This is a genomic window from Alysiella crassa DSM 2578 (genome assembly GCF_000745955.1).
In the GTDB taxonomy this organism is placed as follows: Bacteria; Pseudomonadota; Gammaproteobacteria; order Burkholderiales; family Neisseriaceae; genus Simonsiella; species Simonsiella crassa.
This window is the reverse complement of sequence record NZ_KN050786.1, coordinates 73,266-188,608: the sequence shown is the minus strand read 5'-3', so window position 1 is coordinate 188,608 and position 115,343 is coordinate 73,266. Positions and strand designations below refer to the sequence as shown.

The window sequence follows — 115,343 nt, the reverse complement described above, 5'->3', positions numbered from 1 at the left end:
AATCATGAAACCTTTAATTACGCGATGGAAAATCACGCCATCGTAAAAACCGTCTTTCACATATTGTTCAAAATTTGCGGCGGTTTCGGGGGCTTTTTCGTGGTCTAATTCAAGGGTGATGACACCGAAATTGGTATGCAGTTTTACAGCCATTTTTGTTTCCTAAAATAAAAGGGTAATGAAAATGAATAACTTGCGTAGGGTGAGTGCTTGCACCCACGCGGTTTCAGGCAGCCTGAAAGCAAATACTCAATATGGTTACGGTAAAATCGTGGGTGCAAGCACCCACCCTACGAAAGAATACTTATTAAAACAATTAGTTAATTTCTACAATTCAGGCAGCCTGAAAATTATTTTTTTGCTTTTTGATAAATCGGCATAACATTAGGCAATTCATCTTGAATCAATTTAATTCGCGCATTATTGGTGGGGTGGGTGGACAAAATGCCCGACACCACATCATTATTATTGCTAAACTGATTCATTTTTGTCCACACGGTAATGGCAGCCTGCGGATTGTAGCCCGATTGCGCCATCAATTTCAAACCGCCCAAATCGGCTTCTTTTTCCGCGCTGCGGCTAAAGGGTTTGTCCACACCCAAATCCGCCGCCAAACCCACCAAACTGCTGGTATCCACGCCCGTGTAGCTGGACAAAATCGCATTGCCCAAAGTCGCGCCAATTTGCAAACCTACGTTGCGATTGGCTTCTTTTTTGCTGTGTTCTAACAGGGCGTGGGTCATTTCGTGTCCGACAATGGCGGCGATTTCATCATCTGTTAAATTCAGTTTTTCCACAATGCCTGTGTACATCGCCATTTTGCCACCTGGCATTGCCCACGCGTTTAATTCATCGGAGCGGATAACCGTCATTTCCCACGCAAAAGGTTGCCCAGTCATATTGGCGGCATTGGCGGCGGGCAACATGCGTTGGAACACACGTTGAACGCGTTTGGCGGTATTAGACGTGGTGTCCACGACATTAGAAGCTCGGGCTTTGCTCATGGCTGCGCTGTATTGTTGCGCGGCTTGCGCGTTCATGCTGCCGCTGTCCACCACCGAACAAGCGGCAAGCGAGCTGGCTAACATCAAGGCAAGTAAGGTTTTTTTCATATTGTGTCCTTTTCATTATGTGATGTGAATTTGTTTTCAGGCTGCCTTTCAGCACCAAATCATTCAAAGCATTTGGTATTTTGGTGCGTAATACGCACCCTACATGAATTTTGTCGTGTACTAACTAAAAGACGGCAGCCTGAAAACATAAAATATACCACAAAATCCTAATTCTTCAGCCAACCTTGTTCCACAAACGACACCACTTGCTCCGCCGTAACAATAAAATGGTCAAGCAAAACAATGTCTAACAACACCAGCGCAGCGCGTAAACGATTGGTAAATAAACGGTCTTCGTGCGAAGCTTGCGCCGAACCTGCGGGGTGATTGTGCGCGAAAATAATCGCAGACGCATGGTGCTGCAAAGCCAATTTCGCCACTTCCCGAATATACACCGTATGCTCGGCGACCGTACCACGCGCCAATTCTTCACAGGCAATCAATTGATTTTGTTGATTTAAAAATAAGGCGACACTCACTTCCACCCGCTCATGCCCAATCCGCAAACGCAAATAATCCGCCACCGCCTGCGTGGAATGGAAAAGTGGCTGACGGCGCAATTCTTCCCCCAACACCCGCCGCCCCACTTCCAACACCGCCGCAAACTGCGCATACGCCGCCAAACCCATGCCTTTGTATCGTGATAATTCCGTGTGGCTGGCGTTCATCAGTTTGCCCAAGCCGCCAAATTCTGCCAATAAATGCCGCGCCAAATCCACCGCATTGCTGCCTTTGGTGCCTGTGCGCAATAAAATTGCCAATAATTCCGCATCGCTTAAATTGCTCACGCCGCGTTCTAATAATTTTTCGCGTGGACGCTCGGTTTCGTGCCATTTTTTGATGTTCATGGTTTCAGGCTGCCTGAAAAAATTATTTAAACTGCTCCACCTGTTTCACACGCTCTTGCAAAACAGGGTGGCTGCCAAACCAATTATTAGATTGCTCGCCATTATCATCGCGCACGTCATGACTTTCGTGTAAACGCCCCAACATATCCGCCAAATGCTTCGGCGACATATTCAAACGCTTCAATTCCATAATTGCATGGCGGTCGGCTTCCAATTCAAAAGTTTGCGAATATTGTGCGCTCACCAGCATAATCGGCAAATTGCTCAACAAATCATCAGATTCGCCCGTAATCACCATCAGCAACACCCCCACGCCCACCGCACGCAAAGCCTGTTGCAGGCTGTGTTTTTCATTCAAATGCCCCTGTTCGTGCGCCAACACCGCGATGAGTTCGCCGTCATTTTTGGCTAATGCCACCAATTCATCGGTCAAAACAATCGTGTTATTTGGAATAGCAAGCGCGTTTGCCCCAAAAATATCACCTTTTAAAAATAATAATTTAGCGGGATTTTTCGGATTTAATTTTTGATAATACAAAGCAGAAATCTCTTGCTGACGTTGCGCCGATAATTTGCTGGGCGACATGATTTTTTCTTTGATTAAAGATTCGGCATGGTCGCCTGCTTTTTGTAAGGTGCTTTCAGGCAGCGTGTGCGCCACATGATACGCCGCAAACGGAATGCCAAATTTCAACACCCCCACCACCACCAAAGCCACCACCACAAAACCTATGCCCACCCATTTCCAACTTTGCTCAAAATGCTGGACATGATTGAGCATTTTTTGATGTTTGAGTGGCAACCAGTCGGGCAGTTCCGCCGAAAGAAATTCCACCCGCGCGTCATTGGGCAATTCCAAAGCGGGCAAAACTCGCCCAACCCCCGCAATGTATTCCACTTCATTGAGCGTGTAATAAGCCACTTGTTGCTGATAATGAATGGCAATGTGTTCGCCATCATAGGACAATTCGGCGGTGTGCGCCACATTGCGCACGCCGTCATAATAACGAATGGGGATTGAATTCATGATATTTTTTCGGAGATACGTTTTCAGGCTGCCTTATATTTTATATTTTGCACAAATCAGGCAGCCTGAAAATCATTTTTAAGATTACAAAGACAAATCCAAATCAAACACATCAGACATTTCTTCGCCAATACTGTGGCTGTCTTCCTGCGCCATATTCAGTAAATCGTCAGGATTATCGCGCAACACCACATTCATCGTGTCCGCCTGATAGCGATACAAACGCACTTCCGCCCACGGGCGCAACAAACCCAAAGTACAAATCATCGCCAAATAATTGGTGAATTTAATCCACGCAAATGTCCATGGGCTTAATTCGCTGGTAATCAGGCTGTTGCCCAATTCCACTTTTTGCCAAGTCGTTTTAAACAAATAACCCTGTGTCAGCGGCACAAACAAACCCAACATCACCACATACATCAAACCAACAAAAGCAAATATGCCTTGCCCCACCGTTTCTTTGGATACGTCGCCATTCGTTAAGCCGCCCAGCATACCCCCCAAAAAACCCAGTCCAACCGCAAAAACAAACACCACACCTATCATAATAAAATAAGGCAATAACACCGCCGCATAAAAATCGCCAATTTTAGATTTCAATTCCATTTGCAAATCGCCAATATGCAAATGATTGATTTGATATGATTTAAACCAATACAACGCCAAAGGATAAAGCAAACCAAAACTCAACATAGTCGCCAACGCACCTTTCAATGCCATCGCATACGTTTCGCCCAAAGTCGCAGAAAAATAAAAACGACTGTTGCCAAATTTCGTATTCCGCGCCCGAAAACGCATGGTAGAACGCAGCAACCACGGCATCACCGCAAACAGCAGCAACATCGCCAACCAATAATATTCAGGGCTAACTTCTGCCACAAACGACACGCCCACAAACAACACCATCGCAATCGCACGCCCCACCAAAATACGCGTAGGAATGGCTGTAAAATCAAATACCTGACCCGCCAATTCCGTATTACCATAAAAATAACGCAAACGGCGCACTTTCGCCCAAGGCGCGTAAATGGACAAGGTGATAATCGTCAGAAAAATATTTACAATCCAGATTTTGAAATATTCTCGCGCATCACCATAAAATTCAAATTGCCAAGTTTTTTCTTCAAAATGCGTGGGTTTACTTAGCGAAGTGGCGTTCAGCTCATTCATTGTGTTTCTTTCTGATTTGAATTATTGGAAAATGAAATTATAAAAAATTTAATTGCGAATGGCTATTAAATTGGCACATAAACCGCAAAAAGTGTGGTTTCAGGCTGCCTTTCGCTACCCTACAAAAAATGAAATACTGCCTGAAATCGTTGAAATACAGCAATCTAACCCCCTCTCCTTTGGGAGAGGAAAAAATCGTGGTGCATTGAAAGTTTTACCCTCTCCCTAACCCTCTCCCACAGGCATGGGTATCTACACATCTTTTTTTGAGATTATGTTGATTGTTTTTCAACAAAAATTTCAAAACAAGCTGACAAAATCTCGCCGTGTTACGCGTGATTTTGAAACTAAAATTAAGGGCTATTGAATTGATATTTCAAATAACCTTTTAATTTTATTGCAAAAAGATGTGTAGATACCCATGCCCACAGGAGAGGGAACAGATGAGCAGTAGACAAAAATTTATAGGGTAATGAAAGGCTGCCTGAAACACCACCGCCCTACTCCACCCACACTTTACGCTATAATTTTAAATTTTTCAGGCAGCCTGAACATGAACCCCACTCAAATCCGCGAACACCTGCAAACCTTTCTTTCCCCCAGCGAAATTCCCAGCGACCAAACCGCCTTTCTGCTTGACCAACGCAAACGCTACACCAGCGAAAATTGCCTAGTCGTCCAACCCCAAAGCGTTGAAAACGTACAAAAAATCGTCCGTTTTTGCAGCGAACATCGTCTGCCCATCACACCACAAGGCGGCAACACAGGCTTGGTGGGCGGCAGCGTTGCCGATGGCGGCATTGTGTTAAATTTAGGAAAACTCAATCAAATCAGACACCTTAATTTAGCCGACAACACCATCACCGTGGACGCAGGCTGCATTTTGCACCATATCCAAACCGCCGCCACCGAAGCCAAACGCTTCTTTCCATTGAGTTTAGCCAGCGAAGGTTCATGCCAAATCGGCGGCAACATCGCTTGCAACGCGGGCGGCTTAAATGTATTGCGCTATGGCACCATGCGCGATTTGGTGGTCGGGCTGGAAGTCGTGTTGCCCAATGGCGAAATCGTTTCCCATCTCCACCCTTTGCACAAAAATACAACGGCTTACGAACTCAAACACCTGTTTATCGGCAGCGAAGGCACGCTCGGCATCATCACGGGCGCAACGCTCAAATTATTCGCCCCCGCCGCCACCACCGAAACCGCATGGGTGGGCGTGGACAGCATTGCCCAAGCCGTTGAATTATTAACCCAAATTCGCAATCAATTTGCAGAACGCTTGTGCAGTTTTGAACTCATCAGCGCGTACGCATTAGAATTATCCAGCCAATACAGCAAATTAAGCCAACCAGTCGCCGCCGAATGGCACGTTTTAATTGAATTGACCGACAGTCTGCCACGCGATGATTTAGGTGATTTATTGGCGACCTATTTATACGAAAATGGCTATGAAAACAGTGTATTAGCCCAATCCGAGCAAGAACGCCAAAATTTATGGAATTTACGCGAAAACATTTCCGAAAGCCAACGCGTTTTGGGTGCCAGCATTAAGCATGACATCGCCGTACCCATTGCCCAAGTGGCTGATTTTGTGGAAACTTGTAGTGCGGATTTGCAAAAAAATTACCCTGAAATGCAATTAGTTGTGTTTGGGCATTTAGGTGATGGCAGCCTGCACTATAACTGCTTCCTGCCGATTGTGGACAATCGCGTGTATGATGAATACGAAGACGCTGTTAATTCAATTGTTTACCAACACGTTTTGGCAAATCACGGCACGATTGCGGCAGAACACGGCATAGGCAGCCTGAAAACACATTGGCTGCCCCATGTACGCAGCGCAGACGAAATCGCGCTCATGCGTGTCATCAAATCGCAACTTGACCCACACAATTTATTCAATCCAAATAAATTGTTACCAAAAAACACAGCATAATCGCTTGACTCAAACCCGATAAGCGCGTATAGTCCGCGCTTTCAGCACACGGCGAATTAGCTCAGTCGGTTAGAGCAGAGGAATCATAATCCTTGTGTCCGGGGTTCGAATCCCTGATTCGCCACTAGTTTGGGGGTATAGCTCAGTTGGTAGAGCGCTTGCATGGCATGCAAGAGGTCAGCGGTTCGATCCCGCTTACCTCCACCAGTTTTAAAAAGCCGCTTATTTTTTAATAAGCGGTTTTTTGTCGTTGTGGCTACCGTGTTCAGGCAGCCTGAAAACGCGTGGGTGCAAGCACCCACCCTACGCAAGTCTTTTATTTTCATGGAATATTCAATTTTTCTTATCCCGAGTTCGCGTTACCATTTCATTCACAAAAAACAAAATATTTCAGGCAGCCTGAAAATTTCAAACTATTTGAATTTGAATAATATTTTTTGATTTTATGATTGTTTGGCTTACTTTTCCAAAAAGTAAGTCGCCGCGCCGTGATAGAGCGCACGCCGTAGGCAAATTTGCAACGCTGTAAACATTTTTATCGTGAACTGTATCGTGTGGCAAATTTTTGCGGATACACTTAAAATGCCGTTTTTTATTTTACAGGCTGCCTGAATATGTTACTCGCCCTATCTTTGCGTGATTTTGTGATTGTGGAACAATTAAACCTTGATTTTCAAAGCGGATTTACCGTGCTAACAGGCGAAACGGGTGCAGGCAAATCCATTACGCTGGACGCGCTCGCACTGCTGCTGGGCGATAAGGCGGATTACAGCCAAGTGCGCAATGGCGCGAAAGAAGCACAATTGTCGGCATTGTTTGATGTATCGGAACTATCTGATTTGCAAAAAGAATTATGTGAACAAGGTTTATTATCAGAACAGGAAACGGAATTGTCCATTCGCCGCATTATTGACGCGAAAGGCAAAAGCCGCAGTTTTATCAATAATCAGGCGGCGACTTTGGCGCAATTAAAGGCAATTGGCTCGCAATTAATTGATATTCATGGACAAAATGCACATCATTCTTTGAATCAGGAAACGGCGCAACGGCAATTATTGGACGCTTTTTCAGGCAGCCTGAATCTGGTTGAGCAAACCAAAACGGATTATCAGGCTTGGCAAAACGCGAAACGTGCGCTCGCTGCCGCGCAAACGCAAGCGGAAAATTTGGCGATTGAACGCGAGCGTTTGGAGTGGCAATTCAATGAGTTAGAGCAATTGAATTTGGAAACGGGCGAGTGGGAAACGCTGAATCAGTCGCATGACAGTTTGGCGAATGCGGCGGAATTGTTGCAGGCGGCTGGCGAAGCGCAAATGTTGGTAGATGGCGATGATGGGCTTTTGACGTGGGTACATCGTTGTCAGCGCGTGTTGAATAAATTGGGTGGGGTGGAGCCGCGTTTTGCGCAAAGTTTGGAAATGTTGGACAGCATTGAAGCGGAATTGAGTGAAATCAATCATTTATTGGGCAATGTATTGAGTGATGTGGAAATTAATCCGCATGAGTTGGCGGCAAAGGAAGCGCGTTTACAGGAATTGATGTCGGCGGCGCGGAAATATCGTGTGGAGCCTGAAATGTTGCCTGAAAAATTAGCGGAAATTCAGGCTGCCTTGCATGATTTGGAAGCGGCGGCGGATATTGACGCGCTGCAAAAACAGGTCGCGCAAACGGAAGCGGCGTATATGGAAACGGCGCAAAAATTGTCCGCCAAACGCCATCAAGCCGCCGCGAAATTGGCGGCGGAAACCACGCAACACATGCAGGGTTTGGCGATGAAAGGGGCGAAATTTCACATTGAATTATTGCCTGCCAGTCCTGCGGCGCATGGTTTGGAGCAGGTGCAGTATCAGGTGGCGGCGAATAAGGGCAGCCAGTTGCGCCCATTAAATAAGGTGGCTTCGGGTGGGGAATTGGCGCGAATTAGTTTGTCTATTCAAGTGGTTACGAGTCAATATACGCAAGTGCCGACTTTGATTTTTGATGAAGTGGACACGGGCATTGGCGGCGGTGTGGCGGAAACGGTGGGGCGTGCGTTGCGGAGTTTGGGCGGCAAACATCAGGTGTTGGCGGTTACGCATTTGCCGCAAGTGGCGGCGTGTGGCGAACATCATTGGCAAGTCGCCAAACACAGCGATGGGGAACAAACAGTGAGTGAAATCAAGGTATTGGATTCGGATTCGCGGGTAGATGAATTGGCGCGTATGTTGGGCGGTGAGAAAATCACGGACACGACGCGTAGCCATGCGCGTGAATTGTTGGATTTGGTGGCAAAATAAAATCAAGGCAGCCTGAAAATTAAAGTTGCCTACGGCGGGCGCTCTATCGCCGCGCGGCGACTTACTTTTTGGGAAAGTAAGCCAAACAAAATTTTTTTAAATTCAAATGGTTTGGAATTTCAGGCTGCCTTCTTACAGTACACGACAATTTTTCCAATCACAAAAATGTAGGGTGCGCCGTGCGCACCAAATTACTGAATAATTTAAATATTGTGGTAGGTTTTGGTGCGCACGGCGCACCCTACATTTGTTTGTCGTGTACTGAAAGGCTGCCTGAAAATGTGGGAAGAATGGCTCATCGTGGGCTGGGCAGCGTGGTACGCGGCGCAACGCGTGTACAAACCAATGATATATCAACCATTTTTCCATTTTCAGGCTGCCTGAATATTTACGCCACCGTAAATGTGGCTTGCGCCAATCCGTGTTGTAAATCCAGTTCCAACACATCGCCCGACTGCAATCGCCCTACCCCTACTGGCGTGCCTGTAAACACCAAATCGCCACGCCGCAAGCCATAGGTTTTCGCCAATTCTGCCAGCAAAATGGGAATGGGGTAAATCATGTGGCTGGTGTGTCCGTGTTGGCGCAGTTCGCCGTTTAATTTTAATGTAAATTCAATATTTTGGTGTTCAGGCAGCCTGTCCGCCGCGACAAAAGGGGAAAGACACGCCGCGCCGCGAAAACCTTTGGCTTTTGTCCATGGCAAACCTTTGGCTTTGGCGATGTCTTGAACGTCTCGCGCGGTCAAATCCAAGCCGACCGCATAGGCGGCAATCAAGGTATGGGCGTGTTCGGGAGCAATGTCATCGCAATCCGCGCCAATTTGTAGCACCAATTCGGTTTCATAATGCACATTTTGGCTGAATTCGGGCAATTTCAGGCTGCCTGAACATTGTACGCTGCTATTGGGTTTGAGAAATACCAAAGGTTCGGTGGGGGTTTCGTTTTGTAATTCGGCGATGTGTTCTACATAATTTCTGCCGATACAGTAAAGGGTGTTGATGGGTAGGTTCATGTTTTTCCTTTTAAAAAATGGGATTTCAGGTAGCTTCACGGTACACGACAAAAATAATCGGTATGACACCAAAATTCCAGATTATTTGAGTGATTTGGTGCGTGGTATGCACCCTACATTTTGGGTATTGGTAAAAATTGTCGTGTATTGAAAGGCAGCCTGAAACATCTTTCAGGCTGCCTAAATATTATGACATCAACAAAATTATTTCAAATAACTTTCCGCCAACGCCACCCAATACGCCGCACCAACAGACAAGTTCTCACGGTTAAACACATACTCGGGATGATGAACCATAGGCGTGTTGCCATTGCCGATAAATGCGTACACGGCTGGGATTTTTTGCGCGTAGAAAGCGAAATCTTCGCTGCCCATAAAGGTTGGACCGGGATTCACCACATTTTCCGCGCCCAATAATTGTTGGGCAATGCCACAAACACGCTCGGTATGCTCGGTATCGTTTACCAAAACCGCCCCTGGCTGACCTTCTTGAATTTCGTATTGCACTTCATAGGCTGCTGCGGTAGCGGCGGTAATGGCACGAATGCGGTTCAACACATGCTCACGCATTTCAGGGCGAGAAGTGCGGGTACTTAAACGCAAAATGGCTTCTTGTGGAATCACATTGCCCGCTTGTCCTGCCAAAAATGCACCAACTGTTACCACCGCCGCGTCTTTTGCCGCCACATTGCGCGACACAATGGTTTGCAATGACATCACCAACGCCGCACCTGCCACCACAGGGTCAATGGATTTTTCGGGCATAGAACCATGACTGCCCACGCCTGTGAGCTTGATTTCCCAATTGTCCACCGCCGCCATAATCGCACCGCCAGTCAAATACAGTTTACCCAATTCCAAGCTGGGCATATTGTGCAAGCCGAAAATCGCGTCCATTGGAAATTTTTCCAATAAACCATCGTTTAACATGGCAACCGCGCCGCCCATGATTTCTTCGGCGGGTTGGAAAATCAGGTAAATGGTGCCGTTAAAAGGTTTGTGTTTTGCCAAATATTCCGCCGCACCGAGCAACATGGTGGTGTGCGCATCGTGTCCGCATAAATGGGCTTTACCTGCCACTTGGCTTTTGTAGGGCAAATCAATTTTTTCTTCAATCGGCAAAGCATCTGTGTTAGCGCGTAAACCGATTGCCATTTTGCCATCGCCATGACTTAATTTACCCACAACGCCCGTTTTCCCAATATTTTCAAATACTTCATAACCGTAAGATTTTAATTTTTCCGCAATATAAGCGGCAGTTTGGCTTTCTTCAAACGATAATTCAGGATTGCGGTGTAAATGTTCAAAATGGGCGTTCATGGAAGACAATACGCTGTTTTTGATGATTTCTACGGTACTCATGGTCTGAATCCTTTAAATTAAAAACAAGATGAAGATTTGGTTTCAGGCTGCCTTGTATATTTTGGCATTTGGTTCAACTCAATTAAATAAAGACAATTAAGTAAATTAACGTGAATTTGGGATAAGGAAATTAAAAACTCAATAAAAATAAATAATTGCAAGTTGACTCTCCGAGCCAATATTCCCCAAATTTCAAGATTATATATTCGCAAAAATTATCAATAAAATCAATCCATCAATATTACGAACACAGGTTCTCAAAAGATGTCGGCTCAGAGAGCCAACCTACGTTTATTATAACAATTCACTCATTAAAATAAATGGTTGATGGATTTCCTATCCCAAACTCACGTTAAATTTCAGGCAGCCTGAAAACGAGATTTTTGTCCTTTCAGGCTGCCTCATTGCCTCATAACATCATTAGCCGCTGTGATTTACTTTTCCCAATAAGGAAAATTTTGAATCTGTGGAAAATGGTAATTTTGCTCATGCCAAATCACAGTTGTATTGGCATTTTTTAATTTAATGCCCATTAAATTCAATGCATTTTCATCTAATTGTGCCGCATCAATGGGCGTATTTTTGTCTGCACCAGTAGGCAACATATTTCTGCTGTCCCACATCACAATCGGCACACGATAACCTGCACGCGTTTTCGGACTGTGTCCTGCAAAATCTTTTTCGTGTCCCACCTCATTCCCATGATCCGAAACAAAAATCAGCGAACGCACTGCCGCTTGATTGTGCTGCAATGATTTCAATAGTTCAGATAACACAAAATCTTGATACAAAACACTGTTGTCATAATCATCACGTTGCTGTTTCACCCAAAATCCTGCATTGGCTTGTTGCAATTGTGTGGCGACTGCTTGTTCCACCGCCGCATCATTTGAATTTGGGAAACGTGCAAATTCGGCAGAATAACGCGCCGAATAGTTTGGGTGAGAGCCAATTAAATGCACAATAATCAATTTTCTGGGTGCAACATCGTTTAAGGCAGCCTGAAAATGTGGCAACAATTCTGCATCTTTGGCAACGCTGCTGCGACCACTACGCTTATTGTTGTACACCGCAACATCGGCAAATGAGCCAAATAAAGAAGACAAATAACTGTCGTCTTGATTACTCAACCAAAAAGTTTTGAAACCTGCTTGTTTAGCATAGGCTTGTAGGCTTTGCGTGGGAGTGAAATCGGGATTGTCAGAAGGCACATCGGTCAACATGGCTTTGAGCGCATTTAAGGTAGACGGATAAGGCGAATAGGCATTGCACCAAATACGGATTTCAGGCAGCCTTTTGTGCAATTCGGGCGTGGTTTCACGCGGATAATCGCACACACTTAAATTGAAACTGGTCAAGCTTTCAGACAACACCAAAACCATGGTTTGCTGCGCTGGCACATTATCATAAATGCCGTTTTCACGCGCTTGATTGAGCCAATTTTGTTGCCAAGTTTGATGCTGTGCGGTTTGATTGCGGAATGCTTTGATTTTATGGTGATAAGTTTGCCAATAAATCGGCGGTGAGAGTGCGCGAATGGGGCGAATTGCCCACGCTGCAACGCCAATGAGCAATAAAATAAACATCACGATTTTGTGCCAACGTTTGGCTTGTTGATATAAACTTGGATTGAAGTATTTTTTTAAAATAAATACATAAGCAAATACAGTCAGCACAACTGCCGCCATCATCACCACCAAATTGAAAGCGTGCAATTGCAAAAATTCCACACTTTCATGAAATGTGGTGTTTGCCAGCGATTGAGTAACAAAATATGCGTCCAAACTGCTGTCATACCACAACCAACTGGCAGACAAAATTAAACTGTGTGCAACAAATAATACCCACCATACGCTGGCTATCCAAGCCATAATTTTGCTGTGTTTGGCATAAGCCAGTAGCATGACCGCGCCACCACAGAGAGACAATAAACCAATTTTCAGACCATCTGCCTTATCGCCAGCGATACTTAATAAGCCACCAACCAACAAGGCTGGCAGCAGTAAAATCAACAAATTTTTCAAAAAGTGTGTGTTTGACATGATGTTTCCTTAATATCAGGCAGCCTGAAAATGGGATTTTCCCCTTTCAGGCTGCCTGAAAACTTTTACAACTCAATATTTTTCAATTTCGCAACAGTATTAATATCCTTATCGCCACGCCCCGACAAATTGACCAAAATCACTTGGTCTTTGCGCATTGTTGGGGCATTTTCCACCGCCCACGCCAGCGCGTGTGAACTTTCCAGCGCAGGAATAATGCCTTCATATTGGCACAATAAATCAAAGGCTTGTAAAGCGGCTTCATCATTGGCGGCATGGTATTCCACACGCCCAATATCGTGCAAATGGCTGTGTTCGGGCCCGATACCAGGGTAATCCAAACCTGCGGAAACCGAATGCGTTCCCAATACTTGACCGTTTTCGTCTTGCATCAAATAGCTGCGGAAACCGTGCAACACGCCAATCGGTGCGCCAGATGTAATGGGCGCGGCATGGTCTGGGGTGTGGACACCGTGTCCGCCTGCTTCCACGCCCACCAAACGCACCGAAGTTTCTGAAATATAAGGGTAAAATAAACCAATCGCGTTTGAGCCGCCACCCACGCAAGCCACCGCGACATCAGGCTGCCTGCCTATGGCTTTGAGCATTTGTTCTTTGGCTTCGTTGCCAATCACGCATTGGAAATCGCGCACCATTTCGGGATAGGGTGCGGGTCCTGCTGCTGTGCCGATGATGTAAAAGGTGTCGTCCACACGCGCCACCCATTCGCGCATGGCTTCGTTCATCGCGTCTTTGAGTGTGCGGCTGCCACTGTCCACGCTGACCACGTTCGCGCCCAATAATTTCATGCGAAACACGTTGGGGGCTTGGCGTTGAATGTCGTCTGCGCCCATGTAAACGTGGCATTCCATGCCAAAACGGGCGGCTACGGTTGCGCTTGCCACGCCGTGTTGTCCTGCGCCTGTTTCGGCGATGACGCGCTTTTTGCCCATGCGTTTGGCGAGCAAGGCTTGACCGATGGTGTTGTTCACTTTGTGTGCGCCTGTGTGGTTCAAATCTTCGCGTTTAAGCCAGATTTGTGCGCCACCCAATTTTTCAGACAGCCTTGCCGCATGGTAAACGGGGCTGGGGCGACCGACATAGTTTGCCAAATCGCGGTGAAATTCTGCCCAAAATTCAGGGTCTTGTTTGGCTTGGGCATAGGCTTGGGCGAGTTCTTGCAAAGCTGGGATTAAAGTTTCGGCAACGTACACGCCACCGTGTTCGCCAAAAAAGCCTTGTTCATTGGGGGCTTGGTAGGGGTTTGACATGATTGTGATACTCCAATGTAAAAAGAGAAATGGCTTTCAGGCTGCCTGAACGTTGCCACGCCACCTGAAAGACATTTCAAATAAATGATTTAATTAAACCATTTTTCCAACAATTTTTGATAAGTGCCATTGTTTTTAACGGTTGCCAAACCGTGATTGATTTTTGCCAAAAGTGCCGCATCGCCTTTTTGTACGGCAAAAGCCAAATCACGTTTTTGTTCGCCCAATGAAATTTTGCGCGTTTTGATTTCAGGCGATTGCTTAATGAAATATTCCAACACACGGCTGTCGCCCAAAGTGCCGTCCACCTCGCCTTGATACATGGCTTTGAGTGCCAAATAGAAAGTGTCCTTTTTAATCACATTATCTGCCGAACCCACAATATCTTGCGCCGTGTTGAATGAACGGCTGGCTGCCAATTTTTTGCCTTTAAAATCGGCAACGGTTTTCAGATGGTGATTTTTTTCATTGTCCAACAAATAAATTTCACGGTCATAATTTAAAATGGCATCGGAAAAATCCACTTGGTCGCTGCGTTCTTTGTTAATCACAATGGCGGCGGTGGCAAGGCGATACTGTTTACTTTGCAAACCTTCAACGAATTTATCGCGTTGCAATGGCACAAATTGCAAATTTAAATTTTCCACTTGTGCAATTTCTTTTAATAAATCCACTTCAAAACCAGTAGGTTGCCCTTGTTGGTCTTTAAAACCAAATGGTGGGAAATTCAATTCTGTGCCAACCAATACGCTTTCTTGTTGCGATGTTGTGGCGGCAGAAGCTGGCTTGATTTGAGGAGAGGAAGCTTTTTTGTCTGTTTGGTCGGTGGATTGGGTTTGTGCTTTTTGCTCAACACATGCAAACAATGTAGTAAATAGTAATATAGATAGTAGTGATTTAAATTCAAATAGATTAAATTTATTCTTTACCATATTCATCATTAAACTCCATCAAATGATTGATTTTAATTAATTATTAAATTATCTCATAAAAGATAATATCAAGTCAAATGGGCAGCCTGAAAATAGTCCCGTTGCCAAAATTCAAATTGTTCACTTTGTTGGCGCAAAAATTCAGCCAGCGTGTCAAATTGTTGATTGGCATGATCTATTTTATTGATTTGTTTGCGAAAATCTTCGCCATCGGGCAAATTCGCCAAATACCAGCCAATGTGCTTACGCGCAATCCGCACGCCACCGACTTCGCCATAAAAATCGTGCATGGCGCGTAAATGCGCCAAAATCGTGTCGCAGGCTGCCTGAAACGGCAAAGGTGGCGGCAAAGTGCCTGTTTCCAAATAAAATTTCACATCACCAAAAATCCACGGATTGCCCTGCGCCCCACGCCCAATCAAAATGCCGTCCGCACCTGTATCCGCCAACACTTGCGCGGCTTTTTGTGGCGATGCGATGTCGCCATTCGCCCATACGGGTATGGGAAGTTCTTGTTTCACTTGGCGGATTAAATCGTATTGCGCTTCGCCTTTGTACATTTGTGTGCGCGTGCGACCGTGAATGGCAAGCGCGGCAATCCCAGCGCGTTCCGCCATTTTCGCAATGGTCATGATGTTTTTGTGTTCATCGTCCCAGCCCAAGCGCGTTTTCAAAGTTACTGGCACATCAACGGCTTGTACCACCGCATTCAAAATATCATCTACCAATTTTTCGTTTTGCAACAATGCGCTGCCTGCCAGCACATTGCAGACTTTTTTCGCGGGGCAACCCATGTTGATGTCTATGATTTGTGCGCCCTGCCCCACATGAAATTGCGCGGCGGCGGCAAGTTGCGCGGGGTCGCTGCCTGCGATTTGTACGGCAATCAAGCCTTGTTCGCCCGAATGGTCGCTGCGTTGCGTGGTTTTGCGCGTGTTTTGTAAAGTCGGGTCGCTGGTCAGCATTTCGCTGACGGTGTAGTCTGCGCCGTGTTGTTTGGCAAGCTGCCTGAATGGCTTGTCGGTAATCCCTGCCATGGGCGACAAAATTAAACGAAAATGTTTTAATTGTTCAATTATTTCTGATTTATGATTCACTTTATTCATAAAATTTTGATGACTGATTGATGTAATTAGGCGTAATATTTTTCAGGCTGCCTGAAACAGATGACAGCGTACACAAATATAGATTATTTACAAAAAATTTTGGAGCAAACATGAAAAATACCATTAAATTCATACTGGTGCTGCTGATTGCCACCGTCTTGTGGTTCACACCACCGCCCACAGGTTTGAAACCTGAAGCATGGCACATTGCCATTGCCTTTTTGAGTGCGATTGCGTTGATTGTGCTGGAAGCCACGTCTATTCTTGCTGCATCTATTTTAGCGACTGTGGTGGTCATTATGAGTAACACTCTGTCTACCAAAGCCGCTTTTGCTGGTTTTTCTGAAAGTTTTATTTTATTGATTATTATTGCTTTCCTGATTTCCAGCGTGGTGATTAAAACGGGTTTAGGGGAACGCATTGCGCTGTATATGATTAAATGGTTTGGCAAATCCAGTTTGGGGCTGGGCTATGCGATTATGGCTACTGATATGTTAATTGCCCCTGCTTTTCCCAGTAATACAGCGCGTTCAGGCGTATTGTACCCGATTGCCCTATCTTTGGCGCATGATGCACAATCCAATCCCGATGAAGCCACGCGTAAACGTTTGGGTAATTATCTGATGATGGTGTCTATGGGTGGCTTGAGTATTTCATCTACCATGTGGATCACCGCAATGGCTGCCAATTTAGCGGGAGCGAAAATGGCGGGCGATTTGGGTATACAAATTAGTTATGGCGACTGGTTTATTTATGCCGTGATACCATCTATGGTTGGTTTTGCGATACTTCCTTATTTTATTTACAAAATTTGTCCACCCGAAATCAAAAATACCCCCAACGCACCCGAAATAGCAAAACAGCGTTTGGCGGAATTGGGCAAAATGTCGCACATGGAAAAATTAACGGCTGGGGTATTTGTGTTTCTCGTATTGGGTTGGGCATTTACCGACCAATTAAACCAATTATTAGACGGCGTAATTTTGGTGGAGCGCACGGCAGTAGCGTTTTTAGGTTTGGCGATTTTATTGATTGGCAAAGCATTTTCCGATGAGGATTTGAAACAACAAGGCACGGCATTGGTTACGTTTATTTGGTTTGCTTTGTTGTATGCTTTGAGTGCTGGTTTGAATGCCACAGGTTTTATGACGTTTCTGGGCAATATTTTGGCGAATGAAGTGGCGGGTTTATCGCCAACGGTGGTGTATATTTCGCTGGTGGTGGGTTATGTGTTGATTCACTACTTTTTCGTGAGCCAAACGGCGCAAATGATGGCATTGTTTGCCGTATTTTTAAGTGTTGGTTTGAATGCTGGGGTGGACGGCACCATGTTGGCGATGATGTTGTTGATGGCGACCAATTTTAATTCGTGTATCACGCCACAAGGTTCAAGCGCGAATGTGTTGTTTGTGGGAAGTGGCTATTTGCAAACGCGTGAGATTTATTGGTATGGCGGTTTGATTACCTTGTTGAATACGGTGGTGTATTTAACGGTGGGGTCGGCGGCGATTGCCTTGTTGAAATAAAAAAAAATTTCAGACAGCCTGAAAATTGATTTTCAGGCTGCCTGAATTATATGAATTATATAAATTTTATTTAAATCACATTGCCCACGCTTTTATTATCCAAATCGCCCAATACATCTGCCAATGGATTCAAAGATTGTTCAGCATAACGCACCGTTTCATTTATTTCGGGCAATGTGGTTAATAAATCCAAATCTGTTGCCAACAAAGCCGATGTTTTGCTGCCCTGCGCCAAATTCAATAATGGCTCGCTTTGCGTTGTGGATTCGGGCGCAGATGGAGCGACTTGGGGCTCTTCTGCTTGTACTACAGGGGCGCGTTCATTTGGATTAATGGGGTTTTCGGCGGCGGAAAATTGTCTTACTAAAGCTTTGGGTTGTGGCACGGAGTAATTCATGGGTGGCACAATATCTGTTTCATCGTGATGACCACCACCATCTGCTGCTGCCCCTAAAGCAAACGCACCCATGGTCGCCAAACTGCCTAACAACCATTTGGTCGTCAAACTCATTTGCTCTGATTTTTCAGGCACACCTAAAGCCACATCATCGGGCATATCGTGCGATACAGACGGATTTTGTTGCCAATCGCTATACATGCTGTCGCTATTAATCGCATTGCTTAAAAAAATCCATGCACCTGTTTCATCGGCAGAAGCGGCAGCATCGTAAATGGATTGCCCTGTTTCATCAATCATCAACACTTCGTCACCCTGTTCAGCATAGGCAAGCAAAACCGCTTGTTCATCACTCATCATGTATACAAGCTGTTTTTCAATTACATTATCAATGTGGGTTGTCATAATGGGCGCATCCTGATGGCTAGTTTGGAAACGATATTTTGCGCGAAAACACAAAATTTCTCAAGCAAAAATCATATCATCATATTGATTATATAAATAATTCAAGCAATTTATGTGCCTAATTTTTCAGGCAGCCTGAAAATCACTTATGTAAACCAATCTTTACGAATAGAACAATTCAGACAATAATAGCGTTTTATAGTCTCAATCTGTTTTTCAGGCTGCCTTTTAGTACACGACAATTTTTAATTTTACCAGCTATCTGTCCCCTCCCCCGTCCATAACGGGGGAGGGCTAGGGTGGGGGAAAATCTATGAAAACAAATTTATTTTTCTGAAAATCAACGAGCCACCCCCACCCTAACCCCCGCCAGCATGGGAGGGAACAGATTGTAGGCAGCCTGAAAGATTTTTGTCCTTTACTGCAAGGCAGCCTGAAAACAAATTGATTATTTCAAAACAAGGAAAAAATTTATGAGCACCATTTTACAAAATCTCCCCACAGGACAAAAAGTCGGCATCGCCTTTTCGGGCGGTTTGGACACGTCTGCTGCTTTATTGTGGATGAAACTGAAAGGCGCAAACCCCTATGCCTACACCGCCAATTTGGGGCAGCCTGATGAAGACGACTACAACGCCATTCCAGAAAAAGCCAAACAATATGGCGCAGAAGTCGCGCGTCTGATTGATTGCCGCGCACAGTTGGCGCACGAAGGCATTGCCGCGATTCAAAGTGGCGCGTTCCACGTTTCCACAGGCGGTATGCCCTATTTCAACACCACCCCACTCGGTCGCGCGGTAACAGGCACCATGTTGGTTGCCGCCATGAAACAAGACGATGTACACATTTGGGGCGATGGCTCAACCTACAAAGGCAACGACATTGAACGTTTCTACCGCTACGGCTTGCTCACCAACCCAGCCTTAAAAATCTACAAACCATGGCTTGACCAACAATTCATTGACGAATTGGGCGGTCGCCAAGAAATGTCCGAATTTTTGATTGCCAACGGTTTTGACTACAAAATGTCAGTAGAAAAAGCCTACTCCACCGATTCCAATATGTTGGGCGCAACCCACGAAGCGAAAGATTTGGAATTTCTCAATTCGGGCATCAAAATTGTGAAGCCAATCATGGGCGTGGCGTTTTGGGACGAAAATGTGAAGGTGCAGCCTGAAACCGTAACCGTGCGTTTTGAAGAAGGCGTACCCGTTGCCATCAATGGCGTGGAATATGCCAATCCCGTTGATTTGTTTCTGGAAGCCAACAAAATCGGTGGACGACACGGCTTGGGCATGAGCGACCAAATTGAAAACCGCATTATTGAAGCCAAATCACGCGGCATTTACGAAGCCCCCGCAATGGCATTGTTCCACATCACTTACGAGCGTTTGCTGACGGGCATTCACAACGAAGACACGATTGAGCAATACCGCATCAACGGTTTGCGTTTGGGGCGTTTGCTGTATCAAGGTCGCTGGTTTGACAGTCAAGCCTTGATGTTGCGCGAAACCGCCCAACGCTGGGTAGCAAAAGCCATTACAGGCGAAGTAACTTTGGAATTGCGTCGCGGCAACGACTACTCAATCCTGAACACCGAAAGCCCCAATTTGAGCTACGCCCCCGAAAAATTGAGCATGGAAAAAGTGGAAAATGCCGCATTCACACCGCTTGACCGCATTGGACAATTGACCATGCGCAATTTGGACATTGCCGATACGCGCAATAAATTGGGCGTTTATGCACAAACGGGTTTGGTGCAATTGGGCGAAGGTTCGGTGATTCCCAAACTGGAAAATCAATAATTTCAATTAATTAAACCACAGGCAGCCTAAAAACATTTCAGGCTGCCTGTTTCATATATTAAATATAATTCAACACCCACCCCAAAAAATAAGTCATTGAAAAAAAAAAAAAAAAACAATAAATTTATATTTTTTAAAACAATATGCTATAATTAAATTAAGGATTGAAACCTCATTTTTTAACCATCTTTATTTATTAAACAAATATATATTTTCTTTTTTATTTAGGAAACACTATGTCTGATATTCAAGATAATCGTTTTGCCAATTTTGAAAAACTCATTCGTGAAGCAGGTGGCGTGTCCAAATTAGCCAAAAAATGTGGTTACGACAAACCCGCTTACCTTTATCAAGTACGCGCTAAAACCGTGAAACCCAACGGTCAGCAATTGAATATTGGCGATCGTATGGCTGCTAAATTAGAAAAAGGCATGAATAAACCAACAGGTTGGATGGATTTTAATCATGAAAACGGCGAATTTGTTGCGCCCATCGGTACGTTTCAGGCTGCCTCCACAGTTGAGCATTCACAATCTTCTGGCATTCAAACCGTTACATTGGCATTCACAGGTGCATCGGGTATGCCCTATGGCGTGCGTTTGCTGGAAGAATTATTGAAAGCAGGTAAACGTGTTTATTTGGTGTATTCGCAGGCTGCCCAAGTCGTTGCCGCGCAAGAAATGGATTTGCAGTTACCCACTAATCCTACTGACGCACAAAAAATGTTGTGCCAAAAATATCAAGTTTCCCCAGAACAACTGCGCGTGTTTGGGCGTGAAGAATGGTTTGCGCCGATTGCTTCAGGCAATAATGTGGCGGACACAATGGTGGTTTGCCCTGCCAGCATGGGTACGATTGCCGCAATTGCACACGGCTTGTCTGAAAATTTGATTGAACGCGCCGCCGATGTGTCCATCAAAGAACGCCGCCCTGTGGTAATTGTGCCGCGCGAAACGCCGCTTTCCAGCATTCATTTGGAAAATATGCTGAAATTGTCGCAAAACGGCTGCGTGATTTTACCACCTGCCGCAGGTTTCTACAACAAACCACAAACCATTGATGATATGGTAAATTTTGTTGTGGCGCGTATTTTAGACCAATTGTACATTCCCCACGCTTTAATGCCTAAATGGGGCGTGTAAGTGGAAGGTTTGTATGAACTCGTGGCGTTGTTGCTGAAATTTGTCCAATGGATTATGGACTTATTTAATTAATTTCAGGCAGCCTGAAAAAAAGCTTGACAATGCCACATTCTATCCACTATAGTTAGCTACATCATTTTTTCCCATTCTTTCAAGGATAACAACCATGAAGACAATTCGTGTACACGCTTGGTATTGGTATCGCATCTCGGTGCGGTACGATATTGTGTGCGCGTAAACTTCATTGTTTATGTCTCCATCCGACCGCCCCAAATTCATTTGCGGCGGTTTTTTTTATTCGTGCAACATGATTGCCGCCGCAATTTAAAAATCCCAAATATTTAAAATTGCAAGGACAACATCATGAACGCATTGCCCCAAATTATCCCACACCATCCAATACCAACCGCGTTGCGCAAATGCAGCTTGATTACCAATGGCAATGCTCATCGCACCGATTTGCTCGCTGCCCCTTTTGCACACCCCGACAGTATTTGCGAAGCCATGTTGCCCGAAATTCGTGCCATCGCCACCCTGATTGCCGCACAACGCCACGATTTCAACCAGCCCAGCCCCACACATTTCACGGAAGAAGCCGATTGGTTTGCTGCACGCATTTTGGTGCTGAATGTGCGTATATTTCATATGGAAATCAGTCAGTTACCCGTATTGAAATTAGCTAATCAACGCGCTGCCACATTCGCCAAAAAACACAATATTCCCTTTCAGGCTGCCTGCATTCGCGCCAGCTTGCATAGTAGCCGCCCTAAGCATATCTTATTGATGGAATGCGATTTATTGGGCGCGGCGCACGAAGATTTGCTGACAAACACATTCGCGGTAAAACAACAGTTAGGTAATTTTTTGTGCAAATTAGGTTAAATATTCCCAAAATATCACAAAGTACAGTATAGTGTGGGTAGAAAATAAACAAACACACAGGAATGTAAACCATGAAAAACTTCACAAAATCAATGATTAAAATGATTGCTGTATTAGCTTTGGGTGCGAGCGCACACACATTTGCCGCCGAAAAAGAACCACAAATCGCCAGCAATACCGCCAATTTGCCCGCCGCATTAACACAAAACATCGCCAAAACTGCTATGGCAATGGGCGTGAAAGAGCCTTTGACCATCGCCAAAGACGGCGACAATGCGAAAATTTCAGGCAGCAATGCGACTGTTTGCACGGTTAAATTGTCGGGCGAGAAAATGTTGGGTATTTCTTGCAAATAATAAATTAATCAATCAATTAGGCAGCCTGAAACCGATTTTCCGTTTCAGGCTGCCTATTTTTTATTCACACGGTATTTAGCCGTTCAAACCTTTTTTATCCAAATAGCTTTCATAATCGCCCAGATAATATTCATAGCCACCTTTGCCATCTAACTCAATGATTTGCGTAGCCAAAGACGACACAAACTGGCGGTCATGCGACACAAAAATCAAGGTGCCTTTGTATTTTTCCAAAGCCATGTTCAGCGATTCAATGCTTTCCATGTCCATGTGGTTGGTTGGCTCGTCCATAATCAGCACATTCGGTTTCAAAAGCAACAACTTACCGTAGAGCATGCGCCCTTTTTCGCCACCCGACAACACTTTCACTTGCTTGACCACATCGTTGCCGCCAAACAGCAAACGCCCCAAAGTACCGCGAATCACTTGCTCATCATCGCCTTCTTGTCCCCATTGGCGCATCCATTGGGTCAAATCCATTTCCACGTCAAAATCGTTTTCGTGGTCTTGAGGATAATAGCCGATGGTGGCTTTTTCAGCCCATTTAATGCTGCCTGAATCGGCTTGCACATCAGAATATTGCGCGTCAAACGCCCCAGCCAGCAATTTCAACAAAGTGGATTTACCCGCACCGTTTGGGCCAATAATCGCCAAACGCTGTCCTGCTTCCAAAATGAAATTCAATTTTTCAAACAAAGTGTTATCAAAAGATTTGGACAAGTTTTCCACTTCCACCGCTTGACGGTGCAATTTGTTTTTCTCGTCCGTTTCAAAGCGGATATAGGGATTTTGGCGCGTAGAAGGTTTCACTTCCACCATTTCCGCCTTGATTTTGTCCGCCTGTTTCAAGCGCGAAGTGGCTTGACGCGCTTTGGATTTATTCGCAGAAAATCGCGCCACAAATTCTTGTAATTCTTGCAATTTTTCTTTGGCTTTGGCATTGTCTTTCAAAGCGCGTTCGCGTGATTGTGCGCTTGCCAACATGTAATCATCGTAATTACCAGGGTAGATGGTAATGGTGTTGTAGTCCAAATCCGCCATGTGGGTGCAAACTTCGTTCAGGAAATGGCGGTCGTGGCTGATGATAATCATGGTGCTATCATATTGATTTAACATATTTTCCAGCCAGCGAATGGTGTTGATGTCCAAGTTATTGGTCGGCTCGTCCAGCAGCAACACATCGGGTTTGGAAAACAGGGCTTGCGCCAGCAACACGCGCAATTTAAAACCAGGGGCGACTTCCGCCATGGTGGCGTTGTGCAAATTCTCTTCAATGCCCACGCCCAGCAACAATTCGCCTGCTCGGGCTTCGGCGGTGTAGCCATCGTATTCGGCAAATTTTGCTTCCAAATCAGCCGCTTTCATGTAATCTTCATCGGTGGCTTCTGGGTTGGCGTAAATCGCATCGCGTTCGGTCATCGCCGCCCACATTTCGCTGTGTCCCATCAACACCACGTCCAATACGCGCATTTCTTCGTAGGCGAATTGGTCTTGGCGCAATTTACCCAAGCGTACGCCGTGTTCAATCGCCACTTCGCCGCTTGTTTGCTCCAAATCGCCGCCCAAAATTTTCATAAACGTGGATTTGCCTGAACCGTTTGCGCCAATTAAGCCGTAGCGGTTGCCTTCGCCAAATTTCACGGAAACGTTTTCAAATAAAGGCTTTGCGCCAAATTGCATGGTGATGTTATTGGTAGAAATCATGTGTTTTTCCTTGAATTTGGTGTGATTAAAAATTGGGGCGGATTTTAACATATTTAAACATTTCAGGCTGCCTGACAGTACACAACAATTTTTCCAATCGCCCAAATGTAGGGTTCGCCGTGCGCACCAAATGACTGAATCATTTAAATATTGTGTTGTGATTGGTGCGCCGTGCGCACCCTACTGTTATTCTTGTCGTGTACTAAAAGGCAGCCTGAAACCCATTTTAACTATATAATCACGCTACTTTAACTATCCAACAAAATTTATCCATCAAACGAGTTACCCTTATGGCAAACATTTTACAAAACGATACTTTCTTACGCGCCCTGTTGCGCCAACCCGTTGAATACACCCCCATTTGGATGATGCGCCAAGCAGGACGCTATTTGCCCGAATACCGCGCAACACGCGCCCAAGCAGGCGGTTTTTTGGATTTGTGCAAAAACACCGAATTGGCAACCGAAGTAACCATTCAGCCGCTTGAACGCTTTGATTTGGACGCGGCGATTTTGTTTTCCGACATTTTGACCGTGCCAGACGCAATGGGTTTGGGTTTGTATTTTGAAGCGGGCGAAGGACCAAAGTTTCAAAATCCCATTCAAAATGAACAAGCTGTGAGCCAGTTGCGTGTGCCTGATATGGAGAATTTGCGCTATGTGTTTGACGCGGTGGCGTCCATTCGCAAGGCTTTGAATGGGCGTGTGCCTTTGATTGGTTTTTCAGGCAGCCCGTTCACTTTGGCTTGCTATATGGTGGAAGGCGGTGGCAGCAAAGAATTTCGCACCATCAAATCCATGATGTACAGCCGCCCCGATTTGCTGCACAAAATCTTGGACGTGAACGCCCAAGCCGTAACCGCCTATTTGAACGAGCAAATCGCACACGGCGCACAAGCAGTACAAATTTTTGACACTTGGGGTGGCGTGTTGAGCCACACCGCATTCCGTGAGTTTAGCTTGCAATACATGAAACAAATCGTAAGCGGATTAAAACGCGAAAACGAAGGTCGCCAAGTGCCTGTGATTGTGTTTACCAAAGGCGGCGGTCAGTGGCTGGAACATTTGGCAGATTGTGGCGCAGACGCGTTGGGCTTGGATTGGACGACCGATTTGGCACAAGCCCGAGCGCGTGTGGGCAACAAAGTCGCTTTGCAAGGCAATTTTGACCCATTCGCGCTGTTTGGTTCGCCCGAGAATATCCGCACCGAAGTCAGCCGCATTTTGGGCGAATTTGGACACGGCACAGGACACGTTTTCAATTTGGGACACGGCATCAACCAACACACCGACCCCGAACACGCCAAAATTTTGGTGGACGCGGTGCATGAATTGTCGCGCCAGTATCATCAACAATAAATATTTTCAGGCTGCCTGAAAATCGTAGGGGGCGTACCACGCACCAAATGATTCAAATAACATGGCATTTTGGTGTGTAATACGCACCCTACAAAAAAGGCAGCCTGAAAAAAGTGAGAACAAGATGACAACTTTAGATTGGGCATTGCTTTGTTTATTAAGTGGAATTGTGTTGCTGGTGTCGGCGGTGCTGCTGCAAATGTACGTTATGCTCACCGAAACCTATACGCTTGACCGCTACAGCAACACGCCACAAATGAAATGGGTGGCGGTGGCATTGTTTTTCAGTTTCAGTTTGGCGGTGTATTGGGCTTGCCCGAATGCGCGGAAAAAAGGCGTGGTGTTTTTTATTTTGGGCGGCGGTGGCGTAATATTGTATGGATTGGGTATGTATTTGAAAAAAATCGCATTTGCTTAAAGCATGAATTGCCCATATTGAACGGATTTTCATATTAGCTATTTTATTGATTTTATATAAAAAATCACTTTTCAGGCTGCCTGAAAAACGCTAAAATTATCCCTGTTTTCCATTTAAGCAGAAAAATCATCACAATGAACACAATCAACCTGACTCGCCGCCACCTGCTGATTTCAGGCAGCGCAGCCCTTGCCTTTCCCCACATCGCGCTCGCTGGCGCACAACGCGAAGAAACGCTCGCCGATGACGTTGCCAGCGTGATGCGTAGCTCGGTGGATCACGCCAGCCCGCCGCGTTTGGTGTTTGCCCATGCGGCGGACGGACAACGCTGGCTCAATGAAATGTCGGTGCGCCTGTCGCAATTTGTCAAAGGCAGCGAATTGGAACGCCGCCGTTTGCTTACCTATATTCAATACGAAGCCACCCGCGCCGATTTGGACGTACAACTCATTCTCGGCTTGATTGAAGTGGAAAGCGGTTTCCGCCAATACGCGGTCAGTGGCGTGGGCGCAAAAGGTTTAATGCAAGTCATGCCGTTTTGGCAAAAATACATTGGCAAGGAAAACCATAACCTATTTGATGTGCGTACCAATTTGCGTTACGGCTGCACCATTTTGCGCCAATACAATAATTTAGAAAATGGCAATATCCGCAATGCATTAGCGCGTTATAACGGCAGTTTGGGCAGCGACAAATACCCCAACGCCGTGATTGGCGCATGGAAAAACCATTGGCAATGGGAAGGTTGATTTTTCAATTTTCATCCATCTGTCCTCTCCCCCGTCTTCAATGGGGGAGGGTTAGGGTGGGGGAAATTTTTGGATAAACAGACACTTACCTTACTCCACGAACCACCCCCACCCTAGCCCTCCCCCGCCAGACGAGGGAGGGAACATATTTCAGGCAGCCTGAAAACCGAAAAAAAGCGTTTCAGGCTGCCTGAAATTTGTTAAAATTTATTCATTGATTTGATTAACCCTTTTTTCAGGCAGCCCAATATGTCCGTTTACACCAGCGTATCTGACGATGAAATGCGCCAACTGCTCACACACTACGCCATCGGCGAATTTCAATCCCTGCAAGGCATCGCACAAGGCATCACCAACAGCAATTATTTTTTGCACACCACATCAGGCACTTACGTTTTAACCGTGTTTGAAGCCTTGCAAGCGCACGAATTGCCCTTTTTTCTTAAATTAAAACAAAATTTAAGCGAAAACGGTGTGGCTTGCCCCGCCCCCATCGCCCAAATCAACGGACAATTTGACGCACAATTGGCAGGCAAACCCGCCTGTATCGTCAGCAAATTAAGCGGACGCGACACCGCCAGCCCCACCACCGCACAATGCCACAGCACGGGCGCAATGTTAGCCAAAATGCACTTGGCAGGCACAACTTTCCCTGAAAAAATGGACAACCCACGCCACGCCGATTGGTGGACAACCAGCGCAGCCAAATTAGCTCCCTATTTAGATTCCCAAGACCTTGATTTATTAAATAAAGAAATTGAATTTTTAGCGCAAAACCCAGACCATCATTTGCCAAGTGGCATTATTCACGCCGATTTGTTTAAAGACAATGTTTTATTAGATGGCGAACAAGTGGCTGGTTTTATTGATTTTTATTATGCGTGTCAAGGCAGCTTCGTTTATGATTTGGCGATTGCGGTAAACGATTGGGCGCGTTTGGCAAACAATAAATTGGATACGCAATTAAAACAAGCCTTTATGGACGGTTACCAAAGCGTACGCCCACTTACCGCAGACGAATTAACCTATTTAAACACCGCCCATCGCGCCGCTTGTGTGCGTTTTTGGGTGTCGCGTTTGCTGGATTTTCATTTTCCAGCCGCAGGGGAATTGACGTTTATCAAAGACCCCAATGTATTCCGTGATTTATTGCAAACCTTTCAGGCAGCCTGAAAACCAAATTAACAAGGAAAATCAACAAAATGATGTATCACCCAGACGTGATGGGCGTGGACGCGCTCGCCGAAAAAATCCGCAAAATCCCCAATTTCCCCAAAGAAGGCATTTTGTTTCACGACATCACCACCGTGTTGCAAAGCCCAGAATATTTCCGTTTACTGGTGGATTTGCTGACTTATCGTTATATGGGGCAGAAAATTGATGTGGTGGCGGGTTTGGACGCGCGTGGTTTTATTATTGGCGCGGCGTTGGCGTATCAATTGAACGTGGGTTTTGTCCCCATTCGCAAAAAAGGCAAATTGCCCTATGAAACCATTTCGCAAACCTACGAACTGGAATACGGCAACGCCACCGTAGAAATCCACACAGACGCAATTCAACCAGCCGCCCGCGTTTTGCTGGTGGACGATTTGGTGGCGACAGGCGGCACGATGTTGGCGGGCGTGGAGCTGATTCGCAAATTGGGCGGCAATGTGGTGGAAGCCTGCGCGATTTTGGAATTTACCGATTTGGACGGCGGCAAAAAAATCCGCGAAAATCACGTTCCCCTATTTACGCTGTTGCAAAATGATGGGGCGATGTAATTAAATTAAAAAACACACGGAATACCGTTTTCCGTGTGTTTTTTGGTTTTCAGGCTGCCTGAAAGTGTAGAAAATGTAGGATGCGCCGTGCGCACCAAGTACGCTGAATAATTTAAATATTGTGGTAAATTTGATGCGCTACTGTTATTTTTATCGTGTACTGAAAGGCAGCCTGAACATCTTTAGCACCTAAAAAAACACTGTTCAACACATGAAATTAGACATAAAATAAAGCATTATTTTTCAAATAGGAGCAATGATGATGAATGCCGTTTTAGCCGATTATGCTGTGAGTGTTACTGATTTAAAACGCAATTATGCCACTATCATAAATGAAGCAGTGGGCGCAGTGGCGGTGTTGAACCACAATCGCCCCGAAGCCTATTTGGTGCCAGCCGCTTATTATGAGCAATTAATGGATTATTTGGAAGACTTGGAAGATGCCGAAATCGTGCGCCAGCGCATGAACAACGAAAAAAGTGTCAAGGTAAATTTAGATGAGCTATGAACTGGCATTTTACCCATCAGCACAGCGCGAATGGGATAAATTGGACAACAGCATTAAGCAACAATTTAAAAATGTGTTGGCAAGGCGTTTGGAAAATCCGCGTGTGCCATCTGCTGCTTTGCACAATATGCCTGATTGCTACAAAATTAAATTGCGCCGCGCAGGTTATCGTTTGGTGTATCATGTTGATGATAACGTGATTGTGGTTAGCGTGATTTCGGTTGGCAAACGTGAACGCAATGCGGTATACGATACCGCGCAAAATCGTTTGCATAATGATGAGTGAATGAAACCGCTTTGCTATGAAAAACAAAGCGGTTTCAGGCAGCCTTACAGTACACGACAATTTTTACCAACACTCAAAATATAGGGTGCGTACCACGCATCAAATCATTAAAAATATTGGGTATTTTGGTGCGTAATACGCACCCTACATATAGTTATCGTGTACTGAAAGGCAGCCTGAAAAATAATTTTCAGGCTGCAATTTAATTTATATAGTGGATTCAATTTAAATCAGGACAAGGCGACAGCGACCGCCGTGTACACATAGTACATAAGGGAGCTGGCAACGCTGTACTGGTTTAAATTGAATTCACTATACTTGAACCGACCAACTAATCTCTTCCCCAGCGCACATAGCCGCGAGTGTAAAGAGATTTCTCGTTTATTTTCAATAACTATGTTGTTTTAATTACACATTATTCAAAAAAATTAGGCGATATTTACCGATATTCAGCGACTTAAAAGGATATTCGGGGATATTTCATGTACCATATTTACACCATTTTTGAACAGGAAAACAGGTGTAAAATGGGCAGTATCATCAAACGAAAAAATCCATCGGGCGAAATTGTTTACCGCGCCCAAATTCGCATACAAAAAATAGGTTATCCCAATTTTAGCGAGAGCCGAACATTCAGTAAACGTATTCTTGCGGTTGCTTGGTTGAAAAGGCGCGAAGCAGAAATTGAAGCCAATCCCGATATTTTATTGGACGGCAAACGAAAAAGTGAAGTTTTCCCTACTTTGCGCGAAGCAATACAACGCTACAATCAAGAACATGAAGGGCAATTCGGACGAACCAAATCATCAACGCTTGAATTTATGGCAAATTTTCCGATTGGCGATATTCGGCTCAATCGTTTGCGGCGGTCGGATATTGCCGAATTTGCCATTTTGCGGCGCAATGGGCAGCCTGAAAAGGGAATTTTAGCAGTAAAGGGCGCAACCGTAGAGCATGATTTGCACCATTTACGCGCTTTAATAAAACACGCTTATTTTGTGTGGGGATTGGCGGTAGATTGGCAAAATTTGGATATGGCAATAGAAGGCTTGCGCCGTAGTCGCCTGATTAGTCGCGCCGACGAGCGGACACGTTTACCAACACGCGACGAGCTATTACAATTAACCGCGTATTTCTACCAAAGCTGGCAAAAACACTGGGGGCGATGTAAGTATCCAATGCACTTAATTATTTGGTTTGCGATTTACTCATGCCGCCGTGAAGGGGAAATTTGTCGCCTAGAATGGGCTGATTTTGACCGAGAACATCAAGAATGGCTGGTACGCGACATGAAACACCCGCGCGGCAGCAAAGGCAATCATCATACATTTTTAGTGCGCGATGATACATTAACCGTGATTGATACGCTGGCGAGCAGTGAAATTCGTGGGCGCATGGCGAAACTGGGTTTATCGCCTGATTATTTAATTGGTGGCGACCCACGCGCCATTAGCAAAGCATTCACAACTGCTTGCAAGACTTTGAATATTCAAGATTTATGTTTTCACGATTTGCGGCATGAGGGGGCAACGCGGCTCGCAGAAAATGGCTTGACCGTGCCACAAATGCAACAAATCACGCTACATCAAAATTGGAAGACTTTGCAGCGATATGTAAACATGGCAACGCGACCACGCCCGAATCGGCTAGATTTTGATGAGGCGATGGCGTTTGCCATGGCGCAAAAATGATTTCAGGCAGCCTGAAACCAAAATTTCAGGCTGCCTGAATTTAATGATTGACCTTTTCCCATTCGCGCTTGGCTTCGGCTTTTTTCGCGTCAATCCACATTGCCAAATCTTCAATGGAAACAAAGTATTCGGCTTTTTGACTATTCGCAGCTTTGAATGCAGGGAATGGCAGCGTTTGTGCCGCAGCTTGTTCTTTTGCTGTTTTAAGCGATAAATGCGTTAAATAATCGCTGCACACATCGGCAAGCGGGATAATCGTATCTTGATAACGAAGCGCAAGCATAAATGCGGTGCTGAGTTGGGTTCTGTTTCTCATGCTTACCCCTTTAAAATTATTCTGAAAATGAATAAGTTAGATGATTATTCAAATATTCAATCGCCAAAATATCTGCTACAAATTTTTCGTGATTGATTATGCTGATGCCCGTGCGGTGTTCAAATGGAAGCAGCCATAAGTTTTTGGATTTATGCAAAAATTCCATCAAAAATTGACTGTCTGTGGCTTTGTCCCATGTTTCTGTGCGTAAATCAGCTATTTTTGTCGGCGGGTCTAAATGCACAATGCACTCTGCGACACGGTATAAATCCAATGCAGCCTGCAAAATCAGTTTGCGAAATTGCGTTTCAGGCTGCCCGAATTCCTTGGCGAGCGTGCGACTGCTTGCACCTTTTTGAATGGCTTTCATCGCGTCCAATACTTTGATTCCATGTTTATTATAATCAATCACATACAGAGCCATTTGAACCGCCGTACAGTATTGGCTAACAATATCCGCCGCTTCCTTGCTAATCAGTTCGCGCATAAACACTTGTGTCCATTCGTCCAATTCAATCAGGGGCATGGTAGCGATAGGCTGGCACTTTAAGGCTGTCTGCGCGGTTTCACAAATCTGTAAAAGCCGTTTACTTTCAAACAGTTTAGCGAATACCATCATATTTCGCGCCAATTTTTCATAATTTCCAATGGCGTGAATCAGATTTTCGCCATTGCGAATTTGGGCGAGCGCAAAGCGGTTTTCGGCTGCGATTTCGGCGATTTCCGCTTCGCTGTGTGGCGTACCGCTCTGCAGCCGCTCGCGTTCCATTTCGCGCATTTTGCGGAAAGCAGCGATTTCATGGGCTGTGCGACCTGTGCGTGGTTTGCCTGTAATGATGGTTTTGCTTTGTTTACGCGCCCAGTCGTTTTCTTTTTTGGCTTTTTTCGCGGCAAATTTTTCTTTTAAGCTCATGATTCAGTTTCCGCAAATTCAGAATGGGTTTTCAGGCTGTCTGAATGGTTTTGGGCGTGGACAAAACGGCGAAATACCGCGTATGCTGCAATCACAGGCAAACTAAATAAAATCATCAATAACAATGCTTTAAACATAAATTCAACGGCTTGTAATGCAGTTAAATTGAAATACCAAATCAGAAAGTCTGTCATGATTTTTTCCTTTGGGTGGGGTTTCAGGCAGCCTGAAAATTCAGGCTGCTTTTGATTTTGGGTTAGTAAATCGCGTTTAAATTGGGCAATGGGAGCGTATCGGGGCGGATTTGATGTAATAAATCTGCAAATGTCATCAATCCCTTGCCCTCAATTTCGCTCATAACTTCACTAAACAAATCGTAAGGCAACGGCGTTTTGCAGCGCGCAATACGCACAATACGATTTGATGGGCATGGTGGAATGTGCAAATTTGTTTGAAAAATCAGGGCAGAAGCCTTGCCATCGTAGAATTTGGTATTGGGCGTAGCCAAAATTTTCTCTTCCATTTGTTTGTAAAAATCGCCTTGCAATTCATCAATAAATTGCAAATAAGGCAGGTATGCTCCATTAATATCCAGTCGCGTTTTGTTGCCAAAAATGGGCTTTAAAATCACTTGGGTAAACAATGTTTTACCTGCGCCTTGTCCATCACAAAACGCGATATGCGTTTGAATGGGCGCGGCACGCAATGCACCTGCAATCCATTCTAGTGTGCAAATAGTAGCAGCTTCAGGGTCGGCGCAATCGCTATGCAAATGTTGCAATAAAGACAAAATATTTTGACAAGCTGGGAAAGCAGCTTTTACTTCTGCCAAACGTGTGCTTTGCATTTGAGCAATGCTGAAATGAACACGGTCGTCTTCGTTGATTGCAACAGGCTCGGTTGATGAGCTAACGGAAATTTGAGTTTGGGTCATGATTCATACTCCAAAAAAAGTTAAAAAATGGGTTTCAGGCAGCCTGAAATAAATCGGGTTGTGTTTTTTTGATTTTGACTGACGATAGGCGCGGTTTACTTTTACGCGATGCGGTCGCTTCAGTTGCCACTTTGTCGTTGAAATAGCAGCGTTGAATATAGGTTCGCGCTTCTTTGAGCGTGTCGCACGGGCGCAAGGGGTATTCACTAAACAAACCATCTTTGCCGCGCCGCCAAAATGCTAAGCCTTTGCGTTCGGGGACAAATTCTGCTACGGCAATCGGCTTGTGTGCGATGTTTTTTAATGGGTGGATTTGGATTACGATACTTTCCATTTCAGGCTACCTTATTTAATTGAAATAAATGCAATGCCCGAATGATACGATATTGAATTACAAAATTCAATACAGAATTGGATAATTTAATTCAAAACTGAATTAATAGATTGAATTAACAATAAAAAAACCCACTCTTGAAGCATAAGAGCGGGTTTTTTATTATAAAGCGAATTTAAAAATCAACTTGTTTTTCAAAAACAACACCTTTAATCATACTGAAATCGTTTAATTCCATGATTAACGGATTCCAGTTGGGGTTTAATGCGTATAAATACATTTTATCACCTTCAATATATAACTTTCTAAAAGTAAATCCTTTTGTGTCATCAATTTGTACAATTACAAGACTGCCATTTACCGCAGTTTTATCAGGGTCTACTAAAATAACATCATTATCTTCAAATGATTCACGATGCCCATAATTTAACATACTAATACCTGCCACCCTTAAGGCAAATGTATTTTTGCCGTGCCGCCGTGTTGTACTTCGCCATTCTTGAATTGTTATTGCATTATGCTCCATAGAAATCCAATCTTGAATATTTTTCCAATCAATAATTGGTATTCTACCGTGTAAGCCCATGATTGGTAAAGTATTAGAATGGCTGGCAGTTGTTAAATCTCTCATTCTCAAATCTGCAACTTCTACGCCAAAATAATCCGCAAATGGCTGTAAGCTGGTTTCTTTTGGGTCTTCGGTCTCTCCTGTGATAATTCTAAAAAGCGTTGGTTGATTTGCTTTTGAATTTGGATTTTCTTTTTTAATTTCAGCTACTAATGATGTTGCATTAAAACCTTGCCTCTCCATCAAATAAGCTAAATTTTTTCCCGCAACACTAATTTTTTGAGTACTCATAATAAAACCTTTTTATTCAGTCAAAAATGCTCTAAATGAAAGCTCAATGATACGGTAACGTATCAATAACCGCATTAAATAATTCGTTATTGAATTGACTGTAATTTAAAAATGAATTATCATATTTGCATTGATTTAGCGAGACAAGGAATTTCTTATGAAAACCACACAACAATTACTTAATGAACTCATTGATTTAGGACAAAGTCAGCATGAAATTAGCATTGCAACCAAAGTCCCTCAACCAACCATCAGCCGCATTATCGCAGGGTTAAATCAGACCCCATTTTCAAGACGGCATAAAGAGATTTTTGAATATCATCAATCTATTATGCAGATGGAAAATGAGTAGATAGTTTAAGTTTACCCTGTTCCAGCCATTTTTTGACCCTGCTGGATTTTATGCCTGCCCAATCCCTGAATTGGGGGGGGCAGGTCTTTTTGTTGCCTTTTTTCAGGCAGCCTGAAATTTTAGAGAGTTGATTATGAATAATAAAATCTCAAAACAAGACATTGAGCAAGCCGTAGGCGGCAATTGGACGACTTTGTTAGAGCGCGTAGGTGTGCCAAATGATTTGTTGAATGGCAAACATCAGCCCTGCCCAAATTGTGGCGGTACAGACCGCTACCGCTATACCAATCATAAAAATTCAGGCACTTGGATTTGTAACCAATGCCAGCCTGATGGCGCAAGCCCGTTTGATTTGGTAATGGCGGTGTATGGCTGCTCGTTTGTAGAAGCCAAAGAATTGATGGCAGACGCGTTGGGTTTGTCGGTAAGCGAAAACGGCAAAACATTCACAGCGAAACCTTTGCCCGAACCTGTCAAAAAGCAGCCTGAAAACCGCTTTACGCCGATTGTGCCTGTGCCTGATTATGCTTTAAAGTCAATGACTTTCTTTCATAAATATCGCAATGATAAAAAAGGCGAATACCCTGTTATGAAACACGTTTTCAGAGATGAACAGGGGCGTATTTTGGGTGGCGTGGGTCGGTTTATCGGCTCGGACGGTCGCAAAGTGGATTTGCCATACACGTTTTGCCACGACAGTAAAACAAACACAAACGGCTGGCAATACAAATGCTGGGACGGTTTGCGCCCGCTTTATGGTTTGGAAGTCTTGGCGCAAAATCCAGATAAAATCGTGCTGGTCGTGGAAGGGGAAAAATGCAAACAAGCTGCTCACTATGCTGAATTGGGTGTAGTGGCAGTAACATGGCATGGCGGCTGCAATGCGTGGGACAAATCAGACTGGTCGCCGCTCGCGGGTCGACGCGTGATTTTATGGGCAGACGCAGACAGCAAACGCATTAAACCCAATAATCAGCAAATTCAATCAGGTATGACGGAAGACAATGCGCCATTTTTGCACAAATACAAGCAGGGCGGCATGAAAGCCATGATGGGTGTGGCTGAAAAATTGACCGAATTGGGTTGCGATTGCGCGTTTGTGAAGCTGCCCGATGTAGGTGTGTTGCCTGATGGCTACGACATTACAGACGCATTGGAAGAAGGCATTTACGCGAAATTGCCACCGCATGATATTTTGAGTTGGCAAAATATGGGCGATTGGCTGATTGATTTTGCAGACTTAAAAGCTGATTTTGCAAGAGTTTTCGCGCATTCAGAAAAAAGGAGTGTGTGCGCTGATGAATCTGTTAAAATGTTGGAAAATTCAGGGGCGCACACACAGCCTATTGGGGTGTTTGCGGGGCAAACACAGGGCGAAAACGCGGTAAATGATGAAGAATTTGGCAACTTACCACCACAAGACAACTTATTAAATCATTTGCTTGAAAATTATGCAGCGATTGGGCAAAAAGAAAAAGCCATTAATTTAGTAACAGGTGAAACTTTATCGCGCCGTCAATTAGAGAAAATTTTTACCAAAGACGCGGTTTTGAACTGGACCTACCACAAAAATCAACGTAGGCTGCCTGAATTTGAGGCGCAAATGTTAAGCAGCAAATTGGTTTTGGAAGCTAAAGCAAAAAATCGTGATTTTGCCAACATATTGAATCGTTACATTTATTTGGACGGCACAACTGATGCTTACGACATCAAATTAGATGACGTGGTGAGCTTGGCGGCAGTTAAAGCAGCCATTCCTGAAGAATTTGAAGATTGGGCAAAATCACCTGCTCGCTTGGTATGCCCAATTAGCAATTATGTGTTTGACCCGAAATTGCCTGTTGGTATTTCTTATTATGAAGATGATGATGGCAATAAAAATGTGTCATACATCAATAAGTTCAATGGTTTTGATATTGAATTTGAAAAACTACCTGAAATGCCCGAGAAAACTTTATTGCATGAAATGTATCCTAAATTTTCAGGCTGCCAAGAAATTTTAGGCTTAATTTGGCATTTATGTTCAGGTAATGGCGAGGTGTCCATGCGTGTTTATCGCTGGGTTTTGTGTTGGTTGGCGTGCCGTTTGCGTTTTCCTCATGAAAAACCACCTACTACATTGGTTTTTATTTCAGAAGTGCAAGGTGTCGGGAAATCTACATTTGCAGACAAGGTGCTAAAAGGTTTATTTACCAAATATTATCGTAAATTAAACCAGAATGCGTTAGAAAGCCGTTTTAATTCATCACTGAAATTTGCACTTATGACTGTTTTTGAAGAAATTGCGCCGTCTGATGAGCGCATGAACGTAATTGGTAAGTTGAAAGACATGATTTCAGGCGAAACCATTATGATTGAAAACAAAGGGCGAGATGTACAGGAATTTAGTGATTTCAACAGCTATGTCATCAACTCTAATGATGCCCGTTCAATCCCGATGGAAACCAATGACCGCCGTTTTATGACGATGCATTGCAAAGAAAAATATTCAGAAGAGGCACACGAGCGTTTAATGGCTGAAATAGAAAATGGTGGGTTGTCTGTATTTGCTGAATTTCTCCATGCACTACCTTTGTTTTATAGTGATAATGATGGAAACTGGCGCAAGTTTACCCCCCATAGTAAGCCAATCATGACCCCAATCAAGCAGCGCATGATTGGGTTGAGTAGGCAAAGCTGGGAAGCATTCTATGAAGCATGGAAAAATGGCGAAATTGAAAATTTGCCATTTGTTTCATGTCGTAAAAAAGACTTGTGGGCGGTTTATGTGTGGTGGTGTGATTACACAAAAACATTCAAAATGTCGCAAGATAAATTTTTCAATTCAATTGCTTGTAAATTTGAACGTGTTTATCGTACACAATGTAAATTGGAATGGGATACAAAAAAAATTGATGTTTTTGTGTTGCCACACTCTGAAATTGATGGCGAAAAATATCCTGAACCTAATACGGCGCATACTGCTCGTTCTGGCTCGCATGGGGAGCTTATCACAATAGCAGAATATTTGGGTAAGCAAGTAGTCGCTTTCAATAAAGCAGCAAGTATTCATTTGCCTCATTTGCCTGCATTATAATGTCATTTGGACGGATTAGGACAGTATTTAGACACCATTTTTCCAAGCAAAAAATACTTATAAAACATGATTTAGACAATCTTTCCAATTTGGACAGAGTTTTTAATCCGTGCGCGAGAATATTTTGTTCTCGCGCTTTTTATTCTATTTTGCTTTTTTATTTTTTATTCTCTATAAACAATTTTAAATACTGTCCAAATTGGAAAGATTGTCTAAATCATGTTTTTAAAGGAAAAAAACAGTCAAAAAAATGGAAAAATGTTGTCTAAATCTGTCCAAATGGATTATCTATTTTCAGGCAGCATGAAAAACTTTATAATTGCCTGAATTGAAAATAAAAGCCTTGCAATAATGACAGGGCTATCAGGTTTTAAGGGTCATTGCTTTGGATTTGAGTAATGACAAAAGACAATTTGTTGGCAGTTCGTGCCCTGCTTACAGGCTGGGCAAAGTGGAAAAAAAACATTGAAATCACACATGAGTATTTGTCGCCCCCAAATTTGATTTATCGCTTGATGTCGGGCGATGTTGGCGGTGGCAGTGGTTTTGGCTCGGTTGAGCCGTTGGGCATTTGCCAAAAGCGACAGCACAATCCAATTTTTTATCGGCTGGATTGTCTGATTGAACACTTACCAAATCGCAGGCGTGAGACCATTTTTTGTGAGTTTTTGTTGAGTTGCTCACAAAAAAAGAAAGCGGAGTTAATGTCTATCAGTTTGAAGGGGTATGAAAGAAATTTAAATTTATCGTTAAAACAAATTCTTGATGATGATTTTGTTAAAAATCTTGTTAATCGCGCTTGACTTTGTAGGGTTTTAACATCAAAATGTGCAAAAATTTGGCTTAAATGCGATTAAGCCAAAGATGCAGATTAACCAAACCGCCGTTTGCTTTGTGCAACACGGCGGTTTTGCTTTGGGATTTTGTGTTGTGGCAAGATTAAAAACAGTCAAATCGCGCTTGTCGGTTGCGCCATCAAACCGAATTTCAGGCAGCCAGCCTGAAAATTGGGGGCAAGGTCGTGGTGGTCGGGCTTGGCGGCGGTTGCGTGAGCAGGTTTTGTTGCGCGATAAGTACACTTGTCGTCATTGCCAGCGTGTTTGCCTGCCTGAAAACCTGTGTGCCGACCACATTATCAACCGTGCGCGTGGCGGAACGGACGATTTGGGTAATTTGCAAACGCTTTGTACCGATTGCCACAAGGTAAAAACCGCGAATGAAAGTCAAATGGGGTGGGGGTAGCAAAAGTCTGGCAGGGCTTGCCTGCGGACACCGCCCGTACTCCCATTCGCAGAAAAAATCCCCCTGAAAATGTGTTAAAGTTAAACATTTAACATCATGAATTTCATTCATCTTTCCCCATTTTCAGGCAGCCTGAAACCGCCCACACAGAAAGGAGGCGACACATGACAAAAGAAGAAAAATACCGCGCATTCGCCGCCGCAGTCGTGGCGGGTAAAAGCAACAAAGAAGCCGCGATTTTGGCGGGCTACAAAGCCGAAACCTCCAGCCAAGCAGGTAGCCGCTTGGCGAAAGACCCTGAAATAATCCGCCTAATCGCGGAAATGAAAGGCGAACCGCTTTCAGGCAGCCTGAAAGCCGAGCCATCGCCAGCCACACCCCAAAATCCACCACCACAAACCAGCGAAACCCCCACGCCCACCGCGCCTGATGAATACGTTGTGATGATGAAACAGGTCATCGGCACGGTGGAGATTGAAAAGCCCGTTATTTTTCGTGGCAAAATCGTGGAATTTGAGGGCAAACAATACAACCAGCTTGACCCGAAAGACCGCTTGGAGCTATCCATGCTGGGGATTATTCGGTTGAGCAAAGAGCAGCAAGATTCCGCCAAAGCCCTGCTGCCATTCGTTCACGGCAAAGTGGGCGACCAGGGCAAAAAAGAAACCGAATTAGAACGCGCCCGCAATGCTGGACAAAGCAGCCGCTTTAAAGCATTGGACGCGCCACAACCAATCCAAATGAGCCTGTTGAACTGAAATGCGCCACCCACACTACACCACAGCTTGCCCCGATTGGCAGCAACGCATACGCACCAAACAATCGCTCGTACCCTGCCCCGCCATTTACCCTGAACAAGCGGAACTCGCCTTGCGCGTGTTCAAAGAATTGGTATTGGCGGACGTGGCGGGTGTTCCCAAAATTGGCGACATCACGCGCCAATGGGTTTACGATTTTGTCGGGGCGATTTTTGGCGCGTACAATCATGAAACAGGGCAACGGCTAATCCAAGAATTTTTCTTGTTAATCAGCAAGAAAAACGCCAAATCCACCATTTCGGCAGGGATTATGCTTACGGCGTTGATTTTGAATTGGCGGCATGAAGCCGAATTTTTTATCATCGCCCCCACAGTTGAAGTGGCAAACAACAGTTTCAAGCCTGTTCAAGCGATGATTAAAGCCGACCCCGAATTGTCGGACCTGTTCAAAATCAGCGAACACACGCGCACAATCCGCCATCAACTGAAAGGCGCAACGCTGAAAATTTTGGCAGCCGAAAGCGACACCGTTTCAGGCATTAAGGGGACGGGTGTGTTGATTGAAGAAGTATGGCTGTTTGGCAAAAGACCACGCGCAGCAGATATGTTTGTGGAAGCAAAAGGCGGTTTGGCTTCGCGCCCCGAGGGCTTTGTGATTTATTTGTCCACGCATTCGGACGAAGCCCCAAGCGGTGTGTTTGCCGATTTGCTCAAACGCGCCCGCGATGTGCGAGACGGCAGAGTGGAGAACAAACGCTTTTTGCCTGTTTTGTATGAGTTTCCCGATGAGATGATTGAAAATGGGGAACATTTGCTGCCTGAAAATTTTTACATTACCAATCCAAACCTAGGGGCTTCCGTTTCGGAAGCCTTTTTGCTGGGCGAGTATCAGACCGCGAAACAGGACAATGACATTGCCGTGCGCCGCTTTATGGCAAAACACTTGAATGTGCCGATTGGTTTGTCGCTGACGGCAAATTATTGGGCTGGCGCGGAATTTTGGCAGCAACAGGGGACTTTGGTTTCAGGCAGCCTGAATGATGTGCTGGAAAACAGTGAAGTGGTAACGGTGGGCATAGACGGTGGTGGATTGGACGATTTACTGGGCTTGGCGGTGGTGGGGCGCAACAAAGCCAATCCGCGTGAATGGTGGGCGTGGCACCACGCTTGGGCGCACCCATCTGTGTTGCAAAGGCGCAAGGAGATTGCCAGCAAATTGCACGATTTTGCCAAACAGGGCGATTTAACGCTGGTAAACCGCATAGGCGAAGACACGGCAGACATTGCCGCCATTTGCGCCCAAATCAACCAAATGGGCTTGTTGGACAAAATTGGGCTGGACCCGAGCGGCGTAGGCGCGATTTTGGACGCGCTGCTGGAACAAGGCATTGCCGAAACGCAAACGGTGGGCGTGTCGCAGGGTTGGCGTTTGGGTGGCGCAATCAAAACCACGGAGCGCAAATTGGCGGAAGGCTGCCTGAAACACGGCAATCGCCCGATGATGGATTGGGTGGTGGGCAATGCCCGAGCCGAAGCACGCGCCAATGGCATTTTAATCACAAAACAGGCAAGCGGCAGCGCGAAAATTGACCCGCTTATGGCATTGTTTAATGCGGTGCATTTGATGTCGCTTAATCCTGCCGCGCCACAGGAAAGTGTGTATGAAACGCGCGGTATTCGCATGATTTAAAACGCCGTTGATTTCAGGCAGCCTGAAATAAAAAATTTGAAAGGGATTAAATATGAAATTTTTGATTATCTTAACCAGTTTGTTGATGTTGGCAGCTTGCGGTGAAATTGAAGCCGAGAGCGCGAGGCTTAAAGAACAAAAAAAGGTAGAAATGGAGAACCAAGGACGCGTTAAGGTAACGCGCATTGCCCGTTTTCATGATGACCTTGCATACCAAAACAATCGCGGTATCTACTTGATTAAAGACAATAAAACAGGAAAAGAATTTATTGGCATTTCGGGAATTGGCATTACAGAAATTGGCTCACATTGGGTTGGTAAAAGTCCCGTTAGTGATGAACGCTGACTTTCAGGCAGCCTGAAACGAAGTTCAGCGTAGCTAAAATGATTTGAGACAAGACAATGGCAAAACACAAAAAAACACCACGCCGCCCACGCTCGCAAAACGACAGCCAAAAATTCAATGGGCTAAACGACCCTGCGCTGTTGGAATTTATCCGTTCGGGGCAGATTGGCGCACAAGTCCGCGACCGCAAGGCTTTAAGCAATATGGCGGTGTTGCGCTGTGTGAGTTTGATTTCACAAACGGTGGGTATGTTGCCGCTCAATCTGATTGAGCGCGGCGAAAGCAAGCAAACCGCACAAAACCACCCTGCTTTTTATCTGCTCAAATACCAGCCCAACACCTACCAAACTGCTTATACATTCAAAACCTTAATGCAATCATGGGTTTTGTTGTATGGCAATGCTTATGCCAAGATTGTGCGCGGTGTGGGCGGTAAAGTCATGGCGTTGCACCCCATACACCCCAATCAGGTGCAGGTGGAACAAAATGATGATTTTTCAATCAAATACACCGTTACCAGCAAAAAAGGCAACATTGTGGTGCTGGACGGCAAAGATGTTTTGCACCTGCGCGATGTCAGCGAAGACGGCATTGTGGGCGTATCGCGCATTAAATTGGCAGCCAAAGCCCTAGGGATTGCCTTTGACGCGGAAAATGCGGCTGAAAACCTGTTTAAAAATGGGGTGCTGGCTGGTGGGGCTTTGTCCACGCCCAATAAATTGAGCGACAACGCCTACAACCGTTTGCTGGACAGCATGGCAAAACGACACAAGGGTGTTGAAAATGCTGGCGATTTCATGATTTTGGAAGAGGGCTTGAAAGCGGAAAAGTGGGCAAACAGCGCAAGCGATGCCCAACACCTTGAACAGCGCAACCACCAAATTGAGGAAGTCGCCCGATTGTTTGGCGTGCCGCGCCCCCTGTTGATGATGGACGACACAAGCTGGGGCAGTGGCATTTCGCAGCTTGGTTTGTTTTTTCACAAGTACAGCCTGTTGCCGATTTTTACGATGTGGGAACAGGCTTTGCAAATTGCGCTGTTGTCGCCCAGTGAGCAGCGCGATTTGTCGTTTAAATTCAATGCAGACGCGATTTTGCGCGGCTCGCCCGAAGAACAAGCGGCTTATTTCAGTAAGGCTTTGGGGAGCGGTGGAGCGAAAGGCTGGCTGACGCAAAACGAAGTGCGCGAAAAAACCGATTTTCCGCGCATGGACGACCCCGAGGCGGATAAATTACCGCAGCAAAACAACAGTAAAAACAAGGATAAAGACAATGTATCTGATTGAAAAAGGCGATGTGGTCAGACACATTCGTTTGGGTAAGCTGATGTTGGTGCTTGCCGATGAAAACGACAAAAACGAAGTGGAATTGCGTGATTTGAGCGGTTTGGAATACGTTGAGCCATCGTTTGACCTTGTGAAATGTTGGCAAAATGACCCTGATGTGCAAGCGTTTATCCAAAAAATGAATGATTTGCAGCCTGAAAAGGAAAACAGCAATGAGCATTAAAAAATTACCTGAAATCCAAGCCAAACAAAGCAAAAACATCAATTTTGACCCACGCGAAGACGCGCTGGCGCATTGGCAACCTGAAACGCCACGCGCTGCCCAATCGGACGGCAATGTTTTGGAACTGTATGGCATTGTGGGCGATGATTGGAGCGGCACACCAACACCCATTACACCGTCTGCCGTGTCCGAATTTTTGCAAGGTAAGGGCGATGTGGTCGTGAACATCAATTCCCCCGGTGGCAGCTATTTTGATGGCATTGCGATTTACAATTTGCTGATTGCCCACCCCCATAAAATCACGGTGCAGGTGTTGGGCGATGCGGCAAGCGCAGCCAGCGTGATTGCCATGGCTGGCGATGAGATTTTGATGGGCGAAGGCACGTTTATGATGATACACAACTGCTGGGGCTATTGTGTAGGCAACCGCGTGGATTTGCAGCAATCCATGGACCTGATGGCGGAGATTGACGGTGCAATGGCGAATTTGTATGCCACGCAATCGGGCAAAGACCACGCCGACATCGTGAAAATGATGGACGCGGAAACTTGGCTCAATGCGGAAAACGCGATTGAGCAGGGTTTTGCCACAGGCAAGCTGCCTGAAAAAGTGAAAACCGAACCCGACCCAAATCAAGCCCAACGCAAAGCCAAGGCGCAAATTGAACAAGCCCTACGCGCCCAAGGTTTGAGCCGCAGCCAATCGCGCCAAATTTTGCAAAATTACAAAGCCGACCCCATGCCACGCGCTGCGGTCGGTTCTTCTTTGGTCAAGCCACGCGCTGACTATTCCAAAATTCTTGAACAATTAAACTCTTTGGAGCATTAACATGATGAAAAACATCACAAAAGCACCCATTTCACGCGGTTTGCAAGCCGTGTTTGCACAAGCCAATGAAGATGATGGCGTGGCGCAAATTTTGGCAAAAATCAATGAATTGAAAGCCAGTAAAGACAATGAAATCAGCGCATTGAAAGAACAAATCGCCAAAGCGGCTGATACCGAAACCGTGAACGCACTGAAAACACAGTTGGCGCAAAGCGAACAGACCATCAACAGCTTGTCGGAACAGATTGCTGCCTTGCAACTGAATGGCGGTGTGGGCAGCCCGAATGCGGCAGATAAAGCCGCGCATGACGCGATTTTGGCTTATATGCGCATGGGCGACATTCACAGTGAATTGAAAAAATCGGACAATGGCAACGGCGGTTATCTTGTGCCGACCGAGTGGGACAGAACGATTACCGATAAATTGCAAGAGTTTTCGCCTGCCCGTCAGGTTTTCTTTGTTCAGCCGACCAGCAAGCCGACTTTTGAAAAGTTGTACAACCTGCATGGCTCAACAAGCGGTTGGGTGGGAGAAACGGACGAACGCCCCAATACCAACACCCCCACATTTAAAACGCTGAAATTTGAAACAGGCGAAGTTTATGCCAATCCATCTGCTACACAGCAGATTTTGGACGATGCCGAGATTGATTTGGGGCAATTTTTGGCAACCGAAGTGCAGAATGAATTTACCCTGCAAGAAAATAAAGCCTTTTTTACAGGCGATGGCGAAAACGGCAAGCCAACGGGTTTGCTGACTTATGCGGAAGGTGGCACAAATGCCACCAAGCACCCGTTGGGCGCGATTAAAGTTGTGAAAAGCGGTGATGCCAATAAAATCACTTACGATGGTTTGATTGATTTGGTGTACAGCTTGCCCAGCATTTACGCGCAAAATGCCCAATTTTTGATGAGCCGCAATACCATTGCTGTTGTCCGCAAGCTCAAAGACGCGGACGGCAACCCCATTTGGCAGCCCAGTTTGCAAGCAGGACAGCCTAGCACTTTGTTGGGCTATCCCGTTGTTGAAATGGCAGAAATGCCTGATGTGGCAGCCAATGCTTTGCCGATTGCTTTTGGTGATTTTAAACGCGGCTACATGATTTTAGACCGCAAGGGCGTTTCGGTTTTGCGGGATAATTTGACGAAAAAAGGCTATGTGCAGTTTTACACCACCAAGCGCGTGGGCGGTGGCGTGAGCAATCCCGAAGCCATGCGTTTGCTGAAAATTGCGGCGTAATTGCCATTTTTCAGGCAGCCTGAAATGGTGGGTGCAAGCACCCACCCTACGAATATTTTAAGGAAAATCAATATGAAACTGATTAAACCCTTTCGCGGTGTGCCAAATGGCGCATTTTACCCAGTTGATTACGCCAAAGGCGATGACTGCCCCAAAGAGCTTGAAGACGCGGCGCGTGAAGCTGGGGCATTGCCCAACAAAGAAAGTAAGCGCAATCAAGCCGAACCGCCCAAATCGCCCGCCAATGACGACAATCCGCCCAAACAAGATGACGGCGAGCAGTCCAGCAATGGCGAAAATGGCGACACGCCCGATGGCGAGCAGCCCAATGACGGCGTAAACAGCGAGCAAAGCTAATGGTTACGCTGGAAATCGCCAAGTTGCACGCCAGAATTGACGGCAATGATGAAGACCCATTGCTGGAATTGTTGTTGCAGGGTGCAATCGCGCATTGCCGTGAATATCTGAACACGCCACTTTTTGCCAGTGAGCAGGAAAAAGGCGAGCAAGACGGCGTGATTTTGAATGCGGATATTCAGACGGCAATTTTACTGGTTTTTTCATGGCGGTATGCCCACCGTGAAGACCAAAACGGCGTACCCGTTGCCGCGCATAAATTGCTGGATAAGTATCGCAAACACGCTGGTTTGTAGTGAAGTGGATTTGGGTTATTTTGGGTTGAAAACTAGCCAAAATAATCCATTTTCTTTACAATTCATTTTCTTTAAATTAACAGGATTTAACGAAAATGAAAGTCCCTGTATTACTCGCTGCTTTGCTGCTATCCGCTTGCGCGGCAACATCAAATACCACACCTAGCGAGCGTGTGTTAGCATACCAAACACCACAAGCCAATCATGCCACCGTGCAAATTACGCGCCTTAATCAATTTATGGGTGCAGCGTGCCATGTAGGTGTAATGTACGAAGAAACGTTGATTGCACGAATGGCGGCTGGCGAAAAGGTAACTGTTTACTTGCCTACTGGAAGCAGTTTATTCAGTGTGATAACCGACCCACAAGGTAACGGCTTATGTGGCACACAGGGATTTTCGCCTGCTATGCGTAAAGTCAGAATTGAGGCAAATAAAGTCAATCACATTGAAATTGGCTTTCGTGGCATGGTATTCCCTTACATTGAACCTAAATAATTTCAGGCAGCCTGAACCCAAAAAAACCGCTATGTTACAAACATGGCGGTTTTTTATATGTGGAAATTTTTCCACCCTTTTGAAATTAAGATTGACACCAAAAAAAAGTATCGCTAATATACCGATACGACTTCAATCAGTCGTGCGGAATTGGCGTTCCGTTTATCACTGGGCTTCAAAGCCGTCCTTGTGCGGTTCTTTTGTTGCATTTTAAAGTTACCAATTTTATGGGTAAGCTGGCGGAGTATCGCAAGATACGCCGTTACCTAGTGGACGGTACGCCAATCCGCCAGTTTGCCCGCCCTATTTGGTGTTAGGTCGGGATTTCCAACTTACATTAGGAACTTTAAAATGAACACTCAAATTCAAACCCTGTCTTTTGAGACCGTTCCCGTTTTGTTTAGCGGTGATGCTTTTTGAATGCAACGGCGGTTGCCAAGTATTTTAATAAAATCCCAAAAGATTATTTAAAAACCGAACAAACTCAAGAATATATCGCAGCTTTGGCAGAACATTTGAGCGTTAGGACAAAAATCCCAACGGAACAAAATCAATTAGTTATCGTCAAACAAGGTGGTTTATCCCACGAACAAGGCACATGGTTACACCCCAAATTAGCCATTCATTTTGCCCGTTGGCTCAATCCCAAATTTGCCGTGTGGTGCGATGAACAAATTGAAAATATGTTAAACGGAAAACACTCTGTGCAATCTAACAAAATTAGCCATGAGCAAGTTGCGTTGTTGCCGCATTTGTGTTTCCAATTTGCGCGTGTCCACCCGCATTATGATATGATGGACTTAATGCGTTCTATGTTTGGTGCCGCTAAAGTGTCTTTTGGTGAACGCGATATTACTCAATTTACACAAGAAGAATTTGGACGTGCCATTTCCTTTTTTGCAGAAAGTTTATTAACTTATAATCCATTAAGGCATGGAGAAAAGCCCAAACCAACCTTTACCCGATTAAGCCGAGATGAAAAGAGCATGATTGGCGAGTTTTTGGATACGGCATTAGATAAAAGTGCTGCGTTCAGGTTGCCAGAACCCAAGCAAAAAGACCACAATATTGGCACATTCCTGTATCAATACGGTGCTGGCGAAACAGATTTGAGCTATGAAGATGCTATTCAGGACGCTATGGAGTTGAAAGATGTATTTGATTTAATGGTTACTTTGGCTATTAAAAGTGATGAATTTGATGCTACCAATACCAGCACCTTACATCATGTAACCATGCAAATCAATAATTTAGCATTTATGGTGTTTGAAATGGCGCAAAATGTGAAAAAAGCCCGCTTAAGTTAAGCGAAAAATGGAAGCCACCTATACTTTATTACCGTATAGGTGGTTTCTTCAATCTATTGCTATAACTAATTGATTTTGTTTAATTAGGATTTTATTCTTAATTGGTAAATTTTCCGCTAAAAAGGTAATCATTATGCAAGCAGGTTCACTTAAAAACCGCGTGGAAATTTGGCGTTTTCACGCGGTGCAAGATGAAACAGGCGCAAACGTCCAAGAATGGGCGTTTTTTTTGCGCCTGTGGGCAAATATCCGCCATGTTTCAGGCAGCCAAGCGATTAAAGCGGACACGCAAACCGAAAGCGTAAAAGCCAGCATACGCATACGCTTTAATGAGCAAATTCAATCGGGTATGCAGGTGCGTTATCGGGGCGAAATTTATCAGATTGACGCGGTGTTGCATGATTATCAACACAAGGATTTTACCGATTTAGTGTGTTTGAAAGTGGAATAAGCAAATGTTATCAATTAAATGCGATTTTTCCGCCGCTTTTCGGCAGCTTGAAAATATTGAAAATGCGGTACAAGAAGCCTTGCGCCCTGCTGTGTATCGCGCCGCACGTATGGTTTACCTTGAAGCGCAAAGCCGCGCCCCTGTCAGCGAGCAGGGGCATTGGTTTTACAGCAAACGCAAAAAAGACGGCTCGGCTGGTCAGAAATATTGGTTTGAATCAGGCAGCCTGAAAAAATCAATCTACATCAAGCACGCTGACGACAAATCAATGCAGGGGCAACGCGAAACTTATGTGATTTCGTGGCGCAAAAATTCGTCTGCGCTGGGTTATGTCCCCTACGCGCACATGGTGGAGTATGGCACGGTTCGCGTTCCGCCCAATCCTTTTGTTCGCCCTGCTTATGACGCGAAAAAAGCACAAGCGGAACAACTGATTATAGACACGATTAAAAGAGCGGTGGCACAAGCATGATTGAGAAAAAAATCATTCAACAAATCAAGCAAATCAACGCGGAATTTCCTGTTTACCACGATTTTGCCCCGCCGCAAGCCAAGCCGCCACTTGCGATTATTTCGCGTGTGGGTGGGGCTGGTAAGCTGTTTTTAGACCGTGAAACGGCTGGCGGCTATGAAATTCGCATACAAATCACGGTGTGGGCGGCAAACCGTGTTACCGCTATTCAAACCAGCCAGCAAATTGAAAGCCTGCTTTTCAGGCTGCCTGAATGCGCCAATGTGGGCGCGGCGGTGTCGGTGCATGATGTGGACACGGATTGGCGCGGCATGCGACAAGATTTTTTGTTTGTGGAGTGAATCATGGGCTATTTGACCGAATTTTTGCGCCGCCAAATCGTGTCTTGGCAGGGCGTGTTGGCGCGTGCTGACCCCGAAGACAAAATCGCGCCAAGCGTGAATTGGCAACCTATCAAAATTGGCTGCAATCTTGCCAAAAACTTCAAAAGATTGATTCAGGCAGCCTGAAAAAAACAGGCTGCCATTTGATTAATTTATTTAAAAAGAAAGGATTGTCTTATGGCAGTCGGTTTAGCAGACGGTTCAACCGTCCACATTGGCAACGGTTTAGCCACCGCCAAAAACATCACAGCCATCACAAACGCCAACCCACCTGTTGCCACTTGTACAGGGCATGGTTTGACAACGGGCGATTTTGTGGTGATTCAGTCTGGCTGGAGCTTAACCAATGAACGTTGCGTGAAAGTGGAAACGGTTGATGCCAACTCCTTTAAAATTTTGGGCGTGGACGCGCGTGATGCTCAAAAATACCCTGCTGCAACGGGTGTAGGCAGTTTCCGCAAAGTAACAGGTTTCACAGAAATCACACAAATTTTAAGCGTGTCATTTTCAGGCGGTGAACAACAATATGCCACTTTTGGCTTTTTAAATGAAGACTTTGAACGGCAAATTCCTACTACAGTATCCGCTATGAGTGCGACTTATTCCATTGCCGATGACCCAAATTTGCCAGGTTACAAAGCCGCCAAAGCCGCAAGTGAAACAGGTGGTACTATGCCTAAACGCATTGATTTGAAAAACGGTGGACAAATTGTATACAACGGTTATCCGTCATTAAACGAAGTCCCTACTTTGGAAAAAGGTAATGTGATGGCGGTAAGTTTGTCTTATGCTTTGGCAGCCAAACCTGTGCGTTATTGATTTTCGGGTGGTCTGAAATGCTTTGACATTTTCAGGCTGCCTGAAATTTTTTTTACCCCATTTATTTGAAAGAAAAATCATGACATCAAAATTAAAATTAAACCCCAATCCCACTTTTGAATTATTGGTTTCCGTGCCTGTGGCGGGGAAATTGGAAAATGAAGATGTGTTGTTCACGGTCAAGCATTTGCCACAAACAAAATTGGCGGAAATGTTTGATGACGGTATTGTGTACCGCGAATTTGGCAAAGAAATGGTAACGGGTTGGGACATTGATGCGCCATTTAATCAGGATAATTTGATGATTTTATTTGATAACTATCCACAATCCGCTTTTTTGCTGTTTAAAGCATATGAAGCAGAATATTACAAAGCAGCTGGAAAAAACTAATCGCCGCCGTTGAAGCCCTGTTTGCAAAACCTGACCCCCAAGCCCTTGCAGCTTGGGGTTTGACTTTGGCGGATTTGGCGGATAATCAAACAGAAGTATGGGCGCACCATTGGCAAGCGGTTGAATTGTTTCAACAAATGAGCAGTCAATGGCGAATGGGCTTTGGCGGCGCGGTGGGCTTGGATTATGCCGTTTTGTTCAAGTTAATGGATTTACAAGGTATTGAAAAATCAAGAAAACTTGAACTTTTAGCGCAAATTCAAGTTTGCGAATCGGCGGCATTGGATATTTTCCACAGGGATAAAAAATGAGTGAAAACAACAGCATTATCCAAATCAGCGCAGACACGAGTGGCGTGGCGCGTGGCGTGCAACAAGCGGAACGCAGCCTGAACAATTTGGCGCAAACCGCGCAACGCTCGGGCAGCCAAGCCGCAGGCAGCCTGAACAGCGTGGGCGAAGCCGCCGAAAAATCCGCGCAAAAGCAAGCTAAAGCCAGTCGCAGCATTGAGTTGGCTTTACAGCGCGAAATCGCCCTGCTGCAAGCGGGGGAGCGTGGCAGCCGTCAATATTACGAGAGTTTGGCAAAACAGCGCGGCGTTGATGTTGGGCATTTAACGCCGATGTTGAACCAGCTTGATAGTTTGCGAAAAAAGACCGATGGGCTGACGATTTCGCAGGGCCAATACAACGCCGCTTTGCGTACCATGCCCGCGCAAATGACGGACATTGTAACCCAGCTTGCTGGTGGACAAAGTCCGTTTTTGATTGCAATCCAACAAGGCGGTCAAATGCGTGATAGTTTTGGTGGCTTTGGCAATATGTTTAAGGGCATCGCCGCCAGCATTTCGCCGTTTAAGTTGGCGATGGCGGGCGCGGTGGGGGCGATTGGCGCGGTGGGCTATGCGATGTACGCTGGCGCGAAAGAGGGGCGAGAATTTGAAAACGTACTGACCCTTTCGGGCGACCGAGCGGGCATCACTGCTGACCGTTTACAGGTGGTCGCAGATACCGTTGGCGGCACCACAGGCAGCTTTTCGGCAGCGCGTGAGGCGGTGATGGCGTTTGCGGCGGAAGGCAGAATTGCGCGTGATGATTACGCGGATTTTGCCACGTCTGTGTCGCTGATGAGCCAAGCCACAGGCAAAGATGTGTCTGAATTGGTGGGCGAATTTACCAAAATCGGCGATGACCCCGTGAAAGCGGTGGTGGAATTGTCGGGCAAATACAAATCCATGACGGCAGATGTGTACGCGCAAGTTACTGCCTTGAAAGAACAGGGGAAAGAGCAAGAGGCGGTGCGTTTGGTGCAAAAATTGTACGCAGACGAAACGGCGGACATGGCGAAAAAAGTAACCGAGAATTTGGGTTGGATTGAACGCGTTTGGAAAAACATCAAAGAAGAATCCAGTGGCGCATGGGAAGTGATGAAATCATGGGGGCGCGACAGCACTTTTTCGGAACAAATTGCCAAATTAGAACGCGCAAACGCCGATTTAAGCCGCACTGAAGCCGAATTTGGCGTGGACATGAGCAAAGAACGCGCGGCGAATAATGAAAAAATCGCCATGCTCAAGCGTGAAATGCGCGTTGAAGAAGAATTAAGTGAACAAAAACGCGCCAAACAACTTATCAATGAAAATGCCGTTAAATCAATGGACAATTTACGGCGTGGCGCGGAAAGTGCTTTGCCTGCCATTGCCAAATTGCGCCAAGAATTGCAAAAAATTGATGAGGATTTAGCCAATGTGCGTGCAGGTGGCGATAAAAAAACGATTGCAGATGCCGAAAAATGGGCAAAAGCCCAAAAAGCAAGCATAAATGAAAAAATCCAAGCGGAACAGGATAAGGAGCGCAAAGCGGCGGAGCGGGAAAAACAGTCAGCATATCGTGGTACACCAATGGCTCGTTTGTCGTCAAACCAAAAACGTTTGTATGAATTAGCCAAGCAATCAGGTGAAGACCCTGCGAAATGGTTGGCTCTGTATCAAATTGAAAGCCGAAGCGGTAACGATTTGATTAACGAAAGTTCGGGTGCAACGGGGCATTTTCAAATCATGCCCCAATTTTTCAAGGACTACGGTGTCAGCCGTGCTGGTGCAATGGATTTGGCAACGTCATTTCACGCTGTCAGAAAACATCATGCTCGGGCAAGTGCCAGTTTGCGTCAAAAGCTAGGGCGTGATTTAACGGCTGGTGAATATTATTTGGGTCATCAACAGGGCTGGGGTGGAGCCAAAGCCCTGTTATCTAATCCTGATATGAATGTGGTGGACGCGTTGGCAACAATTATGTCGCGTGGTCGGGCGCAAGCGCAAGTGTTGCAAAATGGTGGTCGTACCAGTATGACAGCTCGCCAGTTTGCAGGTATGTGGGTCGGCAAAGCCAATAAATTGCAACAGCAATTTGGTGGGAAAGGTGTAGGCAGCTTGGATAGTTCAAGCGCAGCAGGTCTATATGAAAAGTGGGATATGTCGGCAAAAATCCCCAAAAAATCAGATTATGAACAATATCTTGAACAAAATGCTCACAAGCAATTACGCACCCAAATTGAACGCGAATTGCGAGCCAATGGCAAGCACCGTGTAATTGAAAACGAGCGCGATTTGCGCAGCCGACCTGAATTTGCAAGCTGGACCAAAGAGCAGCAAAACAGCGAATTAGCCAAAGCCCGCGCCGCCGATGAAGCAGCCACACATGAAAAATACAAACAAATGGCTGACGAGCAAATGCAAATTTTAGCGCAAAAACACGCTATGATAGGCAAAAGCACGGAATTGGCGCGTTTGCAGTATGAAACGGAATCAGGCAGCCTGAAACATCTTTCCGTCGCCGAAAAAAATGCGTTAATTAGCAAGCAAGCCATGATTGAAGCTGCACAAAAACAGTTTGACATTGATGGCAAATACGCTGATTTAATTGGTAATTTAAGCCAAAAAATGCACAAACAGCGAGATGATGCGGCATTTGAATTATCGCTTGTTGGCAAAACCAAATCGGAAATTGAAAAGCTGACTTTAGCGCGTGAATACGATTTGCACATTATGCAAGCCATTTCAGACGGTGCAAGCCTTGATTGGATTAAAAGTTTGGAATTGCAAAAAGAAACGGCTGAACTGACCCGTCAAGAAATTGAAAAAATGCAAAAAGCACACGGTGAAAATTGGCTCGCTGGTATTTCAGATGGCATGACGCAGTATGTGGGCAGTTTCAAATCCATGCGCGAAGAAATGAGCGGTTTGGTGGCGCAAACGGCGAGCGGTTTCAGCGACCAAATCGCCAATTTTGTTGCCACAGGCAAGGCAAATTTCCGTGAGTTTAGCCAATCTATCATTCAAGATATTTCTAAAATGATGATTAAAATGGCAATTTTTAACGCCATGAAAGCGGCTGGACAATCCATGTCGGGGGCTGGTGGCTGGGTGGGTGCAATTGGCTCGGCGATTTCAGGCGGTTTTTCGGACGGCGGCTACACGGGGCATGGCGGTAAATTTGAACCTGCGGGCATTGTTCACAAAGGCGAATATGTGCTTTCGCAAGAAAATTTACGCGCTTTGGGTGGCGTGTCGGTGGTGGAAAGTTTGTTACACCGCGCCAAAGGCTACAGTTCGGGCGGTTTGGTTGGCGGTGGCGTGGGCATTTTGGCGCACACCAAAGCCGCGCAATCTGCCGCGCCTGTGATTAATATCACGGTCAATGTTTCAGGCAGCAACAAAGACGAAGCCCGAGCAGGGGCGCAAGAAGGCATTGAAGCAGCGATTCCGCAATTGGTGCAAGAATTGGCGGATATGCGTATTGCCGAACATTTGCGACCCAATGGCATGATTTTTAACATGATGAAGGCTTAAATATGAGCAAAGAAGTGTTTAACTGGAAAGCAGAAACCAACGATTTTGAAGAAGAAATCCGCTTTGAAACGCGCATGGTGCAATTGGGAGATGGTTACACGCAAGTCCAGCCCAAAGGCATGAATAACCGCAAACGGACGTGGTCGCTGACGGTTTGGGGGGAGAAAACCAAAATTGATGAAGTTGCCGCTTTTTTTGACCGCCACGCTGGGGTTAAATCGTTTATTTGGGGCTACAACGAAGCCGAAGTGCGCGTGAAAAAGTACAGACGGCGCAATGCTGGGGGTATTGTGTGGCGGATTTCATGCGAATTTGAAGAGGTGTAAGATGAATACACGAATGCAAAAAATGTCAGGCAAGATGTTGATGGCTTTATCAGAATTAGAGCAAGACTGCCTGATTGACCTATGGGAACTGGATTTGCGGCGCATGGGTGGCGAATTGCTGCGTTTTTGCAATTTCCAAAACGAGAAAAATCAAGCGATTGTGTGGAAAGGGCAAACGTACACCACCTACCCTATTCACGCGGAAGGCTTTGAATTGTCAGGCAATGGCACGGCAAATCGCCCGAAATTGACGGTTTCAAACGTCATGGGTTTGGTAACGGGGCTGGCTGAAAAGCACAATCAGCTTGTCGGCGCAATCGTTACGCGCCGCCAAACCTACGCGCAATTTTTAGACGCGGCGAATTTTCAGGCTGCCCAAAACCCCAAAGCCGACCCAACGCAAGAAATCGTTTCTAAATTCACGATTGAGCAGTTAAGCAATTTGAATGCGGAAACCGCCACATTCACGCTTGCCACGCCATCTGAAGCAGACGGCGCGATTGTGCCAGCGCGGATGATGTTTGCGAGTGTGTGCGTGTGGCAGTATCGGGGCGCGGAATGTGGTTACGGCGGTCGCCCTGTGGCTGACCGTTTCGGCAATCCCACCAGCGACCCTGCTCAAGACGCTTGTGGGCAGCGTTTACTGGATTGTCAGGCGCGATTTGGTAAAAATGCGGTGTTGCCGTTTGGCGGCTTTCCGTCTTGTGATAAGGTAAGCTAATGAATTTAAATAGTTTAACTCAAGAAACGCAAGAAAGCATTTTGAAAATTGCGGAAAAATCTAAACCTCATGAAATGTGCGGTTTTATTGTTTGTAATAAGACTGGATATTCATTTTTTCTATGTTTCAATGTGGCAACTAATCCAGCAGAAACTTTTGATATTTCAGTAGATGATGTTATTCGTGCCAATGCGATAGGTGAAGTTGTTGCAGTTGTGCATTCCCACCCCAACGGCGAGCCGTTTTTATCAGGTGCGGATAGACAGGCGCAAGTTGCTACTGATTTGCCTTGGATTTTGGCAAGTTCAGGCAGCCTGAAATTATTTCAGCCCGTGCCACATTTGCGCGGTCGTGAATTTATTTATGACAAATCAGACTGTTGCCGTTTAATCCAAGACGCTTATCATTTATGCGGTTTGGATTTGCCCGATTGCGAAAGATTGGGGCTTGATGAAGACATTGAAGCGCAAACTTTGCTGAATTATTTTCAGTATAATCATGAATTTAATCAAGTTTATGATTGGCAAGCGGGCGATATTATTTTGACCCAATCGGGCAAACACACGCCCGAACACGCTTTGCTGTATTTGGGCAATGGCGAAATCTTGCACCACGCGCATAATCATTTGAGCAGGCTGGATTTTTATTCAGATTATTGGCAAAAACACACGCATTCGGTGTGGCGACACCAAAAATGGCAGCCTGAAATGATGGCTGCCATTTTTGCGGATTTGTTACACAGCAATTAACCTGCTAATTGCTCGGGTAAGCAGTTGTAAATTTGTGAAAATTGTTCGCGTGTTTGCGCTTGTGGGCGTGAGTTTTTGCGTTCAATTTGGGACAATGCGGCTTGTGTGATGCCTGCTTTTTCGGCGGCTTGGGCTTGGGTCAGACCGCGATAAATGCGCCATGCGGCGATTTGGCTCACGTCTTTGTCAAACATGATGTTCACAACTTCGTTTGGAATGCTCACATTGTCAAATTCATCGCTAACTGTTTGAATATTTTCCCATTCTTCGCTACGGGTCAAGCGTTCAAAATCAGCAATGGGGACAAGTACATACAAAGGGTTGCCTTGTTGGTCGTTTACATATTGATATTGCATTTTTTTTCCTTATGTTGGGGTGGCAGGGCTTGCGCCCTGCCTGTTGGTTAGTTGTTTTTGTAAGTTTGGCTGGTTCTGCGTTTAACTTTTTGAATTTGAATGATTTTTGGCACTTCATCAATCACTTCAAAGAAAACGCGGTAATCGCCATGCCGCAAGCGGTATTTTGAGCCTTCCAAGTGTTTAATGTCCAAATTTTCAGGCACTTGGGGGAAGTTAATCAATTTGTTCACTTTATCACGAATTGCTTGCTGATAGCGTGTATCAATTTGTCTTAATTCCCGAATGGCTTTTTGTACCCATTCAATTTTTGGTTGATTTTCGGTTTCCATTTGGTCTCCTGTGTTGTTGATTTAGGATAATTATAAGAAAATTCACTTATACAGTCAAGTATTTTCTTATAATTATCTTATTTATTTTCTTATAAAGATGATTTTTAAAGGTATTTTCTTATGATTGAAATTTGTTTACACGGCAGCCTAAAACGCGATTTTGGCAGCCGTTTTTGTTTGCACGCGACCAGCCCTGCGGACGCGCTCAATGGGCTGTTTAGCCAAATTTCGGGCTTACGCGACAAAATCCGCGCTGGCACATTTTTAGTGCGATTAAACGGAAAAATTCAAAATGAAAACAATATTGTAGAGAATTTCAGGCAGCCTGAAAAGACGGCTACTATTCACATTATTCCGCGCACGGCTGGGGCGGGTCGTGCTGGGCAACTAATTGGCGGTGTGGTGTTGGCGGTCATTGGCGCGGTGGCGATGGCTTATGGTGTGCCATGGGGCAGTTATTTGGTGCAAGCAGGTGTCGGTTTGGCATTGGGTGGCGTGGCGCAAATGTTGTCCAAACCGCCCCGTTTGGACGGTAATTCACAAGGGCAAAAAGCGAGCCGCAACACGGCTTTTAGCAATTTAGACAACACCGCCGCGCAAGGGCAGCCCGTTCCGCTCGCGTATGGTCTTGTTTATGCTGGCAGTCGCGTGATTTCGCAGGGTGTGGAGTCGCGCCGTACCAGCCAAGACGACCCAATTTTAAACAATCCAACGGCGCAAAATGTCGCACTGAATATTCGCAAAACTTTTGTTGCTGGCGTGGCAGCGACCGCGCCCAATGGACAGCCGTATGACACGGATTTTGCACACGATAGCGTACGCGCCCGAAATTATGTGGCAACATTAAGCACATAAAACTTCAGGCAGCCTGAAACTGAAAAAAATAAAGGAAAATCAATATGGGAAGCAAAAAAGGCGGTGGCGCAAGAACACCCTACGAAGCCCCGAATACACTCAATTCTGCCCAAAATCTGCGCATTATTGACGCGATTTGTGAGGGCGAAATCGCAGGTTTTGCCAATGGCGATGACGCGCCATTTAAAAGCATTTATTTTGATGATACCCCTGTACAAAATCCCGATAATTCCTTTAATTTTAAAGGTGTTACGGGATTTTTTCAGGCAGGTACGCCTGACCAGTCTTATTTGCCGACTTTTGACGCGACCGAGCGCACGGTATCGGTGGGCGCGAATGTGAAACACAATACGCCCATAGTTCGCGCTATTTCTGATAATGCAATTAATCGTTTGCGCGTAACGGTCGGAGTTGAACGCAATTTGCAAGTTAAAGACAATGGCGACAGCGTGGCAGCGAATACGCAGTTAGTGGTTGAATTGATTAATCATTCTGGTGTTCAGGCTACCCGCGATGTGGTGTTTAATGAAAAAGGCTCGGGCGCGTTTTATCATGATGTTTTGTTTGATGTTTTGCCAGCCGTGCCGTTTAATTTGCGCGTGCGCCGTGTTACGCCCGATAGCACCAATGACAAAACCGCCAACAATACTTTTTTCGCGTCATTTGTGGAAATCATTGATGTGAAAATGAGTTATCCGCATACTGCTTTGGCGGCGTTGAAAATTGACAGCGACCAGTTTGGCAACCAAATTCCGCGCCGTAATTATTTGATTAAAGGGAAATTATTACAAGTTCCATCAAATTATAATCCTGAAACGCGTCAATATTCAGGCAGCCTGTGGGACGGCTCATTCAAAATGGCGTGGTCCAATAATCCTGCGTGGGTGTTTTACGACTTATTGACAAATCCACGTTATTCCACACTGGCTAAACGATTGACAGCAAACGATATTGACAAATGGGCATTGTATCAAGTCGCTAAATATTGTGATGAGCTTGTCCCCGATGGTTTCGGCGGTCAAGAGCCGCGTTTTGTCTGCAATGCCTACATCACGGATTTGCGCCAAGCAGCGGATTTATTGAACGATTTGGCAAGTGTGTTTTGCGGTTTGGCGGTGTGGAATGGCAATCAAATCAGTGTGTTGCAAGACAAACACAGCGACCCAGTCGCGCATTACGGCAATGGCAATGTGAAAGATGGCAAATTTGACTACGCCAGCGCACAAATGAAAGCCATTCACACCGCCGTACACGTCAAATATTCAGATAAACACGATGGCTACCGCGCCAAAGTGGAATATATTGCGAATAATCAAGCTATTAGCTGTTATGGTTTAAATGTGAAACAAGTTACCGCTTTTGGTTGCGACAGTCGCGGTCAGGCTGCCCGATTTGGCGCGTGGATTTTGCAAACTGAATTGAAACAACAGCATACCATCACATTCACGGTCGGGCGCGAGGGCTTGAAACACCTGCCTTACGACATTATCCGCATTGCCGATAATCACTACGCGGGCGCGGAGATTTCGGGGCGGATTGTGGCGGTGTCGGGCAATCAAATCACGCTGGACCGCGAAATCAAAAACGCGGTGGGCGCGATGTGGTTTTATACTGACACGGTTTCAGGCAGCCTGAAAAGCGTGAAAATTGCCCAACAAATCAACAAAACCCAAATTCGCCTTGAAAGTCAAATTAATGTGCAAATGGGCGCATTTTGGGCGATGTCGGGGCGGGTGAAACCGCGTTTGTACCGCGCGATGTCGGTCAAAGAAAACACAAATGACGGCACTTACACGATTACCGCCTTATTGCATGACGCTGAAAAATATAGCGTGATTGATGAAAGCGCGGTTTTTGATAATGCAGTCAATACGTTGCATGGTTCTATTCCTGAATTGCACAACGCCGCCGTTTCTGCTGAAAACGGCGGTTTGCGTTTAAGTTGGGACAATTTGACGGCGGACGGCGATGTATTGGACTATGATATTAAGTTGTACAAAAACAATGTTTTATATCGTCATATTCCGAATAATCCGACCGCCGAAATTCGTTTTGACAATTTGCCCAACGGCGATTATCGCGCCGAAATTCGGGGACGGAATGCGCGTGGTGTGTATTCCAAACCTTTGATTAAAGCGTGGCAAATCAATTATGAAATTAAAGGTTTACGCGCCAATCCCAAAACTTTAGCAATTGAGTTGGTTTGGACGCTGCCTGAAATTTTAACGACCGCCGCGCACACCGAAATTTGGTATGCCAAAGAAAACAATTTTCAGGCTGCCCAAAAATTAAGCAAATTGCCTGCGCCACAAAACAGCTACACTTTGACGGGTGTCGGCGTGTTGGAAACTTACTATTTTTGGGCGCGGCTAGTTGATGAAAATGGCAATTCTGGCGAGTTTACGGCGGTGGTTGTCGGGAAATCTGACCCAAACCCCGCGCCGATTGTTGCTCATATTCAGGGCGCAATCACAAAAACGGAATTGAGCCAAGCCCTGCTTAATCAGTTCAAAGCCGATGATTTGGCAGCCGAAAACCGCGCCAAAGCTGCTGCCGCCGCCGATGCCGCCAATAAAGTCGCTGCCGAAGCCACCGCACGCGCGGCTGCCATTCGCGCTGAAGCCAATGCGCGCGCCGATTCCATACGAGCGGAAACCACCGCCCGAACCGCCGCCATTCAAAATGCGGCGGATAATCAGGCTGCGGCGTTGCGAGCGGAAGCGCAAAAATTAAACACCGCGATTGCCAATGCCGCGCAAACCGCGCAAAGCAATTTGAACACCAAAGCCGCCGAATTGACTCAAAAAGCAAGCGAATTGGGCAACCGTATCACACAAGTTGAAACGGTCAATACGCAACAAGCGCAAGCCATTCAAACGGTTACGGCTGCCCAAAGCAACACCGCCGCCGCGTTGGAAGCGGAAAAAATCGCGCGTGCCAACGGCGACCGCGCCGAAAGCCAAGCGCGTGAAACTTTGGCGGCGAAAGTGCAACAAAACACGGTTGCGATTGCCAGCGAGCGTGAAGCCCGCACCACCGCACAAACGGCGGAAACGCGCGCGCGTGAAGCGTTGGCGGCGCGTGTGGGCAATGCAGAAACCGCGATTAACGCCGAGCGTACCGCCCGAACCACAGCAGACCAAGCGCAAACGGCGGAAATTAACGCTGCCAAGTCGCGCATTGGCACGGCAGAAGGCAGTTTGAATAATTTGCAGCGCACGATGTCGGAGCAGAATCGCGCTTTGAGTGAAAGTTTATCTACATTGTCAGCGAAAACGACTGTGGGAGAAAATTTGGTCTCGGACGGTTTATTGCAAAATGCGGCGATGTGGCGTAGCTACTATAATCATGATTTAAATAAGTATTTTGTTTCAGATTTGACAGACGGCAAGTTTGGTTCTGTGGGCGTACGCAAACGTGGTGCAACAACTTTTTGGAATTACAGTCGCACGGATACGGTGATTTTGCCTGAACGCACTTATCGCTTTTCTGCGTGGGTGCGTAAATCTGCTCACTATTCGGGTTTTAATTACTTTGTTTATGAACGTAAGAATTTGAATAATTACGGTCATTTTCGGTTTGATGATAGCCGATTGCGGGCAAATGAATGGGTGTATATTGAACAAGTTGCGCGTGGTTCGGCGTTTGGTGATACGTTGATAAATGTCGGTTTTGCTTTAGCACATACAAATGCAGCGAGCGATATTGTGATTGAAATGCAAAACTTTCGTTTTGAAGATATTACAGACAGCGTTCAAACAGACAATATTCAAGCTGAATTAACCGCACACAAATCCGCGCAAGCTGAAACCGACCGCGCCCAAACCGCCGAAATCAACACCGCGAAATCGCAAATCGGCAACAACAAATCTGCGATTGACAGCATTCGCACCACGAAAGCTGACAAGGCAGAAGTGGCGAGCTTGGCACGGACAACGCTACAGAGCGAGTGGCGAAGCGATGTAAACGCTGCAAAAACCCAGTCTGCAACAGACGCGCAAGCCAAAGCAGACGCAGCCAAGCAAGCAGCCATCATAGCTGCAGATACCGCCGCGACCGCCAAAGCCAACGCTGCTAAATCCGCCGCAATCGCTGAAGCCACCAACACCGCCACCGCGAAAGCTGAAGCAGCAAAAGCGGCAGCCATCGCAGACGCAGCAGCAAAAGACGCTGTTTTGAAGCAACAAGCAGCGACTGATGCGCAAACGAAAGCAGATGCCGCGAAAAACGCCGCGATTGCCGAAGCCACGCGGTTAAATACCGCAACTACCGCAAAAATCACAGCGTTAGAGCAGACTGTGAGCAATCAAAACAGCGCGACTGCCAGTCAAATCAGCGAGCTAAAAACCAGTTTCGGCAAGGCTGCGGGTGCAAACCAGTTGCCAAATCCAAACTTGGAAAACTGGCAAAGCAATATGCCTGTGGGCTGGGTTATTTACAATAATAACCGCAGTACGCAGCCTGAAACCGTAACACACTTGGCAGGTCAAGGTGTGGACAAATCCACCGCTATTCGTGTTGCGTGGTCGGGGCGCAACGGCTCAACAAAAGGCATTTATACTAATATCGCCTTGTGGGAGAAAGGGGAATTTTATATTTTAGCGGTTGCTGCTCGCGTACCCGATGGTCAGCCTGAAAATGGCAAGATTGCGCTGCATTTTGCCAATGCCCCTGCTTGGCTGAATCAAGAATATCTCGCACAACCCATTTTATCGCGAAATTGGCAATGGACTGTTTTAAAAGCAAAAAAACCTGCTCAAGATACAGGCAGATATAATGAGTTTTTTATTTCAGTTGAAAGCGATTACACGGGTGAAGCGGTGGAATATTGTTTGCCGTACGCAAGTAAAGGAGAAGTGTGGACAGGTTATAAAGCCCCTGATTTTGCTGGAAATTTGGCAACATTGGAAGCCGCTTTGACAAGTGAGCGAGAAGCACGAACCACCGCCGACCGCGCCCAAACCGCAGAAATTCAGGCTGCCAAATCGCAAATCGGCAATAATAAATCTGCGATTGACAGCATTCGCACCACGAAAGCGGACAAAACCGAAGTTGCAAGTTTAGCGAGAACCACATTGCAAAGCGAGTGGCGAAGCGATGTAAACGCTGCAAAAACCCAGTCTGCAACAGACGCGCAAGCGAAAGCAGAAGCAGCGAAACAGGCAGCCATCACAGCCGCCGACACCGCCGCGACCGCCAAAGCCAGCGCCGCGAAATCTGCCGCCATCGCCGAAGCCGCCAATACCGCTACAGCGAAAGCCGAAGCAGCAAAAGCGGCAGCCATCGCAGACGCAGCAGCCAAAGACGCGGTTTTGAAGCAACAAGCAGCGACTGATGCGCAAACGAAAGCAGACGCAGCAAAAAACGCAGCGATTGCGGAAGCAACCCGCCTAAATACTGCAACTACCGCAAAAATCACAGCGTTAGAGCAGACAGTGAGCAATCAAAACAGCGCGACTGCCAGTCAAATCAGCGAGCTAAAAACCAGTTTCGGCAAGGCTGCGGGTGCAAATCAGTTGCCAAATCCAAACTTGGAAACTTGGGCAAATGGGTTTCCTGTTGGTTGGTATGGCTACAATAACAACCGTAACCCACAGCCTGAAACGGTAACCCGCTTGGCTGGTCAAGGTGTGGATAAATCCACCGCTATTCGTGTTGCATGGTCGGGGCAAAATGGCTCAACAAAAGGCATTTATACCCATGCAGCATTGTGGGAGAAAGGCGAATTTTACATTTTAGCAATTGCCGCTCGCGTGCCCGATGGGCAGCCTGAAAACGGCAAAATTGGGTTGCATTTTGCCAATCTGCCCGCTTGGATTGGGCAAGAATATTTAGCGCAACCCACTTTGTCGCGCAATTGGCAGTGGACTGTTTTAAAAGCCAAAAAACCTGTACAAGACACAGGGGCATTTAATCAGCTTTATATTTCTGTCATTGATTACACGGGTGAAGCGGTGGAATATTGTTTGCCGTACGCAAGTAAAGGAGAAGTGTGGACAGGTTACAAAGCACCTGATTTTGCTGAAAATTTGGCAACATTGGAAGCTGCTTTGACAAGTGAGCGAGAAGCGCGAACCACCGCCGACCGCGCCCAAACCGCCGAAATTCAGGCTGCCAAATCGCAGATGAATCAAAACAAATCCGCGATTGACAGCATTCGCACCACGAAAGCTGACAAAACCGAAGTAGCGAGCCTAGCGAGAACCACGCTACAGAGCGAATGGCGCAGCGATGTAAACGCCGCTAAAAATCAGGCAGCAACAGACGCACAAACGAAAGCAGACGCGGCAAAACAGGCAGCCATCACAGCCGCTGACACCGCCGCGACTGCCAAAGCCAACGCCGCGAAATCTGCCGCCATCGCTGAAGCCGCCAACACCGCGACCGCCAAAGCCGAAGCAGCCAAAGCCGCAGCTATTGCAGATGCGGCGGCAAAAGACGCAGTTTTGAAGCAACAAGCAGCGACTGACGCGCAAACGAAAGCAGACACAGCAAAAAACGCTGCGATTGCGGAAGCTACGCGGTTAAATACCGCGACAACGGCGAAAATCACGGTGTTAGAGCAGACTGTAAGCAATCAAAACAGTGCGACTGCGACACAGATAAGCGGATTAACTGCTAAATTGGATAATTTGCAGGTTGGGGGGCGAAATTATTTGAAAAATAGCAATTTTTCTAATGATTTACGCCATTGGTCTAATTGGGGTGTTGCCGAGCGTATACTAATTTCAGGTAGCCTGAAATTGGCAGCGAATAATAATGAGCCGTTTCGCGGTATCGGGCAAGTCATTGATAATTTAGAGCCAAATACGCAATACACCTTGTCATTTATGGCATGGGCTGCTGTGGGTGAAGTCGTTAATTTTGGTGTGCATTTTCGCAAACCGTCGGGCATTTTGTCGCAAACTTGGGGCAATATACAAGTTGGCAGTGAAATGGCGCGCTATTCTACTGTGATTACAACGCCGAATGTGGCTGAATTTAATCAGATTTATTTAATGATAGGGGGTGTTGCTCGCGCTCCTTATGAAATTTATCTGAATAAAATCAAGTTTGAACGTGGCAATGTGGCAACAGACTGGTCGCCCGCACCCGAAGACGTGGAAGGTCAAGCAACCGCCATTCAAGCTGAATTAACCGCCCACAAATCCGCGCAAGCCGAAACCGACCGCGCTCAAACCGCAGAAATCAACACCGCCAAATCGCAAATCGGCACGGCACAAAGCGAAATCAGCAGCCTGAAAACCACTGTAGCGAATAATCAGCAAACCGCCACCACCCAAATCAACAGCTTAAACAGCAAAATGGGAACGGCTGAAGCGAATATTCGCACCGCGCAAACCGCCACAACCGCGCTCAATGGCAAAGTGCAATCTTTGTACACCTTGAAAACGGAAACCGTGAGCGGTGGCAAAAAAGTGGTCGCAGGTTTGAGTGTGGGCGCGGACGGCGCAAGTGGTGAAAGCCAATTTAATATTCATGCGAATAAGTTTGCGGTGTGGGACGGAGGCAGCCTGAAGCCTGTTTTCTCTGTTGTAACGCAAAATGGCAAAACCATGACCGCAATTTCAGGCGATTTGATTGCTGATGGCACAATTTTGGGCAAGCATTTAGCCGCCAGCCAAATGATTAACGCGCCCACCATTTCGGGCGGTGTGATTTCAGGCAGCCTGATTCGTGGTGCGCGAATGGAAGCGGTGGATTTGGAAGCGGCGAATATTATTGGCGATGTGGTCGCCGCTCGCACATTCGCTGTTGAAGAAAATCGGCTGATTTGTCGGATTGGCACGTCTCGCAAAACATCAAGAACGCTGGTTGTGCCGCAAATTTTAGCGGTGGCGGAAAATGGCGAAACAGTGGTGTTGAGTTTGTGGTTGAATGGTGTGAAACAGTCTGAAAAAACATTGACTTCTCCTACTAAAACAGTCGGAGTGAAGAAGCGTGTTGAACATACTTTTCATACACCTGCACTTCAATTGAATGCCCAAATTGCGCCTGTATCGGTCAGTGGTTGGATTCCGCCCACTCAAGTGAGCGGGCATATACCAGGTACGCGCGTAAGTGGCTGGGTGAATGGTGGGACGGTAAGCGGTGATATACCTGGTACCAATGTGAGTGCGACTATTCCTGGTACAACGGTGAGCGGTCAGATTAATGGTACAAATATCGGTGGCACGATTCCACAGCAAGCTGTATTGTTGAACTTTGAAATCCCCATTGATATTCCCTATACCACGCCGAAAACGGGCGGTATTGCTTATAGCAAAGTGATTAATGGTAGCGCGCACACGCTGGAAATTCTGTGTACGATTGACAATAATCGTGATTTGCGACCGCTTGGCGATGTGTCGGGTGTGGTGTGTTTTGTGATTTGATTTTTTATTTTTTGTGAACCCTGTTTCTTGCCATGAAGCAGGGTTTTTGTTTAACCCTTTGATTAAGGAAAAATATTATGGCTACTCAAACGAAAAAAATTGTGGGCTTGAAAATCGCAATTGAAAATCCTGATACAGGCGTACCAACGAATTTTCACGTTGTTTCTTCTGTGAATATTCACTACAAAATGAATACGACTATGGTAACAGTAGATGGTTACTTTAGCGAAAAACTGTTTGACGCGGGCAAGAGTCCCGTTGGCATTCCGTTGAACATCAATTTGCAGGGCATTCCTGAAAATGAGGACGCGAAAAATTGGGCGTATCGTCAATTGATTGCACCGATTCCAGAGGGCGCGGTTGATGCGTATTTGCAGCCGATTTTGCCACATGAATTTGTGGGTGCGGTTTTGGTGGAGCGTGAAATCAAAGCTGCTGACGTATAAACCTTTTCAGGCTGCCTGAAGTGGGCAAAATCCGATTTAGGCAGCCTGAACTTTTGGGAGAACACAATGGCGGTACAAACCAGCACCATTTATGGGCTAGAAGTTTCATTGATGGGCATCACGGGTACTTTTTTGGGTATGCCCGCCGAAGCCCTGATTTTAGGCGCGCTCGGTGGGGCGATTTCGCTGGCTCGCGGTGAGCCGACCACGCGCAGCAAAGCGATTAGTACGATTATGGCGAGTATGCTGTTTGCTGGCACGGCAAGTCCTGCGGTGGCAGCATTTTTGATTAATCACATTCAACTGGGGCAACCTGAAGAGGAAGCCCTTTATTTTAAAGCACTTGTGCCGTTTGCCATTGGTGCGGGCTGGCAATGGGCTTTACCGTTTTTGGCTGCCAAAGCGGAAAAAATCATGCACTCGTTTGGCGGCAAAGGAGATAAATCATGATAATGATTTTATTGAGTAAATTGTCAGGCGTGGTCATTTTTGTGTATTGCGTGTGTCGTTTGAGTTCACGGGTTCACGCTTATCAGAATTTGTCGTTTTGGGCTCATATTTGTTTGATACCCAGCGCGGTAGCGATTGTGATTGCTCAAACCCCGCCAGCGATGGAAAGCGTGATTTTTCGCTGTGGCGTGGCGTTGTATTTCGCTTCACAAACTTGGCGAATTTGGCGATTGCAGCAAAAAATGAAGTGATTTTAACCCATCGGGCAGCTTTTTCAGGCTGCCTGAATTTTTATCAAAGGAAAAAACATGAAATTAAGTCCCCATTTTTCATTGAAAGAAATGACTCAAAACGAATTTGCCACGCGGCATAATTTAGACAATACACCTGATGAGAATGTATTGAAAAATCTTAAATTTAGCTGTGAACGCATGGAACAAATCCGCGCCTTTGCCAGCGCGAAATTTGGGCGTGAAACGCCGATTGTGGTGTATTCGGGTTTTCGCAGTTTGGACGTGAACCGTGCTTTGGGTAGTGATGATAATTCAGCGCATATTCAAGGGCTTGCGATTGATTTTGGTATTTCAGGCTGCACCACAGCCCAAACCGTTGCATTGATTGAAGAAATGAAACATTTAAATTTGATTTCATATACTTATCTGACGGCACAACAACGCAGTGGCACGGTTGGCGAATGGGTGCATATTGATTTTGCTGATGTGTCTCAAGATGAAAATTTACAAGATATTCAAACGGTTGAAATTACGCCCACGCAACCTGAAAAAAATCCTGCTGACTGGATTACTGAACATTTTAGTTGGCGCGAAATGACCCGTAGTGATACAGCTATCCGTTTGAAAATCAAGAATATTCCCAATGAAGCGGAACGCGCCAACATCAAATATTGCGCCGAAAAACTGGAAGAAGTCCGCGCCTACGTTTCCAACAAAAACGGTAAAGACACGGGGATTGTGGTAACAAGCTGTTTCCGTTGTGAATTATTAAATCAGAAAGTGGGGGGTGCGCCTAGCTCGGCACATCGTTTCGGCTTGGCTGTGGATTTTGACATCATCGGCTACACGTCCGCGCAAACTGCTAAATTATTAAAAGAAATGAAAGACAAAGGCGTATTGAGCTACGACCAAAATATTTTAGAATTTCCGAAATTGGGCGATGGTGCGTGGGTGCATTTGGGCTTTAAAGCTAATCCGAGACACAACCGTCATCAAGAATTAACCGCGAATAAAATCAATGGGAAAACAAATTATTCGGCTGGTTTATTAGCTTAATTTTGATTTCAGGCTGCCTGAAAAATTATTGCGTGAAATTAATTAAGTACCTGCACAAAAATAGTTTAATTGTAGGTCGGGCATGAATGCCTAACCTACGCTAATCGGATTTTTAAATTAAATTTGTTTGGTTACTTAAAAGGAAGAATATTATGACTTAAACAACCTACAGAAAACGGCGACAAAAACGGTGCGGGTACACCGTTTTTGCCAGCCTAGCAGAACAGACCTGCGTTAGCCTAAAGCCGTCCCTATAGGGATTTTTATTGTATAACAATACGATAGGAAAACGCAAAATGTACCGCGAATTACGTTGCCAAAATTGCAACAAAAAATTGGCAAATGCGGCGGGTGTGTTTGAAATTTCAATCAAATGCGCCCGTTGCAAATCTTTGAATTTCTTTAAACAAGCATAGTTATCAACAGAGTATCTTGAATACCATCAATCAGAGTGTCCTGAACGCCATTTTGAAGGTATTTCATGAATGACTTATCAACAGAACACAAGCGAAAACCAACAGTCGGCAGCCTGTTCGCAGGAATTGGCGGCTTTGACATTGGATTTGAAAACGCAGGATTTACAACAAGTTGGCAAGTTGAAATCCACGACATTGCCCGCGCCGTCCTTGCCGACCGATTTCCACACGCCAAACAACACCGCGATGTCAGAACCTGTTTGCCCGACTTATCCACAGTTGATGTTATCGTTGGCGGATTCCCCTGCCAAGACGTCTCGCTCATGGGCAAACGGCGCGGCTTTGAGGGCGAGCGAACCAGCCTCTTTTTCAGCGCAATGCACATTGTTACACAGTTGTCTCCCCGTTGGCTCGTACTTGAAAACGTCTGCGGTTTGTTCTCATCAAACAATGGCTTGGACTTTCAGAAAGTCATTGAAACGCTTGCCGAATGCGGGTATGTGGGGTATTGGCGCGTGCTTGATGCTCGTTATTTCGGAGTCCCCACGCGCCGCCGTAGGGTTTTCATATTCGCAGGTCTTCACGAGTACCCCCCATTGGAGCTTATGGGTGATGCCGGACCAATGGAACTTAACGGTGGCACGGGTGCAGAAGGCACAGCGTGGGAAAATGCCGCGCCTACGTTACTTGCGGGGCTACGGAGCGGAAGCGCAATTGATTTGGGATTTTCAAGTATCATCGCTATGCCCAACGGACGGGATAAGATGGTTGAGCGGTGGCGAGCGTCTGAAATTGATGGGTTTTTGCGCGGATTGGCTCCGTCCGACATTGAAGAAGCTCGGGGTGCAGGAAACGCCGTTGTACCGCAAGTCGCGGAATGGATTGCGCGGAAGTTGATTAAGACGTTTGAGTGAAAAATTAGGCAGCCTGAAATGGGATTTTTCCTGTTTCAGGCTGCTTTTTTATGTGCATAAAATGAATATTCTTGGTTAAAATTTACACCATTTCAACACCATTTTATTTTTCAAACCATTCAAATTTTACAAAAACTTAAATTATTCAATCAATTGAAATAACTGACCAAGCCAATTCTTCCCCAGCGCACATCGGCACCACCACACTCTCGCCAAACTGCACACTTTCCGCCACACGCTGCGGCTGTTTCACCAAAGTGATTTTGCGCGGATTTTCAGGCAGCCCGTAAAAACGCGCCCCATTCTGGCTGGCAAACGCTTCCAATTTATCCAACGCGCCCGCCTGTTCAAAAATCTGCGCGTACAACTCAATCGCCGTCATCGCGCTAAACATGCCCGCACAACCACAAGCGTTTTCTTTCGCGTGTTTCGGGTGTGGCGCGGAATCCGTTCCCAAGAAAAATTTATGCGATTTGTCGCCCGTAACCGCGTCCAACAAAGCCTTGCGGTGCGTTTCGCGCTTGATAATCGGCAAACAGTAAAAATGCGGACGCACGCCCCCCACCAAAATATGATTGCGGTTATACATCAAATGTTGCGGCGTAACCGTTGCCGCCACATTGTCGCCCGACTCGCACACCAAACGCGCCGCTTCGGCGGTAGTAATGTGTTCAAAAACCACTTTCAAATTCGGCACTTGCGCTAAAACAGGTTTCATAATCCGTTCGATAAACACCGCTTCACGGTCAAAAATATCAATTTCGGGGTCGGTTACTTCGCCATGCGCCAAAAATAAAATTCCCTGCGCCGCCATTTCTTCCAACACAGGCAACAATTTAAACAAATCCGTTACGCCGCTATCCGAATTGGTGGTTGCGCCAGCAGGATACAATTTGAATGCGACAATGCCCGCCGCCTTTGCTTCGCGTACCATTTCAGGCGTGGTTTTATCGGTCAAATACAAACACATCAATGGCTCAAACGCGCAATTTTCGGGCGTGGCAGCCTGAATTTGTTTTTTATACTCAAGGGCTTGTGCAACAGTAGTTACGGGTGGTTTCAAATTGGGCATCACCAAAGCGCGACCCATTTGCCGCGCAGTGTATGGCACGACCGATTTCATCGCGTCGCCATCACGAAAATGGACATGTAAATCATCGGGTTGGGTAATGGTTAAGGTTTGCATGGTTTTTCCTTGTTTTTGTGGGTTAATGTGATTTTCAGGCAGCCTTACAATACACGACAATTTTTACCAACGCTTTCAGTACACGACAATTTTTTGAAATAACCACAAACCTGTCCCCTCCCCCGTCTCCAACGGGGGAGGGCTAGGGTGGGGGAAAATTTGTGGAATAAATTAATTGTCTTGAAAATCAACGAACCCCCCCCCCCACCCCCCCCCCCCCCCCGGGGGGGGGGGGGGGGGGGGGGGGGAAAAATTTGTGGAATAAATTAATTGTCTTGAAAATCAACGAACCCCCACCCTAACCCTCCCCCGCAAGCGGGAGAGGGGACAGGTTACAGGCAGCCTGAAAGATTTTTGTCGTGTACTGAAACCAACGCTCAAAATGTAGGGTGCGTACCACGCACCAAATCATTCAAATAATTGAAATTTCGGTGCGTAATACGCACCCTACATGTAGTTGTCGTGTACTGAAAGGCAGCCTGAAACTATTTACGCTTCAACACCAAAGTAAACACCCCATCTGCCGCGCTGCTTTCCAGCAATTCATGCCCTGTGTGTTTACAAAAAGCGGCGAAATCATCGGGTGCACCTGCATCTGTTGCCAGCACCGTCAAAATCGCACCACTTTCCATTGCTGCGAGTGCCTTTTTCGTGCGCAAAATGGGCATGGGGCATTTTAAACCTTTTAAATCTAAAAAAACTTCGTTCATCATAAATATGTTCCACGTTTTAGAAAAAATTATTCTAATTTTTTTAAAAAGTTGATATTTTGACCTATATCAAGTAAAATATTTTAGTTACTTTGTTCAGATTGTTTATAATTGACAACATATATTATGCTTTGCATTTGTAAATTTTTAGATGAAAATTCAAACAACTATATGATCACATTCAAATTTACATATAAATTAAAACCAAGTTAGCGTAAAATCGAACCTTATTTTTGCTTCAGTATCTTAACATCATTTTACGCTATTATAATATGCTTTATCAGAGGGAGTTTTATAGATGACTCAATTTCCTAAAACAGTCCAAATTTTATCTATGGTGGAAGGTTTGCTGGGTGCGGTTATTTTTAATTGCCATTCCCACGACATCTTGGTTAATGTGGACAAGGGTTTGGACGTGTCCGTTGCCGTCAAAGCAGTCGCCGACAGCGTTATCAAACATCAACAATTGGTGGTGGAAATGGGTTTGTATGATTTTGCAGAATCATCAGTCGTAACCACCGACCAGCATTATCACATTATCCATCTTTTGCCGCAGTTTGATAATGTGGCGATTTATCTGATTGTACGCCGTTATATTATGTTGCCTTATGTGATGGAACAAGTGGAAGATGTGATTTATTCCATGCGCTAATCCATCCATAAAAATATTTTGAAACGTTCAGGCTGCCTAAACATTGGGGCAGCCTGAAAAAATTTTCAGGTTGCCCCAATTCTCATTACATTGGGTACATAAACCGTTCAATTTCTTCCAAAGAAATTTGCGGCGTTGCGCCATGTTTGGAAGCCACCATGCCGCCCAGTGCACAGGCAAACGTAATCGCTTCTTTTGGATCGGCGCGGTTGAGCAATTTGTAAATCAATGCACCCAAAAAGCTGTCGCCCGCGCCCACCGTGTCCGCCACTTGCACGCGGAAACCACTATGGTGAACAAAACGATTGTCTTGGAACAAAACCGCACCATGATTACCCAAAGTAACACAAATGGTTGAAGTATCGGTTAATTCGGCAATAAAACGGATATTTTGTTCCACAGAATGATATTTTGAACCCAATGCTTCTGCCACCAATTGCAATTCATCGTCATTTAATTTCAGCATATTCGCTTGCTTCATCAAATCCAATAATAATTCGGTGGTGTAAAACGGCTCGCGCAAATTCACATCAAAAATCTTAAATTTCGCCACTTCCAAATAGCGGCGCAAGGAAGCCAGCGACACTTCATCGCGCACCGCCAAACTGCCAAACACAAACGCGTCCGACTCCGCCACGCGCTGCAAAGCTGCGTTTTCCACCGCGATTCTGTCCCACGCGCAGGGGTAAACAATTTCGTAGCTGGCGCAACCTTTTGCGTCTAATGACACTTTTACCAAACTGGTGGCTTGTTCCGTATCGGTTTGAATAAAATCGGTTTTCACATTTTTTGCTGCCACTTGGCGCACAAGTTCATCGCCATCAGCGTCTTGTCCACGGCGGCTAATCATTGCCGCGTCCGCACCCAAATTGCTCAAACGCACCATCACATTGAGTGGCGCACCGCCCAATACTTTGCCGCTTTCAAAATCGTCCCACAGGACTTCGCCGAAACTGGTTACTTTCATTTGTTTATTCCTTCATTTTAAAGGGGGAAATTTTTTTCAGGCTGCCTTTTCGGTACACGACAAAAATCTTTCAGGCTGCCTGTAACCTGTTCCCTCCCACGCTGGCGGGGGAAGGTTAGGGTGGGGGTGGCTTGTTGATTTTCAATGAAATTAATTTGTTCCGCAGATTTCCCCCACCCTATCTCTCCCCCGTTGGAGATGGGGGAGGGAACAGATGGTTGGTAAAATTAAAAATTATCGTGTACTGAAAGGCAGCCTGAAACGTCTGTGAAGCCCTGTGATTATGGGTTAAATTTAACCATCTCGCAATCCCATTTCACGAATATCTTGCAACACATCAAAGCATAGACCACGCCGCAAATTTGGGCGAGAGATTATCTTGTGTTATCATTGTGTTAATTTTATTTTATATGAGAATCATCATGCTCAATCTCTATCAAATCAAGCCACAATTTCAGGCTGCCTTGCGCCCCACCGCGCAAAAATTAGCCGCGCGTGGCGTAACCGCCAATCAAATTACATTGTTGGCGGCGGGTGTTTCCATTTTAATTGGTGGATTTTTAACGATTTTTGCTACAAGCGCATGGTTATTTTGGCTGCTACCGATTTGGCTATTTGTGCGCATGGCATTGAACGCGCTGGACGGTATGTTGGCGCGCGAATTTATGCAAGAATCCGCGCTGGGCGGCTATTTAAACGAAGTGGGCGATATTGTGGCGGACGCGGCTTTGTATTTGCCGTTTGCCTTTGTACTGGGTGGTTTTCAGATGGGCTTATTTATTTGGTTGGCGGCTTTGACGGAAGTATTTGGTTTATTAGGAAAAGTGTATGGTTTTAACGGTCGCCGTTACGATGGTTTTATGGGCAAACCTGAACGCGCCGCGCTGTTTGGCATTTTGGCAATTTGGTACGCGCTGGCAGGCAGCCTGAACGCGTGGGCGAGTTTACTGGTTTGGCTGGCAATCATCACCATGTGTGTAACGTGTTGGTTACGTTTACAAAATGGTTTACGCGCCAGCACGCAATAATGTTCAGGCAGCCTGAAGATTATTCCACCCCATTCAAATTCAAAAATTCTTAAAATAAACAAGAGCCTAATTATGCAAATTCAAGAAAGCACCCATCATTTCACCGCCAGCGATGGCACCCCCATTTTCTACCGTCATCGCCCCGCCGCCAACGGCAACACCGACCGCGCCATCGTCCTGCTCCATCGCGGACACGAGCATTCGGCACGCATGATGTACGTCCACGAAGAATTGCGTATGGACGATTTCGCCTGTTTCGCATGGGACGCGCGCGGACACGGACACACGTCAGGCGAACGCGGCGACAGCCCCAGCGTAGGCACCACCATCAATGATTTAGACCAATTTATCAAACACATACAGCGCGAACACGGCATTGCGCCCGAAAACATCTGCCTGATTGCCCAAAGCGTGGGCGCGGTCATCGCCGCAGGCTGGCTGAATGATTACGCGCCCAAAATCCGTTGCGCCATACTCGCCGCGCCTGCGTTTAAAGTGAAATTGTATGTGCCATTTGCGCGACCTGCTTTGCGGCTCGCCCACCAATTGCGCGGCAATTTTTTTGTGCAAAGCTATGTTAAATCACACTATTTGACCCACGACCGCGCCCGCCAATACAGCTACGACCATGACGAATTGATTGCGCCCGCCATTTCCGTGCGCGTCTTGCTTGGCTTGTATGATTTGGGCAAACGCGTGGTACAAAACGCCCACCAAATCGCTACCCCCATTCAGATGCTGGTTTCAGGCAGCGATTTTGTGGTACACGCCGCGCCACAGCACGAGTTTTACAACAATCTCGCCAGCCCCATCAAAGAACGCCATGTTTTCAAAGGTTTTTATCACGACACTTTGGGCGAAAAACAACGCGAAGAAGCCTTTGTCCAAATTCGCCGCTTTATCAACGAGCGTTTTGCCGAAACCGCGCCTACGGTGGACACCGCCGAATTGCAACGCTACTTATCGCGCCGCGAAGCCGACCGCCTTGCCACCCCACTCTCGCTGTGTTCGCCACGCGGTTTGTATTGGGCGACCGTCCGCGCCGCGATTAAATGGGGCGCGAAATTCAGCGAAGGCTTGAAAATTGGGCGTGATGTCGGATTTGATTCGGGCAGCACTTTGGATTATGTGTACCAAAATCAGCCACGCGGTACCAATACCTTTGGCACTTGGATAGACGAAATTTACTTAAACGCGATTGGTTGGCGCGGCATTCGCAAACGCAAATACCATTTAAAACAAGCCATTAATTTAGCATTAGACAAATTACACACCGCGCGTAAAAAAGTGCATATTTTGGACATCGCCGCAGGACATGGGCGTTATGTTTTGGACGCGCTGCCACACGACAGGCTGCCTGAAAGCGTGCGTTTACGCGATTACAGCGCGGTGAATGTGGCGGTTGGGCAAAAAATGATTGCTGAGCGAGGTTTAGAACACCTTGTTTCTTTTGAACAAGTGGACGCGTTCAACCCAGAAAATTACAAAAAAATGAAACCCAAACCCACTTTGGGCATAGTCTCGGGTTTACACGAATTGTTTGGCGACAATGATTTGGTTTTACAATCACTTAAGGGCTTTGGCGAAGCCATAGGCAAAGGCGGCTACCTGATTTACACCAACCAGCCCCATCACCCCCAACTGGAACTCATCGCCCGCGCCCTGACCAGCCACAAAGATGGTCGCCCCAATTGGGTGATGCGCCGCCGCAGCCAATTGGAAATGGATGGTTTGGTGGAAAAAGCAGGTTTCCACAAAATCGCGCAATGGATTGATGATGATGGCATTTTTACCGTGAGTTTGGCGGTAAAAGGCGCGAAAAGCCCCATATTGAGTGAAAACAAATCTGATGAGACCGAATAATCCGTTTTTCATCAAAAATAATGTCAATAAGGCAGCCTGAAAACATATTCAGGCTGCCTTATATTTTATAGTCGTTTAAAATTAAAATAGTACAAGGCGACAACGCCCGCCGTGTACATCTAGTACATAAGGTCGTTGGCAACGCCGTACTATTTGTATTTTAAAGGACTATAAAAATCAATTATTTCACGGTCGCTTCATCACGAGTCGCAATCACTTTATCAATCAAACCATACGCCATCGCCGCGTCCGCCGACATAAAATTATCACGGTCGGTATCGCGCTCAACTTGTTCCAATGGCTGACCCGTGTGTTCCGACAACAGGCGATTTAATTTTTCTTTAATTTTAATCAACTCTTTAGCGTGAATTTCAATGTCCGAAGCCTGACCGCCCAAACCACCGCTAATCAAAGGCTGATGAATCATAATGCGGCTATTGGGCAGCGCAAAACGCTTGCCTTTCGCGCCCGCCGACAGCAAAAACGCGCCCATGCTCGCCGCCTGCCCCAAACACAAAGTTTGCACATCGGGTTTGATAAAATTCATCGTATCATAAATGCTCATGCCCGCCGTAACGCTGCCCCCAGGGCTATTGATGTAGAAATAAATATCCTTGTCAGGATTTTCGCTTTCCAAAAACAGCAATTGCGCCACCACCAAATTGGCGGTGTGGTCGTTCACAGGACCCACCAAGAAAATAATGCGCTCTTTCAACAAACGCGAGTAAATATCAAAAGCACGTTCACCGCGACCGCTTTGTTCAATCACGGTGGGAATTAAAGTATTGTTTTGGATTTCGGGAAACATGGTTATCCTATTCAAATTAAAAAACTTTTCAGGCAGCCTGAAAATACAAAATCATGTTCTAAACGCATAATTAGAACATGATTTTGTTCAAAATAAAAGATTATTTTGCAGGAGAAGCTGATTGTGGTGCAGCTTCATTACCAATCCATTTAGCGTGAATTTTTGCCAATTCGCCATTGTCTTGGATTTTTGCCAAACCATCATTCACTTTTTGCAACAATTCCGTATTGTCTTTTTTCATCAAGATAACCAATTGCGCAGATGGTTCTTTTTTATCTTCATAAGTAAATGTATAGGTTTTATTTTGCGGATGTTCTTTTGCCAATTGTTGCAACAATAAACCATCTTGTGCAATCACATTCGCTTCGCCTTTCAGCAAGCCACTAAACAGCAAGAATGTGGTTTTATATGGTTTCAAATTGGTAATACCTGCTTCGGTCATCTGTTTCATGTGTTTGGAACCATCTAAGACCCCAACCGTCAAATTAGGGATATTTTTCAATGATTTCAAATCTTTGATTTGAGCTTCCAATTCAGGATTGGTAAACATCAAAATGCTGGGATTCAAAGCATAGGAATGAGACAAATTGTATTTTTCAGAGCGTTCCGCCGTATAGGAAATCCCTGAAATGGCGATTTGGAAATGCCCTGCTTCCACATCGGTAAACAAATTTTGCCATGGGCGTTTGTGAATTTGTACACGGAAACCTTGTGCTTCGCCGATTTTGCTAATCACATCAACGTCCATACCCGTTACGCTGCCATCTACTTCGGTAAACGAGAATGGGCGTGTTTTACCCGTAGTAACCACTGTAACCACAGGCGCATCGGCAGGCAAATTCACTTTAGGCACATCAGCCACCGCGCTGCTGGCACTTGATGCCGCAGCAGGTTTATCAGCAGGTGCAGAAGCCGCATTTTGTGCAGGAGGCACAGTATCGCCGCAGCCAGCCAATATAGCACACACCGCAGCCGCCAGAAATAAACGAGTTGAAGTCATCATAATCATTATCCTTTGTAAAGCCCTTGTAAATAAATGAGTCTAAATATTAACATAAAATCGCCTAATCCAGTCAAATCATATTCTAAATAAAAACAAAGATTTTAATTTTCAGGCAACCTGAAAACGCAAACCGCACCCAAATCAATATTTCGGTGCGGTTTATATAGGGTTTATATAGATAGCAATCAGCAGAATTATTGTGCTGCCATCACATCATCAAAACTCAATGTTTTTTCAGTAACTTGTGCTTTACTCAACACAAAATCCACCACATTTGCTTCCAAAGCCAAATTCATTGGACCATTCAAACGCTGACGGTCAGCAAAGTACCAATCAATCACTTCTTGTGGGTCTTCGTAGCTTTCGGCAAACTCGTTTACAATCGCTTTGATTTGTTCGTCAGACGGTTGCAATTTGTTTTCTTCCACCAAAATGGGCAAAATCAAACCCAATTTCACGCGCTCTTCCGCACGCTCTACAAACATATCCAAAGGCAATTGCAAATCTTTGGCGTCCAAACCTTGTTGAACAAAGTTTTGCTTCATTTCTTCAGCCAAGCGACCCGCTTCTTCGTTTACCAAACTGCGTGGTAAATCAAAAGTATGTGCTTCACGCAATGCCGCCATTACTGCGCTAACATTTTGCGAATCGGTGCGGCGTTTCACTTCGCGGCTCACATTTTTCTTCACTTCTTCGCGCATTTTGGCTACATCGCCATCGGCAATGCCCAAAGCTTTGGCGAATTGCTCATCTACTTCGGGCAATTCGGCTGCTGCCACATTGCGTACGGTAATGGTAAACACGGCGGTTTTGTCTGCCACGTCCGTGCCATGATAATCTTCGGGGAAGGTAACTTCCACGTCTTTGCTTTCGCCTTCTTTCAAGCCGATGATGCCTGCTTCAAATTCAGGCAACATTTGACCTTGACCCAATACAAATGGGTAATTTTGTGAAGTGCCACCATCAAACGCCACGCCATCAATTTTACCTTCAAAATCAATAATCACGCGGTCTTCGTTTTGCGCTTCACGTTCTACGCGGTTGTAGCGTGTGCGTTGTTTACGCAAGATTTCAATGGTTTGCTCCACTTCCGCATCGCCTACAGTCGCTACGGCTTTTTCAATATTCAACGCAGACAAATCCGCCAATTGTACTTCAGGCAACACTTCAAAAATAAACGCTGCTTTGAATTCTTCCGCATCTTGTTCTGCATTTTCAACGGCTTCTACGCGCAACAAATCGGCGATACGCACTTGTTGTTCCACGATTTCTTTGTTGAAAGCAGCCTGCGCCAAATCATTCAATACATCATTTTGAATGCTCGCGCCATACATTTGCGCCACCATTTTCAAAGGCGCATGCCCTGGACGGAAGCCGTCAATACGCGCTTTTTTTGCGGTTTGTTTCAATCGTTTATCAAACTCGGCGTTCACATCTGACCATTTAACAGCCACGACAATTTTACGTTCCAAGTTTTCCAATGTTTCAATAATTGCGCTCATGGCGACCTTCCTTGAAATTCAGTTTAACAAAATTGAAAATTTTACCATAAAACCACGCAAAAGCGCATGATTTTTGCAGATGTTCCCCTTTTCAGGCAGCCTGAAAAACAAAAATGGGGAGAAATCATGGATTCTCCCCACTTTTTTCAGGCTGCCTGAAATTAATTTGCCACCTTAATGGCGATTCGCGCCACATCGTCCGCGCTGTCGGGCAATGCCAAAGTACGCGCTTGCTCTGCCCATTGCAAACATTGTTCACGCGTTAAACCGCCCAAAATTTCTGCTAATTTTGCTGCCGTCAATTGCGCTTGCGGCAACAGCAAACCTGCGTCCGCCGACACCACAAAACGCGCATTTGCCGTTTGGTGGTCGTCCACCGCATGCGGATAGGGAACGAGCAATGCGCCCACACCAGCCGCCGTCAATTCCGCAATCGTCAGCGCACCTGCACGACAAATCACCACATCAGCATTGCGATACGCCGACACCATATCATCAACAAATTCAATACATTGTGCTTGAACATTGGCTTGTTCATAGGCAGATTTGAGCGCGTCCAATTTATTGCGCCCCGACTGATGAATCACATTCGGGCGTTGCGCTTCGGGCAACATGGCGAGTGCTTGCGGCACAGTCTCATTCAACACTTGCGCCCCCAAACTACCGCCCACCACCAACACATTCAGGCTGCCTGAACGCTGTTCAAAGCGTTGTTTTGGCTCGGGTAATTCGGCAATTTCCGCGCGCACAGGATTGCCCACCAAACCATCAGGATATTGCTCAAAGGCTTTGGGAAACGCGTACAGCACACGCGCCGCCCATTTCGCCAACACTTTATTGGACAAACCCGCCACCGCGTTTTGCTCGTGAATCACAATCGGAATGCCCGCCAATTTCGCCGCCACACCACCAGGGAAAGTAACAAAACCGCCAAAACCAATCACCACATCAATATTGTGGCGTGTAATAATCGCTTTGGCAGCCTGCACCGTTTGCCACAGGGTAATGGGCAACATCAGTTTGCGTTTCAAACCGTTACCGCGTACGCCTTTCATGGCGATGGTTTCCAGCGTGATATTGTGTTGTGGCACAAGACGTTCTTCCATGCTGTCTTTGCTGCCCAACCACACGACTTTATGCCCTTGTTTTTGCAAAGATTGCGCCACCGCCAAAGCAGGAAAAATATGCCCACCCGTGCCGCCTGCCATTAAGAGAAATGTTTTGCTCATCATCTTGATTATTCAGTTAATTATAAATTCAGGCTGCCTGACGTTTATGGTTCACCTGTGCGTCATGGTCATTTGCCGCTTCTTCGTGTTCAGACACTTCTTCGCTGGGCGTTTCGTTTACAGCTTCGGTTTCAGGCAATTTGTCCCAATGTGGGTCAATAAAACTAATCCCTTGTTCTTTCTTGCGATTTTCATAATCCACGCGCAACAACATCGTAAACGCAATTATCATAATCACCAAAGACGAACCGCCATACGACACCAAAGGCAAAGTTAAACCCTTGTTTGGCAACAAACTAATATTCACACCAATATTAATAAATGTTTGTACCGCCACCCACACGCCAATGCCAATGGCAATAAATGAATTAAAATGCAGCTCCAAATCACGCGCTCGTTTGCCAATCCCAAAAGCACGCCACACTATCCAACCATAACACAAAACCAAGGCAATCAGGGTAATCAAACCCAATTCTTCCGCAATCACCGCCGCAATAAAATCTGTATGCGCTTCGGGCAAAAAGCCACGTTTAAAAATGCCATTGCCCAAACCTTCGCCAAACCAGCCGCCGCGTTCAATAGACATCAATGAACCCATGCTTTGATAACCTGTGCCTGTCGGGTCTTTCCAAGGCTGCCACATCACACTAATGCGGCGCATACGAAATTCAGACGTGGCAATCACCAAACCCACCACCGAAGCCCCCACGCCCACCACAAACACAAACCAACGCGCAGGCAAATTCGCTAAAAATAACAAAGCAATCGCAATTGCCAGCACCACCATCGCCGACCCCAAATCTCGGGTCAATAAAATAAACGCTGCACCAATCGCAATCGGCACGGCAACCCAACGCACGCGTTTAAAATCGTTTAATACATCTAGGCGGCGTTTGAAAAAGCTCGCCATATACATAATCGTAACCAGCTTAAATACTTCGCTGGGCTGCATTTTGATGCCACCAGGTAGGGAAAGCCAGCGTTTTGCGCCATTGATTTCTTCGCCAATAATGGGAACAATCGCCAACACAATGATTGTGATGGGTAAGGCAAATTTGGTCCAACGTTGCCATCGCCACATCGGCGCACGAAAAAGTAGCCAAGCCAATAACATACCAATGGTGGCAAATTGCGCTTGTTTGATAAAAAACGCATCACGATTGGCAAAATTATTCAGTCCTGCTTGGGCGATGGAAGCGGAATACACCATAATCAAACCAAAACCCAGCAAACACAATAAAACCCACAACAAAGTTTGGTCGTATTCTTTGCGTTTATCGGGCAGGGTGAAATCAAAATTGGCGCGTTCGGAAAAGATTGTATGTGGCAGTTTCATATAAATTGTGTTGTTTTTGCTTTATGCGTGATTAAATAAGTTATTTTATTTATAAAAATAACCGTCTATTTTAACAAAATTTTGTCGTTTTTTTAAACTATTTGATTTTCCACTTGTTCATTTTATTTAAGCATTTGATTTATTTCAGGCTGCCTGAAAAAATCGCTGTTGCCAAATTCATAAAATAAAAAACGGAATTTCTGGTGAGAAATTCCGTTTTTTGCTTTTCAGGCTGCCTGAAAGGGCTTAAACCATCATATTATTCAAATCATTAAATAATTTGATACGCGGTATGTTCCCATTCTTCGCTGTTTACCAAACCCGATGGTGCGTAGGCATTGCTGCTGGTGGTGCTGGCAGCAATTTCGCTGTTCATCAAATTTGGTGCGGCGGCTTCTACGGCGGCGTAATCCACGTTTTCATCTTCGGTGATGGCATTGGCTTTTTCGGCTAATGCGTTTTCCGTCAAATCATGCGTTTCGGCTACTGTCCACTCGCTTTCGCTGGCGGCGGTTTCATTGACTGTGTTGTTGGTGGTATTGTCCACCACTTCATAGTCATGAGATTCGCTGGTTCCTGCGTAGGCGTATGGATTGCTATTGGCTGCCACTTTGTACACATAATCGCCGCCCTGTTCTGCTGGTGCGGGTGCGTATGGCGATTTGTCCACAGGCGTGTTCAGATAATGCGTGTCCGTACTGCTGTCATCATCGCTTGCGCTGTGGCTGCTGATGGTGGCGGCACGATAGGCTTCTGCTGCATTATGCAGGCTGCCTGAAACATCTGAAACGCCATGATGGTCTTCATCTTCATGGTTAACAGCATTTGCCAATTCATCTTCACTATCCAAGAAATCTGCGCTGCGTGCGCTAATCCATGAATTGCTGCCATTCAAATTCGTTTTGTACCGCACATTATTAAAAGAACTTAGAATACGATTACCAAACGAATCTTGTTTATCCTCAATTTCTACGCGGAACATTTGACCATAATTTGGATTCTCTACAGGATGTTCAAATACATCGATGGTATTGACTTGAAGCACAAATGCCCCAGTCTGTCCATCGGTATAGGTTGAATATTCATTGCCATTAACAATGGCTCGAATTCTAAGCACCTGTTTCAAATCATGTTCTGGATCAGAAATACTGGTTAAACGACCTGTAATCGCAGTCATCGTGTTTGCCAAATCACTTTTATCCAGTACATTATCTTCAGAAATTGGGTCTACCTCCATACCAATATTGGTAGCAATTTTCACATAATAGGTAAATTCCGTATTCACCTTATGTTCTGCGCCACCTGATTGTGTTATGAAATAAGCGTCCAAGGTGCGTGAGCTAAACACCTTCAACGTATTGCCATTCACCAGCAAATTATCGGTTGGCAAATCTACACTAAATGTGCCGTTGCTGTTTACTGCTGCCGTATAAGTGCGAGAGTGAAGGCTAATGCTGACTTCATCATTCGGCTGATAATCGCCCACCACTTTACCCGTTACGCGAATATTGGGTTCAGTCGCTTCATTGGCAACAATAATATTATCAGGCGTAATATTATCAAATTGCAATTCTGCCAATTCTGCCGTATATGAACCTGTTTCTGTGCCAATCGCTTGGTTGCCCACCGAATCCATCACGGTGGCGGTTACTTTCACTTCGTTTTCGCCCCACTTCGCGCCCAAATCCTTACCTTGCACACTTACCGTCCATTTATTGCCCGACAAAGTGGCTGGGTAATTTTTGCCATTGAGCGTTACCACGATGTTTACATTTTTCTCGTCCACATCACTATCATGCGACACCGTGCCTGTAAATGTAACCGTGCCATCTAATTGTGTGCGTTTAAACAATTGTTTATCAATGGTAATATTAGGTGCACTGGTTTCCACGTCCACCGTATAGCTGCCTGTTACGCTGCTGCTCACCGAATTACCCAAACCATCGGTAGCAATCACTTCCACCTGATACTGCGTGTTTTCTTTCAATTCCGAACCCGCAATTTGGATTTCATAAGCATTGCCTTTGACCGCAGTTTCATGTTTCGTGTAGGACGAACCTGTGTACACAAATACTTTATCGCCGTCTTTGGCATTGCTTACCGTGCCTTTGAGCGTAACCATTTTGCCCGCCGCCGCTTCTGCGCCGCTAACAATATTGTCTTCGCTGACCGTGCCTAATTGAATTTCAGGCTGCTTCATTTCGGTAATCACGCGATACGTTTGTGTGCTTTCCGCCGTTGCCGTGTTGCCCGAAACAGGGTCGGTTGCGGTCAAGACCACGCTTACCGTGCCTGTATTGCCTTCGCCTGCGTGGCTGGCTAACTGGCTGCCTGAAACATTATTAAATGTAAACGTGCCATCAGCCCCCACAGTCGCCGAATAGGTTTGAGAACCCACGCTCAACACCACTTTACCATTGGTGGTGTTTTCGGCTTTACCCGTCAATTGCAGCGTATCCATAGATTCATCACGGTTCAACACGCCATCGCCCGCAATCATATTCAATGACACGGTCGGTTGTGTCATGTCCAAAATCACTTGGTATGAATGCGTATGTGAACCCGTATTTTGGTTTTCCGCCGCATCGCTGTTGTTTACCGTTACTGTGAATTGTGTGTATTTTGCCAAATCCGCGCCCGCTACTTGCAGGGAGAATTTGCCGTCCGCGTCCAAAATTTTGCCATTCACAGGAGCCAAATTGCCCAACTGCAACACCACCGTATCGCCCACACGCGCAGGACTAGCATGACCTGTGATGGTAATGGTTTCAGTACTGTCTTTCAGATTGATGATGTTATCGCCTGTCAAATTATCAATCGTGATTTTGGGTTTATCCAAAACATCATCTACTTGATAAGGACGTGTGTATTGCGCGGTGGATTCATTGCCCGCTTCATCGGTAGCAGTTAAGGCAGCCTGAACTTGGTTGTTATTCAAGAAATGCGAACCTGCCACTTCAATACTGAATTGACCGTTTGCCAACACGCTGCCTGTAACCGTGTGTGTGCCAATCACCAATTCCACTTTATCGTTTTCACGCGCACCTGTGGTGCTGCCCGTTACCAAAATGGCAGCTTCTTGGGATTCACGCAAATTAATCGTGTTGTCTGACGTGATTTCATTGACCAAAATCGTTGCCACCGCACCAACCGTATCCACTTTATACTCATGAATAATCGTGGTCGGCGACAAGTTCGCCGCTTCGTCCGAACCCGTAACCGTTACTTCCATAGATGAATGCGCCGCCAACACACTCCCCGGTACATCAATGGCAAAACCATTGTTCGCCACTTTGCCCTTATAAGTATTGTTGCCAATGACAATTTTCACATCATCACTTTCACGCACATTTTGCAGGCTGCCTGAAACCGTAATCTTGGCTTCACGCGATTCTTTGTAATTAATCGTGTTGTCTGCGGTGATGGGGCGCATTTCAATCACAGGAATTGGTGCTTCCAAATCCACATCATATGTTGCCGTAATGCTGGCAGTCGTGGATTCACCACCAAATACCTCTCTTACTACCGTCAGCGAAATGGTTTTATTTTTATCTGCCACCAAATCTGCACCAGAAATATCCACCCAATATGTCTTATCTGGTTGCACACGACCATAGAATTCCTTACCATTTACAGTGGCTGTTACTTGACCATCTTGAGCATTTTCTGCTACACCTGTCAAACGAATGATTTGTGTAGATTCAGTTTTGTTAATAATATTGTCGCCCGCAATCGGCTTATTCACAGTCAAAACAGGAATATCTGCAGCACCCACCACCTGATAATCATGCGTGTATTCCGCCAATACCGAATTGCCCGCCACATCATGCGCCACCACGCTCACTTTCACGCTCGCTGCTGTGCCTTCGCCAGCCGCCGCTTTCAATTCCGCGCCTGTCGCCGTAACCAAAAAGCCTTGATTTCTAATGGTTGTGTCATACGTTTTATTGCCAATGGTAACAACTACTTTATCGCCATCTTGCGTATTGCTTGCACTACCAATGATGTTAATGCGTTCTGCTGCCGCTTCCGCAATGCTTAATACATCATTGCCTGCAATTGGGTTCAACGTGATAATTGGTTTATCTGCCAACAAATCAACCACATAATCCTTATTTACCACCGCGCTTTCAGCCGTATTGCCCGCCAAATCGGTGGTAATCGCCACCGCTTTCACGGTGCTGGCAGCCTGCAAAACTGCGCCCGTTACCGCGTGTGAGAATTTACCATTGACCACATCAACCGTTGCCTTGTATTCGCCAATGGTCAAATTCACTTTTTCTGTAGTCGTCATACCTGCAATCGGTTGAGTCGTAACCGTGCCTGTAATCACAATTTCTGTGGCTGCCGCTTCCGCCGCATTCAAATAACCATCGGTGGCAATCGTGTCCACTTCCACCGTAGGCGCGTTAATATTATCCACCACTTGATAAGACTTGCTGGTGGTCGCAGACGCAGCATTGCCCGCATCATCGGTCATTTCTACCGTTGCCGTGATGGTTTTTTCCGTGCCATTGGTCAATGAGAATGTGCTGATATTGCCCACACTGAAACGCCCGTTCACCACCGCAATATTCTCGCCCAACACTGTTTCGCCCAATTTGAGTGTTACTTTGGCATTGGCAGACGCATTGTCCACTCTACCTGTAATCTGAATCATGCCTTGATTCAAATCATTCATATTCAAATAGCCATCACCCGAAATATCGTCTAATTCAATGGTCGGTTCGCTGACTTTGGTTTTGATTTGGTATTCAGCCGTAATTGTGCCAACTTCGGTTTGGTTAAACACATCAGTTGCCGTTACTTCTACCGTGATTTCGCCCGAAGTCGCCACCCCGTCTTTCGCCAACAGGCTGCCTGCAACGCTCACGCTAAACGTATTCGTAGCCGACACTTCGCCCGTCCCGATTTCCTTGCCGTCCAACAGTACGCGTACCTTATCTGCTTCACGCGCACCCATAACAGTGCCAGAAATCGCAACCATTTCGGTGGATTCCGCTTTATTCAAAACTTTTTCATCGCCCGCAATGGACACAATCGTAACCGTAGGCGCAGCCAACTTCGCTAATTGATAGCTACCAACTTGCGTTGCCGTAACCGAACTGCCTTCGCCATCGGTGGTAATCACTTCCACATTTACCGATTTTTCCACCGCGTCTTTCAGCAGGCTGCCTGAAACATCTACCGTAAACGTACCTGATGACACGGTGGTCGTGGTCGCCGTTTTGCCGTCCACGATAATATTTACCGTATCGCCATCACGCGCCGCCACGCTGCCTGAAATCGCCACATTGCCCGCCGCTTCGGTAACGTCCAAAATCGCGTCGCCCGCAATCGCATTCAAGGTAATTTCTGGCGCAAGCAAATTGCTGACCGTGTACGTTTTCTCGCTCGTACCAGCAGTCGTGTTACCAAATTCATCGCTCGCCAACACTTCCACCGTAACCGTTTTTGCCACCGCATCTTTCAGCAGGCTGCCTGAAACATCTACCGTGAATTTGCCAGCCACCACTTGCGTGGTGGTAACGGTTTTGCCGTCCACAATAATATTCACCGTATCGCCGTCTTTCGCGCCCGATACCGTGCCAGCAATCGCCACATTCGCTGCCGCTTCAGCAGGACTCAACACATCGTTACCTGCAATTTCTGCCAACGTAATACTTGGTGCAGCCAAATTTTTCAATTCATACGCTGCCGTAGCCGAACCTGTGGTCGTGTTCTGCGCCGTATCCGTTGCCAACACTTCCACCGTCAAAGTCTTATCGCTTGCCGCCGCCAACTGGCTGCCTGAAACCGACACCGCAAACGCATTTGCCACCACTTTGCCCGTGCCAATTTCCACGCCCGCCAACAACACGCGCACCACATCATTTTCCTGTGCGCCGCTCACTTTGCCGACCACTTGCACCGCTTCCGCTTGTTGCTCGGTTTGATTTAAGAAACCGTCTTCGGCAATTTGAATTTCGGAAATCACAGGCGCAGCCAAATCTTTCAATTCATACGCTTGTTTCAGGCTGCCTGTGGCTTCGTTGCCATAATTATCGGTCGCCAAAACAGTTGCCGTGATTTCACGCGATTGTGCCGCCGCCAACGCGCTGCCCGCCACGTTCACGCTGAACGCGCCAGCCGCTACGGTGGTCGTGGTCAAAGTCGCACCGTCCAGCAACAACGTTACTACCGCGCCATCATTTGCGCCGCTCACTTTGCCCGAAATCGCCACAGCCGCCGCCGCTTGTTCCGTGCCATTCAAAATATTGTCATCGGCGATGTGCAATTCGTTCACAATCGGCGCAGCCAAATTCTCCAGACGATATTCTGCCACCGCCGTGCCAGCCGTTTGATTGCCCAACACGTCAGTTGCCAAAACTTGCGCCGTAACCGCTTTTGTCGCCGCATTTTGCAGCAGGCTGCCTGAAACATTCACGCTGAACACACCAGCCGCCACCGTTGTGGTGGTAACCGTTTTGTCGTCCACAATAATGTTTACCGTATCGCCATCGCGTGCGCCCGATACCGTGCCGCTAATCGCCACATCTGCCAATACTTCTTTGGCATTCAGAACCTTATCACCTGAAACATCGGACAAGTTTACAATCGGCGCAGCCAGCGTGTCCAATGAATACGCATGAGTCGCACGCCCTTGCTCTTCATTGCCATGCTCGTCTTTCACCAACACTTCTACGGTAATTTGTTTCGCGTTTGCGCCAATCAAATCCGCACTGCTCACTTCAACCGTGAACGCGTTTTTCGCCACCGTGCCTGTGCCAATTTCCTTGTCGCCCAACAACACGCGTACCGCATTGCCATCGTAAGCAGGCAACACCGTACCCGACACCGCCACTTGCGCCGCCGCTTCCGCCGCGCTCAACACAAAATCCGTGCCAGCAATCGCCGTGATTTCCACATTTGGCGTGGTCAAAGAAGCCATTTCATAAGACTGGTTTTTCTCGCCCAAAGTGGAGTTGCCATAAGTATCGGTCGCCAACACGCTGACTGTCAGCGTTTTGTCTGTCGCGTCTGCCAACGTTTTGCCTGATACGTCAATCGTAAACTGGCTGCCTGAAACCACTTTGCCCGTGCCAATTTCCACGCCACCCAGCAACACGCGCACCACATCATCAACTTTCGCGCCTACTGCTGTGCCTGAAACTTGCACCGTTTCGGTGGCTTCTTTATTGGTTAATTTGTCATCATTGGCAACGGTGAACGTGATTTCAGGCGCAGACAAGGTTTTCACGTCATACGCAATGGTGGCGTTGCCCGCTTTCGCATTGCCCGAATCATCAGTCGCCAACACGGAAACCTGCAATTCTTTGCTGTTTGCCGCCGCCAAAGTCGCGCCGTCCAATTCCACGCTAAACGCATTGCCCAACACTTTGCCTGTGGCGATTTCTTTGCCATTCAAACTAATCGTCAGCACATCATTTTCACGCGCACCACTCACTTTGCCCGACAACCATACTTTGCCAGCCGCTTCCGTGCTGTTCAATACTTTATCGTCCGCCAAATTCAAATCGCTCAACACAGGCGGCATTAACGTGCTTAAGGTATAAGCCACATCGCCCGAACCTGTAACGCGGTTGTTTGCCGTGTCGGTGGCAATCACTTCCACCGTGATAACTGGATTGGCGGCATTTGCCAACAATTCGCCCGACAAATTATTGACCGTGAACGTGCCATCTTGCACCACCGCATTGGCAATGGTTTTGCCATCTACCACAATATTGACTTTATCATCATTGCGCGCGCCCACGACTTCGCCCGACAGCGAAACATTCCCTTTCGCTTCCGTCTCATTCAGGCGATTGTCGTTTGCCAACAATAAATTTTTCACACTCGGCGCAGCCAAGCTCACCACTTGATAATCATGGGTAAATGAAACAGTTGCCGCATTGCCAGCCGTGTCCACCGCGTCAATTTTGTACACAATTTGCGTGTTTTGTGTCAGCAGGCTGCCTGCAATGCCCACGCTAAACGCACCGTCTGTGCCTACGGTGGTGCTGAACGTTTCTTTACCTACCGTGAAATGAACTTGATTGCCCGCGCGTTCCACAGACGTGCTGCCTGAAACGGTGATGATTTGATTCACATCATCGGTCATATTCAGAATGTCATCGCCTGTGATTTTGTCTAATTGGGCGGTGGTGTCATCGGGCGCAATCGTGTCCACCAGCAATTTTTGCGTGGTGGTGGCGTTGCCCGTGTTGCCCGCCACATCGGTGGCAAACACTTCAGCCGTAATCGTGCGCGAACCTTGTTGCGCGGCAAACAGGCTACCTGCAACGCTTAAATTGAATTCGCCGCCGTCCAATACTTTGGTTTCGCCCAAAACATCGCCGTTTTCCAAAGTCAATTTCACCACATCGCCCACACGCGCACCGTCCACCGTACCCGTCAGCAACACTTGCGCCGCGCTTTCGGCGGCATTCAATGTACCATCGGAAATCGCTGTTAAAACAATGGTCGGTTGTGGCGCAGTTGTGTCCACTTCATAATCATTGGTGGCGGTTCTGGAAGCGGTGTTCCCTGCCGCGCTGGTGGTGCTGACACGCGCCACCAATTCGCTTTCCGCCGCTTTTTCCAGCAGGCTGCCTGCAATATTCACACTAAACACGCCTTGAGTGGACGTGGTGGTGGTAATCACTTTGCCATCTAATAACAATTCAATAACATCAGCATCTTGCACATTTTGCACTTTACCCGACACCGTAACATCGGCGACGGCTTCGGTGGCGTTGATGATGTTGTCTTCCGTTAAATAATTCAATGAAATCACAGGCGTTTCTGCCGACAATTCCACTTTATAATCTTTTGTTGTTTCGGCGTTTTGCGCGTTGCCAAAATCATCGGTGGCGGCAAGTTTTGCCGTTAAAGTGCGCGTGGTCGCATTAATCAACACGCTGCCTTGCACCACCGCGCCAAATTTACCGTCCGCGCCCACCACCGCGTCCGCTACTTTGTTGCCGTCCAGCAACAATTCCACCGTATCGCCAATACGCGCACCTGTGGTGCTGCCTGAAATCGTGATGGGCGATTGGGCTTCTGCGCCATTAATGGTTTCATCGTTGGTTACTTTATCCAAAGTAATGGTTACATTGGACAATTCATTGTGTACGCTAAACGTGCGTTTCGCCGTAGCCGTAGCCGTGTTGCCCGCCGAATCGGTATTTGTTGCTTGAACCGTCAGCGTTTTATCGCTTGCATTCACAAACAGGCTGCCTGCAAGCTCGGTGCTGAAACGTCCACCAGCTACCGCCACTTTGCCCACCACTTTACCGTCCAGCAACAGCTCTACTTCTTTGCCTGTTGCCAAACTGGTTTTGCCTGTAATGGTAATATTGCCTGCCGCTTCTTGGGCGTTAATCACATTATCAAACGTGATTTTGTCCAGCGACACTTCAGGCATGGCGGCGCGTGGCTGATGAGCATACGATTCCGTATCCATCGCCGTAGCCGAATTACCATGTGCGTCTTGCGTGCTGACTTTTGCCATCAAAGTGGTGTCTTGCGCGCCCGCCAACAGGCTGCCTGCAATATTCACGCTAAACGCATTATTGGCGGCTTGTGTTTCGGTAACTTTTTGGTTGTCTAACCAAATTTCTACCGTATCGCCATCTTTCACATTTTCCAATGTGCCTGAAATCCGCACATCAGCCGCCGCTTCCGCGCCATTCAACACATTGTCGCCAGCAATCACATCCAGCGTGATTTTGGGTTCGGGCAACTGGGTTTGCACATCATAATCGCGTTTGCCTTCGCCAACAAAATCGTTGCCAGCCGCGTCTTTGCCACTCACACGCACGGTCAATTCACTTGTCGTAGCCGCCGCCAATACTTTGCCCGACACAAATTGCGTGAAACCGCCGCCATTGGCTACAGTCGTGGTTGCCACCACTTTACCGTCCAACAACAATTCCACTACATCGCCCGTTTTCGCGCCTTCCACGCTGCCTGAAATCGCCACATCAACCGCCGCTTCCGCCGCGTTCAACACATCGTTTTCCGCAATCACGTCAATCACAACTTTGGGCGCAACCGCTTCCGTTTGCACCGTGTAAGTTTGACTGCTGCTGGCGGATTTCTCATTGCCAAAATCATCGCGCACCACCACAGTCGCCAACACCGTTTTGCCGTCTTTCAGCAGACTGCCTACAACTTCTACCGTGAATGTGCCAGCCGCTGCCGTAGCGGTGGTTAAAACTTTATCATCTAATTTAATTTCAATCATCGTGCCATCAGCCACATTTTGCAGGCTGCCTGAAAGCGCGATATTTGCCGCCAATTCCGTTTTGTTAATGAGATTATCCTGATTGGCGGTTAATGGATTCAATTCAATTTTAGGTTCATTTAATTGATTCAATTCAAATACTTGAATTTGTTCACCACGCACCGAATTGCCATAATTATCGGTTGCCAACACGCCAATCATCACCGATGGATTCGCCGCATTTGCCAACACACTGCCAGCCACATTCACGCTAAATCCATCATTGACCACTTTGGTCGTGGCGACCATTTTGCCATCTACCCACACTTCCACCACATCATCAGGGCGCGCGCCCTGAACTTTGCCCGTAATCGCCACTTCTTGCGTGGCTTCCATTTCATTGATGTGGTTATCGCCCGAAATCGTGATTTGGTTGATGGTCGGCGCAGCCAAAGTCGGCGCGGTATAAGACTGTTCCGCTTTGCCAACTTCTTGATTGCCATACTTATCTTGTACCAATACTTCCGCAATCACCGTTTTCGTATTGGCATTGGCTAACAGGCTGCCTGAAACATTCACGCTAAATACACCATTGGCAACCATTGCAGTTGTAACCGTTTGATTATCAATAATAATGTTTACTGTATCGCCATTATTCGCACCCGACACGCTGCCTGAAATCGCCACCTCTGCCGCCGCTTCAGTCATGCTCAAAAGATTGTCGCCCGCGATTTTCAGATTAGAAATCGTGGGTTTATCCAAAGTCGGCACGGTATAAGTTTGCGAAACCGAAGCACTTTGCTCATTGCCCACCGCATCAGACGTGGCAACTTGTACCGTGATGGATTGATTCGCCGCCTTTGCCAACAGGCTGCCTGCAAGCTGGGCAGTAAAACCATCTTTGGCAATCTGGGTTGTGGCAACAACTTGATTATCCAAAATAATTTCAACCGTATCGCCGTCTTTTGCGCCCGACACGCTGCCTGAAACGGCTACATTTGCCGCCGTTTCCGTTTTATCCAAAATATTGTCGCCCGCGATGTTCACATTAGAAATCACGGGTTTCGCCAATGTCTGATACGCATAACCTTGCTCAACACTCGCCAACACCGAATTGCCAAACGTGTCCGTTGCCAACACTTCGGCGGTAATCGTTTTCGTGTTTGCATTTGCCAACAGGCTGCCTGCAATATTCACGCTAAACGCACCATTGACAACCGTTGCCGTAGCAACTGCTTGATTATCCAATTTAATCGTTACCGTGTCGCCATCACGCGCACCCGACACCACGCCAGACACCACCACATCTTGCGCTGCTTCCGCCATGTTCACAATATTGTCGCCCGCCACCGTATTCACCACCAGCGAAGGCTCATCCATTACCGCCAATTCATAATTCGCCGCCACGCTGCTGGTGGTGCTGCCACCCTGTTCATTGGTCGCCACCACTTCAACCGTCAATGTTTTGGTCGCCGCATTTGCCAACAGGCTGCCTGAAACGTCCACGCTAAATGTGTCGTTCAACACAGTGGTCGCCGCAATTTCCACGCCGTCCACTAACACGCGCACCACATCGCCATCACGCGCACCGTTCACGCTGCCTGAAATGGGGAATGTGCCAGTGGCTTCATTTTGGTTAATCACATTGTCGCCCGCCACCGCATTCAAAGTAACTTCGGGCGCGGCAGGATTTGGCACGGCGGGTTCATCATCGTCATCACGCGCCGCGTTCACAGCCGCCGCCGCGCCGCCGCCCATCAAAGCCAACACCAGCACCCCACCCAACAAACGCTTGGCACTAAACGATGAAGTTGCCCCAGCCGCCGTGCTGCTGGCAGTTGTAGCGGTGGTGGTGGCGGTTTCCGTTGCAGCGGTCGTTGCCGCGCTGCTAACGGGTTCAGCCAAAGCCGCAGGCGCGGTGCTGACTTCGCTAGCGGTCAAAGCCACGCTTTCAGGCACGCTCGCCACATTGGTTGGCATAAGCGGCATAGCAGATGGCGTATTGGTCAATGCCAAAGTCGCTTCCATCTGCTGCAAACTCATCTCATTGATAATAGGAGAAAAATCACCATATCCCTGAATAATAATATCAGGCACACTATCTTTCGCGCCGTCCAAAAACACCCACAAATCCGCGCCCATTTCCTGCACTTTGGGCTGCAAGACCAAAACACCTTTATCGTTCAAAATTTGATAACGCGCACCTGCTTCGGCGACCACTTTCACCGTTTGCTGATTGCTCACCAAATGAACCGTTTTGGTGTGGTTATTTTGTGTAATATTTAAAACATATTGAGACATGGCAACTTCCATTTAAAAACAAATAATTAAATTAAAATAATCAAATCAAAATTTGGGATAAGCTGATTGTTTAGATTATGTTAAATCCAGTTAAACCCATTGTACAGTTTACCATATTTTGCGCACAATCAGGCGATAATTGAGCAAGCCAATCCATGATTTTTGCGTGATTACGACAATAAATAGAGAATATACTTCAAATTAATCTGCACCACAAAAATGAAGGCAGCCTGAAACTTTGTATGCGTTTCAGGCTGCCTGCAAAATCACATATTTTGCTGAATATTGTTTTTTTCCAATTGTTCTTGTTTTTTCAAACGTCTGGCTTCGCGGCGTTCACGGCGTTTTGCCAAAAGTGCGTTTTTACGCGCCAACAAATTTTGGCGTTTGCGCCACCAAAACCATGCCACCCATGCCAAAATCAATACAATCAACACCATAAATCCATGTTGAAATTGCTTTACCATTGCCATCAACCATTCGCGGTTTTTCGCGCCCAAATCGCCCAAATACACCCAAAGTGGCACAGAAATCAACGCCGCCACACCGTCCATTACCAACCATTGCCAAAACGAGACTTTGCCACTCATGCCCGCCGTCAAAAAAATCGGACTGCGTAAGCCTGGTAAAAATCGCGCCACAAACAAAACCCGATTGCCATATTTATCAAACTGTTGCTGCACTTGTGCATAGCGTTTGGGCGGCATTAATTTTGCCACAGGGCGAAAGCGCAAAATCTCCGTCCCATACGTTTTGCCCAATAAAAACATAATCCCATCACCCACCAACACGCCCGCCATGCCCACCGCAAACATGATGTGTACGTTGGCATAGCCCAGCCCTGAAATAATCCCGCCCGCCACCAGCGTGATGTCTTCAGGAATCGGCACGCCAAAGCCGCAAATCACCAACACAAAAAACACGGCGGCATAACCAAATTGTTGGAAAAAAGTTTCAAGTAAGGTCAGCATAAAGTGTTCTAACTAAAAATAATTCATCAAAATAAAGGCAAAACCAGTTAGCCATTGTGTGCAAATGGGGCAACTGGTTTTGTTTTCAAGGTTTCAGGCTGCCTGAAAAGTGGATTTTTACATGATGAATCATCCGTTTTCAGGCAGCCTGAAAAGATTACGCTTTTGCTTCAATGGAATCCGCAATCAAACGCGCACTTTTTTCTGCCAACATGGCTTGCTCTGCTTCCACCATCACGCGCACCACAGGTTCGGTGCCAGACGGACGCAATACCACACGTCCACGGTCGCCCAACTCTTTCTCCACCGCCGCCAATGCTTGTTTGGAAGCCGCTTGCCAGTCAAAACCTTTTTTCAGGCGCACATTAATCATGGTTTGCGGATAAGGCTGCCAGTCCACCGCCACGCTCAAATCTTGACCCAAAGTTTTCAATGCCGCCAAAACTTGCAGCGCGGAAATCGTGCCATCGCCTGTATTGTGTTTGTCCATGCACAAAATGTGTCCAGACGATTCGCCGCCCAGCAACCAGCCGCGTTGTTTCAACATTTCCAACACATAACGGTCGCCCACTTTCGCACGACCAAAGGCAATGCCACGTTCTGCCAAGGCTTTTTCCATTGCCAAATTGCTCATCACCGTGCCAACCACGCCGCCAAATTGAATACCTTGTTGCGACAAGGCTTTGGCAATGATGTAAATCAATTTGTCGCCATCAAATACCGCGCCATGTCTGTCCACCATAATCAAGCGGTCGCCATCACCGTCCAAAGCAATGCCGTAATCTGCTTCGTTTTGTAACACAGCAGCCTGAAGGGTTTTCGGGTGGGTTGCACCCACTTTGTCATTGATATTAAAGCCATTTGGTGTATTACCAATTTCAATCACTTCCGCGCCCAATTCGTGAAACACTTTCGGGGCGGTGTGGTAGCCTGCACCATTTGCGGTGTCCACCACCAATTTCAAGCCACGTAAATCCAAATTGCTGGGGAAAGTGGATTTACAAAATTCAATATAACGGTCGTCTGCGCCACTAATGCGGCGGGCGCGTCCTAATTGCAATGATGGATTGGTAACCATTTCTTTGTCTAATTCGGCTTCAATTGCTATTTCCAGTTCATCGCTTAATTTCACGCCACCTTCGGCGAAAAATTTAATGCCATTATCGGAAAACTCATTGTGCGAAGCGGAAATCATCACGCCGCCCGACAAACGCAAAGCGCGTGTCAAATACGCAATGCCAGGGGTAGGCAAAGGTCCAGTTTGCAAAACATGCACACCCGCCGCCGTAAAACCCGCCACCAAAGCCGTTTCCAGCATATAACCCGAAATGCGTGTGTCTTTACCAATAATGACGGTGGGTTGCTTACCGTGTTCATGCTTAATCAGCGCACGACCAAAGGCGCAACCCAGTTTCAATACAAAATCAGGCGTAATGGGAAATTGCCCTACTTCGCCACGAATACCGTCCGTACCAAAATATTTTCTAGCCATGATGAATCGTCTTTCATTAAATTCATTGAATGCGCGTATTGTAAAGGAAAATGCGCTGTGTATGTGTTAATTTTCAGGGGAATTTGATGGAAAATAAATACACCACAGGCAGCCTGAAACAATTTCAGGCTGCCTGTTTGATGTGTGCCACAATTGGGCAATATTTATGCTGGCTTTATGTTTAGGCTGCCCTGGGTACATGACACAATTCATACAAGGCGTGTTACACACCAAATCATTTAAATAATGTGGCATTTAGGTGCGTGGTACGCATACTACATTGTCAGGCAACCTGAATATTATTCAAATGAAACTTGCTGTTCTGTGCCACGCAATTGTTCATAAATTTCAGGCAGCTTGTTAATCAGCCAATCGGGTTTGGTGGCTTCATTGCGGGACAATTCGGTCATGTCGCCATAACCAAACAACACGCCCACGCTCGGGCAGCCTGCGGCTTTGGCGGCGAGAAAATCATTGTGCGAATCTCCCACCATCAACATATTTTCAGGCGGCACCCCCATGACTTCGGCGGCATGACGCAAAGGCTCGGGGGCAGGTTTGCGTTCAGGCAACGTGTCGCCACCGACCACAATGCTGAAATAATCCATTAAATTCAATTCTTTCAATAATTTCACTGCCAACATTTCGCTTTTATTCGTTACCACCGCCAAAGGCAAACCCAAGGTTTTCAGCAATTCCAAACCCGTTTCTGTTTCGGGATAAGGGCGTGTGGCGTTGGCGATATTGTGGGCGTAATGGCGCATGAAAATGGGGAAACCACGTTCCAATAAATCATCGTCTGCTGTGCCGTGATGGTCGGCGGTCAGGCTGCGGTGAACCAGCACGGCAATGCCATCGCCCACATAACTTTGCACGATGTCGCGTGGCAATTCGGGCAAACCCAGTTCCACGCGCATGGCGTTGGCGGAAGCGGCTAAATCAGGCACAGAATCCACCAAAGTACCGTCTAAATCAAATGCAATGGCTTGAATAGATTGTAAATTCATTTTGTGTCCTTGTTTTCAAAATTGAACAATGGGTTTTCAGGCTGCCTGAAAATTAGGCGACACCATATTTGGCGCGATACGCTTTCATAGGCTCAACAAATTGTGCTAATTCCGCGCTGTCATTTTGTTCCAATAAAGTGAACAAATCCAACAAATTGGCAATCGCCACCACGGGTAAACCGTATTGTTGTTGCACTTCTTGCACGGCAGAAAGTTCGCCTGTGCCTTTTTCCATGCGGTCAAGCGCAATGGCTACGGCGGCTGGTGTCGCGCCTGCTTGCTCAATCAATTTCACGCTTTCGCGCACCGAAGTGCCAGCCGAAATCACATCATCAATAATCAACACGCGACCTTGCAAGGGCGCACCGACCAACACACCGCCCTCGCCATGGTCTTTGGCTTCTTTGCGGTTGTAGGCAAACGGCACGTTCACGCCTTGTTCTGCCAACATCATGGCAGTGGCGGCGGCTAAAATGATGCCTTTGTAGGCAGGGCCAAAGAGCATATCAAATTGCACTTTGCTTTCCAAAATCGCTTGGGCGTAGAAACGCGCCAATTTAAGCGTGGACGCGCCATCGTTAAACAAACCCGCATTGAAAAAATAGGGCGATTGGCGACCTGCTTTGGTGGTAAATTCGCCGAATTTCAGCACATTTTGTTGCAAGGCGAAATTCAGGAAATCTTGACGGAAGTTGCTCATGTTGTTTTCCTTGTTTTTTTGGGGGAATCGGGTTTCAGGCTGCCTTTCAGTACACGACAATTTTTTGAAATAACCACAAACCTGTCCCCTCCCCCGTCTCCAACGGGGGAGGGCTAGGGTGCAGACTTGCCAAGTTCTGTACTTTGTAGGGGCAGATTTCATATCTGCCCTTTCTACGATATTTGAATTGTGGTACTTCCCACAGGGCGGATATAAAATCCGCCCCTACGACACGATGAGAACTTGGCAGGTCTGGGGCTAGGGTGGGGGAAAATTTGTGGAACAAATTAATTGTCTTGAAAATCAACGAACCCCCACCCTAACCCTCCCCCGCAAGCGGGAGAGGGGATAGGTTACAGGCAGCCTGAAAGATTTTTGTCGTGTACTGAAAGGCTGCCTGAAAAAATCATTTCACAAAATCGCGTTTGTATTTTTGATGATTGACAATATTGGCTTTGGCATCGCGCTCGTCCCAAATTTGCAATTCCCATGGATAGTAGAAATTGCTGCTGTTTTTGAAATAAACGTGTACGCCAATATAGCCGCCCACATCGCGCAAATACCAATTTTTTAAGCTGTATTCGTTTTTCCAGTTGTCCAAATGCGCCATGATTTCCGCCACGCTTTCAGACGGTAAAATCACACGCGCCCCGAAAATGTCGTTCAAAATATTGTTCACAGGATAATGGTTTTCGCGCTGCAAATAGCGGTGGATTTTATCGTGTATGCTTTCGGCGGTTTTCACACGATAGAAAAAGTCAATATTGCGCGTGTCAGCAAACGCCAAATAATCGTTAATGGCTTCGTGCAAATTCAGGCGGTATAACAAAATGTGTTCAATCGGCACTTTGGGCAAAGTGTGGCTCAAATTGATTTTCGCCACTTTACCTGTTTCAAAATAATCTTGTGAGTATTGAAAATGTATCTGATTGATTTCTCGAATTAAACGCTCGGTTTTTTGAATGTGTGTTTCCATGTTTTTACTTTCAGGCTGCCTGAAAAAATTTTCATCATCATTCTTTCATTGTTTAAACAGGCAAAGCTTCACGTTGAATTTGTTCACGAAATTTTTCGGGCAAGCTGCGTGGAGTCAGTACATCTACTTTAATGCCAAGTAATTCTTCCAATGCCATTTGTAAACCAAATAAATCCAGCAAAGTGGTTTTGCCGTCAATGGTGTCCACCAAAATATCCAAATCGCTGTTTTCATTATCCAAACCTTTGACAACTGAACCAAATACGCGCATATTTTGAATGGCGAATTGTTGGCTAATGGTGCGAATTTGGCTGCGGTGGTGTCGCAATAATTCAGATGGTTTCATGATTTTTCCTTTCAGACAGCCTGAAATTTGACAAGTGGTTTCCAGATAGCCTGAACATCAAAAAAATCTATCGCCCCCAAATATTCAGGCAGCCTGAAACCCTTTACAATACCCATTTTAACAAATTTAAACAAACAAGGTTGATTTTATGCGGATTATCTCGGCAAACGTGAACGGCATTCGTTCCGCCTACAAAAAAAATTTCCACGATTATATTTTGCAAAGCGGCGCGGATATTGTTTGCGTGCAAGAATTGAAAGCACAAGAGTCTGATTTATCAGCAGAAATGCAAAATCCACACGGCATGCACGGCGTGTGGCATTGTGCTGAAAAGCGCGGTTACAGTGGCGTGGCAATTTACAGCAAACGCACGCCCGACCGCGTCCAAATCGGCATGGGCGTAGCAGAATTTGACCGCGAAGGGCGTTTTGTGCGGGCGGATTTTGATGATGTGAATTTGACCGTGATTTCCCTGTATTTGCCATCAGGCAGCAGCGCGGAAGAACGCCAGCAAGCCAAATTCCGTTTTTTGGACGTGTTTTACCCCATGTTGGCGGCTTTGCACGCCGAAGGGCGCAATACCGTGGTGTGTGGCGATTGGAACATTGCCCACCAAAACATTGACTTGAAAAACTGGAAAGGCAATTTGAAAAATTCAGGTTTCCTGCCCGAAGAGCGCGAATGGATAGGCAATGTGATTGCCAAACTGGGCTGGGTGGACATTTGGCGCACGCTCTACCCCAATCAGGCAGGCTACACTTGGTGGAGCAATCGCGGTCAGGCTTATGCGAAAGATGTGGGTTGGCGCATTGATTATCAGATGGTTACGCCCAACTTGGCGCAAAAAGCCACCGCCGCCCACGTTTACAAAGATGAAAAATTTTCCGACCACGCGCCTTTGGTGGTGGACTATGATTTTGATTTGGTGAAGTAAAATAACGCGAACTCGGGATAAGAAACAGATTAACCTTTTGTGTTAATGAAAACTTTGCAAAAATCATAAAGGCAGCCTGAAAATGAGTTTCCCCATTTTCAGGCTGCCTATTTTTTACCGCAAATTAATCAAAACGCGTATCACGAACCCAGAGCAGAAGCTGCCAAGAGTGGTTGATTTTGTGCATTGTCGGTCAAGTTAGCTGCTGTAGCAGAAGCTGTACCAAACGATGCCATTGCGTTCATCATATTATTGGCTGCGCTGATGAAGTTGTTGATTTGCGCGGCGGTTACGCGTTCGCCTGATGAGAATGCCACCGTTTGCGTGCCGTTGGTGTTGCTGAAGTAGTCTTTCACGGTAACGCTGTTATTCGTGCCAGATACACTCAACACCAAGTCATTGCCTTGTTTACTCACGCCGCCGTTACGGTTCATCACGCTGTTGTACGATACGCCTTCAAACAAGATGGTGTCGTTGCCACCGCCAGAGTTTAATACGGTGTCTTGACCAAATTGTCCTTTGAATACATAAGTGTCATCACCAGCACCGCCGTCTAAAGTATCATTGCCAGCACCACCGTTGATGCGGTCATTACCAGCACCACCGTAGATATTGTTGTCGGCTTTGTTACCTGTGAGCGTGTCGCTAAATTCTGAACCAATCAGGTTTTCAATTTGTGTGCCGTAGCCGATGAAGGATTGTCCAACGGTTTTGCGACCATCTGCTTCGGTTAAGAAATTGTTGGACTTGCGACCACTATAGTTCCAAGAACCTGGTGTCAAATCAACGGTTACGCCTTGACGTTCTGCAGAGGCATCAAATGTATCCACGCCAGCACCGTCCCAAATATACACATCATTGCCCACAACATCGGGGTTGTAGCGCTTAAAGGTGTAAGTATTGTTACCTGCATTTTGGTTGCTATTTACACCATAGCGATAGTGAATAGCTGCCAAGTCAAAGATTTGCAAACCTTTGCCTGTCATAAAATTGCTGCTGTTGTAAGACATGATGGAGTGAGCGGTATCTTCTTCACCAATTGGCAGGTAAGGACCTGCGGCTGTGCCGTTGCTGCCATTGTAGTTACCAGTATGTTTCAAGCCCAAGCTATGTCCGATTTCGTGTACCAATGTACCATAGCCACTATCAAATGTATAACCTTGATAAGTTACGCTCTTAGTATCTTTACTCATGGCTTTGTCGCCAGAGAACATATCACCATTCATATGCACATCGCCACCATAGTAAGCATAACCTGTGGTTACACTTAAATATTGTGGATCGCTACTATTATTGGCTTGACGTGCAAAGGTGTTGGCTTGCAGGCTGCCCGTTGTTTTCACACCTGTACGATGTAAGCCACCACAGCATGAACACATATTTTGTGCAGTTGGTGTGGTAGGGGTGCCTGTGGATACATTGCTGATACCTGATTTCAAATTATCCAAATAAAAACGGAAATTTGCTTGACCATCAGGAACTTCACGGAATTTGATGTTTGCATAAGTTTCGTATTCAGACAAGGCATCGCGTACGGCTGCTTTTTGGTTGTCGGTATATTGACGGAAACCACGTTCACCACCGTGTGCTTGAGTAGCGAAACTATAGGTTACTTCAATACCATTACCCACACCTTCCCATAAACCATTTTTAATATTGCCATGACGGTCGCGGTAGCGTGTATTAGGTGAACCCAAATAACCTTGACGACTATCTGTTGCAATAGAACGGATAAAGTATGCAACTTCACTCTGCCCTACATCGCCTACGCTTACACCGCTTACTTGTTTTACCGAGCTGTAGTTGTACAAATTAGACACAGTAATGTTTTTACCAGAAGCATCGCGTGTATTCAATTCGGCTTGAATGGCATGGTCTGAATCGGCTGCCAATTCGCTACCTGCTACATTAATGCTGAAGCCTTTTTGGTTGTTCACGGTGGCTTGATAACGGCGATTATTGATTGTTAAATTCACAATATCGCCCTGTTTAGCTGTACCGCCTACGCTACCTGAAACGGTAACTGTACCTTGACTTTCCACCAAGTTCACAATGCCATCGCCTGCCACATTGGTAATATTGATGGTGGCATCTTTAGATGTGTTGGGATTAGTGGGTTGGGTTGGGTTCACGGGGTTGCTAGGCGTGATGGGGTTTTCAGGCTGCGTTGGTGGAGTGGGTTGTGCAGGTGGGGTTGGCTGCGACAAGTCCACTTTATACGTTTCCGTATCGTGCGCTGACAAATATTGCCCATTAGGCTGCATGGTGTACACCGCACCCACAACAGTACGCGTAGGATCTGCTGCCAAATCGCTGCCCGCTACATCTACGCTGAAACGCAAATCGCTTTTCACTTCGCCAGAGAAGCTCTTACCATTTACATTCACAATCACCACATCGCCCGCTTTCGCACCGCCTCCTACACGACCTGTGATGGCAATTGTACCTCTTGCTTCGGTAGCATTGATGGTATCATCTGCAGTGATGTTGGCATCTAATGTGATGGTGGGCTCTAACGCAGGCTGCGGTTGTGGAGCAGGTGGTGTGTCACTGTACACTGTGTAAGTGTCAGTAGTAGATGCTTTGAGTGCATTACCTGTACGATCGTAAGTGGTAACGGTTGCTTCAATGGTACGATCGCTATCGGCTGCCAAATCGCTACCATATACGCCTACAGTAAAACTCAAATCTGCTGCAACGGTGCCACGGAAAATTTTATTGTTTACCGCAACATCAACAATATCGCCCGCTTTAGCATTGTTTACACGACCACGAATGGCTACCACACGACCTGTTGCAGCTTCGTCTGCAGAAATAAAATCATCATCAGATACTTTGCCATCTAAAGTAATAGAAGGTTGCAAAGTAGGTTGAGGTTGTGGCGCAGGTGCATTGCTGTCCAAATAAGTGGTGTAGCTTGCGCTGCTGGTGCCTGTCAATTTATTGCCTACGGAATCATAGGTTTCCACAATTGCTTCAACAGTACGGTCGGTGTCGGCTGTCAAATAATTGCCATAAACATTTACTGCGAAAGTTTTATCTGCATTGACATTACCTTGGAAATGCACACCATTGATGGCAATAAATACTTTATCACCTGCTTTTGCGCTACCACCCACGCGACCTGTTAAGGTCAGCACACCACCAGCTTCTTGGCTAGAGATAAAGCCATCGCCAGTCAAATTGTCCAACACAATAGTGGGTTGTTCAATGTGATTAGTGGTGGTATTGACACCATAGCTTTGTTGTGTGGTAACACGATAGGTGGTGTAACCAATTTTAGTGAAAATGGTTGCTTGAATGGTGCGGTCGGCATCAACAGCCAAATCACGTCCATGTACATACACTTCAAAAGTGTAATCAGCATTAACTACACCTTGATAGTCTGTACCATTTACATTGATGCGAATTTCATCGCCCACTTGAGCGGTATTGCCCACGCGTCCAGTAATGGCAACCGTGCTATTGGCTTCTGCACCTGAAATCAAATTGTCAGACGTGATGGGGTCTAACTGAATACTGGGGTATAAGCCATTGTTATTGGTAGTAGTAAAGTTGTTAATACTGCGCGTGCTGGTTGTGCGCGTATTGCTTGTACTGCGAGTAGTATAGGTACTCATAATGATAAATTTCCTTACATGGATGAAATTTTGCAATGTCCTACTTGTTTTGGACAAAACAAAATCAGATTAATGAAAACATCATGTATTTTTCAGGCTGCCTGAATTTTTCAAACACTCTGGTGATACACGTGTCGCATATGTTTTGCTGTCATCGTTATACTTCTGTTTCCGTACGCAAAATTCAGTACAAACGAGTTCGCAAAACATATTTTCATAATAAAACAAAGATTTCTAGAAAGACAAGCCACAAAAAATTGACAAAATAGCGAATCCTTGAATTGATGGGGGCTGACGAAAATTGTCATTACTTAATATTACAAAATAAGTAAATAATCTTGTAATAAATTAACACTGTGTAACAAAATATCTTTAAAAGAGAAATTTGTGCAATAAAAATTCAAAAAACGACACTTTTTCAATTGATATTGGATTTGATTATTTAAAGCTTAATTTACACTTTTTTTTTATTAAAATTATTATGTTAATCATTTACACCCCTTATCTAAATTTACATAAAGTAAAAAATAATTACACACCAGTATGTTGAGAATGATTTACAGATTGCAAAATAAGGCTTTACAATTTCACCGTCAAATTAACACATTGAAAATCATTTTATGAACCAAACCCATTCAGAAACACACACAGGACAACCCCCTCAACCTGCTTTGGCTGCCTTGATTATTTTGGCGCACTATCATGGTATTGCCACTAATCCTGCTGACATCATGCACCATTTTTCAGGCAGCCTGAAAAATGATTTAGACCAAACAGAATGGTTACTCGCTGCCAGAAAATTGGAACTCAAAGCCAAAATCAGTAAACACTCATTAGACCGCCTTCACATGCTCAATCTCCCTGTGCTGGTGTGGCGTAATGATGGCAATCATTTTATTTTAGGCAAAATAGATGAAGACAAATATTTGATTCAAGATTTGGTCAATAATCGCCCTGTTATTATGGATAAAGCGCAATTTACGGCGGTTTATTCTGGTGAAGTCATACAAGTTGCCTCACGTGCTTCGGCTACCAAAGCATTGGCAAAATTTGATTTCACATGGTTTATCCCTGCTGTGATTAAATACAGACGGATTTTGATTGAAGTCTTGATTGTTTCGGTGGTGCTGCAAATTTTCGCGCTGATTACGCCTTTGTTTTTCCAAGTAGTGATGGATAAAGTATTGGTACATCGCGGTTTTTCCACTTTAGATGTGGTGGCGATTGCGTTGTTGGTGGTGAGTTTGTTTGAGATTGTGCTAGGCGGTTTGCGAACGTATATTTTTGCCCACACCACTTCGCGCATTGACGTGGAATTGGGTGCACGATTATTCCGTCATTTATTGGCTTTGCCCTTGGCGTATTTTGAAAGCAGACGGGTGGGCGACACAGTGGCTCGCGTTCGGGAATTGGAACAAATCCGCAATTTTTTAACGGGTCAGGCTTTGACTTCGGTGTTGGATTTGGCGTTTTCATTTATCTTTTTGATTGTGATGTGGTATTACAGCCCGACTTTGACTTTGGTGGTGCTGGCTTCCTTGCCTGCGTATGCGTTTTGGTCAGCGTTTATCAGCCCGATTTTGCGTAATCGTTTGAATGAGAAATTTGCACGCAATGCCGATAATCAATCGTTTTTGGTGGAAAGCATGACGGCGGTTGGTACGGTCAAAGCGATGGCGGTTGAGCCGCAAATGACACGCAAATGGGATAACCAATTGGCGGCGTATGTGAACGCGAGTTTCAAAGTAACTCGCTTGGCGGTGATTGGGCAACAGGGCGTGCAGTTGGTGCAAAAACTGGTTACGGTGGCAACTTTGTGGATAGGGGCGCGTTTGGTGATTGAAGGCAAATTGACGGTGGGTCAATTGATTGCTTTTAATATGTTGGCAGGACAAGTGGCGGCACCTGTGATTCGTTTAGCGCAATTGTGGCAGGATTTTCAACAAGTGGGCATTTCGGTGGCGCGTTTGGGCGATATTTTGAATGCACCGACTGAAAATCCGTCTTCCAAATTGGCTTTGCCTGATATTCAGGGCAATATCATGTTTGAACACGTTGATTTCAGATATAAAGCCGATGGGCGTTTGATTTTGCAGGATTTGAATTTGCAGATTCGGGCTGGTGAAGTGTTGGGTATTGTGGGGCGTTCAGGTTCGGGGAAATCCACTTTAACCAAATTGGTACAAAGATTGTATGTACCTGAAAATGGTCGGGTTTTGGTGGACGGCAATGATTTGGCTTTGGCTGACCCAGCGTGGTTGCGCCGACAAGTGGGCGTGGTGTTGCAAGAGAATGTATTGCTCAACCGCAGTGTACGCGACAATATTGCGCTGACAGACACGGGTTTGCCTTTGGAAATGATTATTCAGGCTGCCAAATTGGCGGGAGCGCATGATTTTATTATGGAATTGTCGGAAGGTTACGACACGATTGTGGGCGAACAAGGCGCAGGTTTGTCAGGCGGACAACGCCAACGCATTGCCATTGCTCGCGCTTTGATTACCAATCCGCGCATTTTGATTTTTGATGAAGCCACCAGTGCGTTGGACTACGAAAGTGAACGTGCGATTATGCAAAATATGCAGGCGATTTGTGCAGGGCGCACGGTGTTGATTATCGCGCACCGCTTGTCCACCGTGCGCCACGCCCACCGCATTATTGCGATGGACAAGGGCAAAATTGTGGAGCAAGGCACGCATGACGGTTTATTGCAAAAACCCGATGGCTATTATCGTTATTTGTATGATTTGCAAAACAGTTAAGCGGTTGGAATGGGCTTTCAGGCAGCCTGAAAAATCCTCCCACTTTATTTATTTTTAAATTTACCCACAGAAATCATCATGAGCCTACGTTTTCAAGCATTTAAAGATTTTGTTTCACGCTATGCGAGTGCATGGCGCAGCGTTTGGTCTATCCGCGACCAGCTAGACCCACCCAAACGCAAGGGTGAAGAACTTGCTTTTCTTCCTGCCCATTTGGAATTGACCGATACCCCCATTTCCGCCGCACCCAAATGGACGGCACGGCTGATTATGTTGTTTAGTCTATTGGCGTTAATTTGGTCGTTGGTAGGCAAAATTGACATTGTCGCCACCGCGCAGGGCAAAACGTCCACAGGCAGCCGCAGCAAAACCATTCAGCCTTTGGAAACGGCGGTGGTGAAAGCCGTGCATGTGCGCGATGGTCAGCAAGTGAAAGCCGATGAAGTGTTGGTGGAACTGGAAGCCGTTGGCTCGGACAGCGATTTCACGCAATCGCAACAGGCTTTGCAGGCTGCCCAGTTATCCAAATTGCGCTATGAAGCGGTATTAAAAGCATTGGATAATCAACAAGTTCCCTATTTGAATAGGGAAGCAGCGAAACAATTGGGCATTGGCGACACGGCGTTTCAAGAAGCGCAAGTGTTAGCCCAAAACCAATACCAAGCATGGGCAGCGCAAGACGCGCAATTGCAATCCGTGTTACGCGGTCATCAGGCAGAATTGAAAGCCGCCCAAGCGCAAGAACAAAAACTGATTTCGCTGGGCGTGATTGAACGACGCAAAACCGCCGACTACGCCAAATTGCGCCAAGACCAATTTATTTCGGAACACGCATATTTGGAACAACACAGCAAATCGGTTGCCAATCAAAATGATTTGGACAGCACGCGCAGCCAAATTCAACAAATTCAGGCTGCCATCACACAGGCGCAACAAAATCGTACACTCAATACGCAAAATTTAAAACGCGATACTTTGGACGCGCTGCGCCAAGCCACCGAGCAAATGGAACAATATGCAGGTCAAACCGATAAAGCACGTCAACGCCAAGCCTTGATGACACTCAAATCGCCTGTTGATGGCACGGTGCAAGAATTGGCGACTTACACCATTGGCGGCGTGGTTCAGGCTGCCCAAAAAGTGATGGTGGTGGTGCCAAATGATGAAAAAATGGAAGTGGAAGCCCTTGTTTTAAATAAAGACATTGGTTTTGTGGAAGTAGGGCAAGACGCAGTGATTAAGGTGGAAAGTTTCCCCTACACGCGCTACGGTTATTTGACGGGCAAAGTCAAAAGCGTCAGCCATGACGCGATTAGCCACGAAGATTTGGGTTTGGTGTACACCGCGATTGTGTCGCTGGACAAAAGCACTTTGAGCATTGAGGGCAAACAGGTGAATTTGACGGCGGGCATGAATGTGAGCGCGGAAATCAAAACAGGCAAACGTCCTGTGATTGACTATTTATTAAGCCCATTGCAAACCACCGTAGATGAGAGCTTTAAAGAGCGGTAAAGCTTTGCAGGCTGCCTTGGGGTATATGACCATTTTTATCAAACAAAAATGTAGGGTGCGTACTACGCACCAAATCATTCAAATGACTGAACATTCGGTAATTTTGTTGTACGTATACTACAAAGGCAGCCTGAACCCCATTTTCAATTTAACCATACCAAAACATCATGAAAAACAAATCTTTCTTAATTTTAACCTGCGCATTATTAAGCAGCGCACCTGTGGCGCAGGCTTTTGATTTGTCGCAAGCGTGGCGCGCGGCACGAACCAATTCGGCAGATTATCGCGCCGCAACATTTAACCGTGATGCCGAAATTGAACGCGAAAAACAAGCCAAAGCCGCACTGTTGCCACAAGTTTCCTTGAGTGGCAGCTATACTTATCAGCCGCCGTCTTTGTCGTCCACCCGAACCACGCGCAATGCCAATATTCAATTAAATCAAACGATTTACGATGGCAGTAAATGGGCGCAATACCGTTTAAGCAAACTCAACTCGCAGGCTGCCGAAAGCGAATTGCGCCACAATCATGACGATACTTTGCTGAAAGTCAGCGAAAGTTATTTCAATGTATTGCTGGCAAAAGACACCATTCGCGCCGTAGAAGCGGAACGCCAAGCCTATCGCCAGCAAATGAAACAAGCCAGCGAAATGTATGAGCGCGGTGCAGCCACGGCGGTGGACATTCACGAAGCACAAGCAGGTTATGACAATGCGGTTGCCAAAGAAATTGAAGCGATTACGCGTAAACAAATTGCCGAAAATCAATTAAGCAATTACACAGGTTTGGACGTGGAAAAAATTGAAGCTGTACCCATGAATCATTTAATTGAGCGCGTTCAACCCAAAGTCAAACAACGCAGTTTGGCGCAATGGCAAGATTTGGCATTGAAAAATAATCATGAGTATCAAAATGTTAAATTAAATGCAGAAATGGCAGACGAGGGCGTGAACATGGCACGCGCCAACCGTTTGCCCAAAGTGAGCGTAAGTGTGGGCTATCAACACAGCCGCTATCAGGGAGCGCAAGCGCAGCAGGATTATGCGTACACGGGCAAAGGTTTGTCGGCTTCGTTGCAAGTGAGCGTGCCGCTTTACACGGGCGGCGAAATTCGCAGCAAAGTACGTGAAGCGGCGGCGCGTTCGGGTGAAGCCGAATCCAAATTATTGTCGGTGGAACGCAAAGTGAAATTAGCGGTGAAACAAGCATTTACGGAAAACAATGCCCTGCGTTATCAAGTATTGGCGCAAGAGCGTTTGTTAAACAGCAACCGTTTGAAATTAAAATCCACGCGCACAGGCAAAGATTTTGGCGTACGCAGCACTCTGGAAGTGATGAAAGCGCAGCAGGAAGTGGCGGATTCAGAACAGAAATTGGCGGAAGCGCGTTACCGTTATTTGCAATCTTTTCTGACTTTAATCAAGGAAAGTGGCATGGACATGGAAACGGCGTGGTTGGCAACGCGTGGTCAGGTGGTGCAGCCCACTTCGGCATTTCCTGTTAAACACTATCAAAATATGCAACCGAAAAGAAAATATAAACGTAAACGTGTGTGATTCAGGCAGCCTGAAAATATAGGTGGGGCAGATAAATTTATCTGCCCCTTTGTGTTTTTCAGGCTGCCTTACGATACACGGCATTTTTTGTGTGGTTTCCGTAGGTCGGGCATTCATGCCCGACCTACAAATTGTTGTGTACTGTGAAGCTGCCTGAATATTTTTTACACAATTATTTTTAGAGTAGGCGATACAAAAAATAGAGCATAGAGTATAATTCCTAAATCACACACAAAAGTCTTTATGGAGAAAAAAATGAATAATCCATTCAACCCCTTAATTATTCGCGGCAAAGAGCTGATTCCTGTGGTGCAAGGCGGCATGGGCGTGGGCATTTCTGCGTCCAGTTTGTCCAGCGCGGTGGCGCGTGAAAACGGCATTGGCACGATTGCCAGCGTGGATTTGCGCCATTTGCACGAAGATTTGCTGGCTGAAAGCAAAATCAATCCCACCGAAGAAAAATACACGCGCCTGAATTTAATCGCGCTTGACCGCGAAATTCAGGCTGCCAAAGAAAAAAGCGAAGGGCGCGGCATGATTGCCGTAAACGTGATGAAAGCCGTGAAAGACCACGCCGCACTCGTGCGCCAAGCCTGTGAATCGGGCGCGGACGCGATTGTGATGGGCGCAGGCTTGCCTTTGGATTTGCCTGAATTGGTGGGCGAACACCGCAAAAATGTGGCGTTGTTTCCGATTTTGTCGGAATCGCGCGGTATTGGTATCGTATTGAAACGCTGGATGAAAAAAGGCGTGTTGCCCGATGCCATCGTGATTGAACACCCCGCCCACGCCGCAGGACATTTGGGCGCGGCAACCGTAGCAGGCGTGAACGATGAAAAATTTGATTTCAAACGCGTTTTAGAAGAAACCTTTGAATTATTTAAACAATTGGATTTGGAACGCGAAAAAATCTCCCTGATTTTGGCGGGCGGCATGGCGAATTTCCAAAAAGTTTCAACGGCTTTGCGTGAATGGGGGGCAAATGCGGTGCAAGTTGGCACAGCGTTTGCCGTTACCAAAGAAGGTGATGCACACATCAATTTCAAAAACACGTTGGCTGGCGCGGAACGCGAACAAGTGGTGGAATTTATGTCGGTGGCGGGCTTGCCTGCGCGTGGCGTGTCCACACGGTTTTTGTCCAGCTACATCAAGCGCGAAGACAAATTGCAAGCCAATGCGAAAGCCGACCCGCGCCGTTGCACACAAGGCATTAATTGTTTGACCACTTGCGGTTTGCGCGATGGTTTGCCCAATGCGGGGCAGTTTTGCATTGATTTGAAATTGGCGGAAGCGTTTCGTGGTGAGGTGGATAAGGGTTTGTTTTTCCGTGGTAAAGACCCGCTTCCCTTTGGCACGGCAATTAAATCGGTGCGCGAAACGGTGGAATATTTGCTAACGGGTAATTTGGCGTTGGCGAAGTAAGATAAATAATATGGGCAGCCTGAAAATCGGTTTTCAGGCTGCCTTTTCTTGTATAATTCGCGTTCACATTATTTTTATTTTGCCCCCATTATCATGTCTAAAAAATCCAAAACTGAATTAGAAAACAATAAATTAAATAAACGTTTGCGCCACGCGGTCGGCGATGCGATTAATGATTTCAATATGATTGAAAACGGCGACAAAATCATGGTCTGCTTGTCGGGCGGCAAAGACAGTTATGCTTTGCTGGATATTTTGTGTCAATTGCAAGCGTCTGCGCCAATTGAATTTGAATTGGTGGCGGTCAATCTTGACCAAAAACAACCGAATTTCCCCGAACACGTGTTGCCCGAATATTTAGACAGCATTGGCGTGCCGTACAAAATTGTGGAAGAAGACACCTATTCCACCGTCAAACGCGTGTTGGCGGAAGGCAAAACGACTTGTTCGCTGTGCAGCCGTTTGCGGCGTGGTATTTTGTATCGCACGGCAAAAGAGTTGGGTTGCACCAAAATTGCGTTGGGTCATCATCGTGATGATATTTTGGGGACTTTGTTTTTGAATATGTTTTACGGCGGTAAATTGAAAGCCATGCCGCCGAAGCTGGTTTCCGATAATGGCGAACACATTGTGATTCGCCCTTTGGCGTATGTGAAAGAAAAAGATTTGATTAAATACGCGGAATTGAAACAGTTTCCGATTATTCCGTGTAATTTGTGTGGCTCACAGCCGAATTTGCAACGCCAAGTGATTAAAGACATGTTGAATGATTGGGACAAGCGTTTTCCAGGTCGGATTGAGAGCATGTTTTCGGCTTTGCAAAATGTGGTGCCATCGCATTTGGCAGATATTGAATTGTTTGATTTTGCAGGATTGCAGCGTGGTCAGGATTTGAAACACGGCGGCGATTTGGCGTTTGACGGCGAAACGGTGTCCTACACGCCTGAATTGGACGATGATGAAATCAGGCAGCCTGAAAATCCGCCCGAGCGCAAAGTGATTAATATTTTAGCCAGCAAACCGAAAATCAGTTGTGGTGGCTGATTTTCAGGCTGCCTTTTGTACACGGCAACAATCATCGTAGGCTGTGCCATGCGCACCAAGCACACCACAATATTGAATATTTATAGTGAATTCAATTTAAACCAGTACAGCGTTGCCAGCTCCCTTATGTACTATGTGTACACGGCGGTCGCTGTCGCCTTGTCCTGATTTAAATTGAATCCACTATAATATTTCAATGATTCAAACCATTTGGTGCGCACGGCGCACCCTACATGATTCATGATTAAACATTATCGTGTACTGAAAAACTGTTTGAAATGTAAAAAAACACCTGTTTTTCATGCAAAACAGGTGTTTTTATATTTTTATTCGTTTTCAGGCTGCCTGAAATTTCCAAAACATCATCATATTGCGTTAAAATAATCGCCATTTTTTTAAAACAAATTGTTTGCCCTAATTATTATGTTGAAACCTGTAACCCGTATCGCGGCGGCGTGTGCGCTGATTTTCAGCCAGTCTGCTCAAGCGGCAACGCTGCAAGAAGTGTTGCGCCAAAGCTTTAGCAATGACCCCGAATTGCTGGAAGCGCGCGCCAATAAAGATGCTGCTCAGACCGATATTAAAATTGCCAAATCGGGGCATTTGCCAACTTTTTCGCTGACGGCGGCGCAAGTATTGGCACAAAAACATCGCTATGAAAGCAGCAATCGCTCCAGTTTCAACCCCGGTTTGCAGGGAAGATTAAACCTGTATTCTTTCGGCGGCGTGGACGCGCGCGTGCGTTATAGCGAGCATAAACACGACTATTTCCATCATAAATATTATGAAACCCAAGAAACAGTCGGGCAAACCATTAGCCAGCTTTATTTATCTGCTCTGCGCGCCAAAGAAAATATTGTCGCCGCGCAAAGCAATTTGCAACGCCACGACCAAATCATCAAAGATTTGCAAATCATCGCGCACTACGACAAAGGTCGCCAATCCGAGCTAGACCAAGCGATGGCGCGGCGTTTGCGTGTGCATGCATATTTGGCAGACCAAACGCGTTCTATGGAATTGTCTTTGAGTCGCTTGGGGAAATACACGCAAAGCCGCTTGAATCCTGCTACTTTGACCGACCCATTTGCGGGCGAAAACGCGTCTTCCATTGTCAAACGCTATCAGGCGACGGATTTGGGGCAACAACCCAGCTTTCAAGCGCAACAGGCGGAACGTGAAAGCGTGTTGGCAGAGTTAGATGTGAATAAATCAGCGCGTTATCCATCTATTGATTTGATTGCGTCTGCTTCGCGTGATAATAAAGAAATTTATGTGAATTTTAACTGGGATTTTTTCAGCCCCACGGCAAATTATCAAGTGGAAAAAAGTGCGCAAACTTTGGTGGCGGCAGAAGCCAAATCCGACCAAATTTTGCGCGATGTGGCAGAACGCAGCCGCAGCTCCGAAGTGGATATGCGCCAAAGTTTGAATCGCTTTAATATTGCACAACAACAAATTGCGGCACAGAAAAAAGTCATCAAAGCCTATGAATTGCAATTTAAAATCGCACGGCGCACGCTGATTGATGTGTTGGACGCGTATTCGGATTTGTGGAATATTGAGTCTGAAGTGGTGGCTTCGCAAAATGATTTCCGTGATGCGGCTTTGGAATATTTGGCTTCGCAATCGGCGTTGGCGCGGTTTGCGGGGCTGGTGGAAGACCGCAGCTCGCCCGAGCGCAAAGTTCGCCGCAGTTTCCGCGAGCATTTGCCCGATGAATTTTTGCCGAAAAATTTGCAGGAACGCTTTGATAAAATTGATTTTGATGCAATTGACGCGGAAGTGGCGCATTTGGGCGACCAGTTGAATTATTTGAAAGACAAAACCAAAGAAAAACTGCAAAAACTGGACAAAATGATGCCTGAATATCAAGGCGAAACGCGTTCAGCCAATGAAACCACTCCAACGGTGAATCCTGAAGTGAACACGGGTACGGCGGCGGATTATCCTGTGATTGTGGACAGCCAAACTTTGGTGGACAGCAATCAACCCTATGTGCCAAGCAGCAAAGCCGCCGCCAAATCCAAAGTGGCGGCAGCGAAAAAATCGCAAAAAAATAAACACAAAACGCAGGCTGCCACACCGAAATGGGCAGCAAATGGCACATCAGATATGCGTGCGCCTTTGAATATCGCCATGCCTGTGGTGCAGCCAAATAGTGATGATACATCAGCGCGTTACGAAGCGGAATTGAACGCGGCATTGCCCGAGCCGACTGTGGACACACGTCCTACGATGTCGGCGGCGCAAGCCATGCCCGATAAGGTGCTGACTTATGATGATGTGATGGACAATCGCCCGAGCAATCCGCTTGCAGGCAGCCTGAATCAGGAATATGTGCCTATGCCGCCATCGGTGGACACTTTGAGTTTTGATGATGTGATGGCGACTGAATCGCCCAAAACACAAGTTGCGCCGCCAAACGAGATGGCGGTAGACCCCATTAAATTTGTTACCTTCCGCGATAAATCGGCGGATACGGTTGCACCACCTAAAGAGAAAGCGAAAAAGCCGTCATCTGCTCAACCCAATCAGGCGAAACCTGTGGTGAAACCCGCGAAACCGTCTGTGCCATCGGCTACGGAAAAAGTACGCGAAACCAGCAAACAAGTAAACGATAAAATTCAATCAGTTACGGATAATCCGTTTGCAGGCAGCCTGAACAATTC

General features: G+C 46.2%; 100 protein-coding genes, 2 tRNA genes and 1 pseudogene (1 of these 103 only partly in view). 66 read left to right on the top strand and 37 right to left on the bottom strand.

The window, feature by feature from the left end:
- Positions 1 to 153 carry the beginning of a peptidylprolyl isomerase gene (locus Q338_RS13375; RefSeq protein WP_034296485.1) on the bottom strand. It extends 360 nt beyond the left edge of the window, so 153 of the gene's 513 nt are visible here — the first part of the coding sequence; its start codon is at positions 151 to 153; its stop codon lies beyond the left edge, outside the window.
- A 25-nt stretch (positions 154 to 178) separates the two neighbouring features.
- Between Q338_RS13375 and Q338_RS14695 the strand changes: the two genes are divergently transcribed.
- On the top strand, positions 179 to 382 hold the full coding sequence (locus Q338_RS14695) for a hypothetical protein (protein WP_169815872.1): 204 nt from the start codon (positions 179 to 181) through the stop codon (positions 380 to 382).
- Here Q338_RS14695 and Q338_RS13370 read toward each other — a convergent pair.
- From Q338_RS13370 to Q338_RS13355, 4 genes are all read right to left on the bottom strand, one after another.
- Positions 351 to 1,112 carry a M48 family metallopeptidase gene (locus tag Q338_RS13370; protein WP_034296482.1) on the bottom strand — a complete coding sequence of 254 codons (762 nt, stop codon included), beginning with the start codon at positions 1,110 to 1,112 and terminating at the stop codon, positions 351 to 353. The genes Q338_RS14695 and Q338_RS13370 overlap by 32 nt on opposite strands.
- 167 nt (positions 1,113 to 1,279) lie before the next feature.
- Positions 1,280 to 1,960: a RadC family protein gene (radC, locus tag Q338_RS13365; RefSeq protein ID WP_034296480.1), complete on the bottom strand. Its 681-nt coding sequence runs from the start codon at positions 1,958 to 1,960 to the stop codon at positions 1,280 to 1,282.
- Positions 1,961 to 1,982: 22 nt separating this feature from the next.
- A complete protein-coding gene (locus Q338_RS13360; protein ID WP_034296477.1) occupies positions 1,983 to 2,987 on the bottom strand; it encodes a M48 family metallopeptidase in 1,005 nt (334 codons plus the stop codon).
- 84 nt (positions 2,988 to 3,071) lie between these two features.
- Entirely contained in the window at positions 3,072 to 4,157 is a 1,086-nt protein-coding gene (locus tag Q338_RS13355; RefSeq protein ID WP_051968672.1) for a YjgN family protein, read from the bottom strand.
- 553 nt (positions 4,158 to 4,710) lie between these two features.
- Between Q338_RS13355 and Q338_RS13350 the strand changes: the two genes are divergently transcribed.
- The 6 genes from Q338_RS13350 to Q338_RS14690 all read left to right on the top strand — a co-directional run bounded on the left by Q338_RS13350 (position 4,711) and on the right by Q338_RS14690 (position 8,756).
- On the top strand, positions 4,711 to 6,096 hold the full coding sequence (locus Q338_RS13350; RefSeq protein WP_051968671.1) for an FAD-binding oxidoreductase: 1,386 nt from the start codon (positions 4,711 to 4,713) through the stop codon (positions 6,094 to 6,096).
- 50 nt (positions 6,097 to 6,146) lie between these two features.
- Positions 6,147 to 6,220: transfer RNA gene (locus Q338_RS13345), tRNA-Met, on the top strand.
- A gap of 7 nt (positions 6,221 to 6,227) precedes the next feature.
- Positions 6,228 to 6,303: transfer RNA gene (locus Q338_RS13340), tRNA-Ala, on the top strand.
- Positions 6,304 to 6,348: 45 nt separating this feature from the next.
- Entirely contained in the window at positions 6,349 to 6,537 is a 189-nt protein-coding gene (locus Q338_RS14955; protein ID WP_147293707.1) for a hypothetical protein, read from the top strand.
- Positions 6,538 to 6,710: 173 nt separating this feature from the next.
- Positions 6,711 to 8,372 carry a DNA repair protein RecN gene (gene recN / locus Q338_RS13330; RefSeq protein ID WP_034296472.1) on the top strand — a complete coding sequence of 554 codons (1,662 nt, stop codon included), beginning with the start codon at positions 6,711 to 6,713 and terminating at the stop codon, positions 8,370 to 8,372.
- A gap of 225 nt (positions 8,373 to 8,597) precedes the next feature.
- On the top strand, positions 8,598 to 8,756 hold the full coding sequence (locus Q338_RS14690; protein WP_156961091.1) for a hypothetical protein: 159 nt from the start codon (positions 8,598 to 8,600) through the stop codon (positions 8,754 to 8,756).
- A 4-nt stretch (positions 8,757 to 8,760) separates the two neighbouring features.
- Here Q338_RS14690 and Q338_RS13325 read toward each other — a convergent pair whose 3' ends face one another.
- Positions 8,761 to 9,387, bottom strand: a complete 627-nt coding sequence (locus tag Q338_RS13325) for a fumarylacetoacetate hydrolase family protein (RefSeq protein WP_034296470.1) — start codon at positions 9,385 to 9,387, stop codon at positions 8,761 to 8,763.
- Here Q338_RS13325 and Q338_RS14685 point away from each other — a divergent pair.
- On the top strand, positions 9,386 to 9,538 hold the full coding sequence (locus Q338_RS14685) for a hypothetical protein (protein WP_156961090.1): 153 nt from the start codon (positions 9,386 to 9,388) through the stop codon (positions 9,536 to 9,538). The two genes, Q338_RS13325 and Q338_RS14685, sit on opposite strands and share 2 nt — an antisense overlap.
- 53 nt (positions 9,539 to 9,591) lie before the next feature.
- On the opposite strand, the gene Q338_RS13320 is transcribed toward Q338_RS14685, so the two are convergent.
- From Q338_RS13320 to dusB, 5 genes are all read right to left on the bottom strand, one after another.
- The gene (locus Q338_RS13320) at positions 9,592 to 10,749 is read right to left on the bottom strand and encodes an amidohydrolase (RefSeq protein WP_034296468.1); all 1,158 of its coding nucleotides are present in this window, start codon (positions 10,747 to 10,749) and stop codon (positions 9,592 to 9,594) included.
- 434 nt (positions 10,750 to 11,183) lie between these two features.
- A complete protein-coding gene (locus tag Q338_RS13315; protein ID WP_034296466.1) occupies positions 11,184 to 12,791 on the bottom strand; it encodes a phosphoethanolamine transferase in 1,608 nt (535 codons plus the stop codon).
- 65 nt (positions 12,792 to 12,856) lie between these two features.
- Positions 12,857 to 14,062 (bottom strand): tryptophan synthase subunit beta, encoded by a 1,206-nt coding sequence (gene trpB, locus Q338_RS13310; protein ID WP_034296463.1) that lies wholly within the window; start codon positions 14,060 to 14,062, stop codon positions 12,857 to 12,859.
- 89 nt (positions 14,063 to 14,151) lie between these two features.
- Entirely contained in the window at positions 14,152 to 15,003 is an 852-nt protein-coding gene (locus tag Q338_RS13305; RefSeq protein WP_084693615.1) for a transporter substrate-binding domain-containing protein, read from the bottom strand.
- Between the two features lie 59 nt (positions 15,004 to 15,062).
- A complete protein-coding gene (gene dusB / locus Q338_RS13300) occupies positions 15,063 to 16,100 on the bottom strand; it encodes a tRNA dihydrouridine synthase DusB (protein WP_051968670.1) in 1,038 nt (345 codons plus the stop codon).
- 110 nt (positions 16,101 to 16,210) lie between these two features.
- Here dusB and Q338_RS13295 point away from each other — a divergent pair, with 110 nt between their 5' ends.
- Positions 16,211 to 17,626, top strand: a complete 1,416-nt coding sequence (locus tag Q338_RS13295) for a DASS family sodium-coupled anion symporter (protein WP_034296458.1) — start codon at positions 16,211 to 16,213, stop codon at positions 17,624 to 17,626.
- Positions 17,627 to 17,696: 70 nt separating this feature from the next.
- Here Q338_RS13295 and Q338_RS13290 read toward each other — a convergent pair whose 3' ends face one another.
- Positions 17,697 to 18,428, bottom strand: coding sequence for a hypothetical protein (locus Q338_RS13290; protein ID WP_034296456.1), 732 nt, complete (start codon positions 18,426 to 18,428; stop codon positions 17,697 to 17,699).
- Positions 18,429 to 18,901: 473 nt separating this feature from the next.
- Between Q338_RS13290 and argG the strand changes: the two genes are divergently transcribed.
- The 4 genes from argG to Q338_RS13270 all read left to right on the top strand — a co-directional run bounded on the left by argG (position 18,902) and on the right by Q338_RS13270 (position 22,613).
- Positions 18,902 to 20,233, top strand: coding sequence for an argininosuccinate synthase (gene argG / locus Q338_RS13285; protein ID WP_034296454.1), 1,332 nt, complete (start codon positions 18,902 to 18,904; stop codon positions 20,231 to 20,233).
- Positions 20,234 to 20,469: 236 nt separating this feature from the next.
- Entirely contained in the window at positions 20,470 to 21,375 is a 906-nt protein-coding gene (locus Q338_RS15245; protein WP_084693614.1) for a flavin prenyltransferase UbiX, read from the top strand.
- Between the two features lie 363 nt (positions 21,376 to 21,738).
- Entirely contained in the window at positions 21,739 to 22,257 is a 519-nt protein-coding gene (locus tag Q338_RS13275) for a hypothetical protein (protein WP_034296452.1), read from the top strand.
- A gap of 71 nt (positions 22,258 to 22,328) precedes the next feature.
- Entirely contained in the window at positions 22,329 to 22,613 is a 285-nt protein-coding gene (locus tag Q338_RS13270; protein ID WP_244772896.1) for a hypothetical protein, read from the top strand.
- A 75-nt stretch (positions 22,614 to 22,688) separates the two neighbouring features.
- Here the strand turns inward: Q338_RS13270 and Q338_RS13265 are convergent, their stop codons facing one another.
- Positions 22,689 to 24,317, bottom strand: coding sequence for an ABC-F family ATPase (locus tag Q338_RS13265; RefSeq protein WP_034296549.1), 1,629 nt, complete (start codon positions 24,315 to 24,317; stop codon positions 22,689 to 22,691).
- Positions 24,318 to 24,607: 290 nt separating this feature from the next.
- Here Q338_RS13265 and hemE point away from each other — a divergent pair, with 290 nt between their 5' ends.
- The 8 genes from hemE (at position 24,608) to Q338_RS13225 (ending at position 31,090) form a co-directional block, all read left to right on the top strand.
- Positions 24,608 to 25,675, top strand: a complete 1,068-nt coding sequence (gene hemE, locus Q338_RS13260) for a uroporphyrinogen decarboxylase (protein ID WP_034296449.1) — start codon at positions 24,608 to 24,610, stop codon at positions 25,673 to 25,675.
- Positions 25,676 to 25,799: 124 nt separating this feature from the next.
- Positions 25,800 to 26,093 carry a hypothetical protein gene (locus Q338_RS13255; RefSeq protein ID WP_034296446.1) on the top strand — a complete coding sequence of 98 codons (294 nt, stop codon included), beginning with the start codon at positions 25,800 to 25,802 and terminating at the stop codon, positions 26,091 to 26,093.
- Positions 26,094 to 26,227: 134 nt separating this feature from the next.
- Entirely contained in the window at positions 26,228 to 26,842 is a 615-nt protein-coding gene (locus tag Q338_RS13250) for a lytic transglycosylase domain-containing protein (RefSeq protein WP_034296444.1), read from the top strand.
- A gap of 249 nt (positions 26,843 to 27,091) precedes the next feature.
- Complete coding sequence (thrB, locus tag Q338_RS13245) at positions 27,092 to 28,015, top strand: homoserine kinase (protein ID WP_034296442.1); 924 nt, start codon at positions 27,092 to 27,094, stop codon at positions 28,013 to 28,015.
- 29 nt (positions 28,016 to 28,044) lie between these two features.
- Positions 28,045 to 28,605 carry an adenine phosphoribosyltransferase gene (locus Q338_RS13240; protein ID WP_034296439.1) on the top strand — a complete coding sequence of 187 codons (561 nt, stop codon included), beginning with the start codon at positions 28,045 to 28,047 and terminating at the stop codon, positions 28,603 to 28,605.
- Positions 28,606 to 28,864: 259 nt separating this feature from the next.
- On the top strand, positions 28,865 to 29,113 hold the full coding sequence (locus Q338_RS13235) for a type II toxin-antitoxin system Phd/YefM family antitoxin (RefSeq protein ID WP_245946741.1): 249 nt from the start codon (positions 28,865 to 28,867) through the stop codon (positions 29,111 to 29,113).
- Entirely contained in the window at positions 29,103 to 29,399 is a 297-nt protein-coding gene (locus Q338_RS13230) for a type II toxin-antitoxin system RelE family toxin (protein ID WP_034296434.1), read from the top strand. The genes Q338_RS13235 and Q338_RS13230 overlap by 11 nt, the downstream gene beginning before the upstream one ends.
- A 527-nt stretch (positions 29,400 to 29,926) precedes the next feature.
- Positions 29,927 to 31,090: a tyrosine-type recombinase/integrase gene (locus Q338_RS13225; protein WP_034296432.1), complete on the top strand. Its 1,164-nt coding sequence runs from the start codon at positions 29,927 to 29,929 to the stop codon at positions 31,088 to 31,090.
- 40 nt (positions 31,091 to 31,130) lie between these two features.
- On the opposite strand, the gene Q338_RS13220 is transcribed toward Q338_RS13225, so the two are convergent.
- The 6 genes from Q338_RS13220 to Q338_RS13955 form a co-directional block, all read right to left on the bottom strand.
- The gene (locus Q338_RS13220; RefSeq protein ID WP_034296429.1) at positions 31,131 to 31,406 is read right to left on the bottom strand and encodes a pyocin activator PrtN family protein; all 276 of its coding nucleotides are present in this window, start codon (positions 31,404 to 31,406) and stop codon (positions 31,131 to 31,133) included.
- 16 nt (positions 31,407 to 31,422) lie between these two features.
- Positions 31,423 to 32,319, bottom strand: coding sequence for a hypothetical protein (locus Q338_RS13215; RefSeq protein WP_034296427.1), 897 nt, complete (start codon positions 32,317 to 32,319; stop codon positions 31,423 to 31,425).
- Complete coding sequence (locus Q338_RS13210; protein ID WP_034296424.1) at positions 32,316 to 32,513, bottom strand: hypothetical protein; 198 nt, start codon at positions 32,511 to 32,513, stop codon at positions 32,316 to 32,318. The genes Q338_RS13215 and Q338_RS13210 overlap by 4 nt, the downstream gene beginning before the upstream one ends.
- Positions 32,514 to 32,575: 62 nt before the next feature.
- Entirely contained in the window at positions 32,576 to 33,253 is a 678-nt protein-coding gene (locus tag Q338_RS13205) for a hypothetical protein (RefSeq protein WP_034296421.1), read from the bottom strand.
- 34 nt (positions 33,254 to 33,287) lie between these two features.
- Positions 33,288 to 33,587: a hypothetical protein gene (locus Q338_RS13200; protein WP_034296419.1), complete on the bottom strand. Its 300-nt coding sequence runs from the start codon at positions 33,585 to 33,587 to the stop codon at positions 33,288 to 33,290.
- 175 nt (positions 33,588 to 33,762) lie between these two features.
- The gene (locus tag Q338_RS13955) at positions 33,763 to 34,446 is read right to left on the bottom strand and encodes a LexA family protein (protein ID WP_051968668.1); all 684 of its coding nucleotides are present in this window, start codon (positions 34,444 to 34,446) and stop codon (positions 33,763 to 33,765) included.
- A 157-nt stretch (positions 34,447 to 34,603) separates the two neighbouring features.
- Between Q338_RS13955 and Q338_RS13185 the strand changes: the two genes are divergently transcribed.
- The 26 genes from Q338_RS13185 to Q338_RS13065 all read left to right on the top strand — a co-directional run bounded on the left by Q338_RS13185 (position 34,604) and on the right by Q338_RS13065 (position 56,104).
- Positions 34,604 to 34,798 carry a helix-turn-helix domain-containing protein gene (locus Q338_RS13185; protein WP_034296417.1) on the top strand — a complete coding sequence of 65 codons (195 nt, stop codon included), beginning with the start codon at positions 34,604 to 34,606 and terminating at the stop codon, positions 34,796 to 34,798.
- A 133-nt stretch (positions 34,799 to 34,931) separates the two neighbouring features.
- Complete coding sequence (locus Q338_RS13180; RefSeq protein WP_051968667.1) at positions 34,932 to 37,874, top strand: DUF5906 domain-containing protein; 2,943 nt, start codon at positions 34,932 to 34,934, stop codon at positions 37,872 to 37,874.
- Between the two features lie 398 nt (positions 37,875 to 38,272).
- Positions 38,273 to 38,677, top strand: a complete 405-nt coding sequence (locus tag Q338_RS13175) for a hypothetical protein (RefSeq protein ID WP_034296415.1) — start codon at positions 38,273 to 38,275, stop codon at positions 38,675 to 38,677.
- Between the two features lie 61 nt (positions 38,678 to 38,738).
- Positions 38,739 to 39,116 carry an HNH endonuclease gene (locus Q338_RS13170; RefSeq protein WP_084693613.1) on the top strand — a complete coding sequence of 126 codons (378 nt, stop codon included), beginning with the start codon at positions 38,739 to 38,741 and terminating at the stop codon, positions 39,114 to 39,116.
- Between the two features lie 164 nt (positions 39,117 to 39,280).
- On the top strand, positions 39,281 to 39,874 hold the full coding sequence (locus tag Q338_RS13165; RefSeq protein ID WP_034296413.1) for a terminase small subunit: 594 nt from the start codon (positions 39,281 to 39,283) through the stop codon (positions 39,872 to 39,874).
- A 1-nt stretch (position 39,875) separates the two neighbouring features.
- Positions 39,876 to 41,564: a terminase large subunit gene (locus Q338_RS13160; RefSeq protein WP_034296411.1), complete on the top strand. Its 1,689-nt coding sequence runs from the start codon at positions 39,876 to 39,878 to the stop codon at positions 41,562 to 41,564.
- 52 nt (positions 41,565 to 41,616) lie between these two features.
- Positions 41,617 to 41,910 carry a hypothetical protein gene (locus Q338_RS13155; RefSeq protein ID WP_034296409.1) on the top strand — a complete coding sequence of 98 codons (294 nt, stop codon included), beginning with the start codon at positions 41,617 to 41,619 and terminating at the stop codon, positions 41,908 to 41,910.
- Positions 41,911 to 41,966: 56 nt separating this feature from the next.
- Complete coding sequence (locus tag Q338_RS13150) at positions 41,967 to 43,196, top strand: phage portal protein (RefSeq protein ID WP_034296407.1); 1,230 nt, start codon at positions 41,967 to 41,969, stop codon at positions 43,194 to 43,196.
- Positions 43,183 to 43,419, top strand: coding sequence for a hypothetical protein (locus tag Q338_RS13145; protein ID WP_034296403.1), 237 nt, complete (start codon positions 43,183 to 43,185; stop codon positions 43,417 to 43,419). The genes Q338_RS13150 and Q338_RS13145 overlap by 14 nt, the downstream gene beginning before the upstream one ends.
- Entirely contained in the window at positions 43,409 to 44,248 is an 840-nt protein-coding gene (locus tag Q338_RS13140) for a head maturation protease, ClpP-related (protein WP_034296401.1), read from the top strand. The genes Q338_RS13145 and Q338_RS13140 overlap by 11 nt, the downstream gene beginning before the upstream one ends.
- A 1-nt stretch (position 44,249) precedes the next feature.
- A complete protein-coding gene (locus Q338_RS13135; RefSeq protein WP_034296399.1) occupies positions 44,250 to 45,488 on the top strand; it encodes a phage major capsid protein in 1,239 nt (412 codons plus the stop codon).
- Positions 45,489 to 45,560: 72 nt separating this feature from the next.
- On the top strand, positions 45,561 to 45,845 hold the full coding sequence (locus Q338_RS13130; RefSeq protein ID WP_147293706.1) for a hypothetical protein: 285 nt from the start codon (positions 45,561 to 45,563) through the stop codon (positions 45,843 to 45,845).
- Entirely contained in the window at positions 45,845 to 46,141 is a 297-nt protein-coding gene (locus Q338_RS13125) for a head-tail connector protein (RefSeq protein WP_034296395.1), read from the top strand. The genes Q338_RS13130 and Q338_RS13125 overlap by 1 nt, the downstream gene beginning before the upstream one ends.
- A gap of 95 nt (positions 46,142 to 46,236) precedes the next feature.
- Positions 46,237 to 46,638: a hypothetical protein gene (locus tag Q338_RS13950; protein ID WP_051968666.1), complete on the top strand. Its 402-nt coding sequence runs from the start codon at positions 46,237 to 46,239 to the stop codon at positions 46,636 to 46,638.
- Between the two features lie 416 nt (positions 46,639 to 47,054).
- Complete coding sequence (locus tag Q338_RS15240; protein ID WP_244772887.1) at positions 47,055 to 47,945, top strand: KilA-N domain-containing protein; 891 nt, start codon at positions 47,055 to 47,057, stop codon at positions 47,943 to 47,945.
- A 133-nt stretch (positions 47,946 to 48,078) separates the two neighbouring features.
- The gene (locus tag Q338_RS13110; RefSeq protein WP_084693611.1) at positions 48,079 to 48,396 is read left to right on the top strand and encodes a phage head closure protein; all 318 of its coding nucleotides are present in this window, start codon (positions 48,079 to 48,081) and stop codon (positions 48,394 to 48,396) included.
- Between the two features lie 4 nt (positions 48,397 to 48,400).
- Positions 48,401 to 48,868, top strand: a complete 468-nt coding sequence (locus tag Q338_RS13105) for an HK97-gp10 family putative phage morphogenesis protein (protein ID WP_034296391.1) — start codon at positions 48,401 to 48,403, stop codon at positions 48,866 to 48,868.
- Positions 48,865 to 49,209: a DUF3168 domain-containing protein gene (locus Q338_RS13100; RefSeq protein ID WP_034296389.1), complete on the top strand. Its 345-nt coding sequence runs from the start codon at positions 48,865 to 48,867 to the stop codon at positions 49,207 to 49,209. The genes Q338_RS13105 and Q338_RS13100 overlap by 4 nt, the downstream gene beginning before the upstream one ends.
- A 3-nt stretch (positions 49,210 to 49,212) precedes the next feature.
- Entirely contained in the window at positions 49,213 to 49,377 is a 165-nt protein-coding gene (locus Q338_RS14680) for a hypothetical protein (RefSeq protein WP_156961089.1), read from the top strand.
- A gap of 51 nt (positions 49,378 to 49,428) precedes the next feature.
- Positions 49,429 to 50,070, top strand: coding sequence for a phage tail protein (locus Q338_RS13095; protein ID WP_034296387.1), 642 nt, complete (start codon positions 49,429 to 49,431; stop codon positions 50,068 to 50,070).
- A 79-nt stretch (positions 50,071 to 50,149) separates the two neighbouring features.
- Positions 50,150 to 50,461 (top strand): phage tail assembly chaperone, encoded by a 312-nt coding sequence (locus Q338_RS13090; protein WP_034296385.1) that lies wholly within the window; start codon positions 50,150 to 50,152, stop codon positions 50,459 to 50,461.
- Between the two features lie 59 nt (positions 50,462 to 50,520).
- Positions 50,521 to 50,772: a DUF1799 domain-containing protein gene (locus Q338_RS13085; protein ID WP_051968665.1), complete on the top strand. Its 252-nt coding sequence runs from the start codon at positions 50,521 to 50,523 to the stop codon at positions 50,770 to 50,772.
- Complete coding sequence (locus Q338_RS13080) at positions 50,769 to 54,308, top strand: phage tail length tape measure family protein (protein WP_051968664.1); 3,540 nt, start codon at positions 50,769 to 50,771, stop codon at positions 54,306 to 54,308. The genes Q338_RS13085 and Q338_RS13080 overlap by 4 nt, the downstream gene beginning before the upstream one ends.
- A gap of 2 nt (positions 54,309 to 54,310) precedes the next feature.
- Positions 54,311 to 54,634, top strand: a complete 324-nt coding sequence (locus tag Q338_RS13075; protein WP_034296381.1) for a phage tail protein — start codon at positions 54,311 to 54,313, stop codon at positions 54,632 to 54,634.
- Between the two features lie 13 nt (positions 54,635 to 54,647).
- The gene (locus tag Q338_RS13070; protein WP_034296379.1) at positions 54,648 to 55,355 is read left to right on the top strand and encodes a phage minor tail protein L; all 708 of its coding nucleotides are present in this window, start codon (positions 54,648 to 54,650) and stop codon (positions 55,353 to 55,355) included.
- Positions 55,355 to 56,104, top strand: a complete 750-nt coding sequence (locus tag Q338_RS13065; protein WP_034296377.1) for a C40 family peptidase — start codon at positions 55,355 to 55,357, stop codon at positions 56,102 to 56,104. Before Q338_RS13070 ends, Q338_RS13065 begins: the two co-directional genes overlap by 1 nt.
- Here the strand turns inward: Q338_RS13065 and Q338_RS13060 are convergent.
- On the bottom strand, positions 56,101 to 56,460 hold the full coding sequence (locus Q338_RS13060; RefSeq protein ID WP_034296375.1) for a helix-turn-helix domain-containing protein: 360 nt from the start codon (positions 56,458 to 56,460) through the stop codon (positions 56,101 to 56,103). The genes Q338_RS13065 and Q338_RS13060 overlap by 4 nt on opposite strands.
- A gap of 47 nt (positions 56,461 to 56,507) precedes the next feature.
- Positions 56,508 to 56,792 carry a type II toxin-antitoxin system RelE family toxin gene (locus tag Q338_RS13055; RefSeq protein WP_034296373.1) on the bottom strand — a complete coding sequence of 95 codons (285 nt, stop codon included), beginning with the start codon at positions 56,790 to 56,792 and terminating at the stop codon, positions 56,508 to 56,510.
- Between the two features lie 120 nt (positions 56,793 to 56,912).
- Between Q338_RS13055 and Q338_RS13050 the strand changes: the two genes are divergently transcribed.
- The 9 genes and pseudogenes from Q338_RS13050 (at position 56,913) to Q338_RS15230 (ending at position 69,537) form a co-directional block, all read left to right on the top strand.
- Complete coding sequence (locus Q338_RS13050; RefSeq protein WP_034296370.1) at positions 56,913 to 57,647, top strand: tail assembly protein; 735 nt, start codon at positions 56,913 to 56,915, stop codon at positions 57,645 to 57,647.
- Between the two features lie 44 nt (positions 57,648 to 57,691).
- Complete coding sequence (gpJ, locus tag Q338_RS13045) at positions 57,692 to 66,022, top strand: TipJ family phage tail tip protein (protein ID WP_034296368.1); 8,331 nt, start codon at positions 57,692 to 57,694, stop codon at positions 66,020 to 66,022.
- Between the two features lie 77 nt (positions 66,023 to 66,099).
- Positions 66,100 to 66,468 (top strand): hypothetical protein, encoded by a 369-nt coding sequence (locus Q338_RS13040; RefSeq protein WP_034296366.1) that lies wholly within the window; start codon positions 66,100 to 66,102, stop codon positions 66,466 to 66,468.
- Between the two features lie 66 nt (positions 66,469 to 66,534).
- Positions 66,535 to 66,918 (top strand): hypothetical protein, encoded by a 384-nt coding sequence (locus Q338_RS13035; RefSeq protein WP_051968663.1) that lies wholly within the window; start codon positions 66,535 to 66,537, stop codon positions 66,916 to 66,918.
- Entirely contained in the window at positions 66,915 to 67,169 is a 255-nt protein-coding gene (locus Q338_RS13030) for a hypothetical protein (RefSeq protein WP_034296364.1), read from the top strand. The genes Q338_RS13035 and Q338_RS13030 overlap by 4 nt, the downstream gene beginning before the upstream one ends.
- A 57-nt stretch (positions 67,170 to 67,226) precedes the next feature.
- Positions 67,227 to 68,207, top strand: a complete 981-nt coding sequence (locus Q338_RS13020; protein ID WP_244772881.1) for a D-Ala-D-Ala carboxypeptidase family metallohydrolase — start codon at positions 67,227 to 67,229, stop codon at positions 68,205 to 68,207.
- Positions 68,208 to 68,503: 296 nt separating this feature from the next.
- Positions 68,504 to 68,623, top strand: coding sequence for a Com family DNA-binding transcriptional regulator (locus tag Q338_RS14195; protein WP_084693609.1), 120 nt, complete (start codon positions 68,504 to 68,506; stop codon positions 68,621 to 68,623).
- Between the two features lie 65 nt (positions 68,624 to 68,688).
- Positions 68,689 to 69,156 (top strand): annotated as a pseudogene (locus Q338_RS15235) (DNA cytosine methyltransferase); the annotation flags it as partial.
- 72 nt (positions 69,157 to 69,228) lie between these two features.
- Positions 69,229 to 69,537: a hypothetical protein gene (locus tag Q338_RS15230; RefSeq protein ID WP_244773743.1), complete on the top strand. Its 309-nt coding sequence runs from the start codon at positions 69,229 to 69,231 to the stop codon at positions 69,535 to 69,537.
- A 145-nt stretch (positions 69,538 to 69,682) separates the two neighbouring features.
- Here the strand turns inward: Q338_RS15230 and pyrC are convergent, their stop codons facing one another.
- Together pyrC and Q338_RS13005 are read right to left on the bottom strand one after the other, a co-directional pair.
- Positions 69,683 to 70,723, bottom strand: a complete 1,041-nt coding sequence (gene pyrC / locus Q338_RS13010; protein WP_034296360.1) for a dihydroorotase — start codon at positions 70,721 to 70,723, stop codon at positions 69,683 to 69,685.
- A 485-nt stretch (positions 70,724 to 71,208) separates the two neighbouring features.
- A complete protein-coding gene (locus Q338_RS13005; protein ID WP_034296528.1) occupies positions 71,209 to 71,433 on the bottom strand; it encodes a sulfurtransferase TusA family protein in 225 nt (74 codons plus the stop codon).
- 298 nt (positions 71,434 to 71,731) lie between these two features.
- Between Q338_RS13005 and Q338_RS13000 the strand changes: the two genes are divergently transcribed.
- Positions 71,732 to 72,085 (top strand): hypothetical protein, encoded by a 354-nt coding sequence (locus Q338_RS13000; RefSeq protein WP_034296358.1) that lies wholly within the window; start codon positions 71,732 to 71,734, stop codon positions 72,083 to 72,085.
- 85 nt (positions 72,086 to 72,170) lie between these two features.
- Here Q338_RS13000 and Q338_RS12995 read toward each other — a convergent pair whose 3' ends face one another.
- The gene (locus tag Q338_RS12995) at positions 72,171 to 73,052 is read right to left on the bottom strand and encodes a carbohydrate kinase family protein (RefSeq protein WP_034296356.1); all 882 of its coding nucleotides are present in this window, start codon (positions 73,050 to 73,052) and stop codon (positions 72,171 to 72,173) included.
- A 422-nt stretch (positions 73,053 to 73,474) separates the two neighbouring features.
- Between Q338_RS12995 and Q338_RS12990 the strand changes: the two genes are divergently transcribed.
- Together Q338_RS12990 and Q338_RS12985 are read left to right on the top strand one after the other, a co-directional pair.
- Positions 73,475 to 74,080 carry a CDP-alcohol phosphatidyltransferase family protein gene (locus Q338_RS12990; RefSeq protein WP_034296353.1) on the top strand — a complete coding sequence of 202 codons (606 nt, stop codon included), beginning with the start codon at positions 73,475 to 73,477 and terminating at the stop codon, positions 74,078 to 74,080.
- A 78-nt stretch (positions 74,081 to 74,158) separates the two neighbouring features.
- Complete coding sequence (locus Q338_RS12985) at positions 74,159 to 75,943, top strand: bifunctional alpha/beta hydrolase/class I SAM-dependent methyltransferase (RefSeq protein WP_377896436.1); 1,785 nt, start codon at positions 74,159 to 74,161, stop codon at positions 75,941 to 75,943.
- Between the two features lie 181 nt (positions 75,944 to 76,124).
- On the opposite strand, the gene clpP is transcribed toward Q338_RS12985, so the two are convergent.
- From clpP to Q338_RS12925, 12 genes are all read right to left on the bottom strand, one after another.
- Entirely contained in the window at positions 76,125 to 76,751 is a 627-nt protein-coding gene (gene clpP, locus Q338_RS12980) for an ATP-dependent Clp endopeptidase proteolytic subunit ClpP (RefSeq protein ID WP_034296350.1), read from the bottom strand.
- A 100-nt stretch (positions 76,752 to 76,851) separates the two neighbouring features.
- Positions 76,852 to 77,754, bottom strand: coding sequence for an ABC transporter substrate-binding protein (locus tag Q338_RS12975; RefSeq protein WP_244772879.1), 903 nt, complete (start codon positions 77,752 to 77,754; stop codon positions 76,852 to 76,854).
- A gap of 194 nt (positions 77,755 to 77,948) precedes the next feature.
- Positions 77,949 to 79,256, bottom strand: a complete 1,308-nt coding sequence (gene tig / locus Q338_RS12970) for a trigger factor (RefSeq protein WP_034296347.1) — start codon at positions 79,254 to 79,256, stop codon at positions 77,949 to 77,951.
- A gap of 161 nt (positions 79,257 to 79,417) precedes the next feature.
- Positions 79,418 to 80,488, bottom strand: coding sequence for an undecaprenyldiphospho-muramoylpentapeptide beta-N-acetylglucosaminyltransferase (murG, locus tag Q338_RS12965; protein ID WP_034296343.1), 1,071 nt, complete (start codon positions 80,486 to 80,488; stop codon positions 79,418 to 79,420).
- A 25-nt stretch (positions 80,489 to 80,513) separates the two neighbouring features.
- On the bottom strand, positions 80,514 to 81,821 hold the full coding sequence (ftsW, locus tag Q338_RS12960) for a putative lipid II flippase FtsW (RefSeq protein WP_051968661.1): 1,308 nt from the start codon (positions 81,819 to 81,821) through the stop codon (positions 80,514 to 80,516).
- A gap of 271 nt (positions 81,822 to 82,092) precedes the next feature.
- On the bottom strand, positions 82,093 to 94,332 hold the full coding sequence (locus Q338_RS12955; protein WP_034296340.1) for an Ig-like domain-containing protein: 12,240 nt from the start codon (positions 94,330 to 94,332) through the stop codon (positions 82,093 to 82,095).
- 266 nt (positions 94,333 to 94,598) lie between these two features.
- The gene (locus tag Q338_RS12950; protein ID WP_034296337.1) at positions 94,599 to 95,303 is read right to left on the bottom strand and encodes a DedA family protein; all 705 of its coding nucleotides are present in this window, start codon (positions 95,301 to 95,303) and stop codon (positions 94,599 to 94,601) included.
- A gap of 157 nt (positions 95,304 to 95,460) precedes the next feature.
- A complete protein-coding gene (gene glmM / locus Q338_RS12945; RefSeq protein ID WP_034296336.1) occupies positions 95,461 to 96,795 on the bottom strand; it encodes a phosphoglucosamine mutase in 1,335 nt (444 codons plus the stop codon).
- Between the two features lie 299 nt (positions 96,796 to 97,094).
- Entirely contained in the window at positions 97,095 to 97,802 is a 708-nt protein-coding gene (locus Q338_RS12940) for a phosphoglycolate phosphatase (RefSeq protein WP_034296332.1), read from the bottom strand.
- A 52-nt stretch (positions 97,803 to 97,854) separates the two neighbouring features.
- A complete protein-coding gene (gene pyrE, locus Q338_RS12935) occupies positions 97,855 to 98,502 on the bottom strand; it encodes an orotate phosphoribosyltransferase (RefSeq protein WP_034296329.1) in 648 nt (215 codons plus the stop codon).
- Between the two features lie 406 nt (positions 98,503 to 98,908).
- Positions 98,909 to 99,478: a nucleotidyltransferase family protein gene (locus Q338_RS12930; RefSeq protein ID WP_034296327.1), complete on the bottom strand. Its 570-nt coding sequence runs from the start codon at positions 99,476 to 99,478 to the stop codon at positions 98,909 to 98,911.
- 52 nt (positions 99,479 to 99,530) lie between these two features.
- On the bottom strand, positions 99,531 to 99,824 hold the full coding sequence (locus Q338_RS12925; protein ID WP_034296325.1) for a nucleotidyltransferase family protein: 294 nt from the start codon (positions 99,822 to 99,824) through the stop codon (positions 99,531 to 99,533).
- Between the two features lie 148 nt (positions 99,825 to 99,972).
- Here Q338_RS12925 and Q338_RS12920 point away from each other — a divergent pair, with 148 nt between their 5' ends.
- Entirely contained in the window at positions 99,973 to 100,758 is a 786-nt protein-coding gene (locus Q338_RS12920) for an exodeoxyribonuclease III (protein ID WP_034296322.1), read from the top strand.
- A gap of 140 nt (positions 100,759 to 100,898) precedes the next feature.
- On the opposite strand, the gene Q338_RS12915 is transcribed toward Q338_RS12920, so the two are convergent.
- Positions 100,899 to 104,378, bottom strand: coding sequence for an Ig-like domain-containing protein (locus tag Q338_RS12915; protein WP_034296319.1), 3,480 nt, complete (start codon positions 104,376 to 104,378; stop codon positions 100,899 to 100,901).
- 620 nt (positions 104,379 to 104,998) lie between these two features.
- Between Q338_RS12915 and Q338_RS12910 the strand changes: the two genes are divergently transcribed.
- The 6 genes from Q338_RS12910 to Q338_RS13945 form a co-directional block, all read left to right on the top strand.
- Positions 104,999 to 107,140, top strand: a complete 2,142-nt coding sequence (locus tag Q338_RS12910) for a type I secretion system permease/ATPase (RefSeq protein WP_051968660.1) — start codon at positions 104,999 to 105,001, stop codon at positions 107,138 to 107,140.
- Positions 107,141 to 107,218: 78 nt separating this feature from the next.
- Positions 107,219 to 108,652 carry an HlyD family type I secretion periplasmic adaptor subunit gene (locus Q338_RS12905; protein ID WP_034296315.1) on the top strand — a complete coding sequence of 478 codons (1,434 nt, stop codon included), beginning with the start codon at positions 107,219 to 107,221 and terminating at the stop codon, positions 108,650 to 108,652.
- A 167-nt stretch (positions 108,653 to 108,819) separates the two neighbouring features.
- Complete coding sequence (locus Q338_RS12900; RefSeq protein ID WP_084693606.1) at positions 108,820 to 110,208, top strand: TolC family protein; 1,389 nt, start codon at positions 108,820 to 108,822, stop codon at positions 110,206 to 110,208.
- Positions 110,209 to 110,463: 255 nt separating this feature from the next.
- Positions 110,464 to 111,630, top strand: coding sequence for an NAD(P)H-dependent flavin oxidoreductase (locus Q338_RS12895; RefSeq protein ID WP_034296310.1), 1,167 nt, complete (start codon positions 110,464 to 110,466; stop codon positions 111,628 to 111,630).
- 93 nt (positions 111,631 to 111,723) lie between these two features.
- Positions 111,724 to 112,674, top strand: coding sequence for a tRNA 2-thiocytidine(32) synthetase TtcA (ttcA, locus tag Q338_RS12890; protein WP_034296516.1), 951 nt, complete (start codon positions 111,724 to 111,726; stop codon positions 112,672 to 112,674).
- Between the two features lie 405 nt (positions 112,675 to 113,079).
- A partial coding sequence (locus Q338_RS13945; RefSeq protein WP_169815871.1) for a TolC family protein occupies positions 113,080 to 115,343 on the top strand: 2,264 nt, incomplete at its 3' end.

Bases quoted from the DNA above. Each gene is read 5' to 3' on its own strand.
- Q338_RS13105 (WP_034296391.1), top strand. From the start codon at position 48,401: ATGTTATCAATTAAATGCGATTTTTCCGCCGCTTTTCGGCAGCTTGAA.
- Q338_RS13305 (WP_084693615.1), bottom strand. From the start codon at position 15,003: ATGATGAATATGGTAAAGAATAAATTTAATCTATTTGAATTTAAATCA.
- Q338_RS12920 (WP_034296322.1), top strand. From the start codon at position 99,973: ATGCGGATTATCTCGGCAAACGTGAACGGCATTCGTTCCGCCTACAAA.
- pyrC (WP_034296360.1), bottom strand. From the start codon at position 70,723: ATGCAAACCTTAACCATTACCCAACCCGATGATTTACATGTCCATTTT.
- Q338_RS13240 (WP_034296439.1), top strand. From the start codon at position 28,045: ATGATGTATCACCCAGACGTGATGGGCGTGGACGCGCTCGCCGAAAAA.
- Q338_RS13035 (WP_051968663.1), top strand. From the start codon at position 66,535: ATGGCGGTACAAACCAGCACCATTTATGGGCTAGAAGTTTCATTGATG.
- murG (WP_034296343.1), bottom strand. From the start codon at position 80,488: ATGATGAGCAAAACATTTCTCTTAATGGCAGGCGGCACGGGTGGGCAT.
- Q338_RS13160 (WP_034296411.1), top strand. From the start codon at position 39,876: ATGCGCCACCCACACTACACCACAGCTTGCCCCGATTGGCAGCAACGC.
- Q338_RS13325 (WP_034296470.1), bottom strand. From the start codon at position 9,387: ATGAACCTACCCATCAACACCCTTTACTGTATCGGCAGAAATTATGTA.
- Q338_RS13090 (WP_034296385.1), top strand. From the start codon at position 50,150: ATGACATCAAAATTAAAATTAAACCCCAATCCCACTTTTGAATTATTG.
- Q338_RS13170 (WP_084693613.1), top strand. From the start codon at position 38,739: ATGCAGATTAACCAAACCGCCGTTTGCTTTGTGCAACACGGCGGTTTT.
- Q338_RS13020 (WP_244772881.1), top strand. From the start codon at position 67,227: ATGAAATTAAGTCCCCATTTTTCATTGAAAGAAATGACTCAAAACGAA.
- Q338_RS13950 (WP_051968666.1), top strand. From the start codon at position 46,237: ATGAAAGTCCCTGTATTACTCGCTGCTTTGCTGCTATCCGCTTGCGCG.
- Q338_RS15245 (WP_084693614.1), top strand. From the start codon at position 20,470: ATGTCTGATATTCAAGATAATCGTTTTGCCAATTTTGAAAAACTCATT.
- Q338_RS13315 (WP_034296466.1), bottom strand. From the start codon at position 12,791: ATGTCAAACACACACTTTTTGAAAAATTTGTTGATTTTACTGCTGCCA.
- Q338_RS13070 (WP_034296379.1), top strand. From the start codon at position 54,648: ATGCAAAAAATGTCAGGCAAGATGTTGATGGCTTTATCAGAATTAGAG.
- gpJ (WP_034296368.1), top strand. From the start codon at position 57,692: ATGGGAAGCAAAAAAGGCGGTGGCGCAAGAACACCCTACGAAGCCCCG.
- hemE (WP_034296449.1), top strand. From the start codon at position 24,608: ATGGCAAACATTTTACAAAACGATACTTTCTTACGCGCCCTGTTGCGC.
- Q338_RS12940 (WP_034296332.1), bottom strand. From the start codon at position 97,802: ATGAATTTACAATCTATTCAAGCCATTGCATTTGATTTAGACGGTACT.
- glmM (WP_034296336.1), bottom strand. From the start codon at position 96,795: ATGGCTAGAAAATATTTTGGTACGGACGGTATTCGTGGCGAAGTAGGG.
- Q338_RS13130 (WP_147293706.1), top strand. From the start codon at position 45,561: ATGAAACTGATTAAACCCTTTCGCGGTGTGCCAAATGGCGCATTTTAC.
- ftsW (WP_051968661.1), bottom strand. From the start codon at position 81,821: ATGAAACTGCCACATACAATCTTTTCCGAACGCGCCAATTTTGATTTC.
- Q338_RS13030 (WP_034296364.1), top strand. From the start codon at position 66,915: ATGATAATGATTTTATTGAGTAAATTGTCAGGCGTGGTCATTTTTGTG.
- Q338_RS15230 (WP_244773743.1), top strand. From the start codon at position 69,229: ATGGGTGATGCCGGACCAATGGAACTTAACGGTGGCACGGGTGCAGAA.
- recN (WP_034296472.1), top strand. From the start codon at position 6,711: ATGTTACTCGCCCTATCTTTGCGTGATTTTGTGATTGTGGAACAATTA.
- Q338_RS13295 (WP_034296458.1), top strand. From the start codon at position 16,211: ATGAAAAATACCATTAAATTCATACTGGTGCTGCTGATTGCCACCGTC.
- Q338_RS13155 (WP_034296409.1), top strand. From the start codon at position 41,617: ATGAAATTTTTGATTATCTTAACCAGTTTGTTGATGTTGGCAGCTTGC.
- Q338_RS13055 (WP_034296373.1), bottom strand. From the start codon at position 56,792: ATGGAAACCGAAAATCAACCAAAAATTGAATGGGTACAAAAAGCCATT.
- radC (WP_034296480.1), bottom strand. From the start codon at position 1,960: ATGAACATCAAAAAATGGCACGAAACCGAGCGTCCACGCGAAAAATTA.
- Q338_RS12915 (WP_034296319.1), bottom strand. From the start codon at position 104,378: ATGAGTACCTATACTACTCGCAGTACAAGCAATACGCGCACAACCAGC.
- Q338_RS13100 (WP_034296389.1), top strand. From the start codon at position 48,865: ATGATTGAGAAAAAAATCATTCAACAAATCAAGCAAATCAACGCGGAA.
- Q338_RS13180 (WP_051968667.1), top strand. From the start codon at position 34,932: ATGAATAATAAAATCTCAAAACAAGACATTGAGCAAGCCGTAGGCGGC.
- Q338_RS13360 (WP_034296477.1), bottom strand. From the start codon at position 2,987: ATGAATTCAATCCCCATTCGTTATTATGACGGCGTGCGCAATGTGGCG.
- Q338_RS12995 (WP_034296356.1), bottom strand. From the start codon at position 73,052: ATGAAAGTAACCAGTTTCGGCGAAGTCCTGTGGGACGATTTTGAAAGC.
- Q338_RS13320 (WP_034296468.1), bottom strand. From the start codon at position 10,749: ATGAGTACCGTAGAAATCATCAAAAACAGCGTATTGTCTTCCATGAAC.
- Q338_RS13225 (WP_034296432.1), top strand. From the start codon at position 29,927: ATGGGCAGTATCATCAAACGAAAAAATCCATCGGGCGAAATTGTTTAC.
- Q338_RS13165 (WP_034296413.1), top strand. From the start codon at position 39,281: ATGACAAAAGAAGAAAAATACCGCGCATTCGCCGCCGCAGTCGTGGCG.
- Q338_RS13060 (WP_034296375.1), bottom strand. From the start codon at position 56,460: ATGCAATATCAATATGTAAACGACCAACAAGGCAACCCTTTGTATGTA.
- Q338_RS13235 (WP_245946741.1), top strand. From the start codon at position 28,865: ATGATGAATGCCGTTTTAGCCGATTATGCTGTGAGTGTTACTGATTTA.
- Q338_RS13150 (WP_034296407.1), top strand. From the start codon at position 41,967: ATGGCAAAACACAAAAAAACACCACGCCGCCCACGCTCGCAAAACGAC.
- Q338_RS13250 (WP_034296444.1), top strand. From the start codon at position 26,228: ATGAACACAATCAACCTGACTCGCCGCCACCTGCTGATTTCAGGCAGC.
- pyrE (WP_034296329.1), bottom strand. From the start codon at position 98,502: ATGAGCAACTTCCGTCAAGATTTCCTGAATTTCGCCTTGCAACAAAAT.
- Q338_RS14685 (WP_156961090.1), top strand. From the start codon at position 9,386: ATGTTTTTCCTTTTAAAAAATGGGATTTCAGGTAGCTTCACGGTACAC.
- Q338_RS12975 (WP_244772879.1), bottom strand. From the start codon at position 77,754: ATGATGACTTCAACTCGTTTATTTCTGGCGGCTGCGGTGTGTGCTATA.
- thrB (WP_034296442.1), top strand. From the start codon at position 27,092: ATGTCCGTTTACACCAGCGTATCTGACGATGAAATGCGCCAACTGCTC.
- Q338_RS13290 (WP_034296456.1), bottom strand. From the start codon at position 18,428: ATGACAACCCACATTGATAATGTAATTGAAAAACAGCTTGTATACATG.
- Q338_RS13185 (WP_034296417.1), top strand. From the start codon at position 34,604: ATGAAAACCACACAACAATTACTTAATGAACTCATTGATTTAGGACAA.
- Q338_RS13275 (WP_034296452.1), top strand. From the start codon at position 21,739: ATGAACGCATTGCCCCAAATTATCCCACACCATCCAATACCAACCGCG.
- Q338_RS13075 (WP_034296381.1), top strand. From the start codon at position 54,311: ATGAGCAAAGAAGTGTTTAACTGGAAAGCAGAAACCAACGATTTTGAA.
- Q338_RS14680 (WP_156961089.1), top strand. From the start codon at position 49,213: ATGGGCTATTTGACCGAATTTTTGCGCCGCCAAATCGTGTCTTGGCAG.
- Q338_RS13230 (WP_034296434.1), top strand. From the start codon at position 29,103: ATGAGCTATGAACTGGCATTTTACCCATCAGCACAGCGCGAATGGGAT.
- clpP (WP_034296350.1), bottom strand. From the start codon at position 76,751: ATGTTTCCCGAAATCCAAAACAATACTTTAATTCCCACCGTGATTGAA.
- Q338_RS13080 (WP_051968664.1), top strand. From the start codon at position 50,769: ATGAGTGAAAACAACAGCATTATCCAAATCAGCGCAGACACGAGTGGC.
- Q338_RS13175 (WP_034296415.1), top strand. From the start codon at position 38,273: ATGACAAAAGACAATTTGTTGGCAGTTCGTGCCCTGCTTACAGGCTGG.
- Q338_RS13065 (WP_034296377.1), top strand. From the start codon at position 55,355: ATGAATTTAAATAGTTTAACTCAAGAAACGCAAGAAAGCATTTTGAAA.
- Q338_RS13265 (WP_034296549.1), bottom strand. From the start codon at position 24,317: ATGATTTCTACCAATAACATCACCATGCAATTTGGCGCAAAGCCTTTA.
- Q338_RS13125 (WP_034296395.1), top strand. From the start codon at position 45,845: ATGGTTACGCTGGAAATCGCCAAGTTGCACGCCAGAATTGACGGCAAT.
- Q338_RS13200 (WP_034296419.1), bottom strand. From the start codon at position 33,587: ATGGAAAGTATCGTAATCCAAATCCACCCATTAAAAAACATCGCACAC.
- ttcA (WP_034296516.1), top strand. From the start codon at position 111,724: ATGTCTAAAAAATCCAAAACTGAATTAGAAAACAATAAATTAAATAAA.
- Q338_RS12905 (WP_034296315.1), top strand. From the start codon at position 107,219: ATGAGCCTACGTTTTCAAGCATTTAAAGATTTTGTTTCACGCTATGCG.
- Q338_RS12990 (WP_034296353.1), top strand. From the start codon at position 73,475: ATGCTCAATCTCTATCAAATCAAGCCACAATTTCAGGCTGCCTTGCGC.
- Q338_RS12930 (WP_034296327.1), bottom strand. From the start codon at position 99,478: ATGGAAACACACATTCAAAAAACCGAGCGTTTAATTCGAGAAATCAAT.
- Q338_RS13110 (WP_084693611.1), top strand. From the start codon at position 48,079: ATGCAAGCAGGTTCACTTAAAAACCGCGTGGAAATTTGGCGTTTTCAC.
- Q338_RS13005 (WP_034296528.1), bottom strand. From the start codon at position 71,433: ATGAACGAAGTTTTTTTAGATTTAAAAGGTTTAAAATGCCCCATGCCC.
- Q338_RS13370 (WP_034296482.1), bottom strand. From the start codon at position 1,112: ATGAAAAAAACCTTACTTGCCTTGATGTTAGCCAGCTCGCTTGCCGCT.
- argG (WP_034296454.1), top strand. From the start codon at position 18,902: ATGAGCACCATTTTACAAAATCTCCCCACAGGACAAAAAGTCGGCATC.
- Q338_RS12900 (WP_084693606.1), top strand. From the start codon at position 108,820: ATGAAAAACAAATCTTTCTTAATTTTAACCTGCGCATTATTAAGCAGC.
- dusB (WP_051968670.1), bottom strand. From the start codon at position 16,100: ATGAATAAAGTGAATCATAAATCAGAAATAATTGAACAATTAAAACAT.
- Q338_RS14195 (WP_084693609.1), top strand. From the start codon at position 68,504: ATGTACCGCGAATTACGTTGCCAAAATTGCAACAAAAAATTGGCAAAT.
- Q338_RS13220 (WP_034296429.1), bottom strand. From the start codon at position 31,406: ATGAGAAACAGAACCCAACTCAGCACCGCATTTATGCTTGCGCTTCGT.
- Q338_RS13095 (WP_034296387.1), top strand. From the start codon at position 49,429: ATGGCAGTCGGTTTAGCAGACGGTTCAACCGTCCACATTGGCAACGGT.
- Q338_RS12955 (WP_034296340.1), bottom strand. From the start codon at position 94,332: ATGTCTCAATATGTTTTAAATATTACACAAAATAACCACACCAAAACG.
- Q338_RS12910 (WP_051968660.1), top strand. From the start codon at position 104,999: ATGAACCAAACCCATTCAGAAACACACACAGGACAACCCCCTCAACCT.
- Q338_RS13355 (WP_051968672.1), bottom strand. From the start codon at position 4,157: ATGAATGAGCTGAACGCCACTTCGCTAAGTAAACCCACGCATTTTGAA.
- Q338_RS12950 (WP_034296337.1), bottom strand. From the start codon at position 95,303: ATGCTGACCTTACTTGAAACTTTTTTCCAACAATTTGGTTATGCCGCC.
- Q338_RS12895 (WP_034296310.1), top strand. From the start codon at position 110,464: ATGAATAATCCATTCAACCCCTTAATTATTCGCGGCAAAGAGCTGATT.
- Q338_RS13000 (WP_034296358.1), top strand. From the start codon at position 71,732: ATGACTCAATTTCCTAAAACAGTCCAAATTTTATCTATGGTGGAAGGT.
- Q338_RS13140 (WP_034296401.1), top strand. From the start codon at position 43,409: ATGAGCATTAAAAAATTACCTGAAATCCAAGCCAAACAAAGCAAAAAC.
- Q338_RS13255 (WP_034296446.1), top strand. From the start codon at position 25,800: ATGACAACTTTAGATTGGGCATTGCTTTGTTTATTAAGTGGAATTGTG.
- Q338_RS12925 (WP_034296325.1), bottom strand. From the start codon at position 99,824: ATGAAACCATCTGAATTATTGCGACACCACCGCAGCCAAATTCGCACC.
- Q338_RS14695 (WP_169815872.1), top strand. From the start codon at position 179: ATGAAAATGAATAACTTGCGTAGGGTGAGTGCTTGCACCCACGCGGTT.
- Q338_RS13145 (WP_034296403.1), top strand. From the start codon at position 43,183: ATGTATCTGATTGAAAAAGGCGATGTGGTCAGACACATTCGTTTGGGT.
- Q338_RS13215 (WP_034296427.1), bottom strand. From the start codon at position 32,319: ATGAGCTTAAAAGAAAAATTTGCCGCGAAAAAAGCCAAAAAAGAAAAC.
- Q338_RS13955 (WP_051968668.1), bottom strand. From the start codon at position 34,446: ATGAGTACTCAAAAAATTAGTGTTGCGGGAAAAAATTTAGCTTATTTG.
- Q338_RS13040 (WP_034296366.1), top strand. From the start codon at position 66,100: ATGGCTACTCAAACGAAAAAAATTGTGGGCTTGAAAATCGCAATTGAA.
- Q338_RS13270 (WP_244772896.1), top strand. From the start codon at position 22,329: ATGAAAAACTTCACAAAATCAATGATTAAAATGATTGCTGTATTAGCT.
- Q338_RS13050 (WP_034296370.1), top strand. From the start codon at position 56,913: ATGATTGAAATTTGTTTACACGGCAGCCTAAAACGCGATTTTGGCAGC.
- trpB (WP_034296463.1), bottom strand. From the start codon at position 14,062: ATGTCAAACCCCTACCAAGCCCCCAATGAACAAGGCTTTTTTGGCGAA.
- tig (WP_034296347.1), bottom strand. From the start codon at position 79,256: ATGAGCGCAATTATTGAAACATTGGAAAACTTGGAACGTAAAATTGTC.
- Q338_RS13210 (WP_034296424.1), bottom strand. From the start codon at position 32,513: ATGACAGACTTTCTGATTTGGTATTTCAATTTAACTGCATTACAAGCC.
- Q338_RS13135 (WP_034296399.1), top strand. From the start codon at position 44,250: ATGATGAAAAACATCACAAAAGCACCCATTTCACGCGGTTTGCAAGCC.
- Q338_RS13205 (WP_034296421.1), bottom strand. From the start codon at position 33,253: ATGACCCAAACTCAAATTTCCGTTAGCTCATCAACCGAGCCTGTTGCA.
- Q338_RS13350 (WP_051968671.1), top strand. From the start codon at position 4,711: ATGAACCCCACTCAAATCCGCGAACACCTGCAAACCTTTCTTTCCCCC.